This window comes from Verrucomicrobiia bacterium (genome assembly GCA_035629175.1).
Classification (GTDB): Bacteria; Verrucomicrobiota; Verrucomicrobiia; order Limisphaerales; family DASXHY01; genus DASXHY01.
In genome coordinates, this window is sequence record DASPIL010000103.1 from 1 (window position 1) to 115,343 (window position 115,343).

The 115,343-nt window shown below is 58.2% G+C and carries 93 protein-coding genes, 3 tRNA genes and 1 pseudogene (1 of these 97 running past the window's edge); 62 read left to right on the plus strand and 35 right to left on the minus strand.

All coding sequences use genetic code 11. From position 1 onward, the window contains the following. The first annotated feature begins 698 nt into the window (after window positions 1-698). On the plus strand, window positions 699-1,502 hold the full coding sequence (locus VEH04_18485) for an RNA polymerase sigma factor (protein ID HYG24763.1): 804 nt from the start codon (window positions 699-701) through the stop codon (window positions 1,500-1,502). Between the two features lie 87 nt (window positions 1,503-1,589). Further along, entirely contained in the window at window positions 1,590-1,991 is a 402-nt protein-coding gene (locus VEH04_18490; protein HYG24764.1) for a DUF1398 family protein, read from the plus strand. Between the two features lie 89 nt (window positions 1,992-2,080). On the opposite strand, the gene VEH04_18495 is transcribed toward VEH04_18490, so the two are convergent. Next, window positions 2,081-2,154, minus strand: a tRNA-Leu gene (locus VEH04_18495). 89 nt (window positions 2,155-2,243) lie between these two features. Between VEH04_18495 and VEH04_18500 the strand changes: the two genes are divergently transcribed. After that, the gene (locus VEH04_18500; protein HYG24765.1) at window positions 2,244-2,471 is read left to right on the plus strand and encodes a hypothetical protein; all 228 of its coding nucleotides are present in this window, start codon (window positions 2,244-2,246) and stop codon (window positions 2,469-2,471) included. Between the two features lie 34 nt (window positions 2,472-2,505). On the opposite strand, the gene VEH04_18505 is transcribed toward VEH04_18500, so the two are convergent. After that, a tRNA-Gly gene (locus VEH04_18505) sits at window positions 2,506-2,579 on the minus strand. A gap of 243 nt (window positions 2,580-2,822) precedes the next feature. Here VEH04_18505 and VEH04_18510 point away from each other — a divergent pair. Together VEH04_18510 and VEH04_18515 are read left to right on the plus strand one after the other, a co-directional pair. Continuing rightward, on the plus strand, window positions 2,823-3,053 hold the full coding sequence (locus VEH04_18510) for a hypothetical protein (protein ID HYG24766.1): 231 nt from the start codon (window positions 2,823-2,825) through the stop codon (window positions 3,051-3,053). A gap of 190 nt (window positions 3,054-3,243) precedes the next feature. Further along, window positions 3,244-4,614, plus strand: coding sequence for an HD domain-containing protein (locus tag VEH04_18515; GenBank protein ID HYG24767.1), 1,371 nt, complete (start codon window positions 3,244-3,246; stop codon window positions 4,612-4,614). 26 nt (window positions 4,615-4,640) lie between these two features. Here VEH04_18515 and VEH04_18520 read toward each other — a convergent pair whose 3' ends face one another. From VEH04_18520 to VEH04_18535, 4 genes are all read right to left on the minus strand, one after another. Further along, window positions 4,641-7,070 (minus strand): phosphoketolase family protein, encoded by a 2,430-nt coding sequence (locus VEH04_18520; GenBank protein ID HYG24768.1) that lies wholly within the window; start codon window positions 7,068-7,070, stop codon window positions 4,641-4,643. After that, a complete protein-coding gene (locus VEH04_18525; GenBank protein HYG24769.1) occupies window positions 7,051-8,253 on the minus strand; it encodes an acetate/propionate family kinase in 1,203 nt (400 codons plus the stop codon). Before VEH04_18525 ends, VEH04_18520 begins: the two co-directional genes overlap by 20 nt. A gap of 261 nt (window positions 8,254-8,514) precedes the next feature. Continuing rightward, on the minus strand, window positions 8,515-8,826 hold the full coding sequence (locus VEH04_18530) for a PEP-CTERM sorting domain-containing protein (GenBank protein HYG24770.1): 312 nt from the start codon (window positions 8,824-8,826) through the stop codon (window positions 8,515-8,517). 112 nt (window positions 8,827-8,938) lie between these two features. After that, complete coding sequence (locus tag VEH04_18535; GenBank protein ID HYG24771.1) at window positions 8,939-10,231, minus strand: isoprenylcysteine carboxylmethyltransferase family protein; 1,293 nt, start codon at window positions 10,229-10,231, stop codon at window positions 8,939-8,941. A gap of 167 nt (window positions 10,232-10,398) precedes the next feature. Here VEH04_18535 and VEH04_18540 point away from each other — a divergent pair, with 167 nt between their 5' ends. From VEH04_18540 to VEH04_18610, 15 genes and pseudogenes are all read left to right on the plus strand, one after another. Continuing rightward, on the plus strand, window positions 10,399-11,553 hold the full coding sequence (locus VEH04_18540) for a hypothetical protein (GenBank protein ID HYG24772.1): 1,155 nt from the start codon (window positions 10,399-10,401) through the stop codon (window positions 11,551-11,553). Between the two features lie 18 nt (window positions 11,554-11,571). Further along, a complete protein-coding gene (locus VEH04_18545; GenBank protein ID HYG24773.1) occupies window positions 11,572-11,787 on the plus strand; it encodes a hypothetical protein in 216 nt (71 codons plus the stop codon). Between the two features lie 67 nt (window positions 11,788-11,854). Beyond that, complete coding sequence (locus tag VEH04_18550) at window positions 11,855-16,018, plus strand: lamin tail domain-containing protein (protein ID HYG24774.1); 4,164 nt, start codon at window positions 11,855-11,857, stop codon at window positions 16,016-16,018. A 346-nt stretch (window positions 16,019-16,364) separates the two neighbouring features. Continuing rightward, window positions 16,365-16,440: transfer RNA gene (locus tag VEH04_18555), tRNA-Ile, on the plus strand. A 31-nt stretch (window positions 16,441-16,471) separates the two neighbouring features. After that, on the plus strand, window positions 16,472-17,866 hold the full coding sequence (locus VEH04_18560) for an RtcB family protein (protein ID HYG24775.1): 1,395 nt from the start codon (window positions 16,472-16,474) through the stop codon (window positions 17,864-17,866). Window positions 17,867-18,007: 141 nt separating this feature from the next. Continuing rightward, window positions 18,008-18,154, plus strand: a pseudogene (locus tag VEH04_18565) (RNA 3'-terminal phosphate cyclase). Between the two features lie 370 nt (window positions 18,155-18,524). Next, on the plus strand, window positions 18,525-20,000 hold the full coding sequence (locus VEH04_18570) for a glycoside hydrolase family 71/99-like protein (GenBank protein ID HYG24776.1): 1,476 nt from the start codon (window positions 18,525-18,527) through the stop codon (window positions 19,998-20,000). A 194-nt stretch (window positions 20,001-20,194) separates the two neighbouring features. Further along, on the plus strand, window positions 20,195-22,873 hold the full coding sequence (locus tag VEH04_18575) for a two-component regulator propeller domain-containing protein (GenBank protein HYG24777.1): 2,679 nt from the start codon (window positions 20,195-20,197) through the stop codon (window positions 22,871-22,873). Continuing rightward, the gene (locus VEH04_18580) at window positions 22,782-23,828 is read left to right on the plus strand and encodes a triple tyrosine motif-containing protein (GenBank protein HYG24778.1); all 1,047 of its coding nucleotides are present in this window, start codon (window positions 22,782-22,784) and stop codon (window positions 23,826-23,828) included. The genes VEH04_18575 and VEH04_18580 overlap by 92 nt, the downstream gene beginning before the upstream one ends. After that, entirely contained in the window at window positions 23,825-24,451 is a 627-nt protein-coding gene (locus VEH04_18585; protein ID HYG24779.1) for a response regulator transcription factor, read from the plus strand. The genes VEH04_18580 and VEH04_18585 overlap by 4 nt, the downstream gene beginning before the upstream one ends. A 349-nt stretch (window positions 24,452-24,800) precedes the next feature. Continuing rightward, a complete protein-coding gene (locus VEH04_18590) occupies window positions 24,801-25,706 on the plus strand; it encodes a prepilin-type N-terminal cleavage/methylation domain-containing protein (GenBank protein HYG24780.1) in 906 nt (301 codons plus the stop codon). A 121-nt stretch (window positions 25,707-25,827) separates the two neighbouring features. After that, window positions 25,828-26,541 carry a PEP-CTERM sorting domain-containing protein gene (locus VEH04_18595; GenBank protein ID HYG24781.1) on the plus strand — a complete coding sequence of 238 codons (714 nt, stop codon included), beginning with the start codon at window positions 25,828-25,830 and terminating at the stop codon, window positions 26,539-26,541. An 89-nt stretch (window positions 26,542-26,630) separates the two neighbouring features. After that, on the plus strand, window positions 26,631-28,034 hold the full coding sequence (locus tag VEH04_18600; GenBank protein HYG24782.1) for a hypothetical protein: 1,404 nt from the start codon (window positions 26,631-26,633) through the stop codon (window positions 28,032-28,034). A 69-nt stretch (window positions 28,035-28,103) separates the two neighbouring features. Continuing rightward, a complete protein-coding gene (locus VEH04_18605; GenBank protein HYG24783.1) occupies window positions 28,104-29,375 on the plus strand; it encodes a glycoside hydrolase family 71/99-like protein in 1,272 nt (423 codons plus the stop codon). 60 nt (window positions 29,376-29,435) lie between these two features. Beyond that, complete coding sequence (locus VEH04_18610; GenBank protein HYG24784.1) at window positions 29,436-30,656, plus strand: endo-1,4-beta-xylanase; 1,221 nt, start codon at window positions 29,436-29,438, stop codon at window positions 30,654-30,656. A 197-nt stretch (window positions 30,657-30,853) separates the two neighbouring features. Here VEH04_18610 and VEH04_18615 read toward each other — a convergent pair whose 3' ends face one another. After that, window positions 30,854-31,660, minus strand: a complete 807-nt coding sequence (locus tag VEH04_18615) for a prepilin-type N-terminal cleavage/methylation domain-containing protein (protein ID HYG24785.1) — start codon at window positions 31,658-31,660, stop codon at window positions 30,854-30,856. A gap of 573 nt (window positions 31,661-32,233) precedes the next feature. Beyond that, on the minus strand, window positions 32,234-32,848 hold the full coding sequence (locus VEH04_18620; protein ID HYG24786.1) for an alpha-ketoglutarate-dependent dioxygenase AlkB: 615 nt from the start codon (window positions 32,846-32,848) through the stop codon (window positions 32,234-32,236). 112 nt (window positions 32,849-32,960) lie between these two features. On the opposite strand from VEH04_18620, the gene VEH04_18625 reads away from it, so the two are divergent. After that, a complete protein-coding gene (locus VEH04_18625) occupies window positions 32,961-33,356 on the plus strand; it encodes a hypothetical protein (GenBank protein ID HYG24787.1) in 396 nt (131 codons plus the stop codon). On the opposite strand, the gene VEH04_18630 is transcribed toward VEH04_18625, so the two are convergent. Genes VEH04_18630 through VEH04_18655 form a run of 6 tightly spaced genes read right to left on the minus strand, consistent with a single transcriptional unit; the run spans window position 33,340 to window position 36,547 of the window. Further along, window positions 33,340-33,834, minus strand: coding sequence for a GNAT family N-acetyltransferase (locus VEH04_18630; GenBank protein HYG24788.1), 495 nt, complete (start codon window positions 33,832-33,834; stop codon window positions 33,340-33,342). The genes VEH04_18625 and VEH04_18630 overlap by 17 nt on opposite strands. 5 nt (window positions 33,835-33,839) lie before the next feature. Continuing rightward, complete coding sequence (locus VEH04_18635; protein ID HYG24789.1) at window positions 33,840-34,373, minus strand: tail fiber protein; 534 nt, start codon at window positions 34,371-34,373, stop codon at window positions 33,840-33,842. 6 nt (window positions 34,374-34,379) lie between these two features. Then, window positions 34,380-34,901: a tail fiber protein gene (locus VEH04_18640; protein ID HYG24790.1), complete on the minus strand. Its 522-nt coding sequence runs from the start codon at window positions 34,899-34,901 to the stop codon at window positions 34,380-34,382. 22 nt (window positions 34,902-34,923) lie between these two features. Next, window positions 34,924-35,424: a tail fiber protein gene (locus tag VEH04_18645; protein ID HYG24791.1), complete on the minus strand. Its 501-nt coding sequence runs from the start codon at window positions 35,422-35,424 to the stop codon at window positions 34,924-34,926. A 15-nt stretch (window positions 35,425-35,439) separates the two neighbouring features. Further along, on the minus strand, window positions 35,440-35,742 hold the full coding sequence (locus VEH04_18650; protein HYG24792.1) for a hypothetical protein: 303 nt from the start codon (window positions 35,740-35,742) through the stop codon (window positions 35,440-35,442). 46 nt (window positions 35,743-35,788) lie between these two features. After that, window positions 35,789-36,547 (minus strand): phosphoribosyltransferase, encoded by a 759-nt coding sequence (locus VEH04_18655; GenBank protein HYG24793.1) that lies wholly within the window; start codon window positions 36,545-36,547, stop codon window positions 35,789-35,791. 127 nt (window positions 36,548-36,674) lie between these two features. Here VEH04_18655 and VEH04_18660 point away from each other — a divergent pair, with 127 nt between their 5' ends. The 3 genes from VEH04_18660 to VEH04_18670 are packed head-to-tail and all read left to right on the plus strand — an operon-like array spanning window position 36,675 to window position 44,427. Further along, a complete protein-coding gene (locus VEH04_18660; protein ID HYG24794.1) occupies window positions 36,675-40,595 on the plus strand; it encodes a LamG-like jellyroll fold domain-containing protein in 3,921 nt (1,306 codons plus the stop codon). Between the two features lie 31 nt (window positions 40,596-40,626). Next, window positions 40,627-43,740, plus strand: coding sequence for an Ig-like domain-containing protein (locus VEH04_18665; protein ID HYG24795.1), 3,114 nt, complete (start codon window positions 40,627-40,629; stop codon window positions 43,738-43,740). 24 nt (window positions 43,741-43,764) lie between these two features. Beyond that, entirely contained in the window at window positions 43,765-44,427 is a 663-nt protein-coding gene (locus tag VEH04_18670; protein HYG24796.1) for a hypothetical protein, read from the plus strand. Between the two features lie 215 nt (window positions 44,428-44,642). Here the strand turns inward: VEH04_18670 and folE are convergent, their stop codons facing one another. After that, window positions 44,643-45,215, minus strand: coding sequence for a GTP cyclohydrolase I FolE (folE, locus tag VEH04_18675; GenBank protein HYG24797.1), 573 nt, complete (start codon window positions 45,213-45,215; stop codon window positions 44,643-44,645). 148 nt (window positions 45,216-45,363) lie between these two features. Here folE and VEH04_18680 point away from each other — a divergent pair, with 148 nt between their 5' ends. Continuing rightward, window positions 45,364-46,209 carry a sugar phosphate isomerase/epimerase gene (locus VEH04_18680; protein HYG24798.1) on the plus strand — a complete coding sequence of 282 codons (846 nt, stop codon included), beginning with the start codon at window positions 45,364-45,366 and terminating at the stop codon, window positions 46,207-46,209. 14 nt (window positions 46,210-46,223) lie between these two features. Beyond that, window positions 46,224-48,431 carry a GH32 C-terminal domain-containing protein gene (locus VEH04_18685; GenBank protein HYG24799.1) on the plus strand — a complete coding sequence of 736 codons (2,208 nt, stop codon included), beginning with the start codon at window positions 46,224-46,226 and terminating at the stop codon, window positions 48,429-48,431. 78 nt (window positions 48,432-48,509) lie between these two features. On the opposite strand, the gene VEH04_18690 is transcribed toward VEH04_18685, so the two are convergent. Both VEH04_18690 and VEH04_18695 read right to left on the minus strand, forming a co-directional pair. Next, on the minus strand, window positions 48,510-50,069 hold the full coding sequence (locus tag VEH04_18690) for a hypothetical protein (protein HYG24800.1): 1,560 nt from the start codon (window positions 50,067-50,069) through the stop codon (window positions 48,510-48,512). Between the two features lie 244 nt (window positions 50,070-50,313). After that, window positions 50,314-50,982 carry a GDSL-type esterase/lipase family protein gene (locus tag VEH04_18695; protein HYG24801.1) on the minus strand — a complete coding sequence of 223 codons (669 nt, stop codon included), beginning with the start codon at window positions 50,980-50,982 and terminating at the stop codon, window positions 50,314-50,316. Between the two features lie 418 nt (window positions 50,983-51,400). Between VEH04_18695 and VEH04_18700 the strand changes: the two genes are divergently transcribed. From VEH04_18700 to VEH04_18745, 10 genes are all read left to right on the plus strand, one after another. After that, window positions 51,401-52,054, plus strand: a complete 654-nt coding sequence (locus tag VEH04_18700; GenBank protein HYG24802.1) for a cytochrome c3 family protein — start codon at window positions 51,401-51,403, stop codon at window positions 52,052-52,054. Window positions 52,055-52,161: 107 nt separating this feature from the next. Next, entirely contained in the window at window positions 52,162-55,491 is a 3,330-nt protein-coding gene (locus VEH04_18705) for a TAT-variant-translocated molybdopterin oxidoreductase (protein HYG24803.1), read from the plus strand. After that, window positions 55,491-56,942, plus strand: coding sequence for an NrfD/PsrC family molybdoenzyme membrane anchor subunit (gene nrfD, locus VEH04_18710; GenBank protein ID HYG24804.1), 1,452 nt, complete (start codon window positions 55,491-55,493; stop codon window positions 56,940-56,942). The genes VEH04_18705 and nrfD overlap by 1 nt, the downstream gene beginning before the upstream one ends. Beyond that, window positions 56,939-57,475, plus strand: coding sequence for a DUF3341 domain-containing protein (locus VEH04_18715; protein ID HYG24805.1), 537 nt, complete (start codon window positions 56,939-56,941; stop codon window positions 57,473-57,475). Before nrfD ends, VEH04_18715 begins: the two co-directional genes overlap by 4 nt. Then, a complete protein-coding gene (locus VEH04_18720; GenBank protein ID HYG24806.1) occupies window positions 57,475-58,134 on the plus strand; it encodes a cytochrome c in 660 nt (219 codons plus the stop codon). Before VEH04_18715 ends, VEH04_18720 begins: the two co-directional genes overlap by 1 nt. A 3-nt stretch (window positions 58,135-58,137) precedes the next feature. Continuing rightward, window positions 58,138-59,424: a hypothetical protein gene (locus VEH04_18725; protein HYG24807.1), complete on the plus strand. Its 1,287-nt coding sequence runs from the start codon at window positions 58,138-58,140 to the stop codon at window positions 59,422-59,424. A gap of 4 nt (window positions 59,425-59,428) precedes the next feature. Beyond that, window positions 59,429-59,815 carry a hypothetical protein gene (locus tag VEH04_18730; GenBank protein ID HYG24808.1) on the plus strand — a complete coding sequence of 129 codons (387 nt, stop codon included), beginning with the start codon at window positions 59,429-59,431 and terminating at the stop codon, window positions 59,813-59,815. Window positions 59,816-59,830: 15 nt separating this feature from the next. Then, window positions 59,831-61,282, plus strand: coding sequence for a cbb3-type cytochrome c oxidase subunit I (locus tag VEH04_18735; protein HYG24809.1), 1,452 nt, complete (start codon window positions 59,831-59,833; stop codon window positions 61,280-61,282). Further along, complete coding sequence (locus VEH04_18740) at window positions 61,279-62,202, plus strand: cbb3-type cytochrome c oxidase subunit II (protein HYG24810.1); 924 nt, start codon at window positions 61,279-61,281, stop codon at window positions 62,200-62,202. The genes VEH04_18735 and VEH04_18740 overlap by 4 nt, the downstream gene beginning before the upstream one ends. A gap of 8 nt (window positions 62,203-62,210) precedes the next feature. Further along, window positions 62,211-62,816 carry a cytochrome c gene (locus VEH04_18745; GenBank protein ID HYG24811.1) on the plus strand — a complete coding sequence of 202 codons (606 nt, stop codon included), beginning with the start codon at window positions 62,211-62,213 and terminating at the stop codon, window positions 62,814-62,816. Window positions 62,817-62,931: 115 nt separating this feature from the next. Here the strand turns inward: VEH04_18745 and queG are convergent, their stop codons facing one another. Genes queG through VEH04_18760 form a run of 3 tightly spaced genes read right to left on the minus strand, consistent with a single transcriptional unit; the run spans window position 62,932 to window position 65,060 of the window. Then, window positions 62,932-63,999 (minus strand): tRNA epoxyqueuosine(34) reductase QueG, encoded by a 1,068-nt coding sequence (queG, locus tag VEH04_18750; GenBank protein ID HYG24812.1) that lies wholly within the window; start codon window positions 63,997-63,999, stop codon window positions 62,932-62,934. Beyond that, window positions 63,996-64,550, minus strand: a complete 555-nt coding sequence (locus tag VEH04_18755) for a shikimate kinase (GenBank protein HYG24813.1) — start codon at window positions 64,548-64,550, stop codon at window positions 63,996-63,998. The genes queG and VEH04_18755 overlap by 4 nt, the downstream gene beginning before the upstream one ends. A gap of 51 nt (window positions 64,551-64,601) precedes the next feature. Next, complete coding sequence (locus VEH04_18760) at window positions 64,602-65,060, minus strand: Rrf2 family transcriptional regulator (protein HYG24814.1); 459 nt, start codon at window positions 65,058-65,060, stop codon at window positions 64,602-64,604. 230 nt (window positions 65,061-65,290) lie between these two features. Between VEH04_18760 and VEH04_18765 the strand changes: the two genes are divergently transcribed. From VEH04_18765 to VEH04_18790, 6 genes are all read left to right on the plus strand, one after another. After that, window positions 65,291-66,661 carry a porin gene (locus VEH04_18765; protein HYG24815.1) on the plus strand — a complete coding sequence of 457 codons (1,371 nt, stop codon included), beginning with the start codon at window positions 65,291-65,293 and terminating at the stop codon, window positions 66,659-66,661. 27 nt (window positions 66,662-66,688) lie between these two features. After that, window positions 66,689-67,684, plus strand: coding sequence for a sulfate ABC transporter substrate-binding protein (locus VEH04_18770; GenBank protein HYG24816.1), 996 nt, complete (start codon window positions 66,689-66,691; stop codon window positions 67,682-67,684). A 52-nt stretch (window positions 67,685-67,736) separates the two neighbouring features. Further along, entirely contained in the window at window positions 67,737-68,735 is a 999-nt protein-coding gene (locus VEH04_18775) for a sulfate ABC transporter substrate-binding protein (GenBank protein ID HYG24817.1), read from the plus strand. Between the two features lie 176 nt (window positions 68,736-68,911). Continuing rightward, on the plus strand, window positions 68,912-69,736 hold the full coding sequence (gene cysT, locus VEH04_18780) for a sulfate ABC transporter permease subunit CysT (GenBank protein ID HYG24818.1): 825 nt from the start codon (window positions 68,912-68,914) through the stop codon (window positions 69,734-69,736). A gap of 1 nt (window position 69,737) precedes the next feature. Continuing rightward, entirely contained in the window at window positions 69,738-70,676 is a 939-nt protein-coding gene (gene cysW, locus VEH04_18785) for a sulfate ABC transporter permease subunit CysW (protein ID HYG24819.1), read from the plus strand. After that, window positions 70,673-71,776, plus strand: a complete 1,104-nt coding sequence (locus tag VEH04_18790) for an ABC transporter ATP-binding protein (GenBank protein HYG24820.1) — start codon at window positions 70,673-70,675, stop codon at window positions 71,774-71,776. Before cysW ends, VEH04_18790 begins: the two co-directional genes overlap by 4 nt. Window positions 71,777-71,800: 24 nt before the next feature. On the opposite strand, the gene waaF is transcribed toward VEH04_18790, so the two are convergent. From waaF to lpxK, 3 genes are read right to left on the minus strand one after another with little or no spacing between them, the layout of a single operon-like run. Further along, window positions 71,801-73,000, minus strand: coding sequence for a lipopolysaccharide heptosyltransferase II (waaF, locus tag VEH04_18795; protein HYG24821.1), 1,200 nt, complete (start codon window positions 72,998-73,000; stop codon window positions 71,801-71,803). Then, window positions 72,925-73,863 carry a hypothetical protein gene (locus VEH04_18800; GenBank protein ID HYG24822.1) on the minus strand — a complete coding sequence of 313 codons (939 nt, stop codon included), beginning with the start codon at window positions 73,861-73,863 and terminating at the stop codon, window positions 72,925-72,927. The genes waaF and VEH04_18800 overlap by 76 nt, the downstream gene beginning before the upstream one ends. A 2-nt stretch (window positions 73,864-73,865) precedes the next feature. Continuing rightward, window positions 73,866-75,038, minus strand: a complete 1,173-nt coding sequence (gene lpxK, locus VEH04_18805; GenBank protein HYG24823.1) for a tetraacyldisaccharide 4'-kinase — start codon at window positions 75,036-75,038, stop codon at window positions 73,866-73,868. Window positions 75,039-75,232: 194 nt separating this feature from the next. Here lpxK and VEH04_18810 point away from each other — a divergent pair, with 194 nt between their 5' ends. The 4 genes from VEH04_18810 to VEH04_18825 all read left to right on the plus strand — a co-directional run bounded on the left by VEH04_18810 (window position 75,233) and on the right by VEH04_18825 (window position 80,252). Beyond that, window positions 75,233-75,904: a sigma-70 family RNA polymerase sigma factor gene (locus tag VEH04_18810; GenBank protein ID HYG24824.1), complete on the plus strand. Its 672-nt coding sequence runs from the start codon at window positions 75,233-75,235 to the stop codon at window positions 75,902-75,904. Window positions 75,905-75,977: 73 nt separating this feature from the next. After that, window positions 75,978-78,110, plus strand: coding sequence for a protein kinase (locus tag VEH04_18815; protein HYG24825.1), 2,133 nt, complete (start codon window positions 75,978-75,980; stop codon window positions 78,108-78,110). 97 nt (window positions 78,111-78,207) lie between these two features. Further along, a complete protein-coding gene (locus tag VEH04_18820) occupies window positions 78,208-78,906 on the plus strand; it encodes a Bax inhibitor-1 family protein (GenBank protein ID HYG24826.1) in 699 nt (232 codons plus the stop codon). Between the two features lie 137 nt (window positions 78,907-79,043). Beyond that, window positions 79,044-80,252 carry an MFS transporter gene (locus tag VEH04_18825; GenBank protein ID HYG24827.1) on the plus strand — a complete coding sequence of 403 codons (1,209 nt, stop codon included), beginning with the start codon at window positions 79,044-79,046 and terminating at the stop codon, window positions 80,250-80,252. Between the two features lie 8 nt (window positions 80,253-80,260). Here VEH04_18825 and VEH04_18830 read toward each other — a convergent pair whose 3' ends face one another. From VEH04_18830 to VEH04_18840, 3 genes are all read right to left on the minus strand, one after another. Then, on the minus strand, window positions 80,261-83,473 hold the full coding sequence (locus VEH04_18830) for an ATP-binding protein (GenBank protein HYG24828.1): 3,213 nt from the start codon (window positions 83,471-83,473) through the stop codon (window positions 80,261-80,263). 142 nt (window positions 83,474-83,615) lie between these two features. Next, a complete protein-coding gene (locus VEH04_18835; protein ID HYG24829.1) occupies window positions 83,616-84,851 on the minus strand; it encodes an NAD(P)/FAD-dependent oxidoreductase in 1,236 nt (411 codons plus the stop codon). Window positions 84,852-84,892: 41 nt separating this feature from the next. Then, the gene (locus tag VEH04_18840; protein ID HYG24830.1) at window positions 84,893-85,528 is read right to left on the minus strand and encodes a DUF1080 domain-containing protein; all 636 of its coding nucleotides are present in this window, start codon (window positions 85,526-85,528) and stop codon (window positions 84,893-84,895) included. Window positions 85,529-85,644: 116 nt separating this feature from the next. Between VEH04_18840 and VEH04_18845 the strand changes: the two genes are divergently transcribed. The 9 genes from VEH04_18845 to VEH04_18885 are packed head-to-tail and all read left to right on the plus strand — an operon-like array spanning window position 85,645 to window position 93,258. Continuing rightward, window positions 85,645-86,526 (plus strand): YicC/YloC family endoribonuclease, encoded by an 882-nt coding sequence (locus tag VEH04_18845; GenBank protein HYG24831.1) that lies wholly within the window; start codon window positions 85,645-85,647, stop codon window positions 86,524-86,526. Further along, window positions 86,523-87,182, plus strand: coding sequence for a guanylate kinase (gene gmk / locus VEH04_18850; protein HYG24832.1), 660 nt, complete (start codon window positions 86,523-86,525; stop codon window positions 87,180-87,182). Before VEH04_18845 ends, gmk begins: the two co-directional genes overlap by 4 nt. 51 nt (window positions 87,183-87,233) lie before the next feature. After that, window positions 87,234-87,776, plus strand: coding sequence for a flavoprotein (locus VEH04_18855; protein ID HYG24833.1), 543 nt, complete (start codon window positions 87,234-87,236; stop codon window positions 87,774-87,776). Window positions 87,777-87,802: 26 nt separating this feature from the next. Further along, window positions 87,803-89,284, plus strand: a complete 1,482-nt coding sequence (locus VEH04_18860) for a HAMP domain-containing sensor histidine kinase (GenBank protein ID HYG24834.1) — start codon at window positions 87,803-87,805, stop codon at window positions 89,282-89,284. 37 nt (window positions 89,285-89,321) lie between these two features. Next, window positions 89,322-90,749 (plus strand): sigma-54 dependent transcriptional regulator, encoded by a 1,428-nt coding sequence (locus VEH04_18865; protein HYG24835.1) that lies wholly within the window; start codon window positions 89,322-89,324, stop codon window positions 90,747-90,749. Next, window positions 90,749-91,069: a hypothetical protein gene (locus VEH04_18870; protein ID HYG24836.1), complete on the plus strand. Its 321-nt coding sequence runs from the start codon at window positions 90,749-90,751 to the stop codon at window positions 91,067-91,069. The genes VEH04_18865 and VEH04_18870 overlap by 1 nt, the downstream gene beginning before the upstream one ends. Then, entirely contained in the window at window positions 91,069-91,938 is an 870-nt protein-coding gene (gene hpnD, locus VEH04_18875; protein ID HYG24837.1) for a presqualene diphosphate synthase HpnD, read from the plus strand. Before VEH04_18870 ends, hpnD begins: the two co-directional genes overlap by 1 nt. A gap of 48 nt (window positions 91,939-91,986) precedes the next feature. Continuing rightward, window positions 91,987-92,805, plus strand: coding sequence for a hopanoid biosynthesis-associated protein HpnK (gene hpnK, locus VEH04_18880; GenBank protein ID HYG24838.1), 819 nt, complete (start codon window positions 91,987-91,989; stop codon window positions 92,803-92,805). A gap of 12 nt (window positions 92,806-92,817) precedes the next feature. Further along, window positions 92,818-93,258, plus strand: a complete 441-nt coding sequence (locus tag VEH04_18885; protein HYG24839.1) for an EamA family transporter — start codon at window positions 92,818-92,820, stop codon at window positions 93,256-93,258. On the opposite strand, the gene VEH04_18890 is transcribed toward VEH04_18885, so the two are convergent. The 3 genes from VEH04_18890 to VEH04_18900 all read right to left on the minus strand — a co-directional run bounded on the left by VEH04_18890 (window position 93,235) and on the right by VEH04_18900 (window position 96,306). After that, a complete protein-coding gene (locus tag VEH04_18890) occupies window positions 93,235-93,909 on the minus strand; it encodes a hypothetical protein (GenBank protein ID HYG24840.1) in 675 nt (224 codons plus the stop codon). The two genes, VEH04_18885 and VEH04_18890, sit on opposite strands and share 24 nt — an antisense overlap. Then, complete coding sequence (locus VEH04_18895) at window positions 93,906-94,628, minus strand: ribonuclease H-like domain-containing protein (protein ID HYG24841.1); 723 nt, start codon at window positions 94,626-94,628, stop codon at window positions 93,906-93,908. Before VEH04_18895 ends, VEH04_18890 begins: the two co-directional genes overlap by 4 nt. Before the next feature lie 454 nt (window positions 94,629-95,082). Then, the gene (locus VEH04_18900; protein ID HYG24842.1) at window positions 95,083-96,306 is read right to left on the minus strand and encodes a 2,3-bisphosphoglycerate-independent phosphoglycerate mutase; all 1,224 of its coding nucleotides are present in this window, start codon (window positions 96,304-96,306) and stop codon (window positions 95,083-95,085) included. Between the two features lie 341 nt (window positions 96,307-96,647). Between VEH04_18900 and VEH04_18905 the strand changes: the two genes are divergently transcribed. The 6 genes from VEH04_18905 to VEH04_18930 are packed head-to-tail and all read left to right on the plus strand — an operon-like array spanning window position 96,648 to window position 105,627. After that, a complete protein-coding gene (locus tag VEH04_18905; protein HYG24843.1) occupies window positions 96,648-97,517 on the plus strand; it encodes an alpha/beta fold hydrolase in 870 nt (289 codons plus the stop codon). A gap of 14 nt (window positions 97,518-97,531) precedes the next feature. Further along, entirely contained in the window at window positions 97,532-98,665 is a 1,134-nt protein-coding gene (locus VEH04_18910) for a DUF2156 domain-containing protein (protein HYG24844.1), read from the plus strand. A 2-nt stretch (window positions 98,666-98,667) separates the two neighbouring features. After that, entirely contained in the window at window positions 98,668-100,200 is a 1,533-nt protein-coding gene (locus tag VEH04_18915; GenBank protein ID HYG24845.1) for a carbohydrate porin, read from the plus strand. Window positions 100,201-100,255: 55 nt separating this feature from the next. Then, window positions 100,256-101,716, plus strand: a complete 1,461-nt coding sequence (locus VEH04_18920) for a class I SAM-dependent methyltransferase (protein HYG24846.1) — start codon at window positions 100,256-100,258, stop codon at window positions 101,714-101,716. After that, window positions 101,709-104,348: an ATP-binding protein gene (locus tag VEH04_18925; protein HYG24847.1), complete on the plus strand. Its 2,640-nt coding sequence runs from the start codon at window positions 101,709-101,711 to the stop codon at window positions 104,346-104,348. The genes VEH04_18920 and VEH04_18925 overlap by 8 nt, the downstream gene beginning before the upstream one ends. 19 nt (window positions 104,349-104,367) lie before the next feature. After that, on the plus strand, window positions 104,368-105,627 hold the full coding sequence (locus VEH04_18930) for a hybrid sensor histidine kinase/response regulator (GenBank protein HYG24848.1): 1,260 nt from the start codon (window positions 104,368-104,370) through the stop codon (window positions 105,625-105,627). Between the two features lie 4 nt (window positions 105,628-105,631). Here the strand turns inward: VEH04_18930 and VEH04_18935 are convergent, their stop codons facing one another. Further along, the gene (locus VEH04_18935) at window positions 105,632-106,726 is read right to left on the minus strand and encodes a hypothetical protein (GenBank protein HYG24849.1); all 1,095 of its coding nucleotides are present in this window, start codon (window positions 106,724-106,726) and stop codon (window positions 105,632-105,634) included. A 117-nt stretch (window positions 106,727-106,843) separates the two neighbouring features. Here VEH04_18935 and mnmA point away from each other — a divergent pair, with 117 nt between their 5' ends. Next, the gene (gene mnmA / locus VEH04_18940) at window positions 106,844-107,929 is read left to right on the plus strand and encodes a tRNA 2-thiouridine(34) synthase MnmA (GenBank protein ID HYG24850.1); all 1,086 of its coding nucleotides are present in this window, start codon (window positions 106,844-106,846) and stop codon (window positions 107,927-107,929) included. On the opposite strand, the gene VEH04_18945 is transcribed toward mnmA, so the two are convergent. The 5 genes from VEH04_18945 to VEH04_18965 all read right to left on the minus strand — a co-directional run. Continuing rightward, on the minus strand, window positions 107,913-108,275 hold the full coding sequence (locus tag VEH04_18945; GenBank protein ID HYG24851.1) for a hypothetical protein: 363 nt from the start codon (window positions 108,273-108,275) through the stop codon (window positions 107,913-107,915). The genes mnmA and VEH04_18945 overlap by 17 nt on opposite strands. After that, complete coding sequence (locus VEH04_18950; GenBank protein HYG24852.1) at window positions 108,272-110,317, minus strand: DEAD/DEAH box helicase; 2,046 nt, start codon at window positions 110,315-110,317, stop codon at window positions 108,272-108,274. Before VEH04_18950 ends, VEH04_18945 begins: the two co-directional genes overlap by 4 nt. A gap of 213 nt (window positions 110,318-110,530) precedes the next feature. Then, a complete protein-coding gene (locus VEH04_18955; GenBank protein ID HYG24853.1) occupies window positions 110,531-112,306 on the minus strand; it encodes a PAS domain S-box protein in 1,776 nt (591 codons plus the stop codon). Next, window positions 112,303-113,391, minus strand: coding sequence for an FIST N-terminal domain-containing protein (locus tag VEH04_18960; GenBank protein ID HYG24854.1), 1,089 nt, complete (start codon window positions 113,389-113,391; stop codon window positions 112,303-112,305). Before VEH04_18960 ends, VEH04_18955 begins: the two co-directional genes overlap by 4 nt. A gap of 315 nt (window positions 113,392-113,706) precedes the next feature. After that, window positions 113,707-115,343, minus strand: the 3' portion of a protein-coding gene (locus VEH04_18965) for a sigma-70 family RNA polymerase sigma factor (protein HYG24855.1). 100 nt of this gene lie beyond the right edge of the window; 1,637 of the gene's 1,737 nt are visible here — the last part of the coding sequence; its start codon lies off the right edge, out of view; it ends in the stop codon at window positions 113,707-113,709.

A 115,343-nucleotide genomic window follows, 5' to 3' on the forward strand; every position in this document is an offset into this window, starting at 1 on the left:
GCCTGCGAGACGGGCGTCGAGAACCAGGGCGTCAGAAACTTTGACTGGTTGACTCATAGGTAAACGGTAGCAAAACGCTACCGACCTGTCAAAAGACCAACAGTCCCTTGAAGATGGTCGCCGTCTCCGGCCCGCCCGCCATGGCGACATCAGCGACGGTGGGTGCCGCCCCGGAACACGACGAGCTTATGGAACTCATCTGAACGCTACCCGACTGCGGTCCTGCGGACGGCCGCTAAATTGGAGCCCTCACTCGGAGTTGCGCCCGCCCACGCTCAAGTACGACGGAGCGGGCCGAGTTGAATTCGCTTTCCGAGCGAATGCATCGCTGCCAACGCTTTGAGGCAATTGAAAATGGTCCGCGTGCCGGGTAATGCTTCCGGGCTCGGCACTCATCTTGTGCGAATCGCTTTATAAGACGGACGGTTCTCTTCGAACAGAAGGCAGGCACTCGTTAGCACCGAGGCCCGGCACGCTTGACCGGCGGGCATTCGAAAGTGGTCCGTGTGACAGGATTGCATCTGCACTCTCGAAGGTTTGGATTTCGCGCCTCTGCATTGGGCTACACGCGGCAAGAGGAAATCGGACCGAAATTCATGGAATCGCCAAGCGATCTGTCACAACCTCATCCGAGAACGGTCTAAACACTCATGGGAACCGCAGAATCCCAATCGGACGATTATCTTGTCGCCAAAGCGATGGCCGGCGGTTTGGATGAATTGGATGCGCTTGTGCGCAGACACCAATCCTGGGTTTTCAACCTCGCCCTGCGGATGTGCTGGCGGCGCGAAGTGGCGGAAGATGCGACTCAGGAAATTTTCACCAAAGCGGTGACCCGGCTGAATACGTTTTCCGGGAAAAGCGCCTTCCGCACCTGGTTGTATCGCGTGGCGGTCAACCACCTCCTGAACGTCCGCAAATCCGAGATGGAGGAAAAAGCGATGACGTTCACCGACATGGGCGCTTCTCTCGACGGCGTGCCAGACCAGGAATTGCCCGACTCGGGCGCCTCGCCCGTCGAGACTGCACTCTTCGTGGAAGAAGCCAAGCTCGGCTGCGTTACCGCGATGCTGATGTGTCTTGATCGCCGTCAACGGCTCGCCTTCATCCTGGGCGAGGTGTTTGGGGAGACCAGCAAAGCGGCGGCAGATGCCATGGAAGTCACTCCCGAGAACTTTCGTCAGTTATTGTCTCGCGCGCGGCACGATCTCTACCAATTCATGAACAACAAGTGCGGCCTGGTCAACCAGTCCAATCCTTGTCGGTGCGCACGCAAGGCCACCGGTTTCATGCGCAACGGCTGGCTCGATCCCAACCACAGGCATTTTTCCAAAGACCGGATCGCCGCAATCAAGGACGTTGCGCCCGACCACTTGCACGAACTTCAAGACCTCGACCGGCAACACGCTGAACTCTACCGGCTGCAGCCGTTTCTGGCCGGCCCGCACCTGGCGAATCGATTGCGGGAAATCCTGCTGCAATCCGGCTTCGCGAAGTACTGAAAAATCTTCGGCGGAACTGTCACAGTGGCTTTTCGCGGAGGTCTAATTCATTGAAGCCCAAAAAGGGCGAAAGTGAACCAGATCAAAATGAATACCGAAATCATCGCCAAAACAGCCCGTGCAACCCTCGACGGCAGCATCTCATTTCCCGAAGTCGTCAGCCGACTAATGACTGCCGGCGTCGAGTATTACCACGTGGATTACGTAACCCTGTGCAAGACGTTTTACATCGCCAATGACTCCACAGTAGTGACGCCGATCAATTTCGAAGGTTTGCCTCCCGTAGCTGCCGAGTTCGATTCCGCTGCCCTTCGCGCTGACATTCTGGACAGCCAGCGGAACGGGCAGAAATACCGTGATTTCACCCGGCGCGCGATGGAGGCCGGCGTCCAAGGCTACTTTGCGTTCCTCCGCGGAAAACGGGTGACCTACTTTGGCCGCCAGGGCGATCAACACACGGAATGGTTTCCTGGCGCGGCTCCGCGATGAACGTTGCGCGCCGGAGAAAAAATTCCTTCCGGCTTGTGCGGATGCCTTGACGGCGAAAGTTGGTGCCCGCGTCCGGATTTGCATCGGCCTGGCGTGTGAAGGATTCGCACCTTCAACCTTCCCGTTCTGAGCGGGACGCCTTGTCTGTTGGCGCTAACGCGCCATTCAAAGTGGTGCATCCGGCAGGAGGTGGCTTCCCAAGCCCTGCAATATTGGGCCCCAATGGAATAGTTCGCTGTCGCGGAACTGCGCGTGGCTCGCCTCCTCGGGATCTGCTTCGGAAAAGGAATCAACATCCTGGATGAAGAAGTTCAAATCCACATGGATCGCTTCATGGAATTGAATCGCTTTGGAAACCAATGGGAATGCTCACGGTGGAAGTGGCGAAACACCAGCATCTGCGGGGTAATTTCACTCTTTCGACGTTTTTCCATTCTCACATTTATTTTCATTCCGGTGACGAGTTCGCAGCGGGTTTGAGAAAAACGCGCAATTTGTTGCCCTTTTGAGAGAGTGGAGCGGGTGAAGGGAATCGAACCCTCGTCTCAGCCTTGGGAAGGCCACATTCTACCATTGAACCACACCCGCGCTCACAACCTGTTTTCGTTTAGCAGATGGCCACAGCTCATGCAATCGCCGTTTTTTTCTTTTACCACCGAGGGCGCGATAAGCCGGCGATACAGCAGGTTTCGAAACCTGCGCTGCACATTCCTGCGGAAAACGTCACAGCCGCTTTCGCTGCATTGGGAACAACTTGCCAAAAGGTTGTGAGCATCTGTTTCTTGAGACCGCGTCGATCCGCGGTATGATCATCCCGATTATTGCCAGGCTATGACACTTGAAATCTTCAGCTCCTCCTGGGTCGTTTTTTACGACTGGTCCGAATGCGCCTATGACGTGATCACCGGTTCAGAATGGCTGAAGCGCGATCGTGAGCATTGGCTGCATCAACACATGCCAACGCGGGTGATGCTCGACATCGCCGAAAGCGAGGCCGACGCCCAGCAGCGATTGAAGGATCTTGCGCGGCTTCGAACCCTTCAGGCGATCCATGAATCCTGATAATGAGCCCACTGGGTCGCGTGAAATAATTGCCCTGCGGATTCGCCAACGCTGAAGCGGCGCGAGCGCCGCGCTTCTCCGGCCCCAAGCAGCAGTTGATCGCGCGCTTGCGAAACGGATCGAAATCCGAAACGTTGCAGCGGACGCACTCTGGCATTTCGGACCGACGGCCGCAGGCGACGCGATCCGCATGAACATACCCGATGAACTGAAGCGCCTGTTGGGCAAAGTCCCGGCATTGGCTCGCGCTTATCTCGTGGGCGGGTTTGTAAGAGATGCGTTGCTCGGAATTCCGCACCACGATTTTGATATCGAGGTCTATGGCGTTGATTATGAAAGCCTGGCACGGGAATTGGCCGCTCATGGGCGCGTGGATCGGGTCGGCAAATCGTTCGGGGTGGTGAAGTTTGCGGGGCGAAACGGCGCGCAATGGGACTTCAGTGTGCCGCGGCGGGATTCAAAAACATCCGCGGGACACAAGGGGTTTCAGATCGAATTCGATCCGAACATTGAACCGCGCGAAGCCGCCAGGCGCCGGGATTTCACGATCAACGCGCTGATGTTTGATCCGCGTACGGGGGAATATCTCGATTTCTTTGGTGGACGCGATGATCTGCAGCGGCGGGTGCTTCGCCACACAAGCGCGGCGTTCGTGGAGGATCCATTGCGTGTGCTTCGCGGAATGCAATTTGCCGCGCGTTTCGACCTTGAGCCCGCGGGTGACACCATCGAGTTGTGTCGTTCCATCGTCCATACGTTTCCTGAGCTTGCGGTCGAACGGGTCGGCGCGGAGTGGTTTAAGTGGGCGGAGTTGAGCAAGCGTCCATCTGCCGGGCTGCGGTTCCTGAAGGAGACGGGCTGGTTGCAGCATTTCCCGGAAATCGCCGCGCTGGATGGGACCCCGCAGGATCCTGAATGGCATCCGGAAGGGGATGTGTTCACGCACGTGTGCCATTGTTGCGACGCGTTGGCGGAATTGCTGGAACGCCAGCCGCTGGATTCCACCGCGCGTCAGGTGCTGATGTTTGCCGTCCTCGCGCATGACTTCGCCAAGCCGCAGACAACTCACACAGCCGAGCGCGAGGGGCGCCTCCGCATTGTTTCCCCTGGGCACGAGGAACAGGGAGGCCCGCTCGCGGAATCTTTCCTGACGCGGATCAATGCACCCAATGAATTGAAAGAGCGGGTGGTGCCACTCGTTACGCATCATCTCGCGCATCTTCAAACGGCGACGGATCGGTCGGTTCGCAGGCTCGCGAATCATCTCAAACCCGCCACCATTGAGGAACTTTGCCTCGTGATGACGGCGGATCATTTTGGCCGTCCTCCCAAGCCGCGGGTGCTGCACGAGGGGATTACCGCGCTGCGGAACAAGGCACACGCACTGCGCCTGCAGGAATCCGCGCCGAAGCCGATTCTGCAGGGCCGTCATCTGATCGCGCGCGGGATGCAGCCGGGACGGCAGTTCGGCACCCTGCTGGACGCCGCGTTCGAGGCGCAGCTGGAGGGCTGCTTTGCCGACCTGGACGGCGCGTTGAAGTGGCTGGACGAACGCGTGTGATCATCAGCAGCCTTCGTGATAGGGCACTATGCGTTGTCTGCTTCCGTGGAGCTTTTCTTGGACGACACCGTCCATTTCCACCCCCACTTCCAGCCAAGGACTTCAGGAAGATCTTCGCCGTGCTCGCGGATGTAGGCACGATGATCGATCAACCTGTTGTCAATTTCCTGCCGCACATAAGCCGCGCGTGATCCGAGCTGCGGCAGTCGATCGATCACGTCGCGCACGAGGTGAAAGCGATCCAGATCGTTGAGCACGCACATGTCGAATGGCGTCGTCGTGGTGCCTTCCTCCTTGAAACCACGCACGTGGAGATTGCGATGATTTGCGCGGCGATAGGCGAGACGATGGATGAGCCACGGATATCCGTGAAAGGCGAAGATGGTCGGCTTATCGGTCGTGAAGAGCGCGTCGAATTCCTTGTCGCTCAATCCGTGCGGATGCTCGCTCGGCGGCTGCAGCTTCATGAGATCGACGACGTTGATCACGCGAATTTTCAGCTTCGGCAGGTAATGCCGCAGCAGGTCAACAGCCGCAAGGGTTTCCAGAGTGGGAACGTCGCCGCAACATGCCATCACGACATCGGGTTCACTGTTCTGGTCATTGCTCGCCCAATTCCAAATGCTCACGCCAGCAGTGCAATGCTTGATAGCTTCATCCATCGTCAGCCACACAGGCGCGGGTTGTTTGCCCGCGACAATGACGTTCACGTAATCGCGGCTGCGCAGGCAATGATCGGTCACGCTGAGCAGCGTGTTCGCATCGGGCGGCAGGTAAATGCGGATAACGTCGGGCTTCTTGTTCGCAACATGGCCAATGAAACCGGGATCCTGGTGGCTGAATCCGTTGTGATCCTGCCGCCAGACATGCGAGCTGAGGAGGTAGTTCAACGATGCGATGGAACGGCGCCACGGAATTCCATTGCACACCTTCAGCCACTTTGCGTGCTGGTTGAACATGGAATCGATGATGTGAATAAACGCTTCGTAGCAACTGAAGAATCCGTGCCGGCCAGTCAGCAGGTAACCTTCAAGCCAGCCCTGGCATTGATGCTCGCTTAATACTTCCATCACGCGTCCGTCGGGCGAAAGGTGATCGTCTTCGGGCAGTGTTTCTGCAACGTGACAGCGATTGGTAACTTCCAGGACATCCTGCCAGCGGTTTGAATTATTTTCGTCGGGACTGAACAGCCGGAAGTTTTTTGTTTCCAGGTTGAGCTTCATGACATCGCGCAGGAACTTGCCCATGACGCGTGTGGCCTCGGCCGGAGTTCCACCTGGCGAGGAAATCTTCACAGCGTAGTCGCGGAAATCTGACAGCTTCAAATCGCGCAACAACAAGCCGCCGTTTGTGTGCGGATTGTCGCTCATCCGGCGATGGCCTTTTGGGGCAAGCTCCGCAAGTTCAGGAATCAGCCGGCCGTTGTCGTCGAACAATTCGTGAGGCCGATAACTCTTCATCCAATTCTCCAGAACCTTGACGTGGCCTGCTTTTTCCATGTCGCCCATCGGGACCTGGTGCGCGCGCCAATAATCCTCGCACTTCTTGCCATCGATGGCCGCGGGACAGGTCCAGCCTTTAGGCGAGCGCAGAACGATCATTGGCCACGCTGGGCGGCCGTGGAATCCACGCTTCCGCGCCGTTTTCCAGATCGTGTGAATGTCATCGATGACAACGTCGAGAACGGAAGCCATGCGCTTGTGCGTTTGCAGCGGGTCACGGCCCTCCACGAAGTGAGGTGTGTATCCGTAGCCTTCGAGGAGCTTTGTAAGTTCGTCTTCCGGAATGCGCGCGAGGATGCAGGGGTTTGCAATTTTGTATCCATTCAGATGCAGGATTGGCAGAACAGCTCCATCCCGCACGGGATTCAGAAACTTGTTTCCATGCCAGCCTGTTGCAAGCGGGCCCGTTTCGGCTTCGCCGTCGCCAATCACGGTCGCAACGATCAAATCCGGATTATCGAACGCCGCACCGAATGCATGTGACAGCGAGTATCCCAACTCCCCGCCTTCATGAATTGAGCCTGGAGTTTCAGGAGCCACGTGGCTGGGGATGCCGCCGGGAAACGAGAACTGCTTGAAGAGGCGCTTCATGCCGGTTTCGTCCTGCGACACATTGGGATAAACCTCGCTGTAGGTGCCCTCGAGATAGGCGTTCGCCACAATGCCAGGCCCTCCATGCCCTGGGCCCGTGATGTAGATCATGTTGAGGTCGTGCGACCTGATCACGCGGTTCAGATGAACGTAGATGAAGTTCAATCCTGGCGTGGTTCCCCAATGTCCCAGCAGTCGCGGCTTAATGTGCGCCGGCTTCAGCGGCTTCTTCAGGAGCGGATTGTCGTAAAGGTAGATCTGTCCGACCGACAGGTAATTGGCAGCTCGCCAATACGCATCCATCCGCCGCAACTCGTCCTTCGAGCGCCGCTTCGTTCCGTGATTATTGCGTTTCGATTTCATGATAGCTGGCCTCTACCGGCATTCCGAGGACCTCACAAACGCTGCGCGCGATCATCCATTCCTCATCGGTCGGAATCACCCGAATGGTGACACGGCTCGCGTTGCTTGAAATGACAGGTGCGTTTTGTTGATTGCGCGGCAGATCGACTTCCATTCCGAGAAAACCCATGCCCTCACAGATGCGCGCCCGCACTGGATGGGAATTTTCGCCGATACCGCCCGTGAATACGATGGTATCCAAGCCGCCGAGAGCGGCTGCGAGCGCGCCGATCGCTTTCCTGATTGAATAGCAGAAGACTTGAACCGCCTCCGCCGCGCGATGATCCGACGATTCGCGTTCAAGCAATTCGCGCATGTCAGAGCTGGTCTCGGAAATGCCGAGCAACCCGGATTCAGAATTCACCATTTTGTTCCAGCGGCTGGCGCTCATCCGTTCGGTGCGTGACAGAAACCACGGCAAGCCTGGGTCCAGGTCCCCCGACCGGGTGCTCATCGGAACGCCCGCCGCTGGAGTGAATCCCATCGTGGTATCGATTGCCCGTCCATTGTGCACTGCGGCCAGGCTCGCGCCGTTTCCCAGGTGGGCAAGGATCGACCTGCCTTCAGCCGCGGCAGGACCCGCAACCCGCCCCAGTTGTTCAACGATGAACGCATAGGAAAGGCCGTGAAACCCATAACGTTGAATTCCGCGATCATGGAATCGGCGGGGTATCGGCAGCATCCGCGCGCGCAATGGGAGATCGCGATGAAACGCCGTATCGAAGCAGGCCACCTGCGGAAGATTTGGATGCCGCGAATGGAAAGCTTCGGTCAGCCGAATCTCGTCGGGTAAATGTTCGGGATCGAACGGTTCGAGGCTCCGAAGTGCCTTGACGAGTTGAGGAGAGATTCGCTGGTGCGCGCGGTATTCAGGACCGCCATGCACCACGCGATGGCCAGCCGCCACCAGGCGGTCCGATGCAATGTTTTCATCGATCCATTGCATCAGAATTTCGACGGCTGCCTTATGATCGGGCGCAGTTACGGACTGCGTCCGCTGCGGTACACCTGGCTGCCGAAGCACCAGTTGGGAGTTGGCCTGGCCGATCCGCTCAATCTTGCCCATCAGCAGGCGCTGCAAATTACCTGCGATGGAAAACGCAGCGAACTTGATGCTTGAGGACCCTCCATTGATGGTCAACAAGCACGGCGATGTGATGCCATTCCCGTTGTGCATTGAAGTGTCGCGCCCTGTTGAACAGTTCCCTACCGCGAATTGGCAAATGTCACAAGGGGGAACCTCGCTTGTGCCGGCGAGAATTGGCAGCTAAGACACGCAGGGTGGCCCTCACGCCGCTTGCGTGTCCCCAAGCGTGACAGTTCGGAATGCGCCCACCCGTGCCCAATCTTTCAGCCTGAACCGGCCTGAAGGCACGCGCTTCTGCGGCAGGAGCGCTCGACTTTGTCAGGCTTTCGAAGAGGCGCGTCGAACGGCCGCGAGCAGGAGTCCGCCGATCCCCATCAAGCTGAGAACGGTCGGCTCAGGAACTTGCACGGTAAAGAATTGTTCGCCTGGAAGAGTGTTCATGTCGATGGCGCCTTCGCCTGTGAAATTGCCAAGACCGTCACCGCCAAGGTTTCCTTGCGGCGCGGCCAGTCCGCCCAGGAACTGGTTCGACCAAAAATCGTGGCCGCCGCCATTCTGCCCAACCATGATGCGAATGTCGCCAGTCGCTCCGAGGTCCGACAGCGCGATTGAAAGCTCCAAGCCCGTCATCACGGCGAGAGCCGCAGCCTGGTCTGCAGCGCCAGTGCCGCCGGTGACACCCGCGACGTTGCTGCCATCGTATCCGACTTCGATCGGGGACCCGTTGATGGATGTATGTCAACTACCTGCCCATCCAGCGGAAAATTCCGTGCCGCCGGATGTAATCCTGGTATTCGACGTAAGCGGGATCCTGGCTGAGGTGAGCCTCCTCCGTTCTGGCGCGAACCCAGTAAATCCAATTCACAAGCAGGAGCAGAACGGTTCGACGAATGGAATCCGCCACAGAGCTCGACACAATGAACGGCACGAAGGTCATCCAATACGCCAGGTTCTTCGCAATATACGCCGGGTGTTTGGTCCAACGGTAAGGTCCGTTCGTAATGATTCCCCGATGCGTGAGGTTGGAGAAGCGGCAGCCGAACACGATGGTTGCCCAAAGATAAATTCCGTAGAGCAGGATGATCGCCGCGCCCCACACGCAATAAATCGTTGGATGATTCTGCAGCCACGGTCCCCAGGCGAAATTGCTCGAGTAATCGAAATAGAGGCGGCCCAGCAGTGACCAGAATGGCTGGTAACAGGCGAGCGCCGCCAGCCAGCCTGCGGCCGTGGGTTCCGCCCAACGCAGGTGTGTGTCGCAAATCCGCAACGACAAAAGATATCCGACGCAACCGAGCGCGACGTCGGCCAGGAAGATGTAGAAATAGCTGAACTCAAAGAAGGTGCGGAAGTTTTTGACGGTCGAAAAGTCGTAATTGATGAATCCGCGGAGGTCCGTCACGAGATAGGTGAACATCAGCGCCATGAAGAAGATCTTCACCAGCCATCCGAGCGCGTGTTGTCGAAGAACTTTGAAATCCACCTTTCGGAACTGAAATTTAGCCAGTAGACCCGCGTGGTAATAACCGTCCTCCGGTTCTGCCTGGTGGCTGTCGACCAGGTAGAAATAGGGGATCGCAAGTCCGATCCACCACGGCAGGATCTTTCGCATGAGTTCCCAGAACGGATTGTAAAACTCGCCATGGTATTCGGGGAACAGTCCGTACAGCGCGGCGCCCGCGCTCAGTGAAGCGAGCAAGCCGAGAAACTTTGTGAACACCCGGTTCCATGAAGGTGATCGGTTATTCCAATCGATGCCTGTCGACGCGCGGCGATGCACCTTGAGGAGAAGGAGATCGGGCAGGAAATTTGCCAGTGCAACGGCGCCCATGCAGATCATGGCGGCATTGACCGTGTTCTGAATCTTCATCCAACGAACGAACCAGAGGGAAACCACCAATGCGGCAAAGCCAGCGAGTACGATCCATGTGTTTGTGGCCGACGCAGGCGGAACGTTGGATGCGGATGAGGGCGTGACGGAGGCAGTGCCTGCCGCTGAAGATGGCTTTTTCTTGTGAGCCGCCGCCGGTTTCATTCGCGGCCATGTTGGACAAGACTCGCCGATCGGGCAAACGGGATCGCACCGGCTCACGGCGATCGGGTTCGCCTCGCCGCTGTTTTCGATGCTGTTGACAACGCAAAGCGTGAGATGTTGACTCATCCGGACCGCGACGATGAAACGCCGCCGTGGCTCTTCTCCGCATGAAAAATCTGGTTACAGCTGCCGTGTTCGCCGTCCTGCTCGCATGGACAACAGGTTGTGCGCGCATCGACTCTGTCTGGTCGGGCAAGACTCTCGATGGGGTCGCAACAGTGGCCCAGTCGAACACTGTTCCAACAGGTGTAACGACCCTCGAAGTCGAAAATAAGTTTGGTGCTTTACATGTGGTTGGAGTGGATTCCGATGCCCGATGGACCTGGACACTTGCGGCTCGCGCGGAAACCGACGTCCTTGCAGGTGAGGCGGCGGCCATGGCGGCATGCACTGCCGTTCAGGACGGAAACCGATTTAAGCTGCAGGTTGCGCTGCCGCCGCAAACTTCGGCTCGCAGCTATCGATCCGATCTGGTGGTGCATGTGCCGCGCGCCGTCAATGTGGTGGCGCGCAATGGTTTTGGGGAGACGCTGGTCAGCGGCGTGAACGGGAAAGTAGACACGTCGTCGGCTCATGGACGCATGACACTGGAAAATATAGGAGGCGAAGTTCGTGCGCGAAATTCATTCGGGACCCTGGGTGTCACGGATGCTGGCCCGGCCAATCTGTCCAACAGTCACGGCGACTTGAGGGCCGCACGCATCAAAGGCCGGCTCGACGCCGAGAGCAGCTTCGGCACGATTGAAGTGTCTGACGTCGACGGAGAGGTCAAATTGCGGAACCAGCATGGACGCCTTGATGTTCACGACGTCCAGGGCGGCGCTGATTTGCGTACCACTTTTGGATCGCTGAACGTGACGAGAATTGCCGGAGACACCTTGTTGAACAACCACCACGGGAGCGTGGATGCAACCGACATAACAGGATCAGTCACCGCGACCACCTCATTCTCGAGGCTGAACATCGCAGGAAGTGGCGCGAGTTATGTCTGTCGAAATCAGCACGGCTCCATTCAATTGAACGCAGCATCACCTGGTGTGACCAACGTGGATGTGGAGACGAGCTTCGGTTCGATCGACGTCCGTCTGCGAAAGGAACTCAAGCCAGTGGTGGTGGCTCGCACCAGCTTTGGGGAAGTGGAGTCTGATTTTCCGGTGATGCTGAAGCCTCGTGGCGCGGATGCGTTTGAACACGCTGATTCCACGGCCGCTCGTGTGTCGCTCGGAAACAGACATGGCAGCATCAAGCTTTTGAAGGAGTGAGGTTTTGATAGGCCTTTGATGAAATCATTCGCCCCACTTTTCGTCTTCCTTTCAATCCTCACGATTCTTGGCGCGTTCGCTGCCACGAATGAGGGGAGAATCGATGAGCGGCGTCCCAATCACGACTTTGCATTCGGCGCCGACCTCTCTTTCCTGAAGCAGACGGAGGATCCGGGGCGTGTGTTCAAGGACGGGTTGCGTCGCTCTTTACGGTTGGTCGTGAATTTGATTTGAGGTAAGTTCGCCGCATCCGGCATGGCCCACCGACTGGACGATTCGTTGCATGTAGTCGACTGTGGGCATGTCACCCGAACCTGGTTTGAACATGACCTTCCGTTATCCCGCCATCCTGGTCGCCCTGACGTCCTGCATATCGCTTTTTGCCCAGATGGGCACCATCGTCATCAACGAAATCAACTACGCACCCAACGGGGATGGGAATCCTGCTGAATTCATCGAGCTCTACAATCCCGGAACAAACAGTGTCGACTTGTCAGGCTGGCGTTTCGATTCAGGTATCACCTACACGTTCCCTGCCGGATCGTTGATCAGCTCGAATGGGTTTGTTGTGATTTCCGGAGATCCCGCGCGGTTCGCTGCGCGATGGGGATTCACTCCGCTGGGACCCTGGAGCGGGAGGCTTGCGAATGAGGGCGAGCAGGTGCGGTTGCGTGATGCTGGAAATGGCACGTTGGACAGCGTGACGTACGGAATTGGGTTCCCGTGGCCGACGGCCGCCAGGAAAGGATCGTCCATGGAGTTGATTCACCCGCTCTTGAATAACGCGCTTCCCGGATCTTGGCGCTCGTCAGGACAGGCTTCGAGCGCAGCTGAACCGCAGTCCTATATTCCGGCGAATGATGTTTCGTGGCGGTATCGAAAGGGAACGAGCGAAGCTTCGTCTCCGATTTCTTCCTGGCGCGAACTGGGTTTCGTCGAGAATGCCACCTGGGCAACCGGCCGAACATCCATCGGTTATGGCGATTCCGATGACCACACAATCCTCAGCGACATGCGAAACGGATACCGCAGTTTGTTTCTGCGCCGCGTTTTCGTGATCGAAGAAGGTCAGATTCCGGCAGCACTAAAGCTCAAGGCGCGAGTGGATGATGGCTGCATCGTCTGGATCAATGGAACCGAGGTGGCGCGGTTCCACGTCTCTCCGGGCCTTGTTCCCACGTTCGATTCAGAGGCCGACAACCACGATGCTGATGTGGTTGCCTTCGAGGAGACCAACCTGCTGAACGCAGCGGCGTTCCTGAATGCCGGGTCGAACATTGTCGCAGTTCAAGCATTCAACTCCTCAATTGGCAGCACGGATTTTTCCATCGACGTCGCCCTCGAAGAATGGGTGGGCGACGCGAGCACGGCCCCCACACCCGGCCTCGTGAATTCCTGCTTTTCGAGCAACGCTCCACCATCGATCGACCAGGTCGAGCACTCACCCGCGCAACCGGCGAGCGGGGAGGAAGTGATTGTTACAGCATGGATCAGTGACCCCGACGGCGTTGCCTCGGCCACGCTCAGGTACCAGGCTGTTAATCCTGGCAGCTACCTGCGAAAGACGGATCCGAGTTACAGCACGTCATGGCTAAGCGTTGCCATGAATGATGCTGGCGCGGACGGCGATGTTGTTGCGGGGGACATGATTTTTACGGGCAGAATTCCCGCGGTGACACAAACCAATCGGCGGCTGGTCCGTTACACCATAGAGGCGGCGGACAGTTCAGAGCAACTCGTGCGAGTGCCCTACGCGGACGATGGCAGTCCCAATTTCGGTTACTTTGTTTATGATGGAATTCCTGAATGGCGCGGTGCATTCAAGCCGGGCGTCACGCCCGTCAACACCTATCCCCCGAGCGTAATCGGCTCGTTGCCTGCCTACCATTTGATCGCGAATCGAACCGACGTCATCAACAGCCAATACGAGAGCTCCTATAACGGCCAGCGTTTTTACGGAACCCTGGTTTATGACGGGCAGGTCTATGATCACGTGCAATTCAACAACCGTGGTGAAGGCTCCACGTACGTGACAGGAAAGAATAAATGGCGCATCCACTTCAATACGGCCCGCGAGTTTCAGGCGCGGGACAATTGGGGGCAGCCGTACGGGATTCCCTGGGACGAATTGAACCTGAACGCAGGGGCCAGTCCATGGTGCGCGGTGCATCGCGGAATGGCGGGCGTGGAGGAGGCGGTCTCGTTCAGGCTTTACGAATTGCTCGGCCTGGCTTCGTCGCGAACGCACTTCGTTCATTTCCGCGTGATCGACGATGCATCTGAAACCGGCACGTCACAGTTCCAGGGCGGCGATGCCTCGGGTGTGAATGGCGGTGATCTTTGGGGTGTCTATCTCGCGATCGAGCAACCCGATGGCTCGTTCCTGGACGAACGCGGCTTGGAGGACGGCAACGTTTACAAGATCGAGGGGAACAATGGAGACCAGAAGCATCAGGGAGACGATCAACCCTCTGACGGTTCAGACTGGGCGGCATTCCGCAACGCCAGCGGGTCTGGCCAAAGCGAGGCCTGGTGGCGGCAGAACATGAACCTCGAGGCGTTCTACAACTTCCACGCTGGCAACCGGTTCCTTGGCAACGTCGATCTGCGGACTGGTTTCAACCATTACTTTTATCACGCTCCCGACAACCGGTGGCAGGTGATTCCGTGGGACCTGGATATGATGTTCATCCCCAAAGAGCATCAAGGCGGGACGATTGTGCAAAACAATTGCCTTAACGTGGCGGCGATCCGCCTGGAGTTTCGGAATCGCGCGCGCGAACTGCTGGACCTTATTGGATCGGACGCCGGCACGAACGGCGGACAGATCGGGCAGTTGATTCACGAATACGCGAGCATCGTCGCGCCGCCCGGAACCAAAACAAACTGGGTGACCCTGGACGCCGCAATGTGGAATTTGAATCCGCGCACAAGGGGTGATGAGAACGTGCACAGCGGCCAGACGAGTCACCGCGGGAATTTTTTCTGGACGCCCTTCACCGACGATCGCATTGGCGGCACTTGGGTGCGCACGCTCGCCACGCCGGATTTCGCGGGTTCGATGCGCTACCTGCTCGACTACACCACTGATAAATTCCCGGCTGGCAACACTTGGTCCGTGAATAACGGGGACCCGCGTGGTTACGGGTATAGGTTTCTTCAACTGGAAGGACTCGACGGTTTGGCTCCCTCGAGACCCTCGGCAAGCCATGTCGGCGCCGCGGGTTTTCAGGTGGACGATCTGCGTTTCCAGGCAAGTGCGTATGCGGGACCGCAGCCCTTTATGGCGTCACAGTGGCGTGTGGGGGAAATCTCGGCGCCCGGAATACCCCTCCACAATCCCAACCTGCCGTGGATTTACGAAGTGACGGATGTCTGGCGTTCGGCGGAGATTCTCTCGAACGGCGTTGCATCGATTCCGGCTGGAGTTCTGGAGTTGGGCCGTACCTATCGTGTTCGCGTGCGGCACAAGGACATCACGGGCCGGTGGAGCCGATGGTCTCAACCTGTGCAGTTCGTCCCGGTGCCGGGTGCATCGACTGTGACGCGCAGCAACCTCGTGATCAGCGAATTCATGTATAATCCGTCGGCTGCGAGCGCTGGGGAAGCTGCAGCCGGCTACAGTGACAAGCAGCTTTTCGAGTATGTCGAGTTGCTGAATGTCAGCACGAACGAACTGGAACTGGAGGGACTCGAGTTCACAACGGGAATCACTTTCGAGTTTTCGGCGGGCGCAAAGCTTTCGCCCGGTGCCCGCACTCTCGTGGTGAACGACACGAACGCGTTTGCCATGAGGTATGGCGATGCGCTGCCCGTTGCAGGCATCTTTTCCGGAAACCTGAACAACTCAGGCGAGCAGTTGGTGCTGGCATTCAATGGAGACGTCATTCACGACTTCTTGTATTCCGATGGCAGCCATCCCGAAGGTTCGGATCCATGGCCGGCCGCGGCGGACGGTTCCGGTTCGAGCCTTGTCCTGATGAATCCAGAGACGGCGCCAGAACACAACGTGCCGGGAAACTGGCGGTCGAGCACGAGCACCAACGGAAGTCCCAATCGTCCCGACCTCATTAACTACGAGGAATGGAAGCGTCGATACCCGGCATTGGGATCGGCTCAGGCCGATGATGATGATGACGGATGGTCGAATGAATCCGAGTATGTGTTTGGCACTTCACCCACGGACTTCACCGAGATCCCGGAAACGCTGAGCGCGCGGGTGCAAACGTTGAATGTAAATGGGAGCGAGGAGGAATTTCTCGTCGTGGAAAGCTTTCGATCGGCCGAGAGCGGCGATGTTGTTTTTGGGGTGGAGTTTTCGTCGGATTTATTCAGCTGGCCGTTTTCCGGAATCTTTCTGGATGTGACCACGAACAGCCACATGCTGATCGAGCGCTGGCGTTTTCCGGTTCCCGCGAGCGACGCGGGAAAAGCCTTCGGCCGCGCGCGAGCTTACGTCCGGTAGCGCCGGTTGCCCCCGTGGCGGCGGGCATCCTTGCCTGCCGTGGAGCCGGGCTTCCAGCCCGGTGGAAAGAACATCAAACGAGGCGAGCGCATCGAGAGGATCTGAGTGTCTCTCGTGCTTAACGGATTTTCCGGACGGCAAGGATGCCGCCCTCTACGTCAGGCAAGATGCCTGACGCCACCCTCATGCGGCTTCTTTGCGGGCGGCTTAGAGTTTCGGGAACTTCTCCTTCGGCTTCCCCCGAAAGAGGGAGTTTGCATGAAACAAGTTTGTCCACCGAATCGCTGGGGGTATCCAATCCATGATTGCGGTGCGGTGTGGGCGCGGGATAGATTCCTGACGTTCTGGGCCCGTAGCTCAGCGGTTAGAGCAGGCGACTCATAATCGCTTGGTCCCCGGTTCAAATCCGGGCGGGCCCACCACTTTCCCGCGGGCGATCACATCAATTTGGATATGAACACGAAAGAATTGATCCGGCTCGGAGTGCCGCCTGGGGAAGCCACGCGGCGTGGAATGGAATACATTTCGAAATACATCCTGAAGGGGCTTGATCGATCGAGGCTCAGCGAGGATGTGGAGGCGGTCGTGCGCAATCCCGCATTGTTCAAGGATGATGAACTGCGCGGCGAGTTTGCAAAGGTGTTGCTGCGAACCGATCGCGCCATTCGCGAAGCTCCCGCTGCATGGCGTCAGTGGGGAGAAGGACTCGAATCGGAGGCCATTAACCAAATGGGCCGCGCCTGCCAATTGCCCGTCGCGGTGGCAGGAGCGCTCATGCCGGATGCGCACGTCGGTTACGGTCTGCCCATTGGAGGCGTGCTTGCGACTGACGGAGCCGTGATTCCCTACGCAGTCGGCGTGGATATCGCCTGCCGCATGAAGCTGACCGTGCTCGATCGGCCGTTGCGCGAACTGGATCGGCAGCGCGAGAAACTCACCAAAGCGATCGAAGCGGAGACGCGCTTTGGCGTTGGCGCCACATTCAAACAGCGGCGTCACCATGAAGTGATGGATGCAGATTGGTCCGTCAGCAAAATCACGAAACAGAACAAGGATCGCGCGTGGTCACAGCTGGGAACGAGCGGAAGTGGAAACCATTTCGTGGAGTTCGGGGTGTTCACGGCGGAGCAGCCGATCCAAAATCTTCCCCCGGGTGAATATGTCGCGCTCCTGAGCCATAGCGGAAGCCGGGGCACGGGTGCATCCGTATGCGATTATTACAGCAAGCTCGCCATGACGCAGCACCCGGACCTCCCGAAGGAGCACAAGCATCTTGCGTGGTTGTCGCTCGATTCACCCGAAGGCCGCGAGTATTGGGATGCAATGGATCTGATGGGCCGTTACGCAGCTGCCAATCATTCGCTGATTCATCAGCACATCGCGCGGCATCTCGGTTTGGACGTGCTTCTCGACGTCGAGAACCACCACAATTTCGCGTGGAAGGAACGGCACGTCATTGATGGTGTCGAGCGCGACGTGGTGGTGCATCGCAAAGGCGCGACGCCAGCTGGCAAGGGTGTGTTCGGAGTGATTCCGGGTTCGATGGCATCACCTGGATTTCTCGTGCGTGGAAAAGGAAATGAAGCATCGTTGAAATCGGCATCGCACGGCGCGGGCCGGGTGATGAGCCGGACGAAGGCGATGGAAACGTTCGAATGGGAGAAGGTCAATCGCGTGTTGAAAGAACGCGGTGTGAAGCTGATTTCGGCAGGGCTGGATGAAGTGCCAGGTGTTTACAAAGACATCCATCAGGTGATGGCGGCGCAGGCGGACCTGGTTGAGGTGCTCGGCCGCTTCGATCCGAAGCTTGTGAAGATGGCGCCGCATGGGGAGCGCCCGGAAGATTGACACAATGGGAGCGCGCAAACACGCGCTCCCTCATTTCCAATGATAGCAATTGACGGATCCGAGGGCGACGGTGGCGGACAGACTTTGCGAACCTCGCTGGCATTGTCGCTGATCACCCAGCAGGCGGCGCGCATTGAAAACGTTTGTGAACACCTTGCGGACCAACTGTTGCTCCCGATGGCGTTTGCAGGCGGCGGATCGTTCCGAACCACGGCGCCCTCATCGCACACGATCCCGAATGCGTCGGTTATTCGGAAATTCCTGGGGGTTCCAATTGGATTCGAATAGGAGAACTCGACTGTTTGCCACGTGAACGTCGGCTGACCCATTTTGTTCTTTTGGGACCGTCGGCAGAACGGACACCAACGTGTCACGGTATTCCTGCGATGGTTTTGGCCACGCGGATGCGCGGGACAACGGAGGCGCTCCTGTTCGTTCCGAAACGCTGTCACGGTTCGGCAATGTCGCCACTTCATGCGACTGTCTCGAAATTCGCGCGGCCGTATTCTTCAATCATGAGATTACTGCGGTCGTGGGGCCGCTTGCGGCTGCTGTCTTCTGACATGCGAAGTGCGCTTTTGCGCGGGTTCGCAAAAGCTGGCGGCAACCAACAAGTATCCAACGGCTTCAATCGTGGATCGCATCGCTTCTCGCCTGAATGAAGCTCCCAGCCGCGATCACTCTCATGCTGCGGGTCTTTGGCCTTGCTATTGCAGTCACCGTTTCCGGGGTTCCGACACCCACCCAGGGCGCGCCCAAGCCAATCATGGTTCACTACATGCCGTGGTATGTGGCGAAACCTTACAGCCAGGTGTGGGGATGGCATTGGACCATGAATCACTTCAATCCCGAGCAGGTCGATGCCGCCGGGCAACGATCCGTCGCTTCGCACTATTACCCGAGCATCGGCCCCTACGATTCGGCTGATCCCGTCGTGCTTGAGTACCATGTGCTGCTGATGAAGCTGGGCGGCATCGACGGCGTGATTGTCGACTGGTATGGAATCGACAACTTCGCTGACTACCCATTGATTAATCAGCGGACACGGGCGCTGTTCCATTGGGTCCGCAAGGCCGGCCTCAAGTTTTCGTTGTGTTATGAAGATCGCACCATCCAGGCGGAGGTGTCGGGAGGCTACATCACTTCGGCCAATGCGATTGCTCACGCGCAGGGTGCCATGCGTTATGCTCAGACGAATTTCTTCACGGATTCCAGCTACCTTCAATGGAGCAACAAACCGGTCCTGCTGAACTTTGGGCCTCAATACTTCAAGCAGAACTCCCAATGGCAGGCGATCTTCTCGGTGCTGCCGGAGGTTCCAGCATTTTTCGCTGAGGACAACAAACTTCCGATTTGCTCGGGTGCGTTCAACTGGCCGCCAATGTGGTTAAGCCAGACCAACAAAGGTGTGTTGACCGTTTCGGCGCTCAACAGCTATTCCACGAGTTTCGAAACCAAGGGTGGTTCCTGGCCTGCCTATATCAGCAGCGTGTTCCCGCGTTTTCACGACATTTACGAGCAGGCCAATGTCGGATCCTCCTACGGATTTCTTGATGATGACGGTGGCGCGCAGTTTCAAAGCCTCCTGCGCCGTGCACTGACGAACGATTCAATCATGGTGCAGTTGGTGACATGGAACGACTACGGCGAAGGCACGGTCATTGAACCGACCGTTCAGTATGGTTTCCGCGATCTCGCAGTCGTCCAGAATTTCAGGAGGCTGCATGTTGATCCTCAGTTCGCATTTCATACGAACGATCTCACGCTCGCGAGGCGGGTTTATGACTCGCGACGGCGACACGCTGGAAACCTTGAGATTGCGGCGGAGTTGGATCGGGTGTTCACGAATATCGTGTCGGGCCAGGTGTCGATCGCTGATCTCCAATTGAAAGGAATCGAGAGCAGCCGCCCCGTCATTTACGAGACCTCGATCACGAACGGATTGTTGAAGTTTGCCGTCGGGGGATTCGTGTTTCCAGGCGGAACAGAAATTCAGCGCACCTCGAACATCGCGTCGATTGATTGGGAGACCGTTGCGTCTTATCCGGCCACCACCAACCGGATCCTGTTCACAATCCCCATTCCGCACAATGGTGAAGGGCAGTTTTTCAAGGCGCGCAGTTCGAGTCCCTGAGTGGTGCTGTGAGGATCGAAGAGGGCTCGCGCGATGCAGAGTCCGCTTGTATGAAATCGAAGTGAAGTCCTAAACTGCGCAGTCACATGTGCTCTCAGGCAGTCGTCTCCCGCTCGTCTGGTGTTTCGCCGTTGCTGCGAGGCTGCCTCGTTTGGGTGGCTCGATTTCTGGTCCTCTTCTGCTGTGTTCCATGTGTGGTTCAAGGCGTTGTTCTTTGGAGTGACGCGGGTGGAACCTTGGTTCACGACGCAGGCCGCGGGCGCGATATTCTTGAAAACGCCGTGAAGCGCGACGATCTCTCGAACGACACGCTCTACTTTAAGTTTCATGTCGATCCGCTCTCGGACTCCACGACAGAGGAGTATTTCGCGGCGTTCGCGCTTTTTGACGGCGACGCCGAGCGGGTCGGCATCGGCAATGCCCTGAAAGCCTGGGCCTACAGCGCCTACCTCAATGAAGGCGAGGCTGGCCCGGGCTCCGTGGGCGGGTACATCGACCTGCACTCCGCGCGCGCGGAACCTGCTCCCGGCGGGGTTCCGTCGCGATACGAACTACCGCGGCGCGGCAGCCAAAAAACCATCGTGTTCAAGGTGCAATTTGTCGCGGGAGGCGATGACTTGATTACGGTGTGGCTGGACCCGGACCTGGGGCCAGGAGCCAATGAGATTTACCAGCAGGAAGCGCTCATCACCCGTTTCAGTGGAAATGCCGCCTTTGATGAGATCCGGCTGCGGCACGGTGGCGGCGGAACAGGCTGGCGTTTCAGCGAGATGGCGATCGCGACAAAGTTCAGCGATTTCGTCGATGCCAGCAGCGCCAAGCCGGACGGCGGAAATGGAACGGGCCTGGACGCAACGCCGGTTCATTTTCGGTCGTGGCAGCGTGAACACGGGATTCCTCATGGCTCAATTCGCGCGTTGGCCCAGACCCGCGATGGCTACATCTGGATTGGCAGCGATGAAGGTCTCGTGCGTTTCGATGGGGTCCGCTTTTCTCCCGTTCATCCCCGTGACAGCGGATCCGCAATCGCCGTGGCAGCGCTCTTCGGCGATAGCAAGGGCGCGCTTTGGGTGGGCTCCTCGGTTGCGGGCGCGATGAGGTTTGAGCAGGGTCAATGGATCACACTGTCCGCACGCGAGGGATTGCCGTCGGATTCAATCACATCGTTCGTTGAGAGCAACGACTCAATCGTGATCGGCACTGAAACCGGATTGGCAGTGTGGGACGGCGAGCGGGTTGCGATCCCGGCGGAGTTCAATCGATTCAAGGGATCTCACGTAACGGCGCTGTTCAAGGACCGATCGGGCACGCTCTGGGTGGGCATCCGGGGAACAGGAGTTTTCAAGGTGTTCGAAAGCAGGGTTGATCAGGTCGCTGGAGATTCTGTTGCGCCGCTGCTTCGGCAACCGAACTGCCTTCTCCACGATCAAAGCGGGCGCCTTTGGGTCGGGGCTGGAGAGGATTCCGTGCTTTGCCTGGAAAGCGGCCAGTGGCGGCGGTACAGAATTCCGCGCCATTCTGCAAACACGTCTGTGATGTCGCTCGCCGAGCAGCCCGATGGGACAATCTGGGCCGGGTCAGTGACGGAAGGTTTGTTTCAGTTCAAGGGAGGGAAGCTGACTTCGATCGGAGCCCGCGGCGGACTTTCGGATAACCTGGTGGGCGCGCTCCTGGTTGATCGCGAAGGAAAGCTCTGGGTGGGAACGGACGCGGCCCTGAACCGGATTCATCACAAGAACATAAAGGTCTACAGCCAGGACGAGGGGCTTGGTCTCGGCGCTGTGCAAGGTCTTGCCGAAGTTTCGCCCGGTGTCATATGGGCTGTTCGGGAGTCAGACGGACTCTATCGATGGGAAGGCGGAACCTTCAACCGCCTCAAGGTTGCTGGCCTTCCGGCGAGGGATTTCCATCTCGGCCCATTGCTCGCCGCGCGGAACGGTGTTTGTTGGCTCGCTTGCCGCGAAGGATTGTTGCAGGTGAAGGATCCCCAGGCCGTGGCCGATGAAACGCGACTCTGGAAAACTCCCAGACTGGAAATCACTGCCCTTGCGGAAGATCACGAAGGAAACATTTGGGCTGGGATGCGCGAAGGAACAGTGTGGAGACTGAGTGCGGGAAAGTGGGGCGAGTTGGTCGAGCTAAGCCAGGCCAGTCCCATCACCTCAATCGTGGTGCAGACAAACGGGGAGACATGGATCGGAACCGATGGCGCAGGATTGGTGAAAGTGCGGTCGGGAATCAAAACGCACTACGGGAGGCGCAACGGGCTTGGCAGCGATTCCATTCGGGTTCTGCTTGCGGCCAATGGCGCAGTGTGGATTGGAACCACGGGAGGTGGACTCAGTTGCTGGAGGGACGGGAAGATCTTCACGGTGACCGCTGCGCAGGGCCTGCCCGACAATACCATCGTGCAAATTGTTGACGATGCGTTTGGGCGGGTTTGGATCGGCAGCATGCACGGAATTGCGTGCATGACGAAGGAGGACGTCGAACAGGCGGCCGCTGCACCGAATGCGCGAATATACCCGCACGTGTTTGGCCGCTCCGCAGGCTTGATTTCCGAGGAGTGCACGACGGGATTCTCCCCCGCGGGATTGAAGACACGATCAGGATCGTTGTGGTTTGCCACCACCAGGGGCGTTGTCGCGATTGATGCGCGGCATCCGCCGATCGAACTTCCTATGCCGCAAGCCGTCCTTGAAGAGGTGCTCGTGGATGGCGTGCCGGTCAGAGATTTGCTGCCCCCCAAAAGAGCGGGCGGCGGAACAAACGATTCGCAAAATGCTTCCATCCGAATTGATCCCGGCCGGCATCGTTTGGAGGGTTCAATACACGGCATTAAGCTTCGACCAGGCGGACCAATTGCGCTTTAGGTATCGGCTGGAAGGATTGGATTCCGGCTGGGTGGAGGCGGGGGCAAGAAGGACCGCGTTCTACAATTATGTTCCACCCGGCGAATACCGGTTCCATGTGATTGCCTGCAACAGCAGCGGCGTCTGGAGCGAATCGGGTGCAACCCTGGACGTCGTGGTCTCCCACTACTTCTGGCAATCGTGGTGGGTGCTTGCGGCGGGAGCGTCGGGGATTCTTATGGTGGTTGCGGGAGGTGTCCGGATGGTCGAGAAACGAAAGCTGCGCCAGCGGATGAAACGCCTCGAGCAGGAACGGGCGCTCGAGCGGGAGCGAACTCGCATTGCGCAGGATCTTCACGATGAAATGGGCGCGAAGCTCTGTCGTATCTCGTTTCTCAGCGAACACGCCCGCAGGAACGACAGCGCACCCGACGAGCTGCATCGCCAGATCGTTTCGATCTCGGAAGCCTCGCGCGAAGTCTTGCAGTCGCTCGATGAAATCGTTTGGGCGGTGAATCCGAAGAACGACACACTGGAGCACGTTGCGTCGTATATCGGGCAGTATGCGCAGGAGTATTTTCAGATGACGGGCCTCGAGTGCGAAGCCGACGTCTCGACACAGGTGCCGCCCGAGCCAATGTCGTCCCAGGCCCGGCATCACTTGTTTCTCGCGGTCCACGAGGCGTTTACGAACGTGCTCAAGCACGCACGGGCGAGCCGTTGCTGCCTCGTCATCAATTGTGACGGCAACGTTTTTGAAATTATCGTGTCGGACAACGGCGCTGGCATCAGCGAATTCCTCCTTTGTGAAAGCCCAAACGATTCGCCATCTGCGGCGGGCGAGGGTCTGAGGAACATGCGGCGCAGGATGACGGCCATTGGCGGCACGTGTGAGATAACCTCCACCCCAGGATCGGGGACGAACGTTCGCTTTACGTTCCCTGTTCACTCAAGATTCAACGCGATCAGCCCATGATCTCGGTTTCCATCATTGATGACGAGAAGGAGCTGCGCGAGTCGATCACCACGTTTGTGAACGGGTCCGCGGGTTTCAAATGCGTGAGCGCGTATGGCAGCGCCGAAGCCGGCTTGCAGCAATTGCCGGAGGATAAACCTGATGTTGTACTGATGGACATCAACATGGCCGGCATGGATGGAATTGAATGCGTTGGAAGGTTGAAGAAAATCATGCCGGCTGTGCAGGTCGTGATGCTCACGGTCTATGAGGATACGGATAAGATTTATCGCGCACTTGCTGCGGGCGCGACGGGTTATCTCCTGAAACGTTCGAGTCCGGGCGCATTGCTGCAGGCGATCCAGGAAGTCCGAGAGGGGGGATCGCCGATGTCGAGCTCGATTGCCCGCAAGGTGGTGGCTTCATTTCAAAAGGCTAATACCGCTGCGGATGAGAAGCAGGTTCACCTTTCGCCAAGGGAGGAAGGCGTGTTGGAACTGCTTGCGAAAGGGCTGACCTACAAGCAAATCGCCGGCCAGTTGAACATCAGCATCGACACCATACGGACGCATCTTCGGCGGGTTTATGAGAAGCTGCACGTCCAGTCGCGGACGGAGGCCGTGGCGAAATATTTGAGGCGGTGAACATGCTGGAACAACCGGGCTTATATATTTAGCAAACGCTTGGACCGCGGATGTCCGAGGGTGCTGCATAGGCTCGGTGGCATGGAAACCTCAAAGAATAAGGCTGAAGCCTGCGTACTGGCGGATTCATTTCACCGGGGTGCTCGTCTGTATTCACCCACCCGCCTGAAAGGGTTTGGCCAGTTGATCGAAAACAAACGGCTCACCTACCGCCAGGTTTCCTGCGTTTGCTAAATATATAAGCCCGTGGAACAACTGTCGCCACTTCATGCGACTACCGGGGGCCGCGGGTGAAATGTAGTGTCGCGCATCGTAACCTGTTGCCTGCGTTTCCTGTGAAGGACGAACGATGAATCTGAAACAAGAACCTTCCCGCCCCAAGCCTTTCGGGTTCACTTTGATTGAACTGCTGGTGGTGATCGCCATCATCGCAATTCTTGCCGCAATGCTGCTTCCGGCCTTGAGCAAGGCGAAGGACAAGGCGCTTGGGACTGCCTGCCTCAACAACACGCGGCAGATGGTGCTGGGAGTGACCATGTATGCCGGGGACAATCGTGATTATTTTCCATCGCCGCCGAATTGGTGGACGCCAGGTCCGTACAAGAACGCACAAGGACTGATGTGCGGCGGTGAATGGCTCCTGCGGGACCAGGTGACTCCCAATACTCCAGCGCCGATGGTCGGGCCGTTTGTTCCAAACAACAAAACGTGGATTTGCCCCAAGCGAAAACGAGGCCTGACGTACACAACGGCTGCCGGCGATTGGGACCCGAGCATCACCGGTTTTCTGTCATACGGCTTTAATTGCATTGGTGTCTTTGGTGCAGTGCAGGCGGATGGAAACATGATCAACGCCAAGCCGTTTCGCGCATCGAGCGCCGCGCGTCCGTCGGAAATGGTGGTGATCTCTGACACGAGCGGTTCAAACAATCCGAACAATACACCCGCTGCGGCATGGCTGGATTCCTGGTGGGCAGGTTCCTCGGGACCTTCGCTTCCAGTGACGGGCAATGAAAACGCACGCCTTCAGACGGCATATGCCAAGCACAATGCAAAGGTCAACGTGGTGTATGTGGATGGCCATTGCGCTCCATCGAAACCAAGCCAGCTCACATGGGGGCAATTCTGGGGCGTCTTCACTCCAGGCGTGGTTCTCAAGACGTCGCCTTCGGCACAGATTTCAAGTGTCATGTCTGACGCGTTCATCAGTTCGCCGGCTTACGACAGCCAGCAGTGGACATCGGTTCCGCCCTGAGCGTCCCCACTTCATGCGACTATGAGGAATCGCAAAGAAAATTAGAGTCGCACCCGGGCACGAAAGCAGCGGCCCCTAGATTTCAGTGCCAGTCAGTTCAACCCTAAACGCAACGAAAGTTATGAAACAACAAACCCGATCCTCGGTAACCGCACTCGCAGTGCTTGCTGGCCTCGCGATGGCGTCCAGCGTTCACGCGCAAACCGCAGTGCTCAGCGACTTCGACAACTTCAGTTTCACCATCACCTACGCCAACTGGAATGCGGATGGATCGCAGATCATCAACGGCGGATCGGGCTATACGCCCACGCTGACCTCAGGCCCGACCGCTTTCACGGTGAACGCAAGGGGATTTGGGAGCGGCCACTATTCCATCCCGCTCGCCGGCCAGCAGTTGCTCGATGTGGCACCCAGCCAGGTGAATCTGAGCCTCACGCTGAACAACATCAACAGCACCGACTCCTGGCTCGGCGTGAAGTTTCTCCTCAGTGACAACCAGGGAAACTCGGATGTGTTCTATGGCACCTATACGGGAATGTTCGGCACGGACAATGGCGCTTGGGAAAACGGAAACGTGGGCACCGCCACATGGCAGGGCAACACCCTGACAATGTCCGTTCCGCTTACCGCTGCGATGCAGGCAGGCGTCAACACTGGTACCAGCCAGATCACGGGGTTCAACCTGTTGATCGATCCTGCCGTCGTTCCGGGCGGGGGCGTTTACGATATTACATTTAACAGCCTGACCATATCGGCAATTCCCGAGCCGACGTCGTTTGCGCTGGCCAGTATTGGTTTCGTCGGGTTCGTCTTCGCCCGTCGCGCGAAGGCCTGAGCCTTTAAGGATGGAAGCCGCCCCGTACGGGCGGCTTCCGCCGATATCGAACTCCAACCGTTCAGCCGTTGATTCGAACTTCCCGCTTCATGAAATCCAATCGTCTCGTTTTTGTCGGTCTGTGCGCCCTTGCATGTTCCATGTTCTCCAGTCCCGCGGACGACATTACTGCTTCTGGCAGCGGAGAATGGGGTTCGACGGTGCCCGACGCACCATGGCCGAACGGGATTGTTCCCGGCACCAACGACAGTGTGGACGTGGAAGCGCCTTTCGTTGTGACGATCACGACGAACGCGACGGCTGGATATGTTTATGGCAGCGGCACGATTACGCTCGCGCCGGATGCGACGTTGACGTTGCGGGGGGATGAATTTGGGGCGCAAGGAGCGCAATCTCTATCGACACTCAACGCCACTGCGCCGGGTTCGACGGTCATTTATGAAGGAAATGCATTCTGGGCAAAGCGAACCGACTACTTCCACCTGATCATTCGGAATCTTTCCACCAATCAGTACGATTTCTTCAACGGAGCCATTCCCGGTTCGGGACCAGTGCCAATGAATATTGCAGGCGATCTGTCAGTGCTCGGAAGGATCAAGGTGCAGCAGGGAGCCGACATTTTCGTGGGTGGTGATTTGATCATGGGAACCAACAGCAGTTGGGATGTGTCGTCGTTCAACCTGACGGTTACCAGCAATACGACCATGAGAGGTCTGCTCCTCGACCTGGATGGCGCCAGCGGATCGAATTATTTCGGCGGCAACATGCTCATTGGGAGCGACTCCATCGGCTGGAACATATCCGACGTGATCCAGTGGGGAGTTGGCGGAAGCCTCACGAACGACAACCTCATTGTGGGACGGGGTTATGGCAGCATCACGTTCGCGGGAAGCGGGGTGATTACCGGCAAGCCAATCCGAATTCCGACCATGACCGTAAGCGGAAGCTACCTCATTGGAACCACGATCACGCTGACCACGAACACGCCCACTCTGACTGGCACCTTGATCTTCGATCTGGCGAATACCAATCAACTCATTCTTCAGTCGTATCCGACGAATCCTCTGACGTTGTATTACGATGGAAATCTTAACGTCATCAACACCGGCGCGGTTCCGACTCCGGGAACAACGTACAAGTTTTTTTCGGCAACCAATTACGACGGCGCGTTTGACTTGCAAACCTTTCCACCGCTTCCGGTGGGCCTGGCGTGGGAAGACAACTTGCTGACCTCGGGTTCCATCACGGTGTCCGGTTCTGTTGCAACGCCGCCGATGATCACGTCGACGCAGTATGATCGAGCAACTCGCGCACTCACGCTGGTTTGGACCTCGAGCCCCGCGATGACTTATTCCGTCATTTACTCCGCAACCCTGCCAGGTTCTTTCGGCACTGTCCTTGCGTCGGGGATTCCGTCTGGGGGCGCGCAGACATCCACCGCCGTCACGCTTCCTGCTGGCGACACTGGTTTTGTTCGCGTGCTGCAGGAGTAGTCGCACGACGGGAACGTTCTACTCCAGCGTTGACACAGGCCGCCGGGTTCCTGACAACAGGTCATCGTAATGCGCGCGCCTTTCTTTCAGCGAAACAGCCTCGTCTGCTGGCTGTTGTTTCTGACGCTCGCGCTTTCCGCGCATGCCGCACCCAAGGCGATCATGGCCTATTACATGCCGTGGTACGTGGCGAAACCACACAGCGCTGCGTGGGGCTGGCATTGGACGATGGATCATTTCGATCCTGACCGGATCACTGCGTCGGGGGAACGGGAGATTGCGTCATGGTATTATCCATCCATCGGTCCGTACGACTCCGCCGATCCTGCCGTGCTTGAATACCACGTTCTGTTGATGAAGCTGGCGGGGATTGATGGCGTGATCGTCGATTGGTATGGACCGGATGATTTCCTCGATTATGGCATCAACAACCAGCGGACGGCTGCGTTGTTCGAGGTCACCCGCCGTGCAGGATTGAAGTTCTGCATCTGCTTTGAAGATCAAACGGTGCAGCAGAAAATAAAAGGCGGATTCATCAAGGCGGAAGATGCCATTCCACACACGCAGTCGATGATGCGGTATTTGGAGACGAACTATTTCGGAGACGAAACTTACCTCCGATGGAACGGCCGGCCGGTTCTTCTCAACTTCGGTCCGCAGTACTTTCACGCTGACGCAGAATGGGTGCAGATTTTGTCGGTTTTCAAAACCGAGCCAGCACTCTTCACGGAGGACAACCGACTGCCCGTTGGTGTCGGGGCTTTCAACTGGCCGCCGATGTGGTTGAGCCGCGCACCTGGAACCAGGGGCGTGCTATCGGAGTCGGCACTGGAGGGCTACCTCACGGGCTTCCAGCAGAATGGGAGGTCCTGGCCTGCATACATCAGCAGCGCCTTTCCCCGGTTCCACGACGTCTATCGCAAGGCTGGCATGCGCGACTACTGGGGATACCTGGGTGATCGCGGCGGAGAAACGTTTCGCGACACGCTGACGCGCGCGCTTACGAACGATTCCTTCATTGCGCAGATTGTGACATGGAATGATTACGGCGAGGGCACGATCGTCGAACCGACTTTGGAGTACGGTTACCGCGACCTTGAAATCGTGCAGGAATTGCGGCGTAAACATTTGCAGCCCGCGTTCAGCCATGAATCCAGGCACTTGAGGCTGGCCCGAAGATTATACGACCTGCGACGGGTGGGAAAGGCGGCTCGCGGTGAACTGGACTTGATCTTCAATGCGATCATCGCAGGCGACCTAAGCAAGGCGGAAAGCAGACTCAGCGCGCTGGAGAGACTGCAACCCGCAAGCGAAGAGCCGCAGGCAAAAGCTTCGAAGTAGCGCTTCGATGGTCGATTCAAATTCTCGACAAAGGGCACGATGTCCTGCATGACAGGGCGCATGCACCTCTTCCATTCTCGCGACAAAGTGCTTCGTCAAAATTTGATTGCCGCACTGGTTCTGGCCGGAGCGGCAGCCTGCGTTTCCGCCGCGGAACCTGGTCCTTCACTGAAGAATGCCTACAAGGACGCCTTTCTCATGGGAACAGCCGTAAATGAGGCGATTGTTTCGGGCGCGGATGCAGCATCCGGGCGGATTGTTCTAACGCACTTCAATAGCATCACCGCGGAGAACGTCATGAAGGCTGAGCCAATCAATCCGCGGCCCGGCGTTTACAACTTTGCACCTGCGGATGCGTTCGTCGCGTTCGGGGAAACCAATGGCATGTTTATCGTCGGGCACACGCTCGTATGGCATAACCAGACACCCGCCTGGTTTTTCCTGGACGAACAGGGACAGCGCAATACCCGGGAAGCCCAGATCGAACGCATGCGGCGGCATATCGAAATTGTGGCCGGCCGTTACGCTGGCCGCGTGCATGCCTGGGATGTGGTTAACGAGGTGATCGACAATGACGGATCGTATCGTCCCACTACCTGGGTCAATGCCGTCGGGAGTGGGGATGAGTTGGTCAAACACGCGTTCCGATTTGCCAGCCAATACGCCACCAACGCTGAACTTTATTACAACGATTTCAATGCCTGGCGTCCCGCAAAGCGCGATGGGATCGTTCGCATGGTAAAGATGCTGCAGAAGGAAGGCATCAGGATTGATGGCGTGGGCATGCAGGCACATTGGGGGCTGAACTACCCCAAGTCGGAATACATAGAGGCAGCCATCGATGCGTATGCTGCGCTGGGGATCAAGGTAATGATCACTGAACTGGATGTGGATGTCCTGCCGCTGACGAAGGAAGGGCAGGTTATTGGCACCGTGATGAGCCACGCACAATTCCAGGAGGAGGAATTCAAAAGCTTTCTCGATCCGTATTCAGCCGGTCTGCCCGACGACATGCAGGATCAACTGGCCGCGCGCTACAGGGAATTGTTCGAGATCTTCCATCGCAAACGCCACGCCATCGCGCGGGTGACGCTTTGGGGAATCCATGACGGCATGTCCTGGAAGAACGACTATCCAGTTCCTCGTCGAACGAATTACCCATTGTTGTTCGACAGAAAAAAGCAGCCGAAGCCTGCCTTTGATGCGGTCATTCGACTGCCATCCCAGCAGTCTTCGAACAGCAACCCTGCCGAGGGCCCGGGGGTGCAAAAGGGACGCTGAAACGGAAAAACATTGAACAGGAGCCCGCAGACGAAACGGAGGTTGAGCAAGCCGCCCATATATCCTCCGGGGATGAATTCTGGAAAATTCGTGCCCTGTTGGTTAGGTATCTGTATCGCCACCGCAAGTATCAAAGCCTTGTTTCAACTCTCGCCTTAACGCCCGGTAGACGCGAACCGATTGCCTTCGTGTTCAATTCAATAAAACCAGCCGCTTCCGCTATCCCCAGTGTAGACGCCTCTCAGCTGCGCCCGCGAATGAGATTCAACGTGGCCGTCGGCGAACGTGAGATTCACACTGATCGATCCCACCCCGCTGGGGGCGTGCCCGGACGACTTTTTAGCGGGAATGATGCTCGCTGCGTTGTTGGCGCCTTTGACGTTGATATTTGCCGAATTCAGGCCAGCGGGGGATCCATACCCGGAAAAGCACGAATCGCTAAGGAATGGAACGTGCGCGCTTGCGCGGTCGGTAGTCTTCTTTGGGAAGCCGTACCTCCCGGGGTCAGTATTCTGAGCAATCCCTGCGGGTGCGGGAAATCCGCCGCGCTGGATCCAAAGGTTGTGGTTCATGATAACGAAGCCGCCACCAAAAAAACTCGCCAGATAGCTGTTCAGGTCTGTAATGGTCCTCATTTCCCGGCCCAGATGTGTTTTGGCCGCGGTGTATTGCGCCAGGGTTTCCGCATCGCGGGCGGGACAAAACCACATCGGCACAGTCAGCCCGTACGCAGCCACGGCTGGCGTGAACCCGACGCCGATGTCCCAAGGATTGCCACCCGCACCGACCGCAGGAAACGACGCGCCTGGCAGGTTGTCTTTTGAGTCCCCCGCATACATGTTTGCCATGATTCCCCACTGCTTATAGTTGGAAGTGCAGTTTGTGACCTTGGCTCGATACTTCGCTTTTGACAGCGCGGGTAGAAGCATGGCAGCGAGGATTGCGATAATGGCGATCACGACCAGCAGTTCGATCAGCGTAAAGGCACGTGAGCCGTTTCGCATCTAGGGTTTCATTTTCATGGTTTGAAGCACGGGTTGGTGATGTGGTTCACAAGAAAAGAGGCGCAAGGCGTCCATGCCTGCACCCCGAGCGTGTACGCGGGATGCGCGATGCTCTTTGAGACAGGAATCATTGAGAGGAGCCATTGTAGAACCAAAATTGATCCCTTTTTCAATATGACAAACGTTACAGACGCGAGCTTCTCTTTCTCGCCGTGTCCCAACCCCCCTTCCAGTCTGGCAATGCAGGTTCCCGGCGAGAAACTGCCAACGAACTATAACAAAAAATCCTCTCTGGTCTCGCCACGGTGGAGTCACCGCTCGGCACGTTGCGAGCCGTTTCGCTCCTGGAAAGCCCAGCGGCTTTCCGTGCGCGCAACCTCTTTGTTAGTGCGGTGAAATTCATGGCCTCCTCCTTTTCGTGTGGTTGGTGTGTTTCGTGGTTTCCTCGCCTCTTCGCATGCGCGATGAAAGCCCTCAAACCACGGAGAGATCCGACCTAGCTAGCAACCCAGAATGTTGCCAAAAAAACAAAAAGTTGTTGGATAGCCGCACGGAGAGGCGGTCCGGAAATCCTCAAAAACGCGGGGGAATGAGCCGCGGGTCGCGGGCAGTGCGAAATGTGATGGAAACCCGCCGCGCGCGACGCCGTCGTTCGCCGTTGATCACGTCGTTCAGCCGCGGCGCGATTCCGTGCTCCCATTCGGTTCGGGCGGGTCCTGAGATCACCCAAAGGCTGCGCACAGGCAAAAACACGGGCACCCGAAGATTTCGGGCAGGATGTTTGAAGTCCATCACAATGTCGGAACCCAGGCTGACGCACGCGATCGTGGGTCCGAAACTACCGTAGTCCTTGTGCGGCGCGATCCCTTGGGGAGGAATGTATTCGTTGATGACGCAATTCTCCCGAAGTCGCTCCATGTGGGCATCGAGGCCAACCCGCCGCGCGAGCGGCATCAACCATTCAGGGAAGTCGTGCACCCAAACTGGTGTACCGCCGTGCTGGCCTGCGTAGCCCAACCCGTACTGCTGGATCCGTCTCCGCCAATCCGTCTCCCAGGGGCCATCGTTCACGTTCGCCAGCAGTTCACTTTCCTCGCGAGCGTCGACGTAATCCTCGCGAATCACGAAGCCTGGAATCTCCACGGGTCTCGGCTTTGGCGCTGCACCGAACAATTCTGCCTGTTGCATGCTGTAACATAGCACTGCCGGATCGAACCGGATGTGCGCGCGGCCGCGCGGATTCAAGAAAGCGTTTCAGCGGCGGCTGATAAGGCCGATGAGAGACGCACCACGTGCTACTATGAAAACGCGACGACAATTTCTTGCAATGGGTTCATTGACGGCGCTCTTTGCCGCGGTCATCTCTCCAGCCCTGTTGCTAAAGCGCGCTGGAGTGAACCGCTTGGCTGATTTGCACGTGGGACGATTCACGCCCCTTGTGAACAGCGACTTCATCGTCAGCGGCGCAACCGCAGATGCGATGGCGCTTAAATTGATCTCGGCAGAGCGAATTAACGCGGACCCACAAGGACGAAGTTTTTCCCTGCGATTCACTGGTCCTGCGAACCAGGTGCTGCCACAGGGAATCCACGAACTGAAACACGACGAGGTTGGTGCGATCGCGGTCTTCATGGTACCGCAGCACGAGGGGCGGAACGGCCGATATTACGAAGTGCTCTTCAATCGAGCTGCTTGACCTGAGAATCGGGGAACCACTGATAAAAGTGGTAGACACCTTTGTCGGCCATCTTCCGAAATCCAAGTCGTTGGTAGAGTCGGACAGCCGGGTTGAAGATTTCGACGTGAATTCCAACTGACTTTCCACTCGATCGACCTTCCGCGAACAGTTGGTTCAGTAAGAGAGTTCCAATGCCTTTTCCGCGAAATTCCGGGAGCAGCGCGATATCCATGACGCGGATTTCCTCCTGGGTGCGATGAACATACAATCTCCCGCCCGGGCGCTGGTCACAAAGCACAATCAGGTATTCAGCACCCTCGTAATTTTCCTGGTAGAATTGCGTTTGCGCGCTGAATTGCATCTGCACAAACGCGCTCTTTTCCTCCACGCTCCAATTCGTTTGTGCCAGTTCCTCTGCCCGGGTGGAACCATATACTCTCAGGAGGAAGGGTTCGTCGGCCGGTTCGGCAGGACGCAGCCCAATCGCGTCAGGCATGTGATTTAAGGGCGCTGCGGGAAGACTCCCTGCATCGCAATGCAGAAGTTCAGCGTCAGGTAAGGTTGCATGTTGTTGTGCGGCAAACCTCCTCCCGCAGGGGGCAGCGTCTGATACGCCATGGGGGTCAGTGTCGGACCGGAACCGCTGGTGGCGTAAAGCACGCCGCCTGTCGGCACGCCCAAACTCATCTGTGGCTCGGGAACCAATGCGTTGGCAGGATCGAGGTTGTTGGCGGAAATCGCGTGGGTATGAAACGGAATTTCCGAGACTAGGAGTGTGATCGATTCCACTCCGCTCATTTCGCCGAGATCACGCAGCGATAGGCCCTGTCCCTGGCCAGGCTGCATCGCGGCATTCCCCTGAAGGTCGGGCAGGGCGAAGGTGGATTTTCCGTCGCCGCCATAAACCGTTCCGAGCAGCGAAAAAAGGGCCGTGTTCTGGCTGATCGGCATGAGCTGTCCATCGCAGAAAGCCCAGCCCGTCGGAGGGAAATTGAAAGGAAAGATACGAATTTCAGCAACGAATGGGTCGGACATAGGGATTCAGGTTTGTTGCGGGAAAACTCCAAACAACGAGATGATGTAGTTGATGCAGAGAAATGGCTGCGTGTTTTCGTGCGGCTGACTTCCGCCAGCCGGGGAGGCCATTGCCGCGTTCATCTGCGTGGAGGGCGCATCCAGGATGTAAGGCTTGACGGATGAAGTGCTGCCGGCAATCACGTTGCCTTGCGGATTCGTCGCGGTTCCGTTCGCGGTGCTGGCAGTGAACGGGTGGGTGTGATTCGGAATCTGTTGGACCGCGAGTGTCTCCTGTTCGGTCCCGAACATTTCGCCGATTTGGTAAGTCGTGCCGTCGGGGCCCGTTCCCATGTGAACCGGGATGCGGCTGGCGAGGTTTGGCAGGTTGAACGTTTCCTCGCCGTCGCCGCCGTATGTGGTTCCGATCAATTGAAAAAGGACCTCGTTTTCCGAGATGGGAAGCGACTGGCCTTCGCAAAACATCCATCCATTCGGCGCGAAATTCCCGGCGAACATCCTGATTTCTCCAACCATTGGTTCTGGCATAAAAATTTACGATTTAGGGGGTTCAGTTTTGCGACGGGAAAATGCCCTGCAATGCGATGCAGAAGTTCAGCACGAGCGTCGGCATCATGTTGTTGTGCGGCTGGCTTCCGCCGACACTCGATACCGTTCCAGGGTGGAGCGTCACCAACTGCGTGGGCGCCGAATAGAGATTGTTCACCGGGCCGAGATAGTTGCCGGCCGGATTGGCGGATTGGTCGGACGGATTGTCGGCGGCCATTGCCGCATGCAGATGCGTTGGCAATTGCTGGATGTTCACCGTCACGGATGTGCTGCCCGCCTGTTCGCCGAGGGTGTGGCCATTTCCCATATGGATGGGCACGCGGCCGCGAAGATTGGGGAGGGCGAATGTCGTCTGACCATTGCCGCCATAGGTCGTTCCAAGCAGCGCGAACAATGCCTGGTTTTGGTTGATCGGCAAAAACTGGCCATTGCACAGGGCCCAGCCCTTGGGCGGGAAGTTGAACGAGAAGATTTTGATTTCGGAAAGGAATGGTTCGGACATGGATGGACTCCTGGTTCAGGTGAACACGGCTTCGTATTGCATGTGGCTCCCGCTCAATCCGAGGGGAACGAGGAAAATATCGACCTCGCCGAGGGTTTCATTCTCCAGGCGGTAGGTGTGCTGTCGTGCCCACGGAGTCACCGGGCCGTGGAACATCAGCGAAAACGGCTCGTCGCGAATCGGACCTTTTTCGACGGGATGCAGCGTCAGGTGAGTGACGGCCACGAGCGACAGTTCAAGCGTCTGTTCGCCGCCTGTTCGCAGGATGAACTTCTGCTGCAGCGCCTGCGCGAAATCTTCTTTGCTCAGGTTTTTCAACGCGAATATAAAGCAACGGCCGTTTTTTGTTGTTCGGACAAAGTGTTCACGCCTTATCGGCGGATCCGATCTCCGCTGAAGTGTTTCTCCCCGAATTGCGCTCGACAGCAAGGGCGCGTGGCACACTGTTCGTCAGGCGCTGGATTTCTTCAAGCGCTGGAACGTCGTAGCGCGCGTACCACATCCCCACGTGGCCGAAGCGATCGTGCCAGGCCGGGCAGATCAGTTCGTCAGCGGTGTTCTTGAGCATCGCGCGGCATTCTACGGAACCAACGGGAATGGCCACAACGATCTTCGCTGGGGCAAGCTGGCGCATCGCATCAACACTCGCACGTATGGTTCCGCCGGTCCGCGCGCCATTGTCGATCAGGAGCACCGTTCGATTTCGAATGTCCAGCGGCGGGCAATCGCCGCGACACAGTTGGGTTCGGTCCGCGAGCGATGCCAAGGCGTCCTCAACGAACTGTTTGATTCCCGGCTTGGGCTTTTCGGCGAGAGTCGGCAAGCGGCGATCGAGCACCGTGCGGCCGCCGACAGATGCAGCGCAGACGGGCAGGTACGGGCCGTCGGGTGCAAACAGTTTTCGCACGAGGACAACGTCGATTGGAAGGCGCAAGCTGCTGGCGATCGCGATTGCGGCCGGGACGCCGCCGCGAACAAGCGCCAGAACGATTGTGTTCGGATCTGACGAATAGTGTGCCAGATGCGGCGCGAGGAAATGTCCCCCGCTTTCCAGGTCAGGCAGGAGCAAGGCCAGATCGCGCACGCATGCGCCGCGATTCCGGCTGGCTGGCAGTTCTGGCATGGATGAAGACTGCCGGACGGCGCGCGTCAATTGAAGTTCTTTCGTCGTCCGGCAACTCTTTCTCCAACACTCTCCTAAAGTTTCCTGCCGGATCGCCAATACAGAACCTCACGTCGAGTTAACAATAATGAAACTGGCTTTCTTTTTGCGCACTGTTGCGGTCGTCCTTTGTTTTTTGGCCGCGTCCAGCGGTTCGGCGCAATCGGGAGGTCCCGGCCAGGCGCTGAACTTTGATGGCTCCAGCCAATACGTAAGCGTGGCCAACCCGCCGACCCTCGGCACGAACTTCACCATCGAGGCCTGGATCCTCCCGCAACCGGTCGATGATTTGTATCACGGAATCCTTGGATTCCAGCCAGGCGATTCCGCGCAGCGTGCGCCGAGCCTTTGGATCCATGGTCAAAGCGGGCTGCATGCCGGCTTCGGCGACGGGACAAACTGGATTTCTGCGACAACGCCGGCCGGCCTGCTTCGCACGAATGATTGGAATCACGTGGCGGCATCGTACGACGGCGCCACTTATAGACTCCTTCTGAACGGAGCCGTTGTGTTTTCCACAAACGTGGTGGCAGTTCCTTATGCAACGCCCCTCGGCAATATCGGACGGGTTGACAATTATTTCCCCGGCAGCATTGACGAAGTCCGCGTCTGGAACACGCCGCGATCGACCGAACACATCCAGCTGTTGATGCACCACCGCGTGAACGGCTCGGAACCTGGATTGGTCGTCTATTACCATTTCGATGAAGGTTCGGGCGCGTCGACCGCGGATGCTGCGGCCGCAGCCGGAGCGAGCACGGGAACCCTCGTTGGGAATCCCAACTGGATCTCGTCGAGCGCGCCGATCGGGCTCAGCGCCGTCATGCGGGATGAATTGGTGCTCGACGCCGACAATGACGGCAAAATAAGCCCGGGCGACCGGATTCGCTATACGGTTGTTTTGACGAACAGCTCGGGAACTGATTTGCAAGGGCTGCAATTTGGCAGTGATCTCGGAACGAATGTTTCGGTTGTGTCGGTCAACACGTCGCCTGTGGCGCGTCCTGATTCGTACAACGCGATAGGCAATACGCTCCTCACGGTGAACGCGGCGGCAGGTGTTCTTGCGAATGACAGCGACGCCGATGGAAACGCAGTCATGGTTGACCTGTTTGACACAACAACCGCAAACGGCGGCACGGTCGTAGTGAACAATGCCGATGGCAGCTTCACGTATCTGCCCGCGGCGGGCTTTACCGGGACTGACACGTTTTCCTATCGCATCACGGATTCGGGAGGCGCAAAGAGCGCCGGCCTGGTGACTGTGACCGTGGCCGAGATGGTTTGGTATGTGGATGCAAACGCGGCACCGGGTGGCGACGGCCGCTCGACGCAGCCGTTCCAGAACTTCACCAGCTTGAATGGAAATGGCGGCGCGGGCGATGTGGATGGGACTGGTCATTACATCTACGTCCGCACCGGAACCTATGATTCCTCGCTGCGGCTGGAAGCGGAACAAAAGCTGACCGGGCAGGGCGTCGACCTCGTGGTCGCAGGCCAGACCCTGGAAACGGCTGTCGCAAGGCCAAAAATTTCTCCTGCATCGGGGACTGCAATTGTTTTGTCCACCAACAACGTCGTTCGCGGGCTGGATGTGAACCCGTTGAACGGCAAGGGCATTGCTGGAACGAACTTCGCAAGCGTCCAGTTAAGCACTGTGTCAGTCACCGCAAATGGCGGGGCGGCTCTGGATCTCAGCAGCGGCTCCGTATCGGCGACGATTTCAATCCTTGGCTCAACCAACAGCCCGGGAGAGGGCATGCGACTGGTGAATCTCAGCGGCACGTTGACAGTGACCAACGGACTTATCCGCGGTGCGAGCGGAACAGACATCCACGTCGATCAAGGCGCGCCCACGATTACCTATGCGGGTTCAATCACAAACACTGGCGGACGATCGATCGTTGTTCAGAATCTCAGCGGCGGGAGCGTCTCGCTGCCAGGGGTGATTGTGGATTCTGGCACGGGGATCCTGCTGCAAAATAACGTCTCGGGTTCATCCACCATCACCTTTGCGGGAACGCTGAAACAGCTGAACACCGGCTCGAATACGGCAATGACGATCGCCAACAATGCAGGCGCAACAATTCAATTCCTGAATGGCGGTCTCGACATCGACACCACAACAGGCATTGCGGCAAGTCTGAGCGGGGACGGTGCCGTGACGATTTCTGGGGGAAACAACTCGATCAACAGCACCTCTGGAACGGCGTTCGCCGTTTCGGGCGGCAACGGAACGATCGCTTGTGATGCAAACATCACGAACACGACAGGCCGCGTTGTAGAGATTCAAAACCGAACAGGTGGGACGATCACGCTGTCGGGCACGTTGCACAACAGCGGCACGGGCATCCTGGTCCAAAACAATAACACTGGCTCCACGAAGACAATCCAGTTCACGGGTTCCGCAGTGAACCTGAATACCGGCGCCAATGCGGCGGCGACGCTTGCAAACAACAGCGGCACGACCATTGACTTCACTGGCGGGGCGCTGAACATCGACGCCACGTCCGGTGCGGGGTTCAGCGTGACGGGTGGCGCGGCCGCGATCAACGTTACAGGTTCGGCAAACACGATCGATGTCACCACTGGAACTGCGCTCAATGTGGCGAATTCCACGATTGGATCGAGCGGTCTGACTTTTCGGCGCATCACATCCAACGGCGGGTCCAACACAGGGATCATTCTCGACAACACGGGAAGCAGCGGAGGACTCACCGTCACTGGAACGGGGAGCGCGGGTTCCGGCGGAACCATTGCCAACAAGAGCGGCAGCGATGGTTCAACGGGGCAGGGAACGGGTGTTTACCTGAACAATTGCGTGGGCGTTTCACTGTCCCACCTGCAAATGAACGACTTCCAAAATCGGGCGATCTACGGTTCCAGCGTGTCGGGATTCACGCTCGCAAATTCCATCATCAACGGGGTCAACGGCAACAGCGCTGCGGACGCGCTTGGAGACGGCGACGCGGCGAATGACGACGCGTGCGTGAGCTTCAGGAATCTCACGGGCACCGCGACGATTTTGAACTGCACAATCTCGGGTGGATTTGAAGATAATGTGCGCGTGATCAATTCAACCGGGACGTTGAACCGGCTGAACGTTGCGAACGTGACTTTTGGATTGAACGGCACAGCTTCGGGCGACAATTCGCTGCTGATCCAGGCGCAGAACTTCGCGGTGCTGAACGCAAGCATTGTGAATAGCACGTTCAATGGCGCACGCGGTGATGTGTTCCAGTTCGACCTCGGCAATTCCTCAACGGGCGACCTGGTGTTCAGCAACAACCTGTGCATCAACACCCATTCAGCGATTGCAGTGGGCGGCGGCGGCATCACGGTTTCCGGCGGCGGGGTTGTTGGGGCGAATCCGCAGCTCACCTACGACATCAATGCCAATACGTTCCGCGGCGCTCGCGGCGATGCCATTCTTGTGGCGCTGCAAACGGGCTCGGGAACATTCACGGGCCGGATTCGCAACAACACAATCGGTCTCGCTGCAACCGACAGCTCCGGATCGCGAGAGGCGAGTGGAATTGAGGTGCGGGTGGTCAATGGAACAGGCACGCAAAACGTTACCATCGATAACAACCAGATCCGGCAATACAGCAACTTCGGAATTTACCTCGCGACCGCGCAAGGCAGCTTCAACGGAACTATCAATGCGTCTGTTATCAACAACACCGTCGCAAATCCCTCCACGTTCGATGTTCTCGGCTTCAAGCGCGGTATCTATCTCGAGATGGGCGCCTCGACGGGTGACGCCTACTCCGCGTGCGTGGACATCAGAAACAACACGACCGCAGGATCGGGTGACGGCGGGCCAGGCGGGCCGGATATCCGGCTGAGGCGCGTGGTATCCACCTGCACGATCCGGCTGCCAGGATACGGTGGCGGTGACGTCGATACGACGGCGGTGGCGAACTTCATCGCCGCGCAGAACATCGGTGCGGAAACCGTAACGGCAAGCGGGAGCTTCCTCGGCGGGGTTGCATGTCCCACTCCGTAACCGCAACACCGCAACCCGAAAAACAATTTCCATGATACGCTTCAGCCAACTCCTCTCGCTCATCGCGCTCACCCTCGCGTCAGCTCTCTCACCTGCGGCAGGACAGATCGCATTGAACATCGGAGACCTTCCCAGCGGACAGGTGGTGACGATCGTCTGCGAAGTCACGATCAATGATCCGCTTCCTCCGGGTGTTTTTGCGATCACCAACCAAGGGACATTCACCGCGAACAATCTTGCGGCGAAGGTGACGGACGATCCTGATTCGTTTCCGCTGAATGATGCCACGGTCACGTCTGTTGATGCAGAACTGGATTTCGGCGACGCTCCTGCGACATATCCCGTGCTGCTTGTTAACGATGGCGCGCGACATGTGCTGCCTTTCGGTGGCGTGACGCTGTTCCTCGGGGAGGTTCCGCCTGACATTGAGACTGACGGTGCACCGGCGGCCCCGGCCGACGGCGACCAGGATGAGGATGGAGTGCTTTTGCCGGTGGTCTTCAACGGAAACACAATCACCGATGTGCGTGTCACATCCAGCGCAAGCGGACTGCTTAATGCATGGTTTGACTGGAACGCGGACGGGGATTGGGACGATGCCGCGGAGCAGGTCGCGACGAATCTTTCAGTTTCGGCGGGAACCAACGTTGTCGCTGTTGCAGTGCCCAACCTACTGGCGGGCGGCCGCTCGTATGCGCGTTTCCGGCTGAGCAGTGACTCTGACTTGACCCCGCGCGGCCTGGCTTCGAATGGAGAAGTGGAGGACTACGAAATACTGTTGAACGCTGCCCCCGCAATCGCAGGAGTGGGCATGGCACAACCTGTGACTGACAACTCGTGGCTGGCCCCGTTCAGCAGCGCAACCATTACAGATTTACATTCACCCACGCAGACTGTTTCCGCGGTGATTCTGATCGACGAACCCGCGAGGGGACAGTTGAGCAACCTGGGGGACTTTGTCGAAGGTTCTGCGGGCATTTACGAAATGAGCGGGACGCCGGGGGATATTAACCTTGTAATTCAAGGAATCACATTCATTCCGGCGCCGAATCGTGTCGCCGCCGGTTCGACGGAAACGGTCACCTTTGCGCTCTTGCTGGATGACGGTTACGTGACCACGACCAATGTCGGTGGTTCGGTGGTATCGACATCCGTGAACGACGCGCCCTCCATCACCAACCAGCTTTTCACCGTGAGCGAGAACAGCGTCGGGGGAGCACTTGTTGGAGTTGTGTCAGCAGTCGATCCGGATCCTGCCACCACGTTGACCTTCGCAGTTGTGTCGGGCGATGCGGCAGACGCATTCGCATTGGACGTTGCTTCGGGCGAACTGACCGTTGCCAACCCCGCAGCGCTTGATTTTGAAGTCACCACCAACTACGTGCTCACGGTTCAAGTGACCGACGATGGTCCCGGCGAATTGTTCAACACAGCCACTATGACGATCCAGGTGACAGACGCGAACGATGCTCCCACTGACATTGTGTTTTCTGGCGCACCGGTGAACCAGAGCGCAGGTGTAAACGCAATGGTTGGCGAACTATCGTGTTCCGATGTTGACAGTTCGTCGTTCGTGTATTCGCTGGTTGCAGGGGGCGGGGACGCAGACAACGCGCTGTTTAGTATTTCTGACTCCAGCCTCCGCGCAAATGACGCGTCTGCCATGGCCGCGGGAACGTATTCGGTTCGAATCCAGGCCGATGACAACAGCGGTGGAACTTTGGAGAAGCCCTTTCAGATCACCGTTGTGGATACGACGCCGCCTTCCATCAGCATTGGTGCTCCGTCCATTGCGGAAACGAGCGCCGGACCGGTTGAATTTGTCATTACTTACGGAGGTGCCGATGCCATCACCCTGGCGGCGCAGGATGTGACTGTCGGACAGACGGGGTCCGCAGCGGGTTCCGTTTTGGTGACGGGTTCCGGACTCAATACCCGGAGCGTGATCATCACGAATATTTCGGGAAGCGGTTCATTGACCATCAGCGTCGCTGCGGGAACTGCGAGTGATCTGGCAACGAACACCGCGGCGGGTGCGGGGCCGAGCGCTGCTGTTGTTGTCAATGCGGCGCCCTCGATTGCAGCAAACATTGCTTCATTCGAAATCGGCGAAGGAGATTGGGTGACCAATTCGGGCACCTTCGCCGATGTGGAAGGCAACGCAAACGTCTCCGTTTCGGCATCTGCCGGAAACGTCAGCAGTGACGTGGCGGGCACGTGGACGTGGTATTTGAATGCCGCCGATGGTCCCGATGAAAGCCAGACAGTCGTGATTCACGCAGGCGACGGCGTCAGCACGAACGCGGCATCCTTCTCTCTTGTTGTCACAAACCTTGCGCCCGTGGCGATTTCACAAACTGTCACGAACCTCGAGGACGTTGTTGCGAACCTGACCCTGACTGCCAGCGATGCGGGCAACGATTCCATAACGAACTGGGTGATCATTGCGGGTCCCACCAACGGCGTGATCAGCGGCACCTTGCCCGCTGTGATCTACACGCCTGCCACGAATTATTTCGGAAGCGATTCGTTCACGTTTGCAGCGACCGATAGCGACGGGGCTGAAAGCCTGCCTGCGACGGTATTGATTTCCATCATAGCCGAGAACGATCTTCCGCTGGTGGGTGCGGACAACATGACTCGTCCGAAAACGACCCGTATTGCGAAGGCAACCACTGCCTCTCTCATGGAGAACGATACTGATGTGGAAGGTGATGCCTTGGTCATCGATTCGGTCGGAAACGCATTGCCCCTCGGAGCGACGGTTGCGATTGCGGGCAACTTCATCGTCTACACGGCCCCGGCCAACAACGCGGGGAATGGGAGCTTCGCTTACACGGTGACCGATGGTTCCGGATTTGCGACGAATGTCGTGTCCGTTGTGGAGGTGAACGGATTCCCGTCAGGGGCCAATCCCAACTCTGCGGACATTGCCGTGAGCGGACAGGATTTCCGATTGTCGTTTATTGGAGTGCCGGGTCACAGTTATCGCGTGCAGTTCACGACCAATTCCGGCGTGCCCTACGTCTGGAACGAGTTTGATCCGCTGGCGGTTTACACGGCGTCGACCAACGGCCTGTTCCTCCACACCGATGTGAACCCGCAGAGTCCCTGGCGCCTCTATCGCGCTGTGAGAAATCCCTGATCTGCATTCGTCATGAACTGTTTTATGAAGCCCATTTTTTTCAGCTGCGTCGCGGCCCTGATTTGCTCTGCCGGCGCATGCTCCGCCCAGAACATAACCGAAGCGACCCGGACCTTCACTGTGAACACGGCCATCGAGGATCCGTCCGATCCGCCGATGGTGTTTACGGCGACGGTCAGCGATTCATCCATTCTTTCGCTGACGCGCGTTGAAGTCGGGCTGCGCCTGGTGGGAGCTCCCGCAGACAACGGTTTTGCGAGCGACATTTTTCTTTCGCTCAATCTCGACCTGGGGCCTACGAGTGTCCTGCTGAATCGCGTTGGCGTCACAGATTCAAATCCGTTCGGTTTCTTCTACGACGGCTGGGACGTGACGTTTAGCGATGGCGCGCCGAATGGCGACATTCACCTGTTTGATCCAGGCACAGGCGTGTTGACGGGAACCTACGAACCCGACGGCCGGACGAATCCGATCGAAACGATGCGCACCAGCCTCTTGGACGTGTTTAATGGCCGGCCGGGCAATGGCGATTGGCGGCTAGCTGTCGCGGATTTGTCAGAAGGCGGAGAGATGCAGCTCGTGGAATGGTCGATCACCCTGTCGGGAACGGTTGTTCCGGAACCTTCATCCTTCGCGTTCGTCGCAATGGGATTCGGTCTTCTCATCGTGACCAAGATGCGGCGCTAGCACGCTGGCGCGCCTTCGTCTCCGAGCGCCGACGTGCAATCGGCTTGCCGCTTCCAGTTTTGCATTGCGCCGCTGAGTTTAGACAGGCGTGCGTCCTGTCCGAATGGGATGCAACCATCACCGTGCGCGATCGGTTCCTTCAACGTCATAAGCCGACCGAAAGTCGGCGCTCCTGCGGAGGCAAACGTGCCGTTGCGGCCGAATGTCGATCGCAGTTATCTCAGCCGCGCCAGGAACTCGTTCCGGAGGTTTTGATCCTTCTGGAAGGCGCCGTGCATCACGTTGACCTTCATCACGGAATGTGTGTCGCGCACCCCGCGAGCCATTGCGCACATGTGCTTGCCGTCGATCAACACGGCAACGCCGAGCGGTTCGACAATCTGTTCGACAAATGCCGCAATCAGATGCGCAGTCCGCTCCTGGTTCTGGAGACGTCTCGCAAAGTAGCCCGCGATCCTCGCAAGCTTGGAAAGGCCGAGAATCTTCTGGTCGGGGACATAGGCAATGGTGATGTCCATCAGGATTGGAAGAAGGTGATGCTCGCACAAACCCACTTCCTTGATGCCGTCCACGATCACCATGTCGTGGCAAACCGCAGCTTTGCACTCGGCCTTGAACATCTTCGTGAGCTGCTCGGTTCCCATGCGTGACCCTTCCGTCATTTCGATCAGGGCCTTTGCGGCGCGCAGCGGGGTTTCCCTTAACCCCTCCGATTCAACGTCCGCGCCAAGCTCCTGGAGGATTCCGCGATAGTGCTCCGCAATTTTTTCCGGATTGGGCTGTGACATATCGCATTACAGTATGGCCATTGCGCGCCAGCGCAAGGGCAGCGCACGGGTTCAATTCGAGGAAGTTGTGGGTGCCCAAGAAGATGGGCGGAACCGAGGATTTCCCTTTTCACCTGTTCGCGCGCGATTAGTCTGCACCGCGTCGCGTATGAAATTTGGCATCAATACCTATCTCTTCACTTCACCCTTCACGAACGCCAGCACGAAACTATTTCGGCAATTTCGGGAATGGGGCTTCGACTCGGTTGAGATGGCCATTGAGCATCCAAGCCACATTGATCCTGCATTCGTGCGGCGCGAACTGGATCGACACGGCCTTGCGTGCACATCGTTGTGCGCGTGCTTTGGGCCCGATCGCGACCTTCGCGGCACGCCGAGACAGCAGAAGGCGTCGGTGAAATACATCGAGGCGCTTCTCGATCACATGGTCGTGCTGGGATCCACATCGCTAATCGGCCCAGTGTATTCGTCCGTGGGACGCGCCGATGCCGTTCCAGGCCCCGAATACCGGAAGCAATGGAAAACAGTGGTGCAACATCTGAAGCACCTCGCAGCCTACGCCGAGGATCGGAATTGCCGGATTTGCGTTGAACCGTTGAATCGGTTCGAGACCGATTTCATCAATACATGCGACCAGGTCCTCGCATTGCTCAAAGCCGTCGGCAGTCCAGCCCTTAAGATCCTTCTCGACACATTTCACATGAACATTGAGGAGAAGGATCCGTGCGCCGCCATTCGCAAGGCGGGAAAACATTTGGGCCATGTGCATGCGTGCGGCAACGACCGCGGCACACCGGGCAATGATCACACGGACTGGCAAGCGATCGGCATCGCGCTCAAGGATGCCGGATACAACGACCTCATTGTCATTGAATCATTCACACCCGACGTGAAAGTCATTGCCCGCGCTGCTGCGATCTGGCGCAGGATCGAGCCGACACGCGATGAGATTGCTGTGGACGGCCTGAAGTTCTTGAAGCGCGCGTTCAAGTGATGCTGGCCGCAAACATGTTCTCGAAGTTGACCTTCAAACTTCAATTGTCTGGAGCGGCTTCCACCGCCAGTGCAGCACGATGGCTCCTTACGCTTTTCGTGTTCCTCGCGGCGCCTGCTTATTCTTCAGCGCAACCCGCCGACATCGTCATTGATGATTTTGAGGGTGACTCGTATGCGCCCTGGCGGGCGGTGGGCAGTGCCTTTGGGGCCGGGCCGGCGCGGGGAATGTTGCCCAATCAAATGCCGGTTGAAGGATTCCTCGGCAAGGGTTTCGTGAATTCCTTCCACAAAGGCGATGACTCTGTCGGAACGCTGACTTCTCCAGAGTTCAGGATCGAACGACGGTTTCTGCAGTTCCTGATTGGGGGTGGAGGTTGGCCGGGCAAGACATGCCTGAACCTGGTTGTTGACGGCAAAGTCGTGCGAAGCGCAACGGGACCGAACGTGCATTCGGGGGGCAGCGAACGCCTGGCTCCGCAGCAATTGGAGGTCGTTGAGTTCTTGGGCCGGACCGCTCGCATTCAAATTGTCGATGAGGCTGCCGGGACATGGGGGCACATTAACGTGGATCAGATTGTCCTGACAGATCGCGAGGTGCCTGCATGGCTGCCGCCTCAGGACGTGGAGCGGACGATGTTGATTGAGAAGCGCTACCTGCACTTGCCGGTAAAAAGCCGCGCTCCGACGCGCCGCGTGTCACTGATCGTCGCGGGCACAGTCGAGCGGGAATTCGACCTGGAGATTGCCGACAGCACGCCTGACTGGTGGGCATTCGTGGACATAAGCCATTTGAAAGGGAAGATGATCACTGTGCGCGCAGCGAAACTTCGGCGGGATTCCGTGGGGCTTAACGCGTTGGATCAGTCGGACGAAATCAAGGGCAGCGACAGCCTGTATGACGAGGCGCAGCGCCCGCAGTTTCACTTCACCTCGCGGCGGGGCTGGCTGAATGATCCCAACGGTCTCGTCTTCTATAAGGGCGAGTATCACCTGTTCTACCAGCATAATCCGTATGGCTGGAACTGGGGAAATATGCATTGGGGCCACGCGGTGAGCACCAACCTGGTGCATTGGCGCGAGTTGCCGATTGCGCTGCATCCCGACAAACATGGCACCATGTTTTCAGGATCGGCGGTGGTCGACTGGAACAACACGGCGGGTTTCCAAGCGGGGAACGAACCGCCACTCGTTGCAATGTTCACCGCGGCTGGCCGTCCTTTCACGCAGGGCCTTGCCTACAGCAACAACCGCGGGCGCACGTGGACCAAATACGAGAAGAACCCTGTGGTCAGGCACATTATTCGTGAGAATCGCGATCCCAAAGCATTCTGGTTTGAGCCGGAAAAAAAGTGGGTCATGGCGCTGTATCTTGATCAGAGCGATTTCGGCTTGTTCGAATCGCGCGACCTGAAGCAGTGGAGCAAGCTGAGCCAGTTGACGATTCCCGGCGATTCCGAGTGTCCCGAGTTTTTCGAAGTGGCCGTCGATGGAGATCCGAAGCAAACGCGCTGGATTTTCCACGGTGCAAACGGCCGGTACTTTGTGGGCAGCTTCGACGGCTGCCGGTTCGCTCCCGAATCGGGGCCGCACACGCTGCAACACGGCAATGCGTGGTATGCGTCGCAAACGTTCAACGACGTCCCGGGTGACCGTCGCATCCTCATTCCTTGGGCGCGGATGACCGAACGCGATGTTCCATTTCACCAGCAGATGCCCTTCAACCAAATGATGGGACTGCCTGTGGAACTCACGCTTGTTTCCACGGCCCATGGCATACGCCTGAGGGCCAATCCCGTTTCTGAGTTGGCGGTGCTGCGCGGCCGCACCCACGCGATCGAATCGGGCGCGGTTCAACCCGGCGACAATCCGCTGTCTGCTGTCACTGGCGAACTGTTCGAGCTGGTTGCCGATATCGCGCCGCGTGACGCCAGGTTGCTGACCTTCAATCTCCGCGGCGAGCACGTGACTTATGATGTTAAAAAACAGGAGCTGTCCTGTGCCCGCAGCGTGGCATCATTAAAACCGCGCAATGGCAGGATTGAATTGCGCCTGTTTGTCGATCGAACGGCAATCGACATCTTTGGCAATCAAGGCGAAGTGTACATGCCGATCGGGCGGGCTCTTCCATCCGGGAATCGGACCATCGGATTGTCGGTGGAAGGCGGCCGTGCAACCATTCACTCATTGCGCGTCTTTGAGCTGCAATCGTCATGGAAATGACGAGTCGGTGAACCGGCGAATGTGTTGAAATATCCGCACCGCCGTGCCGTGACGAGTCAACGGCGCGGCGCTGAATATTCAGATGCTGCCTCGGATGATTCGGAATGATGGCAGATTGGTGGGCCCGATGACCGGCACGTTGTTCGTGGTTGGGATCACACCAAAGGCGGCCTGGCTGAAATAGTGATGCCATTCAACCGTTGCCCCCGTGTTGGTGACAGTATGGACGGAAGTCCAGTCCAGCTGATTGGTTGAGATCTGCAATGTGGCAACGGCGCCTCGCAGCATGTTGGTTTTAAGCCAGGCATCCTGCGCAGGAACATAGGAACTTGCGCCGGGTTCGCTCGGGGCGTAAGTGCGGACATAAACCGACAGCTGACCGCGTTTGGTCGCAGCGGGGTAAGTGACTGGCGCGTTTGGCGCTTGAGTGAAGGTTCCCCACCGCAAAACATCGAATTGTGGAAAGCCGAATTGCGGGGAATCTGCGGTCTGCAGGCGGGGACCCATGCGGTTGAAGGTGATCTTCACAGGTCCGTTGATAATTCCCGGCCCGGCGCCTCCAGTATTCCCATTCGTATCCGCGCAATTCAACCACGCGCCTGTTTGTGACCGCTCGATCACGGACGCCCAGCCATTCGTTGCAATGTTATCCGCGACCGAAAAAAGAACGTCCGGACGCGTTACGCGCCGAATCGTGAGTTGTTGGCGCCTTACTCCATTTGTTACGAGAAACGTGGGATAGGAAAATGTCTGCGCGACAAAACGCGATCCTCGTTTTTTGTGCCGGACAAACCGGATTTTTTCAACACCTTCCCGGGGGGCGATCGCCGGGCCGCTGCGGCGAAGGCGTGCTCCGGGGGGCAGGGCTTCCACGTTCACGTTTGTCCTGCTGAGCAGGTAACGGAGGCCGCCGGCGTCGTCACGCGAGAGCCCGGTGAAGAACAAGCCCGGGCTCAGTTTTCCGTCGGCCACCGGTGACGCATCACCAATCGGGTTTGCCCGCAATTCGCCTGCATCCGCAAACAGTTCACCCATCCAGACGTTCCAATACACCACGCCTGTGTAGAGCACACCATTGACGGTTCGGCTCGCGCCGCGTGTTTCGGGATCGAAGTTGCGGAGCAGAATGAGGTTTTCGTAAACCGAGTTGTCCCATTGAGCTTCGTCGGCATGCTGGCCAAAGTAAGGATCCCAGCGCCGCAGCGTAAATATGTGCGAGGAAGGGGCGGCGAGGCCCATCTGTTCAAGCAGGCAGAAGAGCGTTGCGGACTTCAGGTCGAACAATCCCGCGCTGGCCGCCTGGGCATTCATGCGGCGCACGTCGAGCGCGAAGCTGTCCAGGGACACGTTTGAGGAGCGAGGCACGGCGTTCAAAGTTTGAATCGCCATCTCCACGGCGCGAACGCCTTTCTTTCCGAAATATTGAACGAACGCATCATCAAAGCCGTACGTCACAATAGGAACGTTCCAGCGATATTCCTCGTCGAGTGCCATTGGCCCCCCGATCCCGCCGTCTTCCCGGTAACCGTTGGTTTCTGTCATCCAATCCGCATGGGGACCGAGCAGGGAGAAGGCGCGCGCCTGGGTGCAGGCCAGCGCGAGGACGAGTGCAATGAGTGAGCAGTGAGTGGGGTTCATAACCGCGACCTTTTCATAGGACGAGGATAAGACCCATGGTCCCGGTAACAAGGATGGGGACTTCGGACAAGCGGCCGTATTATTCCGTATTCAAATGATACGGACATCCCGCTGCGGAATCCTCAGGGCAGAGGCGTTGAACGCGTGGGATGCTTGCGAAGGAGAGCCGAAGTGGGTGCGGATGCGATTGAATTGCCCCGAGCTGATGCGCAGCGCGGCACCTCTGCCTGGCGAGTGCAAGACGCTACTGCACAGCCGGGCGAACCCGTTCGGTCAGCAGGCGATAACCCTCTGCGCTGAAGTGGAGCTTGTCTGCGACGAACAGTTCAGGCCGTGGCTGGCCATCAGTGCCGAGCACCATGTCGTAGGTTTCGACATAACGAACCCCGTCGATCTGGTGCGCCCATTCCTTGACGAGATTATTGAACTTCTTTTCCCGAGCGGCGTTGTTCCATCGGGCAATGGTTGGGTTCCACGAGATAAACACAATTTCAACGCGAGGCAGCCGCTGGCGAACGAGGCGCACGAACTCCTTGAAATCGGCGAACACGGTTTCTGGAGATTTGCCATTGGCGAGATCGTTTCCACCACAACGCATGACGATCTTTTTCGGCTTGTAGGGAAAGATGATTCGATCCGCGTAATAGGTGCAATCGACGATCTCGCAGCCACCCACGCCACGGTTGATCGCGGGCGTATCCGGAAAATCCTGGGCGAGTGTCTTCCAGAGCCGAATTCCTGACGAGCCGACAAAGAGGACGGCATTGGCGGGCGGCGGACTCGTTCGATCCTGCGCCTCGTACGCGCGGACTTCCGGTTCCCACACGGCAAAATTGTGGTTCGTGTCTGCAGCCTGCAGCAGCGTCGGAACGATCAGCGCGAGAAGCACCAGGCGATGGGCAATGCGATTCATGTCGCTACTGTGTGATCCCGCGCGGGGTTTTCGCAATCCGATTTCGAGGTCCAGCTTGGATCCGCATTCGTGCAACCGTGATGCATTGCGAACCCGCGGCAGCTCCAGGACTCCTCGTCAAATGGAGAGCCGAAGCGGGCATGGTTCGATAGCACCATCCCTTATTCACCCCATTAATGGCAAAAAAATCGTGAGATCTTTCCCAAACTTTGCTTGCGCGGGTTTGGACGGCTGTTAAGAATTCGCGCCATCATCAAGCGACAGTCGCGTGTTAGCCTTGGCAGAATGCGCGATATGGGCGGCTCTTTTTTGCTTTCAGGAAAAGCAACAGAGGGCTTGCAAGCGCAGTGATGATGCCTGGCCCAGCGCGATGGTTCAGGAGTGGAAGCGGTGGAATGTTCGGACTGAAACGAAAATAATGTCAGCGATTTTCCCAAAATGGACCAACAGGTTGCCGTTGTACTTCATCATCGGCCTGCTGTTGGTGGGGTCTGCCGTGACGGCAGGCGTCTGGTATTACTGCACTCCGAAGTACTCGCGTGTCGGATATCAGCCGATCCAGCCGGTTCCGTTCTCCCACGCCACGCACGCGGGACAGCTCGGAATGGATTGCCGCTATTGCCATAACAACGTCGAACAATCCTGGTTTTCGAACATCCCGGCGGCCTCCACGTGCATGAACTGTCACAACCAGGTGCTGAAGGATGACCCGCGGCTTGCGCCCGTGCGGGAGAGCGCCGCGAGCGGGAAGCCGATCCCATGGGTGCAGATCCACAAGCTCCCCGACTTCGCTTACTTCAATCACTCCGTCCATGTGAATCGTGGAATCAGCTGTGTGGAATGCCATGGGCGCATCGATCAGATGGAGGAAGTTTACCATGCGAAGCCGTTTTCAATGGCTTTCTGCCTGGAATGTCATCGGCAGCCGGAAACGCGTTTGCGTCCCGTCGACAAAGTCACAGACCTTGCGTGGCAGCCGGAATCGCCCGCCAAGCAGCTGGAGTTCGGACAGCGCGCGATGAGGGATTGGAAAGTCGAATCGCTGCAAACCTGCTCAGCCTGTCACCGCTGAACCCTTTAATTTACGATTTATGATTTACGATCTTCAATCGGTGTCCCTGACGTGGCGGCGTGGAGCCGTCCTGGGTGGCAGCCTTTGAAAATCGTCATCGGCCGGCAATGAGCAAAACCATTCCCCCAGTTTGTCCTGAACCGGAAACGGGCCGTCGTTATTGGCGCAGCCTGGATCAATTGGCCGAGACGCCGGAGTTTCGCCAGTGGCTCGAACGCGAGTTCCCCCAGGGCGCCAGCGAGTTCACCGACGAGGTTTCCAGGCGGCACTTCGTCAAGATCATGTCCGCCTCGTTCCTGCTCGCCGGCCTTGGATTGGGCGCGACTGGATGCCGACGGCCTGTGGAGCGGCTTGAACCGTTCGGCAAGCAGCCCGAAGGCTACGTTCACGGCGTCCCGCAATTCTTTGCAACGGCAATGCCCACGCGCAGTGGCGCGGTTCCGCTGGTGGCAAAGTCCTACGAAGGACGCCCGATCAAGGTCGAAGGCAATCCGCTGCACCCCGACAGCAACGGCGGAACTGACCGCTGGTCGCAGGCATCGATTCTCAACCTTTACGATCCGGATCGGTCACGCCGCTTCACGAAGGGTGGAACGAACGTCGCGCCCGAAGCGGCGTTTGATTTCCTGAAGGAACTGTCTGCGAGTGCCCAGCGTAACGGAGGCCAGGGCCTCGTGTTTCTCCTGGAACGCAATACATCGCCCTCGCGCCAGCGCTTGCAGCAGGTCGTTGCCCGCAAATTCCCTCAGGCGAAATGGTTCGTCCACGAAGCCATCGACACCGACATCCATCGCCGCGCCGCATCGGAGGCTTTTGGCGCGTCGGTGAAGCCTTATTTCCACTACGACAAGGCGAAGGTCATCCTCTCGCTCGACTGCGATTTCATTGGGGCGGAAGAAGATGTTCATAACAACATCCGCAAGTTTGTGGATGGGCGCCGCATCGAAACGCCGAAGAGCGAGATGAATCGCCTCTACGTCGTCGAAGCGTTGATGACGCTGACTGGCGTCAATGCGGATCATCGGTTGCGCACGGCATCCAGCAAGGTCGGCGCGATTGCCGCGGCGATTCTCACCCAACTCAATGGCGGCCAGGCGCAGGTTCCGGCAGGTGTAAACAACTCGTGGATCACTGAATGCGCGGCCGACCTGAAGGCACACGCGGGGCGCTCGCTCGTTGTTGCCGGTTATCGGCAACCGCTCGAAGTTCACCTTCTCGCGCATGCGATCAATGCGGCCCTGAACAACATTGGCCAGACCGTGGTGCTGCACGAGACTCCTGCATTCAATGCGGGCAGCCTCGCTGAGCTGGCTCAAGCGCTGAACGCAGGCCAGATCGAAACGTTGGTGATGCTTGGCGGCAATCCCGCCTACACGGCCCCTGCGGATCTTGATTGGCTGAACGCGCAGGCGAAGGCAAAAAGCGTGGTGCGTCTCGGCTACTACGAGGACGAATCGTTCCAGATCACCAAGCGCGCCAACGATTGGCATTTTCCCGCAGCGCACTATTTGGAAAGTTGGGGCGATGTTCGCACCAGCGACGGCACGCTCGTTCCGATCCAACCGCTGATTGCGCCTTTGTTCGGCGGTGTCACTGAAATCGAAATCCTTGCGCGCATCGCGGGCGAGGAAGTGGTCAAGCCGTATGACATCGTGCGCCAGACCTTCGCTCAAGCCGGCGGATCGGCCGATGACCTCGCGTGGACTCGCTTCCTCCACGACGGTTTCCTGCAAGGGTCTGCGGCAAAGCCCGCCAGCGCGCGCGCAAACGCAGGCGCGCTTTCACAGGCTGCTTCCCGCATTCAGGCAGGCAATCCATCCAGGGACAGCCTCGAGGTGGTCTTTCATCGCGATTACAGCCTGGATGACGGGCGGTTCACGAACAACGGATGGCTCCAGGAACTTCCTGATCCCATCACAAAATTCGTTTGGGACAACGCGGTTCTCATCAGCCGCAAAACAGCCCGCGAACTTGGCGTCAAGAATTCGGATGTCGTCGAGGTGAAACTCGGCAATCGTTCCCTTCGCGGACCGATCTGGATTCAGCCTGGAATGGCTGATTACACGATCGGCCTCGCGCTCGGTTACGGCCGCGAGCTTGCCGGCCGCGTTGGCAGCAAGGTCGGATTCAACGCCTACGCGATCCGCAGTGCAACGGCCGGCGATATTGTGGTTGGGGCAACGGTTGCCAAGACTTCCGACACGTATCCGATTGCCTGCACGCAGGATCATTGGTCGATGGAAGGGCGCCCGCTGGTTCGCGAAGGCACCCTCCAGCAATACAGCGAGAATTCACATTTCGTGAAGAACATGGACGGGCACCAGCCGCCGGGCGGCAACCGTTCGTTGTATCCGAATCCTTTCGACAAGGATAAGGAACGCGCGCATCACCAGTGGGGTATGGCAATCGACCTTGGCGCGTGCGTCGGCTGCGCCACCTGCACGATCGCGTGCCAGAGCGAGAACAACATCCCGATCGTTGGCAAGGACCTGGTTTCTCGCGGCCGCGAAATGCACTGGCTCCGCATCGACCGTTATTATGCGGGCCCGGCGGCGATGCATCGTTGGGAGTCGATGTTCACCGCAGACACTTACAAGAACGAAGACCAGCAGCAGTTCGAGGAATGGATTGACGATCCGCAGGTGGTGACGCAGCCGATGCTTTGCCAGCATTGCGAATCGGCGCCGTGCGAGAACGTTTGTCCCGTCAACGCGACCGTGCACGACCAGGAAGGCCTGAACGTGATGGTTTACAACCGTTGCGTCGGCACGCGTTATTGCTCGAACAACTGCCCGTATAAGGTTCGCCGCTTCAATTATCTCGATTACAACAAGCGCCCGCTGAAGGACCTGAAGGGGCCGTTCTATCCGCCGTCGTTTGCGAATGGAGCGTTTTCAAAGTGGGTCAAGGATCCGACCGATCCGACAGCAGGCATGCGCGAAGAGGACGAATGGGATCTCATCAAGATGATGAAGAATCCGGACGTCACGGTCCGCATGCGCGGAGTGATGGAGAAGTGCACGTTCTGCGTTCAGCGCATCGAAGGTGCGAAGATCGCGCAGAAGGTCAAAGCTGGAGCTTCAGGCGATGTCATCGTTCCTGACGGCACCTTCACGACAGCGTGCGCCCAGGCTTGCCCTGCGGGAGCCATTGTATTTGGCGACATCAACGACGCGAACAGCAAGGTTTCAAAACTGAAGGCGCAGGAGCGGAATTATTCCGTATTGGACTTCCTGCTGACGAAGCCGCGGACGACCTATCTGGCGCGCTTGCGCAACCCGAATCCGCGCATGCCCGATTACGCCGATCCCGCGACGGAATACCCGTTGAGCCTGGATGAGTACAAGATGAGAAATGGAGACCCGTTTGGACATCATGGCGAACATGGCGCAGCGGAAGCCGGAACAGGCGCCAGTGTTGAGAAAGGACATCACTAATGTCTGCCAAGGTGAATAACGCTGCGTTGCCGACGGTTCCCGCGGAGCTCGCGCGAATTCCTCTGGTTCAGAACCAGCGCGACATTGGCTGGATTTCTGATCGGGTGGTATCCATCACTGAAGGCCGGCCCCCGCTCTGGTGGTGGGCCTGTTTCATCCCGAGCGTGCTCTGCCTGGGAATGCTTGGCTTCATGCTGGCTTACCAGATCACGACCGGCGTTGGCGTCTGGGGAAACATGCACCCGGTCATGTGGGGCTGGGACATCATCAATTTCGTCTGGTGGATCGGTATCGGCCATGCAGGAACGTTGATTTCAGCGATTCTCTTCCTGTTGCGGCAGCGCTGGCGCACGGCGGTGAACCGCGCCGCCGAAGCCATGACGATCTTTGCCGTCATGTGCGCCGGCATTTATCCGGCACTGCACGTGGGCCGCGTTTGGTTCGACTGGTGGCTGTTCCCAATCCCGAACTCGAACGGCCCGATCTGGCCGCAGTTTCGTTCGCCCCTCATGTGGGATGTGTTCGCGGTTTCGACCTACTTCACCGTATCCGTGTTGTTCTGGTACATGGGATTGATCCCCGACCTCGCGGTAATGCGCGATCGCGCGACGAGCAAGATTCGCCAGTTCCTTTACGGACTGTTCTCGCTCGGCTGGACGGGATCGAATCGCCACTGGAGCAACTACGAAAAAGCCTATTTGCTGCTCGCGGGCCTCTCGACACCCCTCGTGTTGTCCGTGCACTCGATCGTGTCATTGGACTTTTCCGTGTCGCAGTTGCCTGGCTGGCACACGACGATTTTCCCGCCCTACTTCGTGGCAGGCGCGATCTTTTCAGGATTCGGCATGGTTCTGACGCTGTTGATTCCGCTGCGCAAGTTGTGCCACCTCGAGGACATCATCACGATGCGGCACATCGACATCATGTGCAAAGTGACGCTCGCGACTGGCTCAATTGTCGGTTACGCCTACGCGATGGAGTTCTTCATTGCCTGGTACAGCGGCAGTGCGGCAGAGCAGTTCCACTTCATGAACCGCGCGCTCGGCCCTTATCAATGGGGCTGGATTCCGATGATCGCATGCAACGTCATCATCCCGCAATTATTCTGGTTCAAATGGTTCAGGCAGAACCTGATTGCCGTGTTCATCCTTTCAATCATCGTCAACGTGGGAATGTGGTTCGAGCGATTCGTGATCATCGTGATCGGCTTGCATCGTGATTTCCTGCCGAGCAGCTGGGGATACTTCCGTCCGACGTGGGTCGACATCTGCACGTATCTGGGAACGTTCGGCTTGTTCTTCACCATGTTCCTGCTGTTCATGCGTTTCCTGCCGATGATCGCGATTTCCGAGGTGAAGGGCGTGACGCCGCAGTCGGATCCGCATCATCCCATGGGTGGAGCCAAGCATGAGGAAAGAATTCCTGAGTCTGAAGGAGGTTTGACGCCATGATTACCGCCAGACCGTACGGTATCATTGCCGAGTTCACGAATCCCGCGGCGATCATGCACGCGGCCGAGAAAGTCCGCGACGCAGGGTTCTCGCGCTGGGATGTTTACACGCCATTTCCCGTGCATGGAATGGACCGTGCGATGGGATTGAAGAATTCGAAGGTCGGATGGTTCTCCTTTCTCGGAGGGGTGGCCGGTTACACCACCGGAATGCTGATGATCTGGTGGATGAACGCGGTGGACTATCCTCTGGTCGTCGGCGGCAAGCCGATGTTCAGCCCGTTCGCGGCGTTTCCGCCGTCCTACGAACTCACGATTCTGTTCGGCGCGTTTGGCGCGTTGGGTGGCATGCTGTTCTTGAATCGCCTGCCGCGGTTGCATCATCCGCTTCTCAAGAATCGCCGTTTTGCCAAGGTGACTCACGATCGCTACTTCCTCGTGATTGAGACGAGTGATCCGAAATATTCCGAAACCGGCACGGTGAAGCTGTTGAAGGATGCCGGCAGCAATCACATTGAGGTGGTGGAGGAGTAATGCGCTATTTCCTTTTAATCTTTGGTATCACAGTGGTCGCAATCATGGCGATCGCGGGCCGTCGATTTGATGACGGCGGCGCCATGTCGCGCAAACCGCCGCTGTATATTTTTCCCGACATGGACCGCCAGCTGAAGCTGCGTCCGCAGGAACCCAACGCGTTCTTCGCCAATGGCCGCAGTTCCCAGCTGCCCGTTCCAGGAACCGTCGCCCAGGTGAAACCGAAAATGGTTTCGGGGCAGCCTGTGTTTCCGTTCGAAGACGTTCCCGTGAACACGGGGCACATCGCTGGAACCACCAATTTTGTTGAAGTCAATCCACTGCCGATCAACGCGGAACTCCTCAAGCGCGGCCGGCAGCGCTTTGCCATTTCGTGCGCACCCTGCCATGGTGCAACCGCGGATGGAAATGGAATCACCAAGAAGATTGGTGCGATGGCGGTTGTTGCAAATCTGCACGACCGGCGAATTGTGGAAATGACCGACGGGGAGCTGTTCCATGTCATCACCCATGGCCGCAACCTGATGGGGCCGTATGGACCAACAGTTCCGACGGAAGATCGCTGGGCGATCATAGCGTATCTGCGCGCGCTGCAGTTGAGCCGGTTGGGAACGATCGACGACGTGCCGCAGGAGCTGCGGGGCACTTTGACTAGGTAAACTATGAGTTCGCATTCCAAATCTGCCAAACAGACGCCGTTCGATCTTTCGCGCTGGCGGAATGTGCCGGCGTTATTGATGTTCGGCGGCGGCGCGGTGACGCTGATCGGCGCGCTCGTGAGTTTCCTGGTGCTGAAGGACGGAGGAAAGAACTTCGCGTTTTCCTGGCTGGTCGCCTACATGTTCTGTCTCAGCATTTGCCTTGGCGCACTGTTCCTCGTGCTGGTCCATCATTTATTTGATGCAGGCTGGTCTGTTCCCATCCGCCGGTTTAACGAGCATATCGCTTCGATGTTGTTTCCCTGGATGGCGATTCTCTGGATTCCCATCGCCCTGTTCTCAAAGCACCTTTACGCCTGGATGACGAAGAACCCGGAAATGGATCACGCGCTTCATGCCAAGGAGCCGCTGTTCACAATTCCTGGATTTTACATTGTTTCGGCTGTTTGCTTTTTGATCTGGTGGGTTCTCACCCGCGGCTTGCGTTCGTGGTCCTTGAAGCAGGACGACGTTGGCGGAGCGATTCCCACCCACAAAATGCGCGGCTATTCCTATTGGGGCATCTTCGCCTTCGCCGTCACGCTCACGCTGGCCGCCGTGATGTGGATGAAGGGCATGCAGCACGAGTGGTTCTCGACCATGTATGGCGTCGTGTATTTCGCAGGCAGTGTGTGGATGACCCTCGGTTTGGTTTACATCATCACGGCGTTGCTCGACCGGCAGGGAATCCTGACCGACGTGCTGCATGAGCATCAGTATTATTTCATCGGCTCGCTGATGTTTGCGTTCACGGTGTTCTACGCCTACATCCATTTCGCGCAATACTTCATCATCTGGAACGGCAACATTCCGGAGGAGACCTTCTGGTATTTGATTCGCGAGAAAGGAACCTGGTTTTTCGTCGGGATGATTATCATCTTCGGTCATTTCTTCATGCCTTTCCTCGCCTTGCTGCGGATTGACCTGAAGAACGTGTTTCCATATATCGCGGCAATTGCTGGCTGGAACTGGCTGATGCATTACTTCGACATGGCGTTCCAGATCAAGCCTGTGCTCTATACGGAAGGATATCCCCTGCGCTGGCTGTGGCTGGATATCGGCATCCTGGCGTTCATGGTGGGATTGCTGGCCAAGGTGTTCATCGCCAAATTCGCGAGCGCCGCTCCGTTCCCGACAAAGGATCCCCGTTTGATCGAAGCGATGGGACATTATCATCCTGTCCCGACACAGATTTCCGGCGGCGAGCTGGATGAGTGCGATGACGGGCCGCAACCCGGACACGCGAAGTAACGCCATGAATTCTGAATCTCTCGAAACTCCGAGGAACGCTGCCACGACGGCGTACGTTGTTGCCATTGCCGGCGCGTTCCTGATCGTCGCTGGCCTGGTGTGGGCGCTCCGGCATTACAACCAGGTGGAACCTGTCAATGCAGCCCGTGCTGCGGAACGCGCCCTGGCGCTCCAGGAACTTCGGGCGGCTGAGACTGATGTGCTGACGAGCGTCGCCTGGCTGGACAAGGGCAAGGGGATTGTGCGTTTGCGAGTGGACGATGCCGTTCGCCTGGTAGAGCAACGCTGGGGCAGCGACCCGGTCGCTGCACGGAAGGATTTGATCGCGCGGGTCGAGAAAGCCACAGCGGTGCCTCCTGCCGCACCCGCGCAACCCAGCCCGTTCGAGTAAGCCGTGGCCGCCTCGATGAATCCTTCGTGTTCCACCACCGTGGCCTTGGAGCCTGATCCGGCGTTGCGCCGCATCGATGCGTCCGTCTCGGCACCATTGATAGCGCTGTTTTATGGGAGCGCCATCTGGCTGGTGCTGGGTTCAATCTTCGGCCTGCTCGCATCCATCAAGTTTCACGGACCAAACTTCCTGGCGAATTGCGAATGGCTGACCTACGGGAGGCTGTATCCCGCTGCAACGAACGCGCTGCTTTACGGATTTGCGATTCCAGCGGGGCTTGGGGTGGGTTTGTGGATCATCGCAAGGGTCGGCCGAATTTCTGCAGTGCAGCCCGCGGTCATGGTTTTGGGCGCCAAACTCTGGCACCTGGGTGTCCTGATTGGCTTAATCCAGATTTTTGCCGGGAACACCACCGGGTTTCAAAGTCTGGAAATGCCGAAATCAGCGGCGGTGCTTCTGTTCCTCGGGTATTCGCTGGTAGCCGTTTGGACGCTGCTCACGCTGCACGCGAGAACCGTCAGGGCCTTGACTCCAGCCCAATGGTTTCTGATTGCGGCGCTCTACTGGTTCCCGTGGATTTTCTCGACCGCACACCTGTTGCTGACGATGTTCCCTGTTCGCGGAGTGACGCAGTCGGTGGTGGCGTGGTGGTTCGCCGCCAACCTGCATATTGTCTGGTTGGGACTTGTCGGACTCGCTGCGATTTTCCACTTCATTCCAACATTGATGAATCGCGCCCTGCACAGCGATTACCTGGCGTACTTCACTTTCTGGACCATCATCCTGTTCGGTGGATGGTGTGGCATCCCGAGCACGGCTCCGCTGCCCGCATGGATGCCCGCGCTCAGCACCATAGCAACCGTTCTCACACTGGTCACAGTCCTGTCGGTGGTCGTGAATGTGTATCGCACGTGCGGACGCGGCTGTGCGCAAAGTGAGAATCCGGCTCCAGGCAAGTTCATTGCGTTTGGCGCAATGGCGTTCGTCGTTGCGTGGTTGATGAACGTTGCCGTGGCGCTGACTGAACTGACGCCGTTCCTGCACTTCACGTGGTTTACATTCGCACAGTCGCACCTCAACGTTTTCGGGTTCTTCAGCCTCACGATGATTGGCGCCATTTATTACATCGTGCCTCGTGCCACGGGCGTTGCCTGGCCATGCGCAAATCGAATCCGGGCAAATTATTGGCTGGCGGCCATTGGAACGGTTCTATACGCCGGGCCGCTCGCGATCGGCGGGATCGTTCAGGGGGTCAAAATGAGCAATCCCGAAACCGGGTTCGGAGCTGTGAGCCGCGCCTACCTCATGCCGCTGCGCATCAGCTCGATCGGTGAAATCCTGATCCTCACCGCGAACGTGCTCCTCTTGTTTAATCTCACTTCCGTGCTCGTGCGCTTTGCAAGGCAGCAACTGCGGCCTGTGGAAACTTCCTCAACCTCGGCAACCGTTGCGGAGGTGAAATCATGAATTACGGCGCCTTGATTTTTCTGGCTGCGTTCGTCGGCATTTCCGCTTCCTGGTTTGGGTTCGTCATGACGCCTCAACTCCAATTGGGCAACGCCCGGCAGGGAACGAACACCGTGAACACGGCACAGCTCTATCCGCTCGCCCGCCCTGGACTCGCCCAGGAAGGCTTGCAGGTGTACCGCGAGAACGGCTGTGTCTACTGCCACAGCCAGCAGGTAGGGCAAACGGGAACCGAGGTGAATTACATCCTGACAGAGGCGGGAACAAACGCGGCCGCGGTGGCAGAGGCCCTCCTCAATGCGCGCCTCGGCCTGACCAATGCCAACGCGGCAGGATTGGTTGCCGGCCTTCCAAAACCTGTCTTGCGAAATGTCAATATTGCCAGCGCGAAGAAAGCCGCAAAGGCGGCTCGTGAAGCGGGTGGACAGGGGCAGGTCGAAATTGTTCCCGTAGGCTCTGACATCGAACGGGGCTGGGGCAAACGGAGATCTGTCGCTCAGGATTATCTGTATGATTATCCCGTGATGCTGGGTTCCCATCGGATTGGCCCTGACCTGGCCAATGTCGGGACGCGTTTGCCTGATCCCATGTGGCATTACAGGCATCTGTATGCTCCCCGAACGGTTGTTCCTGATTCCGCAATGCCTTCCTATCGCTTCCTGTTTGAACAGCGAAAGCTGAACCCGGGCCAGCCTATTCCTGAAGAATCCATCGCTTTGAATGCAGAAGGTGGATTGCATGACCCGGCGAAAGACAGTGCCGCGCCTGCGAGTGTATTGATTCCAAAACCAGAGGCCCGCGCACTGGTCGCTTACCTGATCAGCCTGCAAGCTTCGGCGCCGCTGTTTGAAGTTCCGCTTTCTGCTGCCGAGGCGCCCGCCGCCCCGGTCGCGACCAACGCTCCTCCTCCCGCGCAATGAGTTCCTTCGTGAAGCCAACTGAAACGACAGCGTCATCCGCGAACAAGACGCGCGGAGCTGTCGTGCCCATCTGGCTGTTTGTCCTGCTGTTCATGCTGCTCTATTGGGGAGCACTGTATTTCGATGCGAAGGGTGGATGGTTCAGCGCGAAGGTGTATGCGCCGTTCCACACTGAGGAGGAGGTTGCATCACTGCAGCCGGGCGGGGGAGGCAACGAGTTTTTCGATCTTGGAAAACAGGTTTACAACAGGCCGACATGTTCCGCGTGTCACATGCCTTCAGGCCAGGGATCGCCAGGACAGTTTCCGCCGCTCACCGGTTCGGAATGGGTGTTGGAGGAACATCCCGGGCGTTTCATTCGCCTGGTTCTCTACGGTCTGCAGGGTCCGATCACCGTCAAAGGACAGCAATTCAACAGCAGCATGGTTCCCTGGAACATGTTGAGTGACGAGGAAGTTGCCGCTGTCATCACCTACGTTCGGCAGAACAAGGAATGGGGCAATAATGCTTCAGCCGTCACGCCCGAGCAGGTGAAGGCTGTTCGAGAAAAAGTCGGCAACCGCGCCCAGCCGTTCACGGCTGCGGAGCTTCTGCAGATCGATCCCACTGAGTAAGCTGGGAACGCGGGCATGATCACGGTGATTCCGGGTGCGACGGGGTATCGCGATGGAAATGCGCAATTTCCGAACCCCTTTAACATTGAGCGGGCTGAAGCCCGGCGCTCCGTTGTCAGGCAGGGAACGTCCCATTCTTCTCGGAAGTTCTCGCTTCAATCTGATCAATCGCCCATTGGGCATGCTCCACAATCAGGGGCTCTGCATCTCGCGTTGCCTTTTTGAGAGCAGGCAACGCAGACGGATCACCGACGTTTCCAAGTGCGACGCACACGTTTCGCAACAATCCCCTCCGCTTTGTTCGTAAGATTGGTGATCCCAAGAACCGTTGCTTGAATCCCGCATTATTCAATGCCAGCAATTCCAGCAGGGCGGGAGTCTCGACCTCGGCTCGGCGATGCGGCTGCATCATGCGGCCTTGCTGTGCAAACCGATTCCACGGACACGCCGCCAGGCAATCGTCGCAACCATATATCCTGTTTCCAATTGCCGGGCGCAGTTCGATCGGGATGGAACCCTTCAGCTCGATCGTCAGATACGAAATGCAACGCCGCGCATCGAGTTTATAAGGCGCAAGGATCGCCTGCGTCGGACACGCCGTCAGGCATCGCGTACAGCTGCCGCAACGGGGTTGCTCAGGTGCATCGGGATCCAGTTTCAACGTGGTGATGATTTCCGAAAGGAAGATCCAGTTGCCGAGTTTGCGGCTGATGAGATTCGTGTGCTTGCCGGCAAATCCCAGGCCGGCCCGTTGCGCAAGGTCACGTTCCAGCAGTGGACCCGTATCGACATACCAAAGCGAACGCGTGCCGGTGTCCAGTGAGTCGATGAACGCCACCAGACTCTTCAGCGGCTCCACGAGAACGTCGTGGTAATCGGCATAGCGCGCGTATCGCGCCACTGTTCCAGCTCCACCAATGGTTTCCGCAGCGTCCGCAGGGGAACTCGAATCGGGGGCGTAGCTGATTGCGAGGCACACGACGCTCAAGGCGCCGGGCAGCACGAGCTGGGGATCAACGCGCTTGTCGGCGTTGCGCTCGATCCATGCCATTTCGCCATGACGCTGCTCATCCAGCCACTGCTGAAATTCACGCGCGTGGATGGGAGATGCGGCCGTCGTAAACTGGCATGCATCAAATCCAAGTTCCCGCGCGCGATGTCGGATGGCGTCTTCGTGTGTCACGTTTCACGATTCCACGAGTGTTCCGGGTGGGCCATGGAATAGTGATGCATCACCTGTTGCACAACTTCCTTCACGGATCTCAGTTCAGTGTTGATCAATACATCTGCCAGGCGGTATGCAGGCTCGCGGGCACTGAGAAGCGTGCGGATCCTGCCGAGCGGATCGGGATCGTGAAGCAGGGGCCTGTGCGCCTGATGCCGGACCCGTTCCCAGATTTTTTCTGGCGAAGCCCAGAGGCAGACGACGAGCGCGTGCGACTTGAGGCTGGCGAGATTGTCAGGGTTTACAGGCAGCCCGCCTCCCGTGGAAATGACATGGTGTCGCAAGTGTTCGAGATTCCTCGTGATTCCTGCTTCAAGCGCGCGAAACGACGGTTCACCATCCTCTTCGAAAATCCGCGAAATCGTCCGTCCTTCGGATGTCTCAATGAGTTGATCCGTATCGAGGAATGTGAAACCCAATTGGTGTGCCAGCACCTGGCCGACGGATGATTTTCCCGTGCCCATGAATCCGATGAGCGCGATGTTCTGGATCTGCCGCGAGTTGCTCACGAATTCTGAATAGCGGAATAAGCTTCCAAATGCGAGCAGGAGAACGGCGGGTCAGATCGCGAAGTCCAGAGGTTCCAGCGGCTGCTGCAGGTTGCGCCCGCGTTCGCAAAGATCGGCAATGGTGGTTTTCTCCATGAGGCGCACCACCGCCTCGCGCACTTCCTTCATCACGCTGCGGATCGGGCAGCGCAATTCGTCAGGACAGGTGCACTTCTCATAGAACCGTTCACTCACGCAACTCACCGGTGCCAGGGCTCCTTCAATATGCCGGACGATTGACGCCAGCTTGATTTCGTGCGGGGGGCGGGCGAGGCGATATCCGCCAGCGACGCCGCGGCGGCTCTGCACGATTCCGGCGCTCTTCAAATCGTTGAGAATCTGTTCGAGAAATCGCTTTGGAATGTTCTGCTCGTCCGAGATCGTCTGAATGCGAACCACTGGATCGGGATATCGGGATCCAAGGACCAGGAGCGCACGCAAAGCGTATTCACCTCGAACAGACAGTTTCATGAAGCAAAAACATAGAATGTACACGAGGTTGATCAACATTTAGTTTGCAATGATTGCAAGCCGCTGAAACACAACCAATTGCAAATTCATTGTAATCTCTATTGACACAGTAGAGATTGTTGCGCATTGTCACGGTGCTGCCACTGATGCGGGATGAACCCATAGCGGCAGTTAAGAATCAGATTACGATAGCCCGAACGAGGGCGTCGGTGAACGACAAGCGAACTGACATGAAACGACAATTGCCTCTTCTGTTAGCGGTCGCGGCAGGTTTTGTGGGACCTGCAGCAATGGCTGATGAAACCAGTGATTCCATCGAAGCGTTGAAACAGCAGATTCAGGCCCTGGACCAAAAGGTCCGGATTCTTGAGCGCCAGCGCGAACTCGAGGCTGAAACCGCCGCAGCCAAGCCAAAAGACACGCCGCGTCTTGCCATTGGCAATGGCGGTCTCGTGGGGAGCTCTGCTGACACCAACTTTGTGTTCAAGCTGAACGGCGTGCTCCAGGTGGACAATCGGACCTTCCTCGGTGAAAGCCACATCAAGGGAAACGACGGCTTTCTCCTTCGTCGTGCGCGTCCCATTTTTTCCGGAACAGTCTACCGCGACTTCGACTTCATGTTCGTGCCGGACTTTGGCGGTTCTTCCGTCCAGATCGTGGATGCCTACCTGAACTATCGTTATCAACCCTGGCTGCAGTTGAGGGCTGGCAAGTTCAAGGTTCCCGTCGGGCTGGAACATCTGCAGTCAGACCCGGTTACGTTCTTCAACGAGCGATCCATCGTGACGTCGCTCGTTCCGAACCGCGACATGGGATTCCAGCTTTGGGGCGATGTGGCCGCCGGACGCCTGAGCTATGCGGCTGGTGTATTCAACGGAGTTGGTGATGGACGCAGTTCGAGCAACTCGGATTTTGAGGATCATCGTGAATTTGCCGGCCGGCTTTTCGCAACCCCCTTCAAGAATTCCGATAATCGCCTCTTGTCCGGTTTGGGATTCGGCGTGGGCGGCAGCTGGGGCAATGTTTCATCGAACGTGACCGGCTTGGCGAGCGGTTACGCAACCGATGGACAGCAACAATATTTCACTTACACGAACGGCGCTGTAGCCAACGGCACGCATTGGCGCGTCTCACCCCAGGCGTACTGGTACTACGGACCGTTTGGCTTGCTGGCGGAATATGCGGTCTCTCACCAGGAAGTAAGCCGCGGCCCGCTGTCCGCCAGCCTGGAGCACAGGGCGTGGCAGATTGCCGCGGGATGGGTGCTGACCGGGGAAGATGCGACGTTCACAGGCATCAACCCGATGAAACCGTTCGACCCCCGCGCCGGCCAGTGGGGAGCGCTGCAGTTGGTCGCACGGTATGCGGAACTGGATATTGACGACGATACCTTTCCAACATTCGCGAATCCGGCGGCTTCGGCGACAGGCGCCCAATCATGGGCGATCGGACTGAATTGGTTCCTGAACAAAAACATCCGCGTGAACACGAGCTACTCGCGAACGGCCTTCGACGGCGGCGGTTCTGGGACCAGCGGCACGGGCGCTGTGACATCCCAGCCGGAGGAAGTCATTTTCTCCCGTGTTCAACTGGCATTCTAATTGATCCGAACTTCAAGCATCCAAACCATGAAACATGTATTCAACGCATTGGTCGCGGGCGCGATCCTCACAACGTCCAGCTTCGCGGCAAATTACACGCTGCTGAACGTTTCCTATGATCCCACGCGGGAATTGTATCAGGACTACAACAAAGCGTTTGCGCAGTATTGGAAGCAGAAAAGCGGCGACAACGTCACGATCCAGCAATCGCACGGCGGTTCGGGCAAACAGGCGCGCGGCGTCATCGATGGATTGCAGGCCGACGTGGTCACGCTCGCGCTCGCCTACGACATCGACGCAATTGTTGAAAAGGGAAAGCTCCTGCCCGCGGATTGGCAGAAGCGTTTGCCTCACAACAGTGCTCCTTACACGTCCACGATCGTGTTCGTGGTGCGGAAGGGGAATCCGAAAGGCATCAAGGACTGGGACGACCTCGTGAAGCCTGGCGTCGCGTTGATTCCCGCGAATCCCAAGACATCAGGCGCTGCGCGCTGGGCGTATCTGGCTGCATGGGGATTTGCGTTGAAGAAGCATGGCAATGATGAAGCCAAGGCGAAGGACTTCATCACGAAGTTCTACCGCAATGTGCCCGTTCTGGATTCAGGCGCGCGCGGTGCAACGACCACGTTCATTCAGCGCGAAATTGGCGACGTGTTGGTAGGCTGGGAAAACGAGGCTTATCTTGCGTTGAAGGAGTTCGGCGCCGACAAGTTTGAAATCATCACGCCCTCGATCAGCATCCTGGCCGAGCCAACGGTTGCCCTCGTTGACCGCGTCACGAAGAAGAAGGGAACGGAGCGCGTGGCGAAGGCATATCTGGACTACCTCTACTCGGAAGAGGCGCAGGACATCGTGGGCCGGAATTTCTACAGACCCCGCTCGGAAAAGGCCGCGGCCAAATACAAAGAGCAGTTTGCCAAAGTCGAACTCTTCACGATCGATGAAGTATTCGGGGGATGGCAGGCGGCGCAGAAGAAGCATTTTGCTGACGGCGCATTCTTCGATCAGATCCAGAAACCGTGAGGTTATTCCCGCCGAGGCCGGACCCCTCGCCCGGCAACATCATCTAAAATTTATGAAACTTCGATTCCTGACTTTTGCAGCCGCGGCATTCGCGGGATTGCTTTCGGCGAGTGGCGCAGAAACCAAGTTGCTCAACGCTTCCTTCGACATCGCACGCGAGCTGTTCAACGGCATTAATCCAGCCTTTGCAGCGCATTGGAAACGTCAGACAGGCGACACCATTTCCATCAACCAATCGCACGCGGGTTCAACCAAGCAGGCACGAGCCGTCATTGACGGGCTCGAGGCCGACGTCGTGACGTTCAACCAGGTGACCGATGTGGACGCGGTCGCGGCTCGTGGGTTGGTTGCGTCTGACTGGCGCCAACGCCTGCCGCACAACAGCTCGCCGTTCAGTTCGACCATTGTATTCCTGGTCCGCAAAGGGAACCCGAAGGGCATTCGCGATTGGGACGACCTCGTGAAGCCTGGGGTCTCCGTCATCGTTCCGAACCCCAAGACATCGGGCAACGGCCGTTACAGTTATCTGGCCGCATATGCATTCGCGTTGAAAAAATTCAACGGCAACGACGCGCGGGCGCGCGAGTTTGTGGCGGCGCTGTTCAAGAATGTTCCCATTCTCGACACAGGCGGGCGCGGAGCCACTACGAGTTTCGTGCAACGCGAAATTGGCGATGTTCTGCTGACGTTTGAGGCGGAAGTTTTTCTCACGATCCAGGAAGTGGGAAACAGCAAGTTCGATGCGGTCATTCCGTCGTACAGCATCGAAGCCGAAATGCCCGTCGCTGTGGTTGAGCGCGTGACGCAAAAGCGCGGGACGGCGAAGGCGGCCGCGGCCTATTTGGAATTCCTTTACAGCGAGGAAGCACAGGCAATCGTCGCAAAACATTATTATCGACCCCGGTCTGAGAAAGCTCTTCAGGCATCCGGCCAGTTCAAGAAGCTCGAGCTGTTTTCCGCCGAGAAGGTGCTGGGGGATTGGGCGGCTATTCAGAAGACGCACTTCTCCGAAGGCGGCGTGTTCGACAAAATCTACCAGCGCAAGCAGTGATCCGGCTGCTGGCGGCATCGGACGATCCGCCGCGCGGTGCCGGGTCGGACTCCGCGCGGCGATTCACAAAAGCGTTTATTCGCCAGATGCATTGATTCCTGAATTTGCCTGAAGTAAAGTCCGCCCCGAATCGGATCGGATCGACCACGAGACTCACGCCCTGAGACGACTATTGCATGGCTGCGAAAAAATTTAACGCGTTGCCCGGGTTTGGCCTTACCATGGGCATTACGCTGTTTTTTCTCGGAACCATCGTGCTGATTCCGTTTGCCGGATTGATCATTCGCACGTGCGGTTTGTCCTGGACTGATTTCTGGCATCTTGCAACCACGGATCGCGCGATGGCGGCATACCGCCTGACCTTTGGCGCGTCGCTGGTCGCAGCACTGGCAAATGCGGTTTTCGGAACGCTGCTGGCGTGGGTGCTGGTTCGCTACGAGTTTCCCGGAAGGCGGTTCATTGATGCGATGGTTGATTTTCCATTCGCTCTGCCGACTGCCGTAGCTGGTTTGACCCTCGCGAATCTCTTCGCCGCGAACGGGTGGCTTGGCAAATTTCTCGTGCCGCTGGGAATCAAGGGGGCGTTCACGCCTTTGGGGGTCGTGATCGCGTTGACGTTTGTGGGCCTGCCATTCGTCGTGAGAACCTTGCAACCTGTGCTTGAACAGTTTGAACGTGAAGTCGAGGAGGCGTCGGCAACCCTCGGTGCGGGGCGGCTCCGAACCTTCATCAGCATCATTGCCCCGACACTGTTTCCGGCGGTGCTGACCGGGTTCACGCTGGCGTTTGCGCGAGCGATTGGTGAATACGGATCGATCGTATTCATTTCCGGCAATCTCCCGTTCAAGACGGAGATCGCGCCCTATCTCATTGTGATGCGCCTTGAAGAATACGATTACACGGGAGCAATCGCACTCTCGGTGGTGCTGTTGATATTCTCTTTCGTGCTGCTCGCCGTCATCAACCTGGTTGAGCAGTGGGCCAATCGTTTTCAGCATTGATATGGCCGGAATCGTCACCCGAAAGATCGCCGCCTCGCGCCAGCAATCACAGCGCGGCACGGAGGAATCTCCGCTGGTGAAGTGGACGCTCATCAGCCTGGCCCTCGTGTTCTGCCTGATTTTCCTGCTGCTTCCGCTGGCCAACGTCTTCGTCCAGGCGCTTGCGAAGGGCTGGAGTTACTATTGGGATGCGCTGACGAATCCCGATTCATGGGCTGCGATTCGCCTCACGCTGACGGTTGCGCTGATCAGTGTGCCGATCAATGTGGTGTTCGGCCTCGCGGCTTCCTGGGCGATAGCGAAGTTCAAGTTCCGCGGCCGATCGCTCCTGATCACGCTCATTGACCTGCCGTTCTCGGTATCGCCAGTGGTCGCGGGATTGATGTTCGTGGTTCTGTTCGGCCTGCAGGGTTACTTCGGCCAATGGCTCGATGAAAGGAACATAAAGATCATTTTTGCCGTGCCGGGAATTGTTCTCGCCACGGTCTTCGTCACTTTTCCATTCGTCGCCCGTGAATTGATTCCCGTAATGCAGGCGACGGGAACGGAACAGGAGCAGGCAGCGCTGAGTCTTGGCGCCAACGGCTGGCAGACCTTCTGGTTCGTAACCTTGCCTTCCGTGAAGTGGGGTTTGATTTATGGCGTCATTCTTTGCAATGCGCGCGCCATGGGTGAGTTCGGCGCTGTTTCAGTGGTATCGGGCCATATCACGGGATTGACCGATACGATGCCGCTGAGGGTCGAGAAACTTTATAACGAGTACAACGCTCCCGCGGCATTCGCCATTGCCAGCGTACTGGCGCTGCTCGCCTTGATCACGCTTGCCGTCAAGACACTGCTCGAGTGGAGGCAGGCCCGGGAATATGAACGCACACAGCAGGCTCCGGTGGATCCGGCCGAAATGGATACCGACTTTATAGCGCGCGAGAATTTGAAATGAGCATCGAACTGAAAAACGTTACCAAGCAATTCGGCGAAGTGGCGGCCGTCCGAGACGTCAGCTTTTCAGTCACCGAGGGCGAACTCATGGCGCTGCTGGGACCGAGTGGCGGTGGCAAGACGACTGTGCTCCGGATGATTGCTGGCTTGGAAATGCCGACGTCTGGCGACGTTTTCATCCGGGGCCAGCGCGTGAACAACCTGTCCGTTCAGGAGCGCAACATCGGCTTTGTGTTTCAGAATTATGCGTTGTTCAAGAACATGAACGTGTTCAAGAACATCGCTTTCGGGCTGCGCATCAAGAAATGGAAGAAGACCGATATTCAGGCGCGCGTGGAGGAACTCGTCCAGTTGTTTGGAATCCAGGGACTCGAGAAACGGTATCCACACCAGCTTTCCGGCGGCCAGCGGCAGCGCGTCGCCATCGCACGCGCGCTGGCGTCCAAGCCGAGCGTGCTTCTGCTCGACGAGCCGTTTGGCGCTGTCGATGCAAAGATCCGCCAGGAACTGCGCGAGTGGCTGGTCTCGCTGCATCATGATCTCAACGTCACGACCATCTTTGTCACGCACGACCAGGAAGAGGCGCTCGAGGTTTCAAATCGCATCGTCATCTTCTCCCGCGGCCGCCTCGAACAGGTGGGAACGCCGCGCGAAGTGTACGAGCAACCTGCGAACGAAACCGTTGCGCGTTTCATTGGCGTCATGAACGTGCTCGACGCGGAGGTGCAGGGCGGGGTTGCGCGTGTCAGCGAACTGCAGTTCCCCGCTCATGGAAGCCCCGACGGGACGCGGCTGCGCATCGGATTCCGCCCGTATGCAGTTCAAATTTCCACCGACCTGTCGCTTTACCCGTATCGCGCCGTGCTGCGGCACACGTTCTTTCTCGGGATCATGTTGCGGCTGGAGTTCGAACTCGAATCGGGCCTGCTTCTCCGCAGCCGCATGACGAAGGAGGAATACGCGCAGCTCGGACTTGACGAGGGCCGCGAGGTGTCCTTGCAAATCAGGAATTATCGGGTCCTTGCGGCGGAGAGTTCGCCGCTCACGCCCGAGAACGAAATCACATACCAGCCGCCGCCCTCGATCGCAGAGAACATCTGAGCTCGGAAACAGAACAATCCTTCATCAGGAGCGCATTGCTCGAACAACCGCTTCGGCAACCTGGCTCACGCTGATGCTGTTCATGCAGCGGAAATCGATCGGGCACTTGCGAAGAAAGCAGGGGGAGCAGGGCACATTGGAAACGAGGAATTGGTGCTGCGAATCACCGGGTAATCCGGGGCCTGTCAACTCCGCCGAAGTGCTGCCGAAAGGAACCACGACACGCGTGCCTACCGCCGCGGCCACATGCATCGGGCCTGTATCGTTGGTCAGTGCCACATCGCAGAGTTTGAGCACGGCACAAAGCTCCCGCAGCGATGTGCGCCCTGCGAGACAATCAGATGGAATTCGAGCCGCCCTCAGTGACGACTGAATGGATGTCGCTAGGGGAACATCGGCTGGCCCTCCCAAAATCAACCATCGGCAGCCTGTCTTTGCAGCAATCTCTTTTGCCGCCGCGATGAAGCGTTCGGCCGGCCACCGCTTGGCGGGGCCATATTCAGCACCCGCGTTCAGCGCGCATAGCGGAACGAGGGAACCATCCAGGCCGAATTTTTCCGCGGTATTTCTCAGTTCTTCGCCGCCGATACAAATCTCGGGCGCGAGTGGTTCCGTATTCGCGCCCAGCGCGCCGACCAGATGGAGGTAGTCGTGTATTTGATGACGGAACTGCCCCTTTTGAGCCGTTCGAATGATGCGGCCCGGCATGGCGATGAGGCGTCGAATTTCGGCTGGAGTTCGTTTCCGCATGCGCATGGTCCCGGGATCGTGCGGCACTGCTATCGTCAACAGCAGCTTTCGCAGCCCTCTCGCATATCCCGCGCGCGACGGAATGCCCGCGAGCCAGACCTCCAGGGCCGATCGCATCGAGTTGGGCAAAACCACACCAAGGTCGTATGCGCCGGCTCTGAGCTGGCGCGCGGCCCGTGCGAGGCTTCCCGGCTTGAAGCTCACCACTTCATTGATCGCGTTGTGGTGCAACCAAATGTCCTGGAGCTTTTCCGCGGTAAACAACGTGATGTGTGCTGCGGGGAATCGTTCCCGCAGCCGCTGCAATGCCGGCGTGGTCATTATCGCGTCGCCAAGCCAGTTGACTCCGCGGACCAGAATCCTCCCTGGCGAATGTGGAATCGCGTGAGCCTTCGTGTTCAAGTTTGGTTTGACTGCGCGGCGACGGCGGCTTTGCGCGCACGCTTCAGCTTTCGCCGCCGAGTTTCCTTCCATCGATCATGAACCCAGAACCAGTTTGCCGGATCACGCCGCACGCCAGCTTCCAATGCCCGGTTTACGTCGTTCATGATGGCTTCGACCGTCCGCGGCTTTTCGCCGTCATGGGTCGCGATCAAATCGCCGACTTCGATTCTCCAGTGCGCGAGGCCAACTCGGTAGCAGATGCTTGTATAAAGTGGGCATCGGTAGCGCAGCGCGAAGACAGCAGGCGCGACGGACGTGGAACATTCCTGGCCGAGGAAGGGGAGGCGCACGCCAGCGCGTCCTGCGTTCTGATCGCAAAGCAATCCCAACAGCAGTCCCTTCCCATTCATTGCCTCGCGCAGTGCGTCGCTGTCGGATCGCCGCTCGAAGAACAGGCAGCCGGACCGCTCGCGCATTGATTTCAACAACTTGTCCAGGGAAGGCTGCGGAAGGCCGCGATAGGTGGTGGCGCAGGTGACTTCCGGAACGAAATCCTTGAAACGAACGTATAATTCAAAGTTTCCAAAATGCCCGATGGCCACAACCCGATTCGGGGGCCGCCCCGTTGCGGTTTTGGAACGGATTTTCTCGGCGCCAATCAAATCGAAATGCGGCTTCAGTTCCTCGTGGGTCATGACCGCAGTCCTCGCTGAACAGGCGAAGTTCTCACCGATGCGCCGGAAATTCTCCCGCGCCACGGCGCGCAACTCGGCCGCGGATTTTTCGCGCCCGAAGCAAAGGTGCAGGTTGCTCAGCGCGACCTTCCGATGCCGGGCATCAAGCCAATACGCCAGCATCCCAACACTGCGTCCCAATCGTGCCACGATCATCAACGGGAGCGATTGGATCAGCGCCAGGAGCATCCGCGCGACCCAGTAGAGAATCGAGTCCATGGTCAACGGAAGCAGATGCGGCGGACGCAATCGCGAAAGTCATCGGCGCCGCTGACGATCTTGATTTCAACCCGCATGAAATAGAAGGGCAGGTCGCGACGATCAATTTTGGGAAAGCGAACGGCATCCTTCTGGGTTGTGATGATGATTTCGGCCTGCCGCTTCTTGCTGCGATTGATCGCGTTCAGGATTTCCTGCTGCGTGAATCGATGATGATCTGCGAAGCGCTTTGAGTAGACGAGTTCCGCGCCGAGCTTCACCAGGCTTTGCTCAAAGCTTTCGGGTTGTGCGATCCCGCTCAATGAAGCGACTTTGCGACCCTTGATGAAGTCGATGTCCACTTGTTTTCCGGTAAACACGTCCTCCAGATAAAGCGGGTGATGGACGCACTCGATCACGCCTGCGTCGGGATTCAGTTCGGCAATGCGCTTCCGCAGGTCCGCGGTTCGTCCGTCGCTTTTTGTGATGAAGATCGTGCTGGCCCGCGCGAGGTGCGATGGCGGTTCGCGCAAGGTGCCGCGCGGCAGGAGCCGTTCGTTGCCAAACGGTTGCTGGCAATCGATCAACACGATGTCCTGGCGCCTGCCTGCCAGTTTCCAGTATTGAAAACCGTCGTCGAGCAGCAGTGTGTCGCATCCAAACTTTTCAATCGCGTACCGGCCTGCCTTCACGCGGTCCTTGTCGACGAGCACGACGACATCCTTCAGGTTGGAAGCCAGCATGTACGGTTCATCGCCCGCCGACTCGGAATCGAGCAGCAGCGATTTTCCGTCCGAAACGACGCGTGGCGGGGTGGTGTCTTCGCGGAGAAGGATTTTGTTCAGCAACCTTTCATGGATGGGTTTGGGGCGTGAGCGGTAACCGCGGGAAAGAATCGCAACGGTGCGGCCCTGATCCTGCAGTTCACGCGCGAATTTCTCGACCACGGGCGTTTTTCCCGTGCCGCCCACGGTGAGATTGCCAATGGCGATCACCTGCACACCGAGGGTGGAATCGCGCAGGATGCGCATATTGTACAGGAAACGGCGCATTTTGACCGCCACCTGGAACACTTTGGAAAGAGTGTACAGCGCGAAACGAACGAGCGAGGCCACCCAGCCCCGCCGTTCTTCAAAAATAACTTCCAGGACGAATGTCTCCACGGACTCCGTCCATTCCCGCCACGTCTCGCGCATGTCCGACAGAGTGTGCCTGCGTGGAAGGTGTGGGAAAAGCCGAAACCCTGACGCTGCGTGTCCACAAAGCGCTTTCCTTTCTTCGAGTCTGATTCATAGGATTGCCTCCGTTGCCGACGACATCGTCCACTTCGAGCCATTCAACGCCTGGGAACCGGCCGTCCGGCCGATTTGCTCCGACTCGATGGTCTCTTGTGCTGGCTGCTGGCGGATTGGACACGCAGGATGCACGCGCGGCGCTGGAAACGTTGTGCCGCATCTACTGGCCTCCGCTGTATGCGTATGTCAGGGGAAGAGGTTTCAGCCCTGAAGACGCGCGGGATTTGACGCAGACCTTCTTTGAGCGATTGCTCGAACGTCGGGGGATTACTTCGGTTGACCGCGCGAAGGGGCGCTTCCGCTCGTTCCTGCTCGCGTGCATGAATCACTTTCTCTCTGATGAATGGGACAAAGCACGGGCCTTGAAACGCGGCGGCGAAGACCTGATTGTTGTCGAGCTTGAGGATGCAGAGGCCTGGTTCGATATGTCAGCCAGCGAGTCACTGACGCCCGAGCGCGCCTATGAGCGGCGTTGGGCGGTGACGTTGCTGGAGCAGGTGTATCGCAAACTGCAGGCGGAGCACGAACGGCAGGGGAAAATTCAACTGTTCACAGTGCTGCGCGGCACGTTGGCCGGAAAGACAGACGAGCCCTATGCGGCGCTCGGCGCAAGACTGAACTTGAGCGAGGGGGCTGTCAAAGTCGCGGCACATCGGCTGCGCAAGCGCTACCGCGAACTGCTGCGTGAAACAATCGCCGAAACTGTTTCGACGCCCGAAGAGGTGGAGGACGAACTGCGATACTTGTTTCAGGTGGTTCAGGGTTGAAGGCGACGCAAAAGATTCCCAACATCCTGTAACCTTCGGCCGCATCTTCCTTTGTAGTGGGTGAAGTCAAATTGTGAGCGCAACGTGCAATCAATGCGGGAAACCACTGGCGTCGGACGCTCTGGGCGGCAATTGCCCGGAATGCCTCTTCAAAGCAGGGTTGGTCGAAACGCGCGATGTTTCCGGTGCAACCGCCAGCGGTTCAGGCGCGGCACAAGGGCCATTGAAGCCGTCCGAACTCGCACCGCTTTTTCCGCAGCTCGAAATCATCGAATGCATTGGTCATGGCGGAATGGGCGCGGTTTACAAGGCGCGGCAGCCAAAGCTCGGGCGGTTGGTGGCGCTGAAGATCCTTGGCGCAGACAAGGAGCATGACTCCCGATTCACAGAACGATTCCTGCGCGAGGCTCAGGCACTCGCGCGGTTGAATCATCCAAACATCGTCACGATTCATGATTTCGGGGAAGTCGCTGGATTGTTCTTTCTGCTGATGGAGTTCGTCGATGGCATCAGCCTGCGCGCATTAATGGAGAAGGGTCGGATGACGCCGGAACAGGCGCTCGCGATCGTTCCGCGTGTTTGCGAGGCACTTCAGTTTGCGCACGAGCACGGAATCGTGCATCGCGATATCAAGCCCGAAAACATCCTCCTGGACACGCAGGGCCGCGTGAAGATCGCTGATTTTGGAATAGCCAAGATCACGGGCGTGGCGGGCGAACGGGCCAATCTCACTGCGGATCAGCAGGTCATCGGCACTCCGCATTACATGGCACCTGAGCAGGTCGAACACCCGCGTGCGGTGGATCATCGCGCGGACATTTTCTCTCTTGGCGTTGTTTTTTACGAGATGCTGACGGGCGAGTTGCCGCTCGGCAAATTCTCTCCGCCGTCGCGAAAGGTGCGGATCGATGTGCGGCTCGACGAAGTGGTTTTGCACGCGCTGGAAAAGGAGCCGGAACGCCGCTACCAGCGTGCCAACGAGGTCAAGACGGCGGTGGAAACGATTGCCAGCACGCCGCAAGAGAAAGCCACCGACGAGGCACTCAGCAGTTCATCAGCATGGTGGCGAAAGCCCTCGGTTGCGATGGCTCTGGCAGGGGCAGCGCTGGCAGTTGTTCTTTGGATGGCATTGTCCGAGCCCGCGGATCCTCCGGTCAAAGCCCCGCAAGTAAAATACGTCACTGAAGATGCGCACGGAACCCCGGCAGTGCCGCCGGCGCGATTCGTTCGGCTCGTGATCGATCGACACAGCCTGACACTGGATGGCCGGGCGACGTCCTGGGAATTGCTTGCCGGAGAATTGGAACAGTTTACAAACCGGGCAAACACGGTCCTTGAATGGGGGATCGCGGGCGACAACGCCACCCTGCGGGAACAAGGCGAGTACCATGCCCGTGTGCTCGGCGCCGTGGGACGTCTAGGCTTCCTCTACATTAGTTTTGTCGGGGTGCAGCCTGCTGCAAGGGACCGTGCGTCGGTTGCGACAGCGACAAACGACCGGCGATTCACCGAGCGCCTCACCCCGGTCACGATTCGAACCAACGGCGCGCCATCGACCAATGCCTTTCAGGCGCGGGATCTTAGACTGGCGCCCGCGGTCCCATTGATCCGAGGTGCGCTCCTGGAGCGGGCGGAAGCATTGTTGAATGACGATCAACGGGCGGTGATCGCGTGGACCGACCGGCAGTTTCGGGGATATTTTGACCGTCGCACCTTCGACGAGATCTCGGACGACGAACGCGAAACGATGGAGGCGCGTTTGCTCCACGCGCTGAAAGGTCCTGAGAATCGTCAATATTACGAAGCCATCAACACGCTGGGTGCGTTGCGTACGCCGAAGGCGACTGCTGCTTTGCGCGAGATCGCATTCAGCCGCCTGGACAAGAACAACCGGGATCGTTGGATGGCGATTCGCGCGCTCGGCCTAGCGGGCGACACAACCGCGGTACCCGATATGATTCATCTCGTGTACCACGGAAACGTGAACACCCGATGGTGGGCGCAGGTCTCCCTCGTCCGATTGACGGGACAGAATTTTGGGACGGACTGGAAGGCCTGGGGCTTTTGGTGGAATCAAACGGGCGGCGAGCCACAATTCACTCCGCAAGTGATTCGGTGGTGGGATGGCCAGCCACAGGAGGATTCATTGGCGGCGACTCTCGCGGAAGGCGACCGAAAGTTTCTCGGCAGTCTCCGAGGCGATTGACCCGGGGGCAGGTTCTCATTAGCTTCGAGGCTCATTGACCAAGGCCATCGCGCCAGCCCCGTAAGCTGGGCGCGATTACATCCCGTGGACAAGAGATATGAACCCTAACGAAACCTACTACGGCGCCACGCCAGTCAGCGAGTTGAACCAGGAATCCCGGGGCGTATTCGTCTCGCGCACCTACTCCCACCTGTTCTGTTCTATTACCGCGTTTACGCTGCTCGAGATTGCGTATTTCAAAACGGGGATCGCAGAATCCGTCGCGAGGGTTCTCCTTGGCGGTTCGTGGCTGATTGTGCTCGGTGCGTTCATGATTGTGTCATGGCTCGCGCGAAGTGTCGCACATCGCGCCGAATCCAAGGCTGCCCAGTACGCCGCTCTCTCAGGCTACGTGCTTGCCCAATCGATTATTTTTATCCCGCTCCTGTTCATCGCGAATGCCTATGCGCCAGGTGCGATCGCGAGCGCGGCCGCCGTCACGTTCGTCGCGTTCACGGGCCTCTCGCTCATCGCATTTTATTCGCGCAAAGACTTTTCCTTCCTGCGCGGCATCCTGATGTGGGGAGGCATTGTTGCTCTGGTATTGATCGGCGCGGGAGCCATCTTCGGGTTTCAGCTCGGAACGTTCTTTTCCGTCGCAATGGTTGCCCTGGCAGGTGGAGCGATCCTTTATGACACGTCCAGGGTGCTGCACCACTATCCCGAAGATCGTTATGTGGGCGCCGCGCTGGAACTTTTTGCTTCCGTCGCTTTGATGCTCTGGTACGTGCTGCGGCTGTTCATCGGCCGCCGTTAAGTAAACGATTCTCCACGCGGTCCGGCGAATGCACGGCCGCACGGATTTCAGCCGCCGCAAAGTCGTCCGCGCTTTGCGGCGGTTTTCACTTGGTGAAGAGAGCTTGAATTTTCAATGGGTGCGTGTGAGCTGTGCGGGTGCTGACCACCATACGCAGGGCTGAGTATGTTGAGCTGATCATCCTGTTCTTCATACAGGGCGCGGCTTTGGGCATGTGGTTCGTGCCGCTGAGCCCTGTTCTCGAAGCCCACGGCCTTTCCGCGATTCGTCCCTACGCCTTCGCCGCGTCCGCGGTTGCTGCCTTTGTTTCCCCTCTCATTTTCGGCGCCATGGCAGATCACACAGCGTCGCCTGTTGCCGTGCTGCGGGGACTGGCAATCGCGACTGCGGCGGCAATGACCCTTGCAAGCACCGCGATCGGGCAGCACTGGAACGCGTGGCTGGTGTTGGGAATCATCCAATTGCACGCCCTTTGTTCTGCACCGACCTGGAGCATCGCATCGACGATCGTCCTCGCCCGGCTGGCAGATTCCCAGCGCGAATTCGGTCCCATCAGGGCCATGGGGACGCTGGGATGGATGGCAGGATGCCTGTTCGTCAGTGTCATTCGTGCGGATACGTCGCCTTGGGCGGGATACAGCGGAGCAATGACATGGTTGCTGGTTGCGCTGTTCACATTCTTTCTGCCGCAGGTGGAGACGCCACGTGCGGTGCAGCAGTTGAAGTTGCATCAACGGTTTGGGCTGGATGCTCTCACGCTGCTGAAAAATCCAGACCATCGCGTCGTATTCATCACCGTTGCACTGTTCGCGATACCGCTGGCGGGGTTTTACCCGTATGCGCCGCCGCATCTTCAGGAGCTGGGATTCGTGCGGGTCAGTGCGTGGATGAGCCTCGGGCAGGTGTCGGAAGTGATCGCGATGTTTGCGCTGGGAATGCTGATGACGAAGTGGCGCCTGAAATGGATTTTTGGAATCGGGTTGATGTTCGGCGTGATGCGGTTTGTCGTGAGCGCGTTCGACACTCGATTCGCGCTGCTGACGGGAATCTGCCTTCACGGATTCTCCTTCACACTGGTGTTCATCACCGCCCAGATTTATCTGGATCAGCGGGTGGATCCCGCGTGGCGCGCGCGGGCACAGGCCCTCATGGCGCTGATGAATGGCGGGGTGGGGAACCTTCTGGGATATCTCGGAACAGGATATTGGTTCCATCTCTGCGGCGGCGCGCAATCCGCCTCATGGAGGGTATTCTGGGCCGGGCTTGCTGGCGTCGTCCTTTGCGTGCTCTGTTACTTCCTGCTTGCGTATCGCGGCATCGGCGGGGCTCATGCATCGCGCCGCTGAGGATCGTTTTAGTTTGCCGCAGGCAGAGGCACCGCGGTGGCGAGCGGAAGCTGGAGTGTAAATGTGGCGCCCTGGCCGCGCCCGTCGCTGTGCACCGAAAGCGAACCGCCGAGTTCCTTCGCAGCGTTGGCTCCGCTATGCAAGCCGAACCCATGGCCATCTTTGCGTGTGGTAAAGCCTTGCGTGAAAATGCGTCTGAGGTCGTCCGCTGAAATTCCAACCCCATTGTCCCGAACGGCGATTCGCACTTGCTTGTGATCCGTTGCGTCGAGGCCGACCACGATGCGGCGGTTGCCGGGCTGGCCGTTGAGCGCCCACTTTGCGTTGCTGATCAGATTGATGAGAATCTGCAGGACCTTGTGGCGATCCATGAGAAGGGGCGGCACGTGCTGAAACTCGCGAACGAGCTGAATGCCGTGGCGGTCGAGCGCCGCGCTGTTGATGTGAATCGCATCCTCGATGAGGTCCTTGACGTCGAGTTCCTCCAGCACTCCACCCGACTTGGCGTGACTTTGTTGCATCGCAACGATGACTTTTATGTGATCGATGTTCTTGGCCAGGGAATCGAGTTCACCCTGCATGAACACTTTTTCATGATCGAGGTTGTGGCCGAGTTGCGTGAGGTATTCGGGAAGGGTTTTGCCGCGGGGATCCTCGGTGAGGAAACGGGTCAGCTCGGTCGCAGGGCGCTTGAGCAGTGTTCCGCATTTCGCAACGTAATCGACGCGGGATTTTCGCAGGCGCTCGGCCAGGAGAGTCGTGGAGACGTTCACACTGTTGAGCACGTTGCCAACGTTATGGAGCACGCCTGTGGCGACCTCTGCCATGCCTGCCTGGCGGGAGGCCGCGATAAGCCGGCGCTGGGTGAGCGCGAGTTCAGCGCGAGCGCGCTCCTTCGCCTGCACCTGATCGCGCAGCTGGCGTGTGCGTTGCTCAACCCGCACTTCCAGTTCGTCGTTTGCGCGCTGAAGTTCTGACTGCGCCTGGTGGAGCAGCTTATTCTTCCTGGAAATCAGCAGCGCCCACACGACAGCCACGCCGAACACCACGAGCACCCCAAGCAGCACCGACAGCAGCCGCGTGAAGGTCCACCAGGGAGGCCTTTGCAGCACCACGACATCCTTGGGCGAGCGCAGGTGCAGCATGAACGAACGCGGCTTGCCGTGCTCGTCGCGTTGCACCTCGTAAAGGCCTGTCAAGGCAACGCGGCTGCCGAGTTCCAGATCCATTGCAGCGCTTTGTTCGGGAGTGGAGGCGTCGAATCGCGCTTCATATGCCGAGCCGCCGGACTCGATCAGCAGCACCACATCCGAGCTTTTGCGCACGATATTGAGCAATGTTCCGTCGGCATTCGCCAGCAGACCTTCGAGGCCGAGATTCACGACCCTGGGCGCTGCGATCATTACCGGACGGGGCTCGGGCTCGCGGCCGACCTGGCGGAAGACTGCTTCGCGAAGCAGGAACTTCCGGCCTTCGTTTCCGGGAAATCCCACGACCTCGACCTGGTCGCCGATGGCGAACCGATTGGTTTCCTGGCTGAGGACGAACAGGCCATCGGCTCCATCCTGCAGGCAGAGGTATCGGCCGGGCGCCTGGAGAACCACGGTTCCCGACGTCCGCGCGCGACGGTTCAGGGCGCGTTCGATGCTGAATTGACGGAGGCTGGAAATCGATCTGAGGGGCAGTGCGAAGAGATCTGTGGGGCGCGGCTCTTCGACCTTGAAGAATTTGCTCTCTGGCGACCAGAGCTGGATGCCGGTGAGCTGGTGTCTGCCGTTGGCCGTCGCAGCGCAAACGCCTGTCACGCGGATGACAGAGCCTGACATCGTTCGCACCCAATCGGCCGTGGGGGTCCAAACCTGGAATTCGCCGACCGAGGTGCTGAGGTCGAGCCGCATCAAACCATTCGTTTCGGTCACGTCCCTCACATAGCCGCGCATCTCAATCCAGTTTCCATCCTCAACACCGGTCAAAGCCTGTTCCATGCTGACGAGCGCGGCAGACCGCAAATCACCCCAGCCGGAGCGCGTGAGAACAGCATTCGTGACGGCAGGCACAAAGCCCCCGGGTACCACTTCTCCCTCAATCGTAACAATCGTTCCCGGTTTCCAACTTTCGTTGCCGACCCACTGCGGGTTGAGAATCCGCACTCCGCCGCTGGCATCCCGCACGAATGCGAATGGCGTATTTGCGTGCGACCAGGTGACGACTGCCCGCATGTTGACCTTCGGCCGGAGGGCCGCCTGGGAAGCGGAAAGTTCGCGCACTTGTTCCGCCAGGATCAGCTGTTCAGGCGCAGAATCGCGCAGCGGGGAAGGCGTGGATTCCTCGAGCGGCCGATACAATCCATCGCGCAGGCATTGCTCCACTCCGATTACATGCGCCCGCCCGAATGCGCGCACCCGTTGCCCGACCCGCAAAGGCAATGTCTGATCGCTCCGAATCATCAGCTGACCGTAATCGTCCCAAATCGTCAGCCAGTTCCCGGGCTCATGGTTGCGCACCACTCCCTCCACGAGGTAAATCTGGTTGGTTGGCGAATCTTCACGGATCTCGTTGCTTCGATTGAGAGGCCCGCTAAAACGGGGATCGGTATTCAGATTGCCAACGACTTCAATCGCGTCCGAACTCGGAAAGTAGAGCGATAGGCTTTTGAGAATATCGTCCCGGTCGAACTGCGGGTTCGCAACACACGTGATCCGGATTTGATCGCCAGGTTGCACGGTGATGGCATTCGTTCCCTTCAGTCCGTATGCCATCGCTGATCTGCCTCCCACCAGGACGCGCATCGTCAGGTGGGTGGTGTCCTCCAGTGTGGTGTCAACGAGGGCGTTGACCGTGATCAATCGCGAACGGAGTTTGATGGGATCGTCAAACTCAGGGACGACGAGCGGCTGGAGGGGAACCTGTTCAAGCACTCGGACGGTCGTGCGTGTCCAATCGAACTGTTCACGGGATGGGAGGATGAATCCCTCGACGAGCACCCTTTGGCCGGGCTTCAGCGGCACAGCGCAATCGCTGAGCGGAAGAAAATTTGCGACGCCCTGGCATTCTCCCCAGGAGTTGTTCCATTCGTGATCGAAGACGTAGATCAGCATCTCCGTGCGAATGGGAAACGCCTGGGTACGTTGCTCGAATGGAATCTGCCAGATTTGTATGACGTTCGTGAGGACAGGCAGGGGCGGGGCATCCTCGGCGCGCACTGAGGGGCCGGGGAACATGAGCAGAAGTGAGCCCGCCGCAAAGAGTGCGGCGCGGGTGCGGGCTGCTATGTTCGCGGCAATGGACAAGGCGCTGCAGACGCTGGTCCGAATAGTTTGCGGACAGGATCCGGGCCCTTTATCGGAGGGATTCTCCGCTGGTTTAGGAGTCGATCAATGTCTGTGCGATCGCATTTCCCGCGATCCAGCCTGTCGTCCACGCGGCCTGGAAGTTGAACCCGCCCGTAATCCCGTCGATGTCCAGCAGCTCTCCCGCGAAGAAAAGGCCGGGACAAACGCGGCTCTCCATGGTTTTGAAGTTCACTTCCGCCACGGGCACCCCGCCGCAGGTGACGAATTCATCCTTGTTCAGGCTCTTCCCGGTCACGTCAAACGATGTGCGGCATAACTGCTGAACCAGCATGTGCTGGGTTCCCCGTGACAAATGGGACCACCTCGTGTCCCCTGCGACCCCGGCGCACGCCGTGAGTTGTTCCCAAAGCCGGCGGGGCAATGGAGACATCGGGGTATTGATCACCCGTTGCGCTGCGTCCGTTTGGCGCCTTCGCTGGAAGTGCTCCTGAAGTTTCTCCGGCTTGCTGCCTGGAATCCAGTTCACTGTCAATGGCGCGCGGTATTGAGCATCGCTCAAAGCGCGGGCGCCCCATGCCGACAGCCGCAGAATCACAGGCCCGCTGAGACCCCAATGCGTGATCATCAGCGGCCCGCGCTCGCACAAGCCTGCGCATCGGACCTCCGCATCCTCGATTGCCACCCCCGCGAGAGCCCGCAGCCACGGCACCTCGATATGAAAAGTGAACAGCGATGGCACGGGCGGCACCAGCGAATGGCCCAGCGAGACAGGGATTTCTCCAAGGGCCGCCGTGCGGCAACCCCCGGTGGCGAGCAGGAACCGATCACATTCAAATGGCTCGCCGGTTGTGAGGACCAGGTGGAAGCGCCCGTCGCTCTTGCGCGTCGCCGACTGAACTCCGCAGCTGGTGCGCACCACGACCCCGGCTTCAAGGGCTGCCCGTGTCAGGCAATCGATAATGGTGGCGGAGCGGTCGGTCGCCGGAAACATCCGGCCGTCAGCCTCGGTCTTGAGTGCGACCCCGCGTCGTGCAAACCACTCCACGGTGTCGCTGGATTGAAACCGCTGAAGCGGCCCGATCAGCGCGCGTTCCCCGCGGGGATAACGTTGTGCGAACGCGCGAGGATCGAAAAGGGCGTGCGTGACGTTGCATCGGCCGCCGCCTGAGATCCTGACCTTGGCCAGAACGTGGGGCGCTTTTTCGAGGACGACGACGCGCGCTGACCGATCGGCCTCCGCGCATGTGATCGCCGCGAAGAACCCCGCTGCGCCGCCGCCGGCAATGGCCACGCATTTTGAGTTCACGTTCGCGTGCCGCGCGGGGGAATCAGGCTGTTGCCGGAAAATTAATCGAGGCGCTTGACGCGAATGTTGCGATAGCGCACCACACTGCGTGGGTCATGCGCTTGCAGGCCAAAGGTGCCTTCGTTCAACTTGCGCGTAAACTGCCGTCCGGCCTGGGCTCCCGCGGGCTCTGAGTATTCCAGCACGACAATCCCATCAATTCGCACCGTGATCTTGTTGCCATTGACTGTGATGTGCTGGGTCCACCAGGTGTTATCCTTCGCCGGCGTGTGGCCCAGGTTGGCGACATCATACAGGCTGCCGGTTTTCTTCCAGTCGCTGTGGGAGACATTGACCTGGCACTCGAACCCCGTGGCCGGCCATCCGTTTTCCTGGTATTGCGTGTGAAAGTAAATTCCCCCATTTGAATTCGTGTCGGTCATCACCTCCACCTTGAGTTCGAAATTGCGGAAAGGCTTCTGGTCGCCGCTGTAGAACAGGTGGCTTCGCGCGCCGCGCGTGACCAATGCACCGTCTTCAATTTTCCAGGTGTTCGTGTTCTCGTTGGAGATCCTCCAGCCAGCCAGCGATTTGCCGTCGAAGATGGATGTGAATCCCTCCTCGCCCTGCGCGAGGGCGCATTGCAGCGATCCGGCGAGGATGAGGCCGATAATAAAGCGAAGATGAAGATGTTGCATGGCGCGACGCTAGCAATCCATGGCTCAGGTGGCAAGCGGGCCAATTGGCGGCTGCGGGTGCGGCTTCCGAAATTTGATTCGCGTCACGCCGTGGTTTTCCCCCATATTCGCCGCCAATGAAGTCCATGACGGGTTACGGCCGCGGCGAGTGCTCGCAGGACGGTTTCAAGATCACTGTTGAACTGAGTTCCGTGAACCGCAAACAGACGGAAATCTCCGTCACGCTGCCTCGCGAGCTGGAGATGCTTGAGGCGCAAATCAGGGACATCATCAATCATCAGGTCGGGCGCGGCCGGGTCACGGTTCGCGTGACGCTCCACGCCAGCGCTGGAACGATGGCCGCCAGGCTGCACCTGAACGTGGACCTCGCCAAGGCGTACGCGCGGGAGCTCAACAAACTGGCGCGCCATCTGAAACTGGAGGGCCGGGCCACGCTCGATCACCTCGTGCGCGCGCCAGGCGTGTTCCAGACGGACGAGCAGATTGCCGAGGATGAGGATTTCTGGCCCGCCGTGGAAAAGGCGCTGAAAAAGGGACTCGAGGGGATGCTGAAGATGCGGGAGCGGGAAGGGGCGCACCTTGAGAGCGACCTGACGGAACGCATCGAGGCGATGCGCAAGGCCGCGCGGGAAATCCAGAAACAGGCTCCACAGGTGGCGCAGCGTTATCGCGACCAGCTTCTCGAACGGATTCGCAACGCGGGTTTGGATTCCCCGAATCTCGACGATGAACGGTTGCTCAAGGAGGTCGTTTATTTCGCCGACCGCTCCGACATCACGGAGGAATTGACACGGCTGCAAAGCCATTTTCAGCAGTTCGATGATTGCGTCAAATCACGGGAACCCATCGGCCGCACGCTTGATTTTTTGGCGCAGGAAATGAACCGCGAGGTGAACACGATTGGCTCCAAGGCGAACGACAGCCTCATCTCGCGCGGGGTTGTCACGTTGAAGGCGGAACTGGAACGTTTTCGCGAACAGGCGCAGAACGTTGAATGAACTCCCGGCGCACCAAGACGGCTGGGGCGGTGGAAGAAGTCCGGCCACAACATCCGCTCCTGATCCTCATTTCCGCCCCGTCAGGCGGCGGCAAGACCACGCTGTGTGAAGCGCTGTTGAAGGCCCGTCCCGAGATGACCCGCGTGATCACGTGCACGACGCGCGAACCGCGGCCGGGCGAGGTCGATGGACGGGATTATTTTTTCCTGGATGCGAATTCATTTCTCAAGCGGGTCCAGGCGGGAAACTTCCTGGAGCACGCCACGGTTTATGGAAACAGCTACGGCACCCTCAAATCCGAGGTGCTGGAAAAACTGCGGCGCGGGCGCGATGTGCTTTTGAACATTGATGTGCAAGGCGCAGCGACGGTGCGGACGAGCGCACTGGCCGATCCTGAATTGAAACGCGCGCTGGTCACGATCTTCCTGACACCGCCTTCCATCGCGGTGCTCGAGACTCGATTGAAAAGACGCGCCACAGATTCCGCTGCCAACATCCAAAAGCGGCTGAGCGTGGCCCGCCAGGAGATCGGCCAATGGAAGAATTTCGATTACCTGGTGATCAGCGACAGCGTCGACCGCGACCTGCAACGAACCCTTTCGATTATTGAGGCTGAAAAGATGCGCACGGCGCGCGCGGAACTGCCTGACATGTGATGCCTGGGCGTGGCGTGTGTCTGCCGGCGAGCTGAAAAAACTCTGACAGCTATGAATGGAAAGAACATCGTCCTCGGAGTCACTGGTTCGATTGCAGCGCACAAAGCCGCCGACCTGGCCAGCCTGCTGACGAAACGGGGCTGCGCCGTGAACGTTGTGATGACCAGTGATGCGCAACGGTTCATCACGCCATTGGTTTTCAAAACCCTGACCCGGCATCCCGTGATCACCAGTCTCTACGATGAGGAGGAAGGCTGGAAACCCGCGCATATCCGCCTCGCTGATGAAACGCGCCTGCTGCTCATTGCGCCGGCGACGGCAAACACCATTGCGAAACTCGCGCTCGGACTTGCGGACGACGCATTGACCTGCATTGCGCTCGCGCTGAATCCCGGTGCGAAAATCCTGATCGCGCCCGCGATGAATGGAAAGATGTGGTTGCATCCCGCGACACAGCAGAACGTGCAGGTGTTGAAATCGCGCGGCGCGGAATTCATCGGTCCCGAGGAAGGGATGCTGTCCTGCGGCTATGAAGGCATCGGGCGGCTCTGGCCGGTCGACAAGGTGGCTGAACGCGCATTGCAGTTGGTTTGATCAACGCGGGTGTGTCGCTGTTTGCGATGAACTTGACCCAATGGAAAGCGGTGGCCTGGCTGCGCGGCCTGCTGGCCACACAGCAACCCGAACCCGAGCACCAGGCCGAGCGCATCGCGGCGATGCAGCTGCACATTGTGCTGCCAGCAAAGGCCGGAGTCATCCTGGTCGCCATCTACTATCTTTTCTTCTTCGGCTGGTTCCGCGACACCCCTGCGCCTCACACGGTGGCGATGCAGTTCCTCAAGGGTTACTTCGTGGTTTATCTCCTGTGCAACGTCCTCGTGGGAGCGCTGTTTTGGAAGCGCGCGGCGCCTGCCACATTCCGGTGGCTCGTCTTTACGCTGGGCATTCTCGATGGCGTCTTCGTATCGGGTCTTGTGTTTCTCACGGGCGGATTTGACAGCACCGCCTTCTGGCTTTTTCCCGGCCTCATTGTGCTGAATGCGTTCAGCATTCCGATGATGATGCCGCAGCTGGGGTTGAACCTTCTGCTCAGCCTTTTCTATTTCATCTCGGGTGCCGTCGAAGTCACAACGCCGCCCCCAACCCTGATGGATGTGCCTTCAGGTGTCGTGCGCCCTGTGCATCGCGGAACAAACGAATCCGAGGTCACGATGCGAACGAATCTTCCGTCACGCGATTGGATGCGAAACATTCCGTATCAGGAGGAGGAGCCGGAAAATCCTGACGCCGAGCCGCTGTTCCTCAAGCTCACCGTCTTGTGGCTTCTTGCCGCATGTTGTTATGGCGTGCAGGTGCTGGCAGAGCGGCAGCGGCGCGTGGCCGAGGAAGCGCGGGAATCCGCCGTTCGTCAGGCGCAATTGCATTCAGCCGGAAGGCTGGCGGCGGAATTCGCGCATCAAATCAAGAACCCGCTCGCAATCATCAACAACGCGGCCTATTCCATGCGCAAGGCGCTGAACGCGGGGCGTTATGATGTGCTGCGGCAGATTGAAATCATCCAGGAGGAAGTGGAACGGTCGGATCAAATCGTCACGCAGATCATGGGTTACGCGCAGCTGACGGAAGGACGCGTCGAGAAGCTGGACGTCGCCCAAGAGCTGGATGCCGCGATTGAACAGATTTTCCCGCCCGGGGAGGAAACCGGAATTCACGTGGAGCGGATGTATGTGCGCAACTTTCCGCCCTTGCTGATGCAGCGCCGGCATCTCCGGGACGCCCTCAGCAACCTGATTCAGAACGCCCGCGAGGCGGTGCCCGAAAAGGGTGAGGTTACAGTGTCGGCAGTGGTGCGGGCGGATCATTCCGTCGAGATTTCCGTCCGTGACAACGGAGGTGGCGTTGCGCCCGACAAGGTGGAACGCATCTTCGAAGCCTACTATTCCACGAAGGCGAAGGGATCGGGCCTCGGCCTGGCAATCGTGAAGCACAACGTGGAATTGTACGCAGGCACGGTGCGGCTCGAAACTGAGCTTGGAAAAGGCGCGCGGTTTATCTTAACGTTTCCAGCGAAAACGGTGATAGGCGCGGTCCGAGAGCGATGAACAACTCCCAACCACAATCCAAAACTGGAGCGGCACAGTGACGCAGGCCCTTCCAGTGCTCGTCGTTGATGACGAAAAGAACATGCGGGCATCGCTCGCAACCGTCATTGGCGATGAAGGCTACGCCGTGCGGACGGTCGAATCGGCCGAGCAAGCACTGGAGCTGCTGGGACACGAGGACTTCTTCATGGTCATCACAGACGCACGGCTGGGCGGCATGAGTGGTTACGATTTCCTGGGAAGGTTGCGCGCGCAATGGCCTGCGCTTCCCGTCCTGATGATCACCGCGTACGCAACGCCAAAGCTTGCGGTTGAAGCCATCCAGGCGGGCGCCATTGATTATCTCTCGAAACCGTTTGCGCCCGAGGAACTGCTGCACGCCGTTCAACGCTGTGCCGAGCGGCATCAACTGATCCAGGAAAACGCCACGTTGCGCGCGCGCGCCGGGGAGGCGCCGCGGGTGGAGGACATTGTCGGGGAATCGCCGCGCCTGCGTGACTTGAAACAGCTGATCCATACCGTGGCGCCAACCGACGCGCGCGTGCTGGTTCTTGGTGAAAGCGGAACGGGCAAGGAGCTTGTGGCAGGCGCGCTCCACAGCCTGAGCAAGCGCCGCAAGTCGCCGTATGTGCGGATCAATTGCGCGGCGATCCCGGAAACGCTGCTGGAAAGCGAACTGTTCGGTCACGAGAAGGGAGCCTTCACGGGGGCGCTGAAACAAAAGCCGGGCCGGGTGGAGGAGGCGGACGGAGGAACCATTTTTCTCGATGAAATCGCCGACATGAGCCGGCCTTTGCAGGCAAAGCTGCTGCGGTTTCTTGAGGACGGGAGTTTTACGCGGGTCGGCGGCACACAGGAGTTGCGCGTGAACTTGCGGCTGATTGCGGCGACGAACAGGGACATCGTCGATGCCATCCGGCAGGATGAATTTCGCGAGGACCTGTTCCACCGCCTGAACGTGGTCCAGTTTCGCCTTCCGCCGCTGCGCGAGCGTGGCGACGACGTGCTCCTTCTTGCAGAACATTTTCTTCGCCACTTCAACGCGGGAATGAACAAGCGTGTCAAAGGCCTTTCCCGATTCGCGCGGCAGAAATTGCTGTCGCATCATTGGCCCGGCAACGTGCGGGAGCTGAAGAACGTGATTGAACGCGCGCTGATCCTGGAGAATGAAACCGAGATCCAGGCCTCCAGCATTCCAGACTTCAAGCTCGAGGCGCAGTTGCACAAAAACGTGGCGCCGCAGATCACCGGCGAGCAGGCGCTTGATGAGCTGGTTGCCAATTTCGAACGCGAATTGATCAATGCCATGCTGGAACGAAACAACTTCAGCCTTACCCGGACCGCCGAGCAGCTCAAGCTCAGCCGCCACGCACTGCGCTATCGCATGCAGCGGCTGAACATCGGAACCGACGAAGACGAGGACGAGGACAAGGGCGCGCCCGCAGGCAAGGAGGGAGGAGCCTGATGATTCTGTTATCCCTTACAGCCGGAGTTCCGGGCGCGGGCGCCAGTCTTGTGATCGGCGCCATTGTGCTTGTGGTCGTGGCCGTCCTGGTCTGGGCGGTTGCCTTTCGCAAACCCGAAGATGAAACGCGCCACCGCAAACATCATTGGCGCCGAACGCGATCGGGAAAGGCTCGCGACGGGGAATCATCCTCCAAAGGCTGGTTCAGCTCGAAACGCCGCAAACGGCGGCGCAAGGATCGCCCGTTGAATCCCACGCTGGCTGAAACCGGCGGGTTGCCGCCGAAACGCGCGGATGACGCAGAGGCACCTCCTCCCTGATGCAGCAGAGCCGGAACATCACGCAGAAGAGCGCGTCCAATCTTGCACTCGCGTTCATTCTCTTGCCGCGTCCCAAGCGCGACGCGATGTCGGCGCTCTATGCGTTCTGCCGCGAAGTCGATGACGTGGCGGATGAGGAAAGCGTTCCAACCGAAACACGGCGTGAACGGCTGGCAGCCTGGCGCCGCGACATTCACCTCGCATGCACGGGACGCCGGCCGGAGTTTTTGGTGAACCAGGAGTTCCAGCCGGTGATCCGCCAGTTCGGGCTTCCGTTCGAATTGTTCGACGAATTGATCAAAGGTTGCGAGATGGATCTCGATACCAAGCGGTATGGCACATGGGAACAGCTGGAGCTTTATTGCTACCGCGTGGCATCGGCCGTCGGATTGCTCAGCATTGAAATCTTTGGTTATCGCCATCCAGCCTGCCGCGATTACGCGATTCATTTGGGCAAGGCACTGCAGCTGACGAATATTCTGCGCGATGTGCGGACCGACGCTGAGCGCGGGCGGATTTACATTCCTGAATGCGAGCTTAACCGGTTCAACGTGCGGGAAGAGGAGATCCTTCAATTTCAATATTCACCACGCTTTGCGGCGCTCGCGCGGAGTGTCGCCGGCCGTGCTCGGCATTTCTACACCCTCGCGCGCGAAACACTTCCGGAGGAGGATCGCAAGGCAATGGTGGCGGCGGAGTTGATGGGCGATGTTTACTGGCGCCTGCTGCAGAAACTGGAACGGCAGGATTTCCAGGTGCTCGGCCCTCGGTTAACGCGCCTGACCCGCGCACAGAAGCTTCTCCTCATATTTCGCTCCTGGATCCGTTTCTTTGCGGGAAGCATGTCGCCAAGCTATGGCGCGCACTGAGGAAATTCCCGATTTGAGGTTTGGGATTTTCGAACCGAGGTTTGGGCCATGACGCGACGGCTCATAGTGAATGCCGATGATTTTGGCCGGTCACGCTCGATCAATGAGGCCGTGATCCGGGCGCATCGCGAAGGCATTCTCACCTCTGCCAGCCTCATGATGAACGAGGAGGCGTGCGAGGAGGCGGTAGAACTCGCGCGGCAGAACCCGCGCCTGGGAGTTGGCCTGCACCTGACGCTGCTCTGCGGCCATTCCGCGATCTCGCCAGCGCGCATTTCAGGCCTTGTGAACGCGCGAGGGGAATTCAGCGAAAAACCCGCAACCTCGGGAATGCGGTACTATCTGAACCGGGGCTTGCGCAGCCAGTTGCGCGATGAGGTGCATGAACAGTTCGAACGCTTTCGCAGGACCGGCCTGGAACTGGATCACGTGAACGGGCACCTCCACATGCACATGCATCCCGTGGTGTTCCGCATCCTGATGGATGATTGGGAAACGCTTGGATTTAAACGCGCCCGCCTGACACGCGACCGTTTCTGGCTCAATTGCAGGCTGGACGGCGGGCGCTGGTTTTATCGGACATCGCACGCGTTCATTTACCAGATGCTTTCGTACGGGTGTGGTGCCGCCTATCGACGCCGCGGGGTCCGCCACACGCAGCACGTGTTTGGCCTCATGCAGGATTCTCATGTGGATGAAGCGTATGTCTCGAAGCTTCTGCCACGATTGCCCGGCGGGGATTCAGAACTTTACTCTCATCCATCGCTCGACAAGTTTAAGCACGAGTTCGATGCCCTGGTCAGTCCGCGGGTGATCGACCTGGTGAAACGGCTGGGCATCCGCCTGATCCGCTACCAGGATCTTTAATCGTGCGATTTTATGCTGAAGCTACTGACAATTCTGCTGATTGGGCTGGCCTTTGAATCCGCGGGCGTGGTGTTGCTGAAGAAGGGAATGCTGCAGATCGGCGAAGTCGACAAGGTCACGGTCTCCGAAGTGGTGCGGATTCTCAAGGCCGGCGCAACGAGTCCGCAGATCCTGTTGGGAATCCTCTGTGAAGCCATCTTCTTTGCGTGCCTGCTCGTGCTGATGTCGAAGAGCGATATCAGCTTCCTGTGGCCGTTGACGGGCTTGAGCTTTGTGTTCGCGACTTTCGCCGCGTGGCTGTTTCTTGGGGAACACGTTTCGTCCATGCGTTGGATGGGTGTGGTCCTGATCGTGATTGGCGCGGGCTTCATCAGCTACAGCGAAAAGGCCGTGGAAAAAAAAGCGAAGGCGCTTGTGGGCGCGCCGGCGTCAGACTCCCGCGCTTCTCAATGAGCCGAGAACGCCATTGAGGGCGTCAGCGAGGCGCCGGGCCGCGAGGCGGGTGTTGCGTTGAAGTTCCATCAGGCGAGGCACGGACCGCGGAGACTTCATCAAGGCCAGGGCGAGGCGCGGGATGGAAATCTTCTGGTCGGCTGTCAGGAGCGCGTTGAAGTCGAGCGGCATATCTTCCGCTGCCGTGTCCGACACTGCGCGCAAAGTGGCGCTCGGAATGGCCGCGTCACGACAGACGGTGCGAATGACTGCTGATTCCATTTCGACGGCGTCGCAGCCTGTGGTGCGGCGAAGTTCTTTCTTTTCCTCGACGGACACGGCGACACGCGTTGAACAATGAAACGTGGCGGTTCGGGCGCCGTGTCGTGTGAAGAGATCAGCCAGCCCCGAATCGAAATCGGCATCGAACAGCAGATCGCCCACTTTCAGCTGCGGGTCGAGCGCACCTGCGAAGCCGCACGTGATCACGCGTTCAGGCCGCAGCGTGCGGAGCGTTTGCTGCAGTCGCGTGCTGGTGTTCCTGCGTCCCATTCCGGTGATCAGCACGCGGCTTCCTCCCGCGATCCGCTGCGGCGTGAAGAAGGCGGCCTCCTCCTTAACCGCGAAACAGATCAGGAGCGCCACCGCGTCAGGGGGGGACCCGCAGTTCATTTGATTCCGGCGAGCCGATCGCGCCAAATCTGGAACAATTGCACCGTTGCTTTCACATCACGCAGGCAATACTCGGCGATGTCGCGATAACGCCCTTCAGCAAGCAGCGTGTTCACATCCATGCCGGTGACTCCATGGCTTTTCGGCGATTCAATGCCGAACGCCTTGCAGTAGAAATCGAGATTGAAGCGGCGGCCCGTGCCTTCGCGCCCGCTGACGCCATAAAATGTCAATTGTTCGGCAAGATCGCAGTGCGGATCGGTTTGATAGCGGTATCCCAGCCAGTCTTTTCGCGAGATGGGAACATTGAGCAGCGCAGAGCGAAGATACAGGAAGGGAACATCAAAGCCGCGTCCGTTGAACGTGACGATCGATTCATAATGGCGCGCGACGTCCCAGAAAGCCGTCAGCAATTCCAGTTCGTCAACGCAGGGAACGAACTCCACAGAACCCGTTTCAGCGGAGGGTTCCTCCTCAAAATCTTCCGCCGTGAACAAGACCTGGCCGCGCTGTGTGTCGGCGTTGAGCATGGCGATGCAAACAACCTGCGCGGTGAAGGGCCAGAGATTGAACTGCTGCAGAAGTTCGGCGCGACGGACGCCGCGCGCGGTTTCATCGGGAATCTTCCCCGCGTCACGAAACAGGTATTCCTGTTGGGTTTCGTCGAATTGCTCGAGGGGAAGGGCGGACGTTTCGATGTCGAATACCAGTTTTGCCATGGAAATGGGAACCGGGATGTGAGAGCCAGGATGGGAAACCTGTCATGCGGCCCAGGTTTTCCATCCTGGTGTATGCGGAGGTTGTTACTTCTTCTTCTTAACTGCTTTCTTTTTCGCTTTCTTCTTAGCGGCCACTGTACTCACCTCCGATCCGGTGTTTGGGGTTGCGCGGATTGATCATGAAAGCGCTTTGCAAATTTGATTCTCGCTGTTTGTAGGAGAAACATGCGCCCACTGGCAAACTTTTTCTTCGCAGAGTTTATAATGCTCACACATGTTGCGCGCGAATAATCATCGCGACATTTGCTCGCGCGTGATCGTCGCAATGCTTTCGCACATCGAGCTCAATGCCGATTCCATTGAGCGCAATTGATGTCGCAGATTTTTTGCAGAATCGTTGAGCGCAAAAAAAAACCGCTGCCGATTGCGGCAGCGGTCATGCAAAATAAAATGTTCACGCACCGAACTTGTCGAACATCTTCGCGTTCGCCTGCATGTGACGAATCAGAAATTTCGCTTCGAAGACTCCAAGTGATCCGATATTCGCTCCGGTTTCAGTGAAGCGTTCGAGCTTGTCGGAGCCGCTGATCGCGGAACGCAGCAACACGGGTTGCGGATGCCACGAATGACCCTTGAGCGCGCACGGCGTGGAGTGATCGCCTGTGATCGCGAGTACGGTGGGCATCTTCTGCAGCAACACCGGCAACGCTGCGTCGAGTTCCTCGATCGCCTTTTTCTTCGCTTCGAAATTTCCGTCCTCACCCGCTTTGTCCGTGTATTTGAAGTGGATGAAGAAGAAGTCGTAGTTGTCGTATTCAGCAACGTAACGTTCAAACTGTTCGCGGATCGTTTGCGGGCCTTCAATCTTTGTCATCCCCACCAGCTGTGAAAGGCCCTTGTACATCGGGTAAACCGCAAGGGCTGCCGGCTTCAACAGGTAGCGATCTTCAAAGAGCGGGATTTCCGGCTGATGCGCGATGCCGCGCATGAGAAACCCGTTTGCGGGCTTTTCCTTCGCGATGACAGGCAGCGCCGCCTTGTAGAAGTCTGCGATCAACTTCGCCATCTTCTTTTGCCCCGCGTTCCTGGCATCGCGCGGCTTCACTGCAGGAATCGCGAATCCTTCGCGGTTTGGATCCGCGTCGGTGAGTGGCCCTTCCAGGCCCTTGCCACGGAACACGACGACGAATCGATGCTCCTTGCCCGGTTTGATGATCACTTGTGTGTCACCAATCTTTTTGATTTTCGCGGAAAGCATCGCGCAGAGCTTCTCGCACGTTTCGGTGGGAATGCGGCCGGCACGCCGGTCCGTCACGATTCCTTTCGGATCCAGCGTCGCAAAATTGGCGCGTGCGCAGACGTCGCCTGGCTTCAACTCGACGCCGAGGCCCAATGCTTCGATGACTCCGCGTCCAACCTGGAACTCGAGGGGATCGTAACCAAACAATCCAAGGTGGCCAGGTCCGCTGCCGGGCGTAATCCCCGGGGCAACTGGAATCATGCGGCCCTGTGCTGCGTCCTTGGCGAGCTGGTCGAGGTTTGGCGTCAAGGCAGCCTCAAGAGGCGTGAGAAAACTCTGCTCGCGCGTTGCGATGTCGCCGAGCCCATCCAGCACGAGGAGCACCAGCTTGGCGCCAGTTTTCAGTGTCAGTTCCGAGTAAAGAGAATCCAATTTCATGTTCAGTATTTGTTCAAAGCCGGGTGTGCGTGTGCGAAAGCCGCTGTACGCGCGGGGCAGAGTCTCGAATAACAAGCCGGGACCGTCAACGGCATTTCCGACGCATTCATTGCGGTGGGCGCGATATAAATCGGTGAGCTTCCACGCGTACCGATAGGGAGCAAATCCTGCCGAGTGGATTCGGCTCGTCGCTTCACTTTCGGTGCCGCGATGGCTTCCGCTATCCGAGGTTGTGCGGCGGTGTGACAAAAATGTCCGAAAACTGGACGCAACGTTGCTGTCGTGACGTTATCCACTATCATTCAAGGAGTTGGCATTGCGGGCGCTTCGCCGATGCAACAATGAAGCCGTTTCGGGAACCAGTACGCTTTATCTCTTTGCAAGAGGAGGTCGCAGGCGTTCTGTTTCTGCCTCCAGAGCCCGCGCCGGCACCCGTGCTGGTAGTCTGCCATGGGGCGGGCGAGTTCAAGGAGAACCATTTCGAAATGTGTGAACTTCTCGCAGGCCGCGGGGTGGCGTGCCTCGCAATCGACATGCACGGTCATGGCGAAAGCGGCGGCAAACGGTTTCACGTCAGCATGACTGAGTGGGTCGCAGACATCCGCGCAGCAATCGATTTCCTCGCTCGCCATCCCAGGGTGGACCCAAATCGAATTGCTGCCTTCGGCCTCTCATCGGGGGGAACTGCCGTTCTCGAAGCGGCTGTCGTCGACCGCCGCTTGCGGGTTCTGGTGACACTGGATCCCACGGTGTACGATTCTTTGCCGCTCTTCACCGGCATGTTCTTGCGATCGCTCGATTTTCTCGGACGCGTGAAGAAGCGCTTTACTAATGACGACTTGCGCGTGTCGCTCCTGCGGTTCGGCGGAAAATCGCGGATGGTTTCGGATCCCGAGATTGAACGGCGATTGCGTGCGGATGCGCGTGCCCGGGAGGCGTTCGAGGCGTTTCCTTTTCCCGGAGGATCGGAGGCGTTTTTTGTGGATACGATCGAGCGAGTGGACTCGATAACCGCGCCAACCTTGATCCTGTGGGGCGCGGAGGACAAGTTGGATCCTCCGTCAACGGGGCAGCGTCTTTTCGAGGCGTTGCGCAGCAGGAAGTCGCTGAACATCATTCCGGGAAATGGGCACGCTGGCCATTTGGATCGGAACCGAAGCCGGATTTTTGCGCTTACATTTGAGTGGTTGTCGGACAACCTTTGCGGGTGAGGTGAATGTTCCAGATGAATGCACGAACGATTGAAGGCGGTGAAGCAAAGGCGCTCGGCCAAAAGGAAAAGTGGGATCTGCTCTCGCCGCACCTGAAGCAGCATGGCCGGGAGGCCCTGGCCTACGCCACTCTGCAGTCGGGCCTGGAATACTTTATCGACGAATGCGGGTACATTGCGTTCACGACTGTCAAGCACCCGGTGTTCGCGCGGAAACCGCGGAAGATCTGCTTTTCAGATCCGGTTTGCGCGTTGGAGGATTATCCACGAATCATCAGGCGCTTCCTTCAAGCTCATCCGCGCGCGGCGTTCGGTTGTGTTTCCGAGGCGTGCGCGGTTGTGTTGAATGATCTCAAATTCAAGGTCAACTGCATTGGCTACGAATCCGAACTGCCGATACAGACCTACAACACGAAAGGCGACTGGAAGGAATTTGACCTGATCAAGCGCGCACGAAACGAGGCGAAGCGGGAGAAAGTCACGGTCCGTGAAGTCAGGATCGAAGATGTTGATCGCGAGCAATTGCTGGCCGTTTCGCATCGCTGGATCGGAACCAAGAAGGTAAACGATCGGGAGATCTGGATTTATGCGCGGCGTCCCATATTCGAGTTTGAGGAAGGCGTCAGGAAGTTCGTGGCGTTTGACCAGGAAGGCCGGGTTGCCGGTTTTGCGTTTTACGATCCGATGTATCGCGGCGGCGAGATTTTTGGTTATTCGGCGAACATCCTGCGTTGCGATGAAGGCCGGTTCGGGAGGCTTGGAACCGCCATGCACATGGAGGCGATGGAGAAGTTTCGACCCGAAGGCAGGGAGGTTTTGAACCTGAACCTGTCGCCATTCGTGAAGCTGGAGCAGGGGACGTTCAATCAGGATTTCGGCGCGCGAATGTTTTTCAAGCTGAGCGTGCTTTACGGAAACGACATTTATAATTTCAACGGGCTCTCCTTTCACAAATCGAAATATCGCGGCGCCGAAAAGCCGCTTTACTTCGCTTCCAACAACATCTGGCCAGCCAACGACATTTACCTGGCCTTCCTTTCCGCCGACATCACCCGCAGTTACTTTGATACGCTCGGGCGGCTGATCAAGGGAATGATCAACGCGAGATCGCGCAACAACGCGCCGCGTTCCAGAAGAACTCCAAAATAATTATGAACAGAATGAATCCAGGACGGCAAAGCCAGGAAGATCGGCGTTCGTGCAGCATCGACGTCACACGCGCTGCTGCCTGCGCCACCATGAAGCGCATTGAAACACGCGTTCCTGTATGGGGCGCACTCGCTGCTGCCGCATTGTTGTCGGCGCCGCTGCTGCCCGCTGCGGAACCATCGAACAGCGGCGGATTTCGGAAATTTCTCGAGCAGGATTATCTTTTGGGTGACTGGGGCGGACTGCGGACAGACCTGTCGAACCGGGGCATCGATTTCGAATTCTTTTATGCGGGTGCCGTTCCGAACAATCTCGATGGCGGGCTGAAGCGGGGAGGTGTCTACCAGGGCGCGCTTCTGATGACACTGGACCTGCATTCGGAGAAGCTGCTTGGCTACGAAGGCGGGACGTTTCACGCAGGCTCGCTCTGGCTGCACGGCGAAAAGCCTTTTTCAGAGAAATACATTGGCGACCTGAACAAGGTGAACCTGATCGATTTTGAAAACAGTTTCCGTTTGTGGGAGTTGTGGTACGAACAGCAATTCCTCGACGGCAGGCTGTCGTTGAAGTTCGGGCAGATGTCGATCGACCAGGATTTTATCGTCCCGCAATATTACAATTCCCTGGCAACGCTCACGCTGCTGAACCAGACGTTCTTTTATCCCACGATGGCGTTCAATGTTTACGATCAGCCGTTCTTCCCCATCGGGCACCACGCCCTGGCGTCAACGCCCTACGGGACACCGGGCGTGCGGTTGCGCGCCGATCCCTCCGAATACTTCTATGTGCAGGCCGGCGCTTATGATGGCAATCCCGACCGGGGCGACAGCGGAACGCGCGTGGCCCTGAGCCATGACGAGGGAGCGCTGCTCTATTTTGAACTGGGCCTGAAAATCAACCAGGGCCGCGATGCCTCCGGCCCTCCGGGAAACCTGAAGCTGGGCGGCTACTACCATACTGACGACTTCGTCGACATGTATCAGGGATCGTTTGTTGCCTTTGATAATTTCGTCGCAGCCAGCGGCATTCCGCTGCCTCCGCTGTCCAGCGGGTCAGCGCGCGCGCATGAGGGCAACTACGGGCTGTATGTCCTGGCAGATCAAACCTTGTGGCGCGAAACGGACAAGGACGATCCGGCTGCGCAGGGTTTGGTCGGATTCGTTCGCGCTTCGATCGCGCCCGAGGATCGGAATCTCGCGAGCCTCGGTCTCGACGGCGGGCTTGTCTACAAGGGCCTGATTCCAACCCGTGACTGGGATACCCTCGCCCTGGCGGGTTCTTATATGGAGATTAGCGATGACGTCACCAGCGCGCAGCGGGATATCAACGCGATTCTCGCCGGTGCGGGCGCGCCGAGTGCGTTTGAGAAACTTGCGGATTACGAGGCCGTGATTGAATTGAGCTACAAGGCGCAAATGACCGCATGGTGGACCGTGCAACCGAGCGTTCAACGCGTGATCCATCCCGGAGGGCGAGTGCTGGCGAACATTCCCGATGCGTGGGTATTCATCGTGCAGACGACGTTCCGTTTTTGAGTCATTTTTGACACACGCCTGAGCATGGGCAAACCAGAGTCCTGAAAATTCCGTTATGGCTGAGAATCAAAGTAATGGCGCAGTGCTGACAGATCCCGAAAAGACAGTGGTGGCCGGGCATACCACCCAAGGTTCAGGGATCAATGCGCGCTTGCTGCGGGTCACCCGGCAAACGGCCGCTCTGGAGTTCGAAAACCCGGCGACGCTCCCGCGCGTTTCCGAGGTGCTCCAGGACTTTCGCATTGTCGTCAGCGACCGCACTGTCTACTCCGGCCGGGCTGTCGTTCGAAACATCGTCAACACCGGCGTCACTGCCGTCTCTGAAGTGGCGTTGGATGAAAAGGGCTGGGTTGATGTGACGTTCTCGCCGTCCATGCTGCAGACGGGGGAATTAAAGGCGAAATTCCAGCAGTTCGTCATGGAATGGCAAAACACGTTCCGTGTTGCGCCGGAATTCAAGGTGATGGTCGCCGATGCGGAAAGCTATCTTTCGGAACTGAGGCTCTGGCTGGAACAGGTGGAACTCGAAATTCGCTCCTCACCGTCCGCAGATCGCACGCTGCTCGAACGACAGGTGGTCGATGAGATTGCTCCCGCCGTCATCAAATCCATCGATGTTTTCGTCGATCGTTTTGAATCGCTGGTGACCGAGATGAAGCCCGAGGACCATCCTGTGCATCGAGAGTATCTTCGGCGCCAGCTTCATTCATTGCTGCTGAGTTCACCCTTTGCATACCGAGCCTACCACAAGCCTCTCGGGTATGCCGGGGATTACGAAATGGTGAGCATGATGCTGCGGGAGCCGTATGAAGGAAGCACGCTGTTTGCGAAGACACTGAATGTCTGGCTGCTGGGCCAGTCGCCCGCGCTTGCGCATCGAAATCGCGTTGTTTACCTGCATCGAAAGTTGATTGAAGAGAAGCTTCGGCTGGAACGATCTGGCCGGCCGGCACGGGTGTTCAATCTCGGCTGCGGCCCGGCTGAGGAGGTTCAACAAATCCTCAGGAACGATCGGATGAACACGGGATGGCAATTCAATCTGCTCGATTTCAACGAGGAAACGCTTCAGTCCTTCAGCCAGGCGCTCGCCGCATTGAAGGGAAAATATCCGAATGGTTTCCCGGTCCACCTCGTCAAGAAATCCGTGCAGCAGCTCCTGAAGGAATCTGTGAAGGCTGTCACGCGGCGGCCTGAGGACCGCTACGATGTTGTCTATTGCGCAGGATTGTTCGATTACCTGCCAGACCCCACATGCAAGCGGCTGATGAATATCATGTATGACATGCTTGCTCCCGGCGGGTTGCTGATGGCAACAAACGTCACGGACGTGATGAATTCGACGCGGCCATTCCGATATTCAATGGAGTACATGCTGGACTGGTATCTGATCTATCGCGATCGCGATGCTTTCGCCCGCGTCGCGCCTGATGAAGCTCCGGCGGATTCGGTGTCGATCATCGCGGAAAGCACCGGAGTGAACGTCTTTATGGAAGTGCGCAAGCCTGAGAATGTCTGAGCCCTCCGCCAATTCAGCCGAGATTCGCCGCGCCTTTGCCGAGTACGACCGGCAGGTGATCATTCAGAATGTGAAGGTGGGCTGCGCGCTGGGGTTCATCCTCATGCCCGCGGGGACCCTGCTGGATTTCTTCGTATATCGAACAGAGCTTCCGCAGTTTCTTGTTCTGCGGCTGGCGTGTTCGCTGTTGATCGCCGTGTTCTGGATGGTCGTTCTCTCCCCCTTCGGCCACAGGCATCCGCGAATGCTGGGCGTTCTGCTCGCGATGTTTCCTTCCGCCTTCATCTCGTGGATGATCTATGTGAAGGATGGTTCGGAATCGCTGTACTACGCGGGCCTCAACCTGGTGCTTCTCGTCATTGGATTCGTCCTGTATTGGACGCTTTTTGAAAGTCTCATCGCGGTTTCGCTGGTGCTGCTCATGTACGTCGCGGCCTGCGTGCTCCATGGCGACATCAATCCCATCGATTTCGCCAACAACCTGTATTTCCTGGCTTTGACGGGCGTCATCGTCGTCACCGGCAGCTACGTCCACAGCCGCTGGCGTTTCCGGGAATTCGCGTTGCGTTTTGAACTGGATCGCAACCGGCAGGCATTGGAGGAGAGCAATCGCAAGCTCGTGGAACTTGACCAGATCAAGAGCCGGTTTTTCGCGAACATCAGCCATGAACTGCGCACTCCCCTCACGCTGCTCATAGCGCCCCTCGAAACCCTGCTGCGGAAGTTCAACCGCTCCGTCGATCGCGAGACGAACGAAGTGCTCACCACGATGCATTCCAACGGCATGCGCCTGTTGAAGCTGATCAATGACCTGCTGGATCTTGTCCGCATGGAATCCGGCCGCATGGAGGTGAGGTCCGAGCCGCTGGAAATTTCCGACTTTGTGAAAGGCCTTGCCAGCGCTGCGCGGCAGGTCGCAGACGACAAGCGACTCAAGCTGCAAACGCAGGTCGAACCCGGCCTCGGCTCAGTGCTCGCAGACCGCGACAAGCTGGAGAAGATCGTTCTGAACCTGGTGTTTAACGCACTCAAGTTCACCCCTTCAGGCGGAAGCGTTTCGATCCATGCCAAACGGCAGGACGATCAATGGCTGCTGGTCGTGGCCGATACCGGCATGGGCATTTCCGCAAAGAACCTGCCCTTCATCTTTGATCGCTTCTGGCAGGTCGACGGGTCCTCCAAGCGCAAATACCAGGGTGTGGGGATCGGGCTCTCGCTGGTCAAGGAACTGGCGGAAGTGCAGGGAGGCTCGGTTTCCGTGGAAAGCGTTGAAGGGGAGGGCACAACGTTCACTGTGCGTTTGCCCTATCGCGAGGCAGTTGCGCTCGCGCCGGAAGTTGCGCAGGAATCTGCCGCCGAGCCCGACACATCCACAGTTTCCTCCGAGGAATGGGTTTCGAATCTCTATCGCCGCGCCGAGTTGTTCCCTGCTCTCACTCCGTTGCAGGAAACGCGAAAACCGGTGGAGATCTTCCGCAATGGCAATCGCCCCAAGGCCCTCGTTGCCGACGACGAGCCCGACATGCTGCGCTTCCTCAAGTCGCAGTTGGTTGACCGCTTCGAGGTGCTCGAAGCCGTTGATGGTCAGCAGGCCATTGAGAAGGCGAGCCAGTTCCTGCCAGAGATCATCCTGGTTGACATGATGATGCCGGAGAAGGACGGGCTTCAGGTCTGCCGCGAGTTGCGCGAGCGCACCACCACGCAGCACATTCCGATTGTGATGCTTACCGCGCGGGCTGATGAGGAAACGAAAATGGCGGCGTTGGAAGCAGGGGCGAGTGATTTCCTGCCAAAACCGTTTTCCACGACCGAACTGCACGTTCGCATTCACAACCTCGTCGAGTCCCATCAAAACCAGATGAAGCTCTCGAAGCAGAAGCAGGTTCTGGAGAACACGATTGACCAGTTGAAGGAAACCGAGATGCAACTTGTGCAGACGGAAAAGCTGGCGTCGCTCGGCCGCATGAGCGCTGGCATCATTCACGAGATCAACAACCCCTTGAACTTTGCGACCACAGGCCTGTTCACGTTGCGTAACAAGGGCAAACACCTGCCGCCCGAACAGCGTGACGAATACACCGAGGTGCTGCAGGACGTCGAGGAAGGCCTGAAACGCGTCAAGACGATTGTCTCGGACCTTCGCATGTTCTCGCATCCCAACACCGAGCAGCTGGATGACGTGGAAGTCGCGCAGGTGGTCGGGTCGGCGCTTCGCTTCCTTAGCAGTGAATGCAAGGATCGCGTGGTCGTTGAGCAGAACATTCCCGCGGGCCAAACGATTTGGGCGAACAAGAACAAGCTGATCCATGTGATCACGAACCTGCTGCAGAATGCCATCGATGCGATGAAGGGAAAAACGTGGGAGAATGAGCAGCCAACGATTGTGATCTCGGGGCGCGTGGAAAACGGCCGCAGCATTCTGTGCATTCGCGACAACGGCCCTGGAATCGAACGAGAGCATCTTGACAAGATTTTCGACCCGTTCTTCACGACCAAGGACGTGGGCGAAGGCATGGGCCTCGGCCTGAGCATTTGCTATCGCATCGTGCAGGAATACGGCGGACGAATTGCGGTAAAGACGGAACCTGGCAGGTTTTGCGAGTTTGCGCTGGAGTTTCCGGTCAAAGGTTGAGATTAGAAAGAGCCACCCTATGGACAGTCTGTACGATTATAAAAAGTACGCGATCCTCTACGTCGACGACGAGGAGAAGTCGCTCAAGTACTTTGCCCGCGCGTTCGAAGAGCAGTTCCGCATCTATACGGCCACCAACGCGCAGGACGGACTCAAGCTGGTGGAGGAACACGCGGAGGAGATCGGCGTGCTCATGACCGACCAGAGGATGCCCGGCGAAAAGGGGGTGTGGCTTCTGGAGAAGGTCCGGGTCAATCATCCGCGGATCATTCGTATTCTGGCGACGGCGTATGCGGACATGGACGCAGCCATTGCGGCGGTGAACACAGGTTCGATTTACAAGTACGTCACCAAGCCATGGGATCCCGTGCAACTGGAGCAGACGCTCAAGCGAAGCCTGGAGTTCTTCCTGGTCCAGACCGAGCGCGACCAGTTGTTGCACGAAAAGATGTCCGTGCTGCACAACATGATGATCGCCGACAGGATGGTGAGCCTTGGCCTGCTCGCAGCCGGCCTGAGTCATCACATTCGCAACTCGCTCGTCGCGGTTAAGACTTTTCTCGATCTCGCCCCTGCGAAGCTGGCGGAGGAGAAGATGGAGATCAGCGGCTTGCGCAACCCGGATTTCTGGAAGGAATATTACCAGAACGTCCAGGGCCAGATTGAAAAGATCAACAACTTGCTGAAGGACCTGTGGAGCGCTTCCGAAAAGCCGGCGTTCGAGTTCGCCGACCAGGTGAATATCCGCGAGGTCGTCGAGGCGGCCATCGCCAACCTTCAATCCAGTTTCGCGGCAAAGAACATTCGCATCATCAACAACATTCCCGCGGACCTTCCGTTGATCAAAGTCGACAAGCCCAAGTTCCACCGTTTGTTCGACCTGTTGCTGAAGGATGAACTCGCAAGCCTTCCGCAGGGCAGCGAGATCAAAATCACGGCGCAGGAAACGAACGGCTCAAGCAAGAAAGGGATCCAGGTTCAGCTTTCGGACGACGGTCCGGGCCTGCCAAAGGAAGCGTTGCGTCTCGTGTTCGACCCATTTGTGGTTCGCAGCGACAGCCCGATGGAGTACGGCATCCACCTGATGGCATGCTATTTCATCGTGCATCATCACGGCGGCAAGATTGAAGCGCGGAACGAAAATATCCGGGGCACGACGTTCACGATCCGCCTGCCCCTCGATCCCAATCTCCACCAACCCGCCGCCGCGGACACGGACTTCCTGCGCAAGGTCGTTCTGAACGACAGCCTTTGGGAGAAGCTTCTAAAGGCCGAATAGCCGGTCAGTGCGCAAATGCCCGCCACAATGTCGGGCTCGCGAGAGGATACGGAACCAGAACCTCCTGGGGATCGGTGCTCAATGTAAAGACAGGCCCGTCAATCCATCCAGTCGCACTTCCCTTGCTTTGGATTCGATGCTCCCGGCCCACATCCCCTGAAACCGTCATGACCAGGTTTGTTCCGCTGTTTCGAATGCGCAACTGCGGCGCTTTCGGAGCAACAACGGCCGCGCTGTCGCTCAAGTTGGGAATGCCGTCTCCGTCTGAATCGTTTGAATCATGGATCACGAGTGCCCACAAAAAGTAATCCGCCTGCTCTGTACCCAGGTTGCCGTCCAGGAATTCGATGAAGCCTGAATAGGCGGAAGGACGCGCCGGATGATGGCGCACAAAAGGTTGCTCCCAAACTTCATACGATTGATCCCAGGAATTCGTCCATGTCGAAAACTGATTGGTCAGCTGGTTTGCAGGATTCACGGTGGACTTCACGAAGTCCAGAACCCCGCCGAACGTCCATTCCGGTGATTCCGTGCGCTCCATGGAAACAATACCCGTGACGGTGGTGGCGCCGGGCGTGTAAGTCAGCGATCCCGTGTACTCGAGGATCTGGAAAGTGTGCGTAAAGCTGCCGAAGTTGTTCAGGTTCAGCGTGCAGGTGCCGTAACTGGTGCCCGCTTCCCGATTCCAGGTGGCGGTTGCCGTCTCAACCGCGCCGCCGAAGAACTGGTAAACGCCCGATGACGTCCGCCCTGACACGGCCTGTGACACCTCGTAGAAGTCATCGAACCCGTTTCCATTGAGGTCCTGCGAGGAGGGCTTGTTGAGATTCAAGGCTCCGCCAACGGTTTCTTCGAAGATCCAATCCTCCATTTCGAACCAGGTGGAGTACGTGTAGGTGCTGCCCCAATAACGAAGCTCACCATTCACGCCCGCGTCGAGGCTGGTGAGATCCATGTAATAGAAATTATTAGGTCCACCGTTCGCGCGATGGAATTGCGGTGAAAGGCAATACATCCGGGCGGTCGCTGTGGAAGCGGCCCAGGCGTTCGGCGAATTTAGGCTGAGGACTGCGGTTAAGAGGACGAGGATTGATTTCATAAGTGGCTCCTTAAGACGCGGAGTATGCGATCACCATTGCGCTTCGCTGTCAATCGAAACGAACAACCAACAACTGGCAACTGACAACCGTGCGCACCACATCTATATTGTCGCCCAGTGATCCAGACCAAAACACGTGTTGTCGTCGGAATGAGCGGTGGAGTTGATTCCTCCGCGACCGCTGCCCTGTTGCTCGATCAGGGCTATGATGTCGTCGGCATCACCTTGAAGCTGTGGCCGCAGGACTGCGTCAACCGTGCCGAGGACAAATGCTGCGGACCGCAGGCGGTCACCGACGCGCGGGCGGTCTGCCACAAGCTGGGAATTCCGTATTATCTCATCGACGAAGCCGCGGAGTTCCAGAATCGCGTGATCAAGTATTTTGCCGACGAATACAAGGCCGGGCGCACGCCGAATCCTTGTGTGATGTGCAACCAGAATCTCAAGTTCGGGAGGCTGATCGAGCGGGCGGACCAATTGGGCGCGCAGTATATTGCGACCGGCCATTTTGCGCGGCTCGATCGGCGGGACGACGGGCGGGTGCTGCTGCGGCGCGGACGCGACCTGCGCAAGGACCAGAGCTACTTCCTGTTTTCGCTTCGGCAGGAACAGCTGGCGCGGGCCATCTTCCCGTTGGGCGAAAAGACGAAGAGCGATACCCGCGATGTTGCGCGTCATTGCCAGCTCAAGACAGCTGACAAGGAGGAGAGCATGGAGATTTGTTTCGTGCCCGATAAGGATTACGGCAAGTTTCTCCGCGATTCCAAGCTCGTGGCCAATCATCGTGGCGACATCGTGAACCTTCAGGGTCAGGTGCTCGGGCAGCACGAAGGCATTGAGTTTTACACGATCGGCCAGCGCAAGGGACTTGGCCTCACGTCACCCAGGCCCCTTTACGTGGTCGAGTTGGACGCAGAGAGCAATCGCGTGGTGGTCGGCGACGAGACAGCATTGGACCAGGACGCGTTTGTTGTGGAGCGCTGCAACTGGATCCCGTTTGAAAGACTGCAAGGGCCAATCGAGGCCACCGCAAAGATTCGCTACAATCATCCTGGTGCTGCTGCGACGGTCGTGCCTCTTGATGGCGATCGTGCCGAGGTGAAGCTTCACTCGCCGCAGCGCGCCATCACACCCGGGCAGGCTGCGGTGTTTTATCAGGAAGACCTTGTTGTGGGCGGCGGCTGGATCAGACGGGGGGCGTAGAGTTGCCTGGATCACTATCGCGCTGCGCGGGCTTGTTGATGCGATGTTCCTTCAACTCCGCGTATAGGGACTGCGCGAGCCCTGACTTTTGAAATCCCACCACCTTCGTGTTGCGAAGGCCGAAGTGCTTTTCCAATTCCTCGGAGGTGAAGTGTTGAACCACAGGGTAATGCGAAAACTCTTTCAACATTTCCGCCCGGCTGTTTTCGGAAATGTCGCGGGTGATCAGGATGAAGTGGAGCCGCCCCTTGCTACGGGCAAGTGTTTCGCGGCCGATGATCAGGATCCGCGCCCGCAATACGAACGGGAACAAGCGCTCGATGGACGGCGGCTTGGCCTCGCTCATGCCACCTTCGCCTTGACCTTGTGACCCTTGATTGAAGCGCGATTCAACTTTGCGATGATGCTGTTTGTGTGTTCGGAATCGACATCCACAAACAGATGGCGCTCCCGCACATCAACGGTGCCAACCACCTTCCCGGGCAAACCTGTTTCGCCTGAAACGGCGTTGACGATGTCCAGCGGCTTGATTTCCTGCGCTTCTCCGAGGTTGATCCAGAGCCGCGTTTGATGCGCGGGTGTAGCGCGGCTTGCCTTCTTTTCCGGCTTTCCGGAGGCCTGAGGCTGCGGGGAGCGTTCCTTGCGCACCTCGGGTTCCCGGACCGATTCAAGGATTTCCCTGTCTGAGTAGGTCTTCTCCACAGGCGTCGCGGGTGCTGCGGCCTTTAGCGGTGCTGGGCTCGCAGCGGGCGCAACCGGTTGATGTTTCGGGTCGCGCGGAGGCTGCGCGGCTTTGACGGGGCGCGACATAGGCTCGGCCTTGCGGGCCATTTGGTCCCGTTGAAGATGTGCGTGCCTCATGGGCCCGCCACTCCGATCCAGAGGTATTTCGCCTCGCAAATGGACCGGCGCGGCATCGGCTGAACGCTCGTCCCGCCGATCAAACCGTCCCCGCCGGTCATCGCGAATCCCCCGGTCGCCGCGATCCCCCCGCTCCCCGCGTTCGTTTCGGCCGCCACGATCGTTGCCTCGATCCCTCGGCCCTGCGCGTTGATCATCCTGTGGCCGTTGATATTCCTCCTGAACCGCCTTCGCGGGAGCCGCTTCACCGCTTTGCAAGAGATGCATGAGGGCGGACGCAATGTCTGTGGAGACAAAACCTTCCTCGAGCAGCACTTCAACAAGCCTTTCGTGCCGCTTGTAATCCTCGCCGCGCAATGTGGCGCGCACTTTCTCAAGGAAAACATTCGCGCGCGCTTCCTCGACTTCAGTCACCGTCGGAATGCGCCCGCGCTGTATCTTCATGTTCGTGAAGCGCTCGATATTTCGAATCTGGAAAACCTCGCGCCCCGATGCGAACGACACGGCACGGCCACTGCGGCCAGCGCGTCCCGTTCTGCCAATCCGATGCACATAATCTTCCGCGTCGTACGGCAGGTCGTAGTTGAACACCACTTCCACGTCGTCTACATCAATGCCGCGCGCCGCGACGTCCGTGGCCACCAGGAATTCCAATCCCGACTTGCGGAACTTGTTCATGACGCGATCCCGCATTGCCTGCGTCATGTCGCCGTGCAGCCGATCCGCCGAATACCCCTGCGCGTTCAAGTGGTCGACCAGGTCGTCCACCATCCGTTTGGTGTTGCAGAAAACGATCCCGAGCTTGAGGTCATGGATGTCAATCAACCGCGTCAGCAACTCGAGTTTGTAGCGGCGGTCCACCTCGTAGAAAACCTGCTCCACGGTCGGAACAGTCATCGCCTTCTGTTCCATGCGGATGCTCTGCGGGTCGCGCGAATACTTTTCAATCAGCTGCTGGATCGGCTTGGGAATCGTCGCCGAGAAGAAAACCGTCTGCCGCTCCTTGGGCGTGGATTGCAGGATCAATTCGATGTCATCGCGGAAACCCATGTTCAGCATGACATCGACTTCATCGAGGATGACCATCTTCAAACTGTCAAAGCGGAGCGTGCCGCGGCGCATGTGATCCATGATGCGGCCGGGAGTGCCGATCACAATCTGGGCGCCCTGCCTCAGGCCGTAGAACTGGCGGTCATACGACTGGCCACCGTAGATGGGCAGCGCGTGGATGCCGCGTTTGAAGGCGGCGAGTTTGTGAATCTCCTCGGACACCTGCACAGCCAGTTCGCGGGTGGGACAAAGAATCAGGGCTTGCACGGCTTTATCGCCGGGCTGGACCTTCTCGACGGCTGGAATGCCAAACGCGGCCGTTTTCCCGGATCCCGTCTGGGATTGCCCGACGACGTCGCGCCCCTGCATGAGCACGGGAATCGCTTCCGCCTGGATGGGTGAAGCCTGTTCAAAGCCGAGTTTATCGACTGCCTTCAAGATCTCGGCTGAGAGCCCGAGTTCGGAAAAAAGTTTCATATGAATCCCTTAAATGAGTGCGGAAACATAGCTCGGGAGCGCGGCGAAAGAGAGGAATTTCTTAAAACTCTGTTCTGCGAAACACAGCGCGCTGTATTCGTGGCGCTTGAGCCTGCGCGTGGAATAAGGTGGTGGAGAATGATGATGACGCGCGCTGAGGCATTCACCGAAGCGGGATGAAGCCGCGCGCTGCAGGTCCCGCCGTTCGGGTGTTCACGCCGCTTCCGCGCTCGCGACGGGATGCGCTTGGGCGACAGGAAGTTCAAGGGTGAACGTGGCTCCCTTGCCGGGCCCATCGCTTACAACCCGAAGCTCGCCGCCCATTTCCTTTGCCGCATGCACGGCGCTGTGGAGGCCGAAACCGTGGCCATTCTTCTTGGTGGTGAAGCCGCGGCTGAAAATTCGGTCCATGTGTTCGGGCGGTATGCCGACGCCGTTGTCGATGACCGAAATCCTGACGCGACTTCCTGCGACGGTGGTGCGGATGATCACCCGGCGATCGCCCCGCATTGTCGCTTCGCAGGCATGTTTGGCGTTGCGGATGAGATTGACAAGAATCTGCAGGACCTGGTGCTTCTGCGTAGTCACCGCGGGCGCCTCCTGAAACTCGCGGACGACCTCGATGTGCTGGCCCGCAAGCCCGCTCCAGTTCATTCGCAATGCGTCCTCGACCAGTTCAATGGGACTGAGAACCTCCGTAACACAGGAAGTCCTGGCAAGATCCTGCTGCATCCGGACGATCTCCTTGATGTGCTCAATGTTTTTCTGCAACAACGCCAGTTCCTTCATCGCGGAGGCCTGCTCGCCAGCAAGATGCTTCGCGAGTTGTGCCAGATAACCCGGAATGAGGCGGGCCTTGCGATCCGTTGCAAAGAAGGCGGGGAGATCTGCCTCGTGGTGGGAGAGCAGATCGGCCACCTTGGCCAGATCGACCGACTTCGATTTTCCAAGGCTTTCGGCAAGGCACGCGGAGGCAATGTTGACGCTGTTGAGAACGTTGCCGACGTTGTGCAGGACGCTGGTCGCCACCTCTGCCATTCCGGCCTGCCGGGACGAACTGAGGAGTTCCTTGTTCAGTATTTCGAGGTTCGCTTCAGCCTGTTTTCGCGCGGTGATATCCCGATGCATGCCCAAAAAATGGGTCACCATTCCAGTGGAGTCGCGCAGCGGAACGATCTGCCATTCCGCAACGAATTCCGTCCCGTCCTTGCGGTAGTTGGTCAACTCTCCGTGGAATGACACGCCGCGGGCCAGGGTATCCTTGATGCGTTGAAGCGTGACTGGATCCGACTTCGGTCCTTCGAGGATGTGCGGCGTCTTGCCGAGCACTTCCGAGGCGTCGTAGCCGCTCATTCGAAGGAACGCCTGATTTGCAAAGAGGACGCGCGGCCCGTGCGGATGCAATTCTGAATCGGTGATGACAATGGCCTCGGACGCCTGTTCGACCGCGGCGCCCAGAAGCCGGAGGGACTGCTTGCGTTCGGTGATGTTCCTGATGAGAACCAGGATCTGCTTTTCGAGAAGGGGAACCAGGCGCGCCTCGTAGTGCGATTCATGCCCCTTCGCAACAGCGGAATATTCAATGCAGACCGGTTCATTGGTGGCGGCAACGTTCTGGATTGCTTCCGCGAACTTCGGCGCAACGTGCCTGAGCGGGGTGTCCTCGATCCTGCGGCTGATCCATTCCTGGCGGTCGAAATTCAGTTCGCCGTTGATGCCTGCCTTCGCGTCGAGGATTGTCCCGCCATGGTTGAGGCGAAAAACAGGATCGGGCAGCGCATCAAACACGGCCCTCATCTGCGAATTTGCATCAAGCAGCTCCTGCGAACTCAATTCCAGCGAGTGTTCCAACAGCGCCCGATCCGCATCAAAATCCCCATAGGCTCCGTTGACGCAACTGATGAACGCGTTCCATTCGGGCGGAATTTCGAAGGCGGGTCCGAAGTGTTGCCTGAGCTGCCTCGCAAGCAGTGTGTGCAAGGTCTTCATCTTTCGGTGAGAGTCGTGATGCTCATCGTCTGGTTGTGCAGTTCGCACTTCTGTCCCGGCGCAAACGGTGAGATTTCCCCATGCGAATAAAAGCCTGTCATCACGGCTCGTGGACCGAGCACTTCGCGCACGGCGTCCACTTCCTCCTCAACCCTTTGCTTCAACACCAGCTTCCGGCCGATGCAACTGAACAGAATTGCAAGGTCGGGTTCCGTCCCGGGCGCGTCACGCGATGTTTGCGCCGCATGGGCGGCACCGTCGATCAGGCGGTCGATATTGGCTTTCATGAGGCGCGCGTAGGCGCCTCCAGGAATATCCGCCGTGAACGTCAGGCTTTGTGTCGCTTCATCCACCGCCAGGAAGGATCGAACCACAGCGTTGCCGTTGGGTGTCGAGCGAATGCTCAATGGAAAATAAAGTCCCGTTCCCGGCAATCCCCTGGCCTGGTCGCCGAGGTATCGCTTGTAAAGCGCGAGGGCGGGTTGCCCGTCCAGCTCATAAAGGACGTTTCCGCTCGACCGCGTAATGAGTCGTTCAGGGCCGAAGGAATCCCATCCCCCCAAAGACCCGAATCCCACCGTGAGCCGCCTTCCATACAATCCGACCGCTGCAATCGTGTCTCTCGCAGGCACGCCGTCCCGGAACACCAGCGTCTCGCCCACGTGAGAACCTCCTCCAGCGAGCCCGCCCGTCAGCGTGACGCCGGGCGGAAGGTGCCGCATTGCTCCCGAAACAAACCGGCTGCCGTTGACGTTCAAACCGTCCGACAGCACAAGGACATGCGCGAGTGGATCTTCTGAGCCGTCGGGGTTGGGGATCGCGGGTGGAAGGCTTTGTGCAATTCGTTCGCCCGCGGCAAAACCTTCCCTGGCTTCGTCCAGAACGACTTGCGCGGTGCGGAATTGGGTGTGTTCAAAGCGAATGGCCGTGATGGTCACCCCTTCTTCAATCACCTGCGTTCCGCAAATTTCCGCGGCCGTCGAACAACCGAAAATGTAAGCCTTGGGATAAAACTCATGGATCGACTGGATTAATCGAGGATCGTCCATGCGCTCGGTGGACCCGAATACAATGGCCAACTGCATGCCCGGGTCCGTTGTCTCATGAGTCCAGCCTTGGGAGGCGTTCCAGTTTCTCTGTTCGATTTTCAAGTGTTCACCCTGATTTCATGGCGTCGTCACGGCAGATTCGACATTGCGCCCGACGACGCTTTGTTGCGTCGGTGATTCGATGGCAGTGCCTGATTTGCCGCCTGTGTGTGGCGACAATGCCGCTATATCGGGGGGACTGGTGTTCGCCAGCACACAGAAATTGCCAAAAGCCGACCCTAATTTAGCGGCTTCGAAGCGAGGTCCTTCAGGCCGCGATCGTTGCTGCGAAACCTCGCTGATCCGAGCGATCTATTCGGCTGTTGGGCTGCGGGGAGCGGCTGTGGCGCGAAGGTGCGCTATTAAGTCGGCGTTGCCAGCGCGAACAGCGTGCTGCAGCAACAGGCCGCGAGTCTCTGCAGATCCGTCGAAGGCCAGCACCTTGTCCGCGAGCGAAATGGCCCGGGCCACATCGCCCGCGCCCGCCAATGCCTCGACCCCTCCAATGCCCGAGTTGATCGCGAGCCTGCGCAAAGACGATTGAACGAAGTCGTTTGGCGCGCGTTCCTTCGAGTCCGTGGTGATGTGTGCATAGCGGTCAAAAACCGCTTCGGGTCGGCCTGACGCCACGTCCTTGTAGCGCCGCGCCGCGATGAACTGCTCCCCTGCAGCGTCAATAATCATTGCGCGGGCGGGATGTCCTTCTGGAAGTTCATCAAACAACGTCAACATTCTGGAAGGCGGTCCGGTTTTTTCGTTCAGCTGGAGCAGGGTATGTACATCGTAAGGATCCGGGTTGCCGCTGATGATCTTCTGTTCCGCTGCGTCACGGCGGGCTATCAGAGCGTCCCGGGCTGGCGCGTAATGCTTCGCCAATTCGCTCAATTGCATCAGGAGAAAACTGCTGCGCACGCCCGCGAACGCGCGGGATTGTCCAACACCTTCGTCGTAACACCATAGAAAGTGCTGCAGGGCTTCCGCGTGTTTTCCTTGTGCAGCAAGCTCTCGTCCGAGGGTGAAGCGCGCCATTGGATCGGTGCCTTTCTCCCGCTCATCGGGCTTGATTATTTGGGACGCGGCGGCGCGGGCGAGTTCCTGGTTTTCGCGCGTGAGCAGCCCGATCTCGCCCCGCAGCCGCAGCACCTCGGCGGCATCGCGACGCAGCTTTGCGAGTTCATCACTGTCTGCCTCCACGGCGGGCATTTCAGCAGACGCCGTCACAGGCGCCTCCTTTCTCACGAGTTCGTTTTCGTTGCGCAGCTCGGTGAGTTGCCTTTGTTGAACAACGACCGGCACGGCAGTGACAGCGACCAGCAGCAGCGCTGTCCCGGCAATTTTCAATTTGGTGAATGCCATAAGTTTCAAGGCGGTCTGGGTGAATAGAGGGGACGTTAATGCGAGACCCGAGCCAATTCCGGCTGCGCTGACGATCGAAGCTGCCAGTCCAGCTGGCGCGGCCTGCGGGCCGCTGGTTGAAAGCAGCGTCATGAGCGTTGCGCTTGAAACCGTGATGCCTTCGCTTGTGAATGTGTTCCTCAGCCGGTCCAGCGCGCGGGCGACGCGTTTTTGGGCCGCGTCTTCAGAAATGCCCAGCGCGCTGCCCACCTCTCTCAGCGTTTTGTTTTCGAAGAATCGCAGCAGCAACGGCAGTCGTTCGCGCTCGGGCAGTTCCGCCAGGGCCTGGTCGAGTGCAGGGGCGATGTCCTCCCAGTGATGATCCCCTGGTGGTTCATACAAAGTTTCCATGGCAGCTTTATCCCGTGCTTGGCGTCGTCGCTCTGAGCGCAAGGCTTCACGGGCAACAAAGCGGGTGGTGCGATATAGCCAGCCTGCAAGGATCGTTCCCGAGGATAATGAGGCGGCTTTTCGGGCAAGGAGCAGAAAGGTGGTTTGAGTCACCTCCTCTGCCAGCGAGGTATCCCTGACCTGACGCAACGCGGCGCCATAAA

Bases quoted from the DNA above. Each gene is read 5' to 3' on its own strand.
- waaF (HYG24821.1), bottom strand. From the start codon at position 73,000: ATGGAAGGAAACTCGGCGGCGAAAGCTGAAGCGTGCGCGCAAAGCCGC.
- VEH04_18955 (HYG24853.1), bottom strand. From the start codon at position 112,306: ATGAAGACCTTGCACACACTGCTTGCGAGGCAGCTCAGGCAACACTTC.
- VEH04_18580 (HYG24778.1), top strand. From the start codon at position 22,782: ATGCTTCCATCCGAATTGATCCCGGCCGGCATCGTTTGGAGGGTTCAA.
- VEH04_18670 (HYG24796.1), top strand. From the start codon at position 43,765: ATGAAGCCCATTTTTTTCAGCTGCGTCGCGGCCCTGATTTGCTCTGCC.
- folE (HYG24797.1), bottom strand. From the start codon at position 45,215: ATGTCACAGCCCAATCCGGAAAAAATTGCGGAGCACTATCGCGGAATC.
- VEH04_18530 (HYG24770.1), bottom strand. From the start codon at position 8,826: ATGACGGGCTTGGAGCTTTCAATCGCGCTGTCGGACCTCGGAGCGACT.
- VEH04_18600 (HYG24782.1), top strand. From the start codon at position 26,631: ATGAAATCCAATCGTCTCGTTTTTGTCGGTCTGTGCGCCCTTGCATGT.
- VEH04_18790 (HYG24820.1), top strand. From the start codon at position 70,673: ATGAGCATCGAACTGAAAAACGTTACCAAGCAATTCGGCGAAGTGGCG.
- VEH04_18725 (HYG24807.1), top strand. From the start codon at position 58,138: ATGAGTTCGCATTCCAAATCTGCCAAACAGACGCCGTTCGATCTTTCG.
- VEH04_18915 (HYG24845.1), top strand. From the start codon at position 98,668: ATGAACAGAATGAATCCAGGACGGCAAAGCCAGGAAGATCGGCGTTCG.
- VEH04_18635 (HYG24789.1), bottom strand. From the start codon at position 34,373: ATGTCCGACCCATTCGTTGCTGAAATTCGTATCTTTCCTTTCAATTTC.
- VEH04_18730 (HYG24808.1), top strand. From the start codon at position 59,429: ATGAATTCTGAATCTCTCGAAACTCCGAGGAACGCTGCCACGACGGCG.
- VEH04_18740 (HYG24810.1), top strand. From the start codon at position 61,279: ATGAATTACGGCGCCTTGATTTTTCTGGCTGCGTTCGTCGGCATTTCC.
- lpxK (HYG24823.1), bottom strand. From the start codon at position 75,038: ATGCGCGAGACGTGGCGGGAATGGACGGAGTCCGTGGAGACATTCGTC.
- VEH04_18700 (HYG24802.1), top strand. From the start codon at position 51,401: ATGTCAGCGATTTTCCCAAAATGGACCAACAGGTTGCCGTTGTACTTC.
- VEH04_18890 (HYG24840.1), bottom strand. From the start codon at position 93,909: ATGAACTGCGGGTCCCCCCCTGACGCGGTGGCGCTCCTGATCTGTTTC.
- VEH04_18845 (HYG24831.1), top strand. From the start codon at position 85,645: ATGAAGTCCATGACGGGTTACGGCCGCGGCGAGTGCTCGCAGGACGGT.
- VEH04_18485 (HYG24763.1), top strand. From the start codon at position 699: ATGGCCGGCGGTTTGGATGAATTGGATGCGCTTGTGCGCAGACACCAA.
- VEH04_18695 (HYG24801.1), bottom strand. From the start codon at position 50,982: ATGAATCGCATTGCCCATCGCCTGGTGCTTCTCGCGCTGATCGTTCCG.
- VEH04_18870 (HYG24836.1), top strand. From the start codon at position 90,749: ATGATTCTGTTATCCCTTACAGCCGGAGTTCCGGGCGCGGGCGCCAGT.
- VEH04_18860 (HYG24834.1), top strand. From the start codon at position 87,803: ATGAACTTGACCCAATGGAAAGCGGTGGCCTGGCTGCGCGGCCTGCTG.
- nrfD (HYG24804.1), top strand. From the start codon at position 55,491: ATGTCTGCCAAGGTGAATAACGCTGCGTTGCCGACGGTTCCCGCGGAG.
- VEH04_18830 (HYG24828.1), bottom strand. From the start codon at position 83,473: ATGTTCCCCGGCCCCTCAGTGCGCGCCGAGGATGCCCCGCCCCTGCCT.
- VEH04_18620 (HYG24786.1), bottom strand. From the start codon at position 32,848: ATGCAACAGGCAGAATTGTTCGGTGCAGCGCCAAAGCCGAGACCCGTG.
- VEH04_18935 (HYG24849.1), bottom strand. From the start codon at position 106,726: ATGAAATCAATCCTCGTCCTCTTAACCGCAGTCCTCAGCCTAAATTCG.
- VEH04_18690 (HYG24800.1), bottom strand. From the start codon at position 50,069: ATGAACCCCACTCACTGCTCACTCATTGCACTCGTCCTCGCGCTGGCC.
- VEH04_18905 (HYG24843.1), top strand. From the start codon at position 96,648: ATGAAGCCGTTTCGGGAACCAGTACGCTTTATCTCTTTGCAAGAGGAG.
- VEH04_18770 (HYG24816.1), top strand. From the start codon at position 66,689: ATGAAACATGTATTCAACGCATTGGTCGCGGGCGCGATCCTCACAACG.
- VEH04_18615 (HYG24785.1), bottom strand. From the start codon at position 31,660: ATGCGAAACGGCTCACGTGCCTTTACGCTGATCGAACTGCTGGTCGTG.
- VEH04_18960 (HYG24854.1), bottom strand. From the start codon at position 113,391: ATGCAGTTGGCCATTGTATTCGGGTCCACCGAGCGCATGGACGATCCT.
- VEH04_18545 (HYG24773.1), top strand. From the start codon at position 11,572: ATGAAATCATTCGCCCCACTTTTCGTCTTCCTTTCAATCCTCACGATT.
- VEH04_18665 (HYG24795.1), top strand. From the start codon at position 40,627: ATGATACGCTTCAGCCAACTCCTCTCGCTCATCGCGCTCACCCTCGCG.
- VEH04_18945 (HYG24851.1), bottom strand. From the start codon at position 108,275: ATGAGCGAGGCCAAGCCGCCGTCCATCGAGCGCTTGTTCCCGTTCGTA.
- VEH04_18640 (HYG24790.1), bottom strand. From the start codon at position 34,901: ATGCCAGAACCAATGGTTGGAGAAATCAGGATGTTCGCCGGGAATTTC.
- VEH04_18735 (HYG24809.1), top strand. From the start codon at position 59,831: ATGAATCCTTCGTGTTCCACCACCGTGGCCTTGGAGCCTGATCCGGCG.
- cysT (HYG24818.1), top strand. From the start codon at position 68,912: ATGGCTGCGAAAAAATTTAACGCGTTGCCCGGGTTTGGCCTTACCATG.
- VEH04_18685 (HYG24799.1), top strand. From the start codon at position 46,224: ATGTTCTCGAAGTTGACCTTCAAACTTCAATTGTCTGGAGCGGCTTCC.
- VEH04_18535 (HYG24771.1), bottom strand. From the start codon at position 10,231: ATGAAACCGGCGGCGGCTCACAAGAAAAAGCCATCTTCAGCGGCAGGC.
- VEH04_18515 (HYG24767.1), top strand. From the start codon at position 3,244: ATGAACATACCCGATGAACTGAAGCGCCTGTTGGGCAAAGTCCCGGCA.
- VEH04_18950 (HYG24852.1), bottom strand. From the start codon at position 110,317: ATGAAACTTTTTTCCGAACTCGGGCTCTCAGCCGAGATCTTGAAGGCA.
- VEH04_18570 (HYG24776.1), top strand. From the start codon at position 18,525: ATGAAGCTCCCAGCCGCGATCACTCTCATGCTGCGGGTCTTTGGCCTT.
- VEH04_18720 (HYG24806.1), top strand. From the start codon at position 57,475: ATGCGCTATTTCCTTTTAATCTTTGGTATCACAGTGGTCGCAATCATG.
- VEH04_18630 (HYG24788.1), bottom strand. From the start codon at position 33,834: ATGCCTGACGCGATTGGGCTGCGTCCTGCCGAACCGGCCGACGAACCC.
- VEH04_18645 (HYG24791.1), bottom strand. From the start codon at position 35,424: ATGTCCGAACCATTCCTTTCCGAAATCAAAATCTTCTCGTTCAACTTC.
- cysW (HYG24819.1), top strand. From the start codon at position 69,738: ATGGCCGGAATCGTCACCCGAAAGATCGCCGCCTCGCGCCAGCAATCA.
- VEH04_18550 (HYG24774.1), top strand. From the start codon at position 11,855: ATGTCACCCGAACCTGGTTTGAACATGACCTTCCGTTATCCCGCCATC.
- gmk (HYG24832.1), top strand. From the start codon at position 86,523: ATGAACTCCCGGCGCACCAAGACGGCTGGGGCGGTGGAAGAAGTCCGG.
- VEH04_18715 (HYG24805.1), top strand. From the start codon at position 56,939: ATGATTACCGCCAGACCGTACGGTATCATTGCCGAGTTCACGAATCCC.
- hpnD (HYG24837.1), top strand. From the start codon at position 91,069: ATGCAGCAGAGCCGGAACATCACGCAGAAGAGCGCGTCCAATCTTGCA.
- VEH04_18775 (HYG24817.1), top strand. From the start codon at position 67,737: ATGAAACTTCGATTCCTGACTTTTGCAGCCGCGGCATTCGCGGGATTG.
- VEH04_18840 (HYG24830.1), bottom strand. From the start codon at position 85,528: ATGCAACATCTTCATCTTCGCTTTATTATCGGCCTCATCCTCGCCGGA.
- VEH04_18595 (HYG24781.1), top strand. From the start codon at position 25,828: ATGAAACAACAAACCCGATCCTCGGTAACCGCACTCGCAGTGCTTGCT.
- VEH04_18930 (HYG24848.1), top strand. From the start codon at position 104,368: ATGGACAGTCTGTACGATTATAAAAAGTACGCGATCCTCTACGTCGAC.
- VEH04_18900 (HYG24842.1), bottom strand. From the start codon at position 96,306: ATGAAATTGGATTCTCTTTACTCGGAACTGACACTGAAAACTGGCGCC.
- VEH04_18605 (HYG24783.1), top strand. From the start codon at position 28,104: ATGCGCGCGCCTTTCTTTCAGCGAAACAGCCTCGTCTGCTGGCTGTTG.
- VEH04_18680 (HYG24798.1), top strand. From the start codon at position 45,364: ATGAAATTTGGCATCAATACCTATCTCTTCACTTCACCCTTCACGAAC.
- VEH04_18510 (HYG24766.1), top strand. From the start codon at position 2,823: ATGACACTTGAAATCTTCAGCTCCTCCTGGGTCGTTTTTTACGACTGG.
- VEH04_18560 (HYG24775.1), top strand. From the start codon at position 16,472: ATGAACACGAAAGAATTGATCCGGCTCGGAGTGCCGCCTGGGGAAGCC.
- hpnK (HYG24838.1), top strand. From the start codon at position 91,987: ATGACGCGACGGCTCATAGTGAATGCCGATGATTTTGGCCGGTCACGC.
- VEH04_18765 (HYG24815.1), top strand. From the start codon at position 65,291: ATGAAACGACAATTGCCTCTTCTGTTAGCGGTCGCGGCAGGTTTTGTG.
- VEH04_18920 (HYG24846.1), top strand. From the start codon at position 100,256: ATGGCTGAGAATCAAAGTAATGGCGCAGTGCTGACAGATCCCGAAAAG.
- VEH04_18625 (HYG24787.1), top strand. From the start codon at position 32,961: ATGAAAACGCGACGACAATTTCTTGCAATGGGTTCATTGACGGCGCTC.
- VEH04_18540 (HYG24772.1), top strand. From the start codon at position 10,399: ATGAAAAATCTGGTTACAGCTGCCGTGTTCGCCGTCCTGCTCGCATGG.
- VEH04_18895 (HYG24841.1), bottom strand. From the start codon at position 94,628: ATGGCAAAACTGGTATTCGACATCGAAACGTCCGCCCTTCCCCTCGAG.
- VEH04_18925 (HYG24847.1), top strand. From the start codon at position 101,709: ATGTCTGAGCCCTCCGCCAATTCAGCCGAGATTCGCCGCGCCTTTGCC.
- VEH04_18590 (HYG24780.1), top strand. From the start codon at position 24,801: ATGAATCTGAAACAAGAACCTTCCCGCCCCAAGCCTTTCGGGTTCACT.
- VEH04_18655 (HYG24793.1), bottom strand. From the start codon at position 36,547: ATGCCAGAACTGCCAGCCAGCCGGAATCGCGGCGCATGCGTGCGCGAT.
- VEH04_18760 (HYG24814.1), bottom strand. From the start codon at position 65,060: ATGAAACTGTCTGTTCGAGGTGAATACGCTTTGCGTGCGCTCCTGGTC.
- VEH04_18820 (HYG24826.1), top strand. From the start codon at position 78,208: ATGAACCCTAACGAAACCTACTACGGCGCCACGCCAGTCAGCGAGTTG.
- VEH04_18910 (HYG24844.1), top strand. From the start codon at position 97,532: ATGAATGCACGAACGATTGAAGGCGGTGAAGCAAAGGCGCTCGGCCAA.
- VEH04_18800 (HYG24822.1), bottom strand. From the start codon at position 73,863: ATGGACTCGATTCTCTACTGGGTCGCGCGGATGCTCCTGGCGCTGATC.
- VEH04_18855 (HYG24833.1), top strand. From the start codon at position 87,234: ATGAATGGAAAGAACATCGTCCTCGGAGTCACTGGTTCGATTGCAGCG.
- VEH04_18585 (HYG24779.1), top strand. From the start codon at position 23,825: ATGATCTCGGTTTCCATCATTGATGACGAGAAGGAGCTGCGCGAGTCG.
- VEH04_18660 (HYG24794.1), top strand. From the start codon at position 36,675: ATGAAACTGGCTTTCTTTTTGCGCACTGTTGCGGTCGTCCTTTGTTTT.
- VEH04_18610 (HYG24784.1), top strand. From the start codon at position 29,436: ATGCACCTCTTCCATTCTCGCGACAAAGTGCTTCGTCAAAATTTGATT.
- VEH04_18885 (HYG24839.1), top strand. From the start codon at position 92,818: ATGCTGAAGCTACTGACAATTCTGCTGATTGGGCTGGCCTTTGAATCC.
- VEH04_18705 (HYG24803.1), top strand. From the start codon at position 52,162: ATGAGCAAAACCATTCCCCCAGTTTGTCCTGAACCGGAAACGGGCCGT.
- VEH04_18520 (HYG24768.1), bottom strand. From the start codon at position 7,070: ATGAAATCGAAACGCAATAATCACGGAACGAAGCGGCGCTCGAAGGAC.
- VEH04_18490 (HYG24764.1), top strand. From the start codon at position 1,590: ATGAATACCGAAATCATCGCCAAAACAGCCCGTGCAACCCTCGACGGC.